A 110,774-nucleotide genomic window follows, 5' to 3' on the forward strand; every position below is an offset into this window, starting at 1 on the left:
GGTTGGCGTCGAGCGTGACCTCTTCCTCGGAGAGTTCGGCCACGGTGACCGGGATCGCCTGTCCGTCGGGCGACTGCATCTGCAGCTGCATGCCGATCTCGAGCGTGATCTCGGGCGGCACCTGCGCGCGCGGGACGGCCTGCTTGGCGTTCGGATCGGTCTCGCCGTAGGCGTCGGCGCAGGGCACGGCGACGGACTTCTTTTCGCCCACGGCCATGCCGGGGATGGCGTTGTCGAGGCCGGGGATGATCTGGCCCGAGCCCACGGTGAATTCCAGCGGCTCGCGGCCTTCGGAGCTGTCGAAGGTTTCACCGTCGGCCAGCGTGCCGGTATAGTGAATGGATACGGTGTCACCCGCTTTGACTTGCGTCATGAGTTTTCCTTTGTCGGGGATTGCTTGCAGGGGCCGCGCAAACGCGCGCGGGTGCCCTATCGACTCGACACAGGGTACCGCTCGACGCCCGGAATTGCAAACCGGCCCTTTTCCCCCGCGCGGGCGCGTGCCAGTCTACCCGCCAAGAGGGAGAGAGCGATGACAATCACCACCTGCGTCTTCGATGCCTACGGCACGTTGTTCGACGTCAACGCCGCCGCGCGCGAAGTGGCCAAGGAGCCGGGCCAGGAGGCCCTCGCCGACCTCTGGCCCGACTTGGCCGCGCTGTGGCGGCAGAAACAGCTGGAATACAGCTGGCTGCGGGCCGTGGCGGGCCGCCACCTGGATTTCTGGGAGATCACGCAGGACGGGCTGGATTACGCCATGGAGGCGCTCGGGCTGCACGACAACGCCCTGCGCGCGCAGCTTCTGGGCGTCTACAAGGAACTGCCCGCCTACCCGGAGGTGCCCGGGATGCTGCGTGCGCTCAAGGACCGCGGGCTGACGACGGCGATCCTGACCAACGGCAGCCCGGAAATGGTGGTTTCGGCCGTCAGATCCGCCGGGATCGGCCCATGGCTGGACGATGTCCTGACCGTCGAAGAGGTGCGTACCTACAAGCCCGACCGCCGCGTCTACGACCTAGTCTTCGACCATTTCGGCGCGGTTCAGCAGCAGGTGCTCTTCGCCTCGGCCAACGGCTGGGACGCGGCGGCGGCGGCCGGCTACGGCTTTGCCACGGTCTGGGTCAACCGCGCAGGGGCCCCGCAGGACAGGCTCTGGGCCGCGCCGCACCGGGTTCTGCCCGACCTGTCCACGATCCCGGACCTCGTTTAATGCCGCATTTCAAGGCCGCCGACGGCACGGGGCTGTTCTACACCACCGCCGGAACCGGCCCGCCGGTGCTGGCGCTGGCCGGGCTGACGCGAAACACCGGCGATTTCGACCATGTCGCGCCGCATCTGCCCTGCCGCCTGATCCGGATGGATTACCGGGGGCGCGGGCAATCGGACTGGGCCGACCCGGCGAGTTACACCGTCGCGCAGGAAGCCGCCGATACCGTCGCGCTGCTGGATCACCTCGGTCTGGACAGGGCGGCGGTGCTGGGCACCTCGCGCGGCGGGCTGATCGCGATGATGCTGGCCGCGACGCACAAGGACCGCCTGACCGGCGTGGCGCTCAACGATATCGGCCCCGAGATCGCCCCCGAGGGGCTGAAGGTCATCGAAGACTACATCGGCCGCAACCCGGACCAGACGACTTACGACGAGGCCGCCCGGGTCCGCGCCCGCACCTGGGTGCAGTTCGAGGGTGTCGATCACGCCCGATGGCTGCACGAGGTGCACAATCACTACGCGCAAACGCCCGAGGGCCTGGTGATCCGCTATGACCCGAGGCTGCGCGAGGCGGTGTTCGAAAGCGCGAACGTGCAACCCGCCTCCGACCTCTGGCCGCTTTATGACGCATTGCACGGCTTGCCGCTCTGCCTGATCCGGGGGGAAAATTCCGACCTTCTTGCCCCTGCGACCTGGGACGGGATGCGCGCCCGGCGCCCCGACGCGATCGCCGCCGAGGTGCCGGGCCGGGGCCACGTGCCATTCCTGGACGAACCGCAGGCGGTGCAGGCCCTGCAACGCTGGATCGCGGCGCTATGAACATCGACATGATCCGAGCGGCGGCCGACAGGCTGGCCGGCCATGCGCGGTACACGCCGCTGCTGTCCTCGCCCTTTCTGGACGAGGTCGCGGGGCGGCGCATCCTGGTCAAACCCGAATGCCTGCAGCACACGGGCAGCTTCAAGTTCCGTGGCGGCTGGGCGGCGCTGTCGGCGCTGGACCCGGCGCAGCGGGCACGCGGTGTCATCGCCTATTCCTCGGGCAACCATGCGCAGGGCGTGGCGCTGGCCGCGCGGATGCACGACGTTCGGGCGGTCATCGTCATGCCCTCGGACGCACCGGCGCTCAAGATCGCGAACACCCGCGCGCTGGGGGCCGAGGTCGTGCTCTACGACCGCGCCCGCGAAAGCCGCGAGGACATCGGCGACGGCCTCGCCACCGCGCATGGCCTGACCCTGATCCGGCCCTATGACGAGCCGCAGGTCATCGCCGGTCAGGGCACCTGCGGGCTGGAAATCGCCGCCGATGCGAAAATGTGTGAAATTGACGAAGCCGAGGTTCTTGTTTGTTGCGGCGGTGGCGGATTGACGTCCGGCATCGCGCTGGCCTGCGCCGCCGATCAGCCCGGCCTGACCGTGCGCCCGGTGGAGCCCGAGTGCTTCGACGACGTGAAACGCTCGCTCGAAACCGGCACGATCCAGAACAACGACCGGCGCGACGGCAACATCTGCGACGCCATCTTCACCCCCGCGCCGGGCGACTTGACCTTCCCGATCATGGCGCGGTTGTGCGGCGCCGGGCTGACGGTGTCGGAAGACGACTGCCTGCGCGCCATGGGCCTGGCCTTTCAACGGCTGAAACTGGTGATCGAGCCGGGCGGGGCCGCCGCGCTGGCGGCCGCCCTGTTCCACGGTGAGCACTTGACCGGCGACACGGTCATCGCCACCGTCACCGGCGGCAACGTCGATAGGCCCATGTTCACCGCCGCGCTGGAGACCCTTCCATGACAGAACGGTCCCCTGAGACAGGCCCACAAGCGGGCATGACAGCCGGATCGGTCGACTGCGGCGACCATGCCATCGCCTACGACGTGGCGGGCGACGGGCCCGACGTCGTCTTTGCGCACGCGCTGGGGTTGGACCGGCATATCTGGGATGATGTCCTCCCCCACCTGCCGGGCCACCGCCGCATCCGTCTCGACATGCGCGGGCACGGGCAGTCGGATGTGCCCGATGGACCCTACACCATGGGCGGGCTGATCGCCGATGCCGAGGCCATCTGCGATGCGCTGGGGGTGCGCGACGCGGTCTTCGTCGGCCTGTCCGTGGGCGGCATGATCGGCCAAGGGCTGGCGGTCAAGCGGCTGGACCTGCTGCGCGGGCTGGTCCTGTCCAACACCGCCGCCAAGTTCGGCCAACCCGTGCAGTGGCACGACCGCGCCGCCCTCGTGCGCGCCGAGGGGTTGGGGGCGTTGGCCGACGGGGCGCTGGACAAGTGGTTCGGCCCCAAGGGGCGCGACAGCTCGGCCGCATCATGGGCGCGCGCGCAACTGCTGCGCTGCCCGCCCGAAGGTTATGCCGGATGCTGCGCCGCCATTGCCGGCACCGATTTCTACACCCCGACCAGCGGGCTGCGCCTGCCCACGCTGGGCATCGCAGGCGATCGAGATGGCTCGACCCCGCCGGACCTGGTGCGCGAGACGACCCATTTGATCCCGGGGGCCGGTTTCACCCTGATGCGCGGGTCGGGCCACCTGCCCTGCCTGGATGCGCCCGCGGAGTTCGCCGCGCATCTGGCCGCATTCTTTCGCCGCATCGGCCACGTCTGACCGGTCGAGGCTTCCGGGCGCGCCCTGCTCCGGGTAAACACCTGCCATGGACCCTGCCAAGCGCCGCCGCACCTTCACCTTCATCCTGATCACGCTGGTGATCGATGCCATGGGCATCGGCCTGATCCTGCCCGTCCTGCCCGACCTGATCGCCGAACTGAACGGATCGGGCATCGGCGCGGCCGCCGTCTGGGGCGGCATCCTGACCACCAGCTTCGCGGTCATGCAGTTCCTGTTCGGCCCGGTGCTGGGCGCGCTGTCCGACCGGTTCGGGCGCCGGCCGGTGATCCTGACGGCGCTTTTCGTGATGGCGGTGGACTACCTGATCATGGCGACGGCGCAGACGATCTGGCTGCTGCTGTTCGGGCGTGTCATCGCCGGGATCACCGCCGCGACCATGTCCACCGCCAGCGCGGCCATCGCCGACATGTCGGAGCCCGAGCAGAAAAGCGCCAACTTCGGGCTTGTCGGCGCCGCCTTCGGCGTGGGCTTCGTGCTGGGCCCGATCATCGGCGGGCTTCTGGGCGAACTGGGCGTGCGCGCGCCCTTCTTCGCGGCCGCCGCGCTGGCCGGGGCGAACATGGCATTCGGGCTGGTCGTCCTGCCCGAGACCGTGACCGAGGCGATCCGCCGCCCCTTCGAGGCGCGCCGGGCCAATCCCTTCGGCGCCTTTCGCAAGCTGGCGGAGCTCGACGGGGTGCGGCGGCTGTTGTTTCTGTTCTTCACCTACGAGTTTGCCTTCATCGTCTACCCGGCGATCTGGGCCTATTTCACCAAGGCGCGGTTCGACTGGACCCCGGGGATGGTGGGGCTATCGCTGGCGCTGTTCGGCATCGGCATGGCCATCGTGCAGGGCGCGCTGATGGGGCCGATCCTGCGCCGCTTCGGCGAACGGGCGACCATCGTTTACGGGCTGGTGTTCAACCTGTCGGCCTTTGTTGTGCTGACGCTGATCGGCACGGGCTGGCTGGCGCTGGCCTTCATTCCGCTGACATCGCTGGGGGCCGTGGTCACGCCGGCGCTGCAGGGCCGGATGAGCCGGATCGCCGATGACAACCAGCAGGGCGAACTGCAGGGGGTCATCGCCTCGGCCAAGTCGCTGGCGCAGATCCTCTCGCCACTGGTGATGACCCAGATATTCTGGGCGGCCACGGACCGCGGCGCGCTTGACCTGCCCGGCGCGCCCTTCCTGTTGTCGGCGGCGCTGATGCTGGTCTGCCTGACGGTCTTTCTCGCGCCGCGTACGGGAGCCAGGACCCCCGCGGCCTGAGCCCGCGCTATTGCCGCGTCCGGCAAGAAGCACCCTTCGCCATTCCCGCAAGACCGGCGGCGCATTTCCGGGTGCCCGCGGTATCGTCCTCTGCTAGGACTGAAAATAAATTCACCCTGTGCACGACCGTATACCGCCCGCCGGTTCGGTCGCGGCCCACGACGCGGGAACGAAAATGACCGATTCGCCCACACCCGAGCAGATGACCGAAACCGCCGGATTGCAGATCGACACCGGCCTCAAGCACTTCGTCGAAACCGAGGTTCTGCCCGGACTGGACGTCAGCGCAGACCGGCTGTGGTCGGGCCTCTCCACGCTCGTGCAAGAATTCAGCCCACAGAACCGGGCCCTGCTGGACAAGCGCGACCTGATCCAGAGCCAGATCGACGACTGGCACAAGTCGAACCGGGACGTCCCCCACGACCGGGCGGCCTACAAGGCCTTCCTCGAGGAAATCGGCTATCTGGTGCCGGAAGGCCCGGATTTCGAGATCGAGACCGAGAACACCGACCCCGAGATCGCCACGGTTCCCGGCCCGCAGCTGGTGGTGCCGGCGACCAACGCGCGGTTCGTTCTGAACGCCGCCAATGCCCGCTGGGGCAGCCTCTATGACGGGCTGTACGGCACCGATGCCATGGGCGGCCCGCCGCCCGCGGACGGCTTTGACGACGGGCGCGGCGCGCGGGTCGTGGCCCGCGCCGCCGTCTTCCTCGACGAGGTCTTCCCCGTCACCGGAACCAGCCACGCCAAGGCCGGAGCCTATCGTATCGAAGCCGGCCGCCTTACGGTCGACGGCATGGACCTTGTCGCCCCGGACGCCTTCGCGGGCCATACCGGCGCGGCCGAGGACCCCGCCACCGTCGTGCTGCGCAACAACGGGCTGCATGTCGAACTGGTCTTCGATCGCGCACATCCGATCGGCAAGACGACCCCCTCGGGACTGGCCGACGTGCGCATGGAATCGGCGGTCTCGGCCATCGTCGACTGCGAGGATTCGGTGGCCTGCGTCGATGCCGCCGACAAAGTGCTGGCCTACCGCACCTGGCTGGGGCTGATGCGCGGCGACCTGGAGGAGACTTTCGAGAAAGGCGGCAAGACCATGACCCGCCGCCTCAACCCGGACCGGCGCTATACCGCGCCCGACGGGTCGGACCTGACGCTCAAGGGCCGGGCGCTGCTGCTCGTGCGCAATGTCGGGCATCTTATGACCACGCCGGCCATCCTCGACCGCAACGGCGAAGAGGTCTTCGAGGGGCTGATGGATGCCATGCTGACCGTGCTGATCGCCATGCACGACCTGAAGAAATCCGCCGGCCCGCGCAATTCGGCCCGCGGATCGGTCTATGTCGTCAAGCCCAAGATGCACGGCCCCGAGGAGGTCGCCTTTGCCGACGCGATCTTCGGCCATGTCGAGGACGTGCTGGGCCTGCCGCGCCATACCGTCAAGCTGGGCGTGATGGACGAGGAACGGCGCACCTCCGTCAATCTCAAGGAATGCATCCGCGCGGCAAAACACCGGGTCTGTTTCATCAACACCGGCTTTCTCGACCGCACCGGCGACGAGATCCATACCTCGATGGAGGCCGGTCCCTTCAGCCGCAAGGACTTCATCAAGGGCAAGGGCTGGATCACCGCCTACGAGAACCGCAACGTCGATATCGGGCTGGAATGCGGGTTCTCGGGCCGCGCCCAGATTGGAAAGGGCATGTGGGCTGCCCCCGACCGCATGGCCGAAATGCTCGAACAGAAGATCGCGCATCCGCGCGCCGGGGCCAATTGTGCCTGGGTGCCCTCGCCCACGGCCGCCACGCTGCACGCCACGCATTACCACCGTGTCGACGTGATGGCGGTGCAGGACCGGCTCGCCCGGGGCGGGCGCCGCGCCCATGTCGAGGCGCTGCTGGACATCCCGCTGGCCGCCTACCGCAAGTGGACGGCCGACCAGATCCGCCGCGAGGTCGAGAACAACGCGCAGGGCATCCTGGGCTACGTGGTGCGCTGGATCGACCAGGGCGTGGGCTGTTCCAAGGTGCCCGACATCAACGATGTCGCCCTGATGGAGGACCGCGCCACCTGTCGCATCTCGGCCCAGCACATCACCAACTGGCTGCACCACGACGTGGTCAGCCAGGACGAGGTGATGGAAATCCTGCAGAGCATGGCCCGCGTGGTGGACCGGCAGAACGCGGACGATGCGCAGTATGAACCCATGGGGCCGGGGTTCGACGGGGTCGCCTTCCAGGCGGCCTGCGACCTGGTGTTCCTGGGCCGCGAACAGCCCTCGGGCTACACCGAGCCGGTGCTGCACCAGCGGCGGCAGGAGCGGAAAGCGCAGTCGTGATCGGGACTTGATCGGGAAACGGTGGGCGGCCGCCGTTTCCCGCATTGCTCGTGTTTGGCCCGCATTATCAAACCGGTTAGAAAGGTGCTGTTGCGCAGTGGGCTGTGGCGTCGTGCCCCGCGGCGGCGCATAGTGACCGAATAACACCGCCGGTTGCAGGAGCTGCGATGACCAACCGCTATCATGCGCCCGTGGGGGGCCACCCGGGGCAGGACCAGCTTCTTACCGACCGGGCGGTCTTCACCGAAAGCTACGCGGTGATCCCCCGCGGCACCATGCGCGACATCGTGACCAGTTTGCTCCCGTTCTGGGAGCAGGCCCGCGCCTGGGTGCTGGCACGGCCGCTGTCGGGCTTTGCCGAGACCTTTTCGCAATACCTCATGGAGGTGCAGCCCGGTGGCGGCTCGGACCGGCCCGACACCGACCCGCGCGCCGAGGCGGTGCTGTTCGTGCTCGACGGCACCGCGACCCTGACTGTGAACGGCACCACGCACGAGATGACACCGGGTGGCTATGCCTACCTGCCGCCCGCAAGCGACTGGCGCCTGCGCAACACGACCGAGGCGCCGCTGCGGTTCCACTGGATCCGCAAGGCCTACCAGGCGGTCGAGGGGCTCGATGCGCCCGATGTCGTGATCACCAACGAGAATGACATCGCGCCCACACCCATGCCCGGCACCGAGGGCAACTGGGCCACGACCCGCTTTGTTGACCCCGCCGACATGCGCCACGACATGCATGTCACCATCGTCACCTTCGCGCCCGGCGCGGTGATCCCCTTCCTTGAGACCCACGTGATGGAACACGGGCTCTACGTGCTGGAGGGCAAGGCGGTTTACCGGCTGAACACCGACTGGGTCGAGGTCGAGGCGGGCGATTTCATGTGGCTGCGCGCCTTCTGCCCGCAGGCCTGTTACGCGGGCGGGCCGGGCCAGTTCCGCTACCTGCTCTACAAGGACGTGAACCGGCACATGCCGCTGGGGTAGGACCGGCTACCCTGCGCCGCACAATGGCGCGACCGGACGGGTTGTCGCCGTCCTGGACGGGCCCGCGCCCAATGCTGGCCCGCCGCGCCGCTTTGGGCTATCCAGCGTCAGGCGGCGGCGTCCCGGACGCGGCCCGCGTCCATCATGCCCCGGAGGCCCCCTGCCCATGTCCCGCCCCCTCCGCGTCTTCATCAACGGCTTCGGCCGGATCGGGCGCAGCCTGTTTCGCCAGATCCTGACCACGCCAGTCGGAGCGGGCATCGAGGTCGCGGGCGTCAACGACATCGCGCCTCTGGAGACCTGCGCCTACCTGCTGCGCTTTGACAGCGTCTACGGGCCGTTTCCCGGATCGGTCGAGGCCGGGCCGGGGTGGCTCCAGGCGGATGATGCCCGCCTGCCCTTCCACCATGTCTCCGACCTGCGGCAGCTGGACCTGGCCGAGGTGGACGTCGTGCTGGAATGCACCGGCCGCGCCAAGGACCGCCAGACCGCCGACGCGGGGATGACGGCGGGGGCCGCGCAGGTGCTGATCTCGGGGCCCTCTGGGGCGGCCGACCGGACCATCGTTCTGGGCGCGAACGAGGCCGATTTGCGCGAGGCGCGCATCGTCTCCAACGCGTCCTGCACCACGAACGCCATCGCGCCGCTCTTGCGGGCGCTGGATGGCGCCTTCGGGATCACCCGCGCGCATGTGACCACCGTGCATTGCTACACCGGCAGCCAGCCCACGGTGGACCAGCCCGGCGCCAACCTGGAACGCAGCCGGGCGGCGGCGGTCTCGATGGTGCCGACCACGACCAGCGCCATGGATCAGGTCACGCGGGTGCTGCCCGGTTTCCGCGACCGGCTGAGCGTTGCCGCTGTCCGGGTGCCGACGATCTCGGTCTCGGCGGTGGACGCGGTGCTGCAACTTGACAGGCCGCCCCGGGGCGACGCCGCCAGCGCCCTGGCCGAGGCCCTCGCCGACCGAACGCTGTTCGGCATGACCCACGACCCCTGCGTATCGACCGATTTCCGGGGGCGTTCAGAGTCGCTGGTGCTGGCCCTGCCCGAAACCCAGGTCCTGCCCGATGGGCAGCTGCGCCTCCTGGGCTGGTACGACAACGAATGGGGCTTTTCGGCGCGGATGCTGGACATGGCGCGCCGCATGGCCGCGCGCGACCTGTGACACCGGGCGCAATCCGGGCCCGGCGATCCGCGCGGAGCGTCAGGCGCGGAGGACCTCGTAGGGCTGATCGAACCAGTGTTCCTGCAGGTTGGGCCCCGCGCCGATCCGGTCGACCACCGCGAAAAGGCCCGGGTCGGCCAGCGGGGTCAGCACGCCGTGCCAGGTGCCGCGGTGGTAGTTCACCGCCTGCCCCGGCGCGGTGACGAAGGCCAGCGGCTGGCCCGGCCGGCCGCCCGCATCGGGGGCCACGATCACCAGAAAGGGGTCCAGGCTCATCGGCAGGAACGCCTGACTGCCCTCGGGGTGGCGTTCCATCATGTCGAGGTGGACTGGCAGCGCGCGCGGCTGCGCCTTGAACAGGCTGATCCCCGCGCGGCCCGTGCCGAAGTCGAGCCGGGCGCGGTCATGATGGCGCCCGCAAAGCCCCTGGTTGATGATCTTGTCAGGCTCATCGGTGGCGTCGAGGACGTCGCCGAAGGGGGCGAAGGCCGCGGCCGTCAGGGGCTGGGTTCGGATGCGGCCGGTCATGCGCCCAGCTTGTCGATCAGGCGCAACTCGGCGATACGCTCAACCTGGCGGCAGGCCTCGGCGAACTCAGTGGCGCGGTCGTTGTCCAGCCGCCGCGCGAAGGCCGCCATGATCGAGGCCTTGTCGTGGTCGCGCACCGCGATGATGAAGGGAAAGCCGAACCGCGCGGTGTAGGTGTCGTTCATCCGCAGAAAGGTTTCGCGTTCGTCATCGGTCAGCGCGTCCAGCCCGGCGCTGGCCTGTTCGGCGGTCGACTCGTCGGTCAGCCGTTCGGCGGCGGCAAGCTTGCCGGCCAGGTCTGGGTGCGCAGTCAGCACGCCCAGGCGCTTGTCCGCGGGGGCCGACCGGAACACGCGGGCCAGGGCGTTGTGCAGGCCCTTCGCACTGTCATGGGCCGGGCCGAGTTCCAGCGCCCAGGCGGCCTCGGCGATCCAGGGGCTGTGCTCGAAGACGCCGCCGAACCGGTCCACGAATGCCGCCTTATCCAGTTGCGAAGGACGCGGCCAGGCCATCGGCGGATGCTCGCGCGCCCAGTGGTCGGCGATGTCTTCGCGGGTGGCGAACCAGACCCCGTCGTGTCGGCTGATATGATCCAGCACGCGCGCCAGCGCGGCGGCGCGGCCCGGCCGCCCGATCAAGCGGCAATGCAGCCCGATGGACAGCATCTTCGGCGCGCCCGCCTCGCCTTCGGCATAGAGATAGTCGAAACTGTCCTTGAGGTAGCTTTCAAACTGTGCCCCGTTGGTGAACCCTGCCTGGATGGCAAAGCGCATGTCGTTGCAATCCATGGTGTAGGGCACGATCAGCTGGTGCTTGCCGCCGGCCTCGATCCAGTAGGGCAGGTCGTCGGCGTAACTGTCGGCGATATAGGCGAAGTCACCCTCCTGCGCGGCCAGGTCGATCGTGTGCATGGAACAGCGCCCGGTGTACCAGCCGCGCGGGGGCGTGCCCGTCACCTCGGTGTGCAGGCGGATCGCCTCGCGGATCTGGGCGCGTTCCTCCTCGGCGTCCATGTCCTTGTGCTCGACCCATTTCAGGCCGTGGCTGGCAATCTCCCAGCCCGCGGCTTGCATCGCCGCCACCTGCTGCGGGGCGCGGGCCAGCGCCGTGGCCACGCCGTAGACGGTAATCGGCGTGTCCCCCAGCAGGCGGTGGATGCGCCAGAACCCGGCCCGGCTGCCGTATTCGTAGATCGATTCCATGTTCCAGTGGCGCTGGCCCGGCCAGGGCTGCGCGCCGGTGATCTCGGACAGGAAGGCCTCGGAGGCGGCATCGCCGTGCAGCACGTTGTTTTCGCCGCCTTCCTCGTAATTGAGCACGATCTGAACGGCGATCTTCGCCCCGCCCGGCCAGTTCGCGTGGGGGGGTGTGGGCCCGTAGCCGATCATGTCGCGGGGATAACGTGCCAAGGCGGGCTCCTTTCGTCGGCTCCGTGATACACGAGGCATTACCAGATGTTTTTCAAAACCGCCAAAAAGCTGCTTCGGCTTGCCCCGCTGCGCCCGGTGCGCGAGAACCGGGCAAGCTTACGGGAAGGACTACGCCATGACCGGATACCTGACGACCCATGTCCTTGATACCGCCCGCGGCCGCCCGGCCGAGGGTCTGCGGATTGAGCTGTTCCGGCTGGACGACGAGTGGCGCTTGCTCGGGGGCCGGGTCACCAACGCCGACGGGCGCACGGACAGTCCGATCCTGCCCGCCGCCGACTTCGAGACAGGCACATACGAACTGGTGTTTCATGCCGGTGCCTACCTCGATGCCATCGGCACGCCCTCCGAAAGCCCGCGGTTCCTGGACGTGATCCCGATCCGCTTCGGCATGTCCGAGGCGGCCCACTACCACGTGCCGCTGCTGCTGTCGCCCTTTGGCTATTCGACCTATCGGGGCAGCTGACACGACACCGGCCGCCCGCGCGGCCACCTATCCGCCCGCAACCGCCTTGCCGATGCGGTCGATCATGAATTCCATGAACAGCCGCGTCTTGGGGTCTTGCCGGCGCCGGTGGGTGAACAGGCAGGCCATCTGGATCGGCTCGGGCGGGGTGTCTTCGGCGACAGGCACAAGACGGCCGGCCGCCAAGTGGTCGGCGATCTCGAAGACGGGTTTCATGGCGATCCCCTGCCCGGCCAGAGCCCAGTCGGTCAGCACGTCGCCGTCGTCGCATTCGTAGCGCCCCGAGACGCGGAACCGCTGCGGCCCCTCGGGCGTCGAGAGCCGCCACTGGAACTCGGTCGCGCCCGGAAACCGCAGCGCCAGGCAATCATGCCCGTCCGCCACAAGGTCTGCCCCGGTTTCCGGCATGCCCCGCCGCGCGATATAGTCGGGGGCGGCGCAGAGCACCCGGTCGACGTCGGCGATCTTGCGGATTCGCAGGGTGCTGTCCTCGGGCCGGCCGAGGAAAAAGGCCAGGTCCAGCCCCTCGGTCGTCAGGTCCACCTTGCGGTCGGTCAGGCGCAAGCGCACGCTGACCTCGGGGTAGTCGGCCAGGAACTCCGGTACCTGCGGCGCGATCAGCCGCCGCCCCAGCCCCAGCGGCGCGGCGACATAGAGTGACCCGCGCAGGTTCTCGGTGATGTTGACAATCTGCGCCTCGGCGCTTTCCACGGCGTGGAGGATCTCGGTCGCGCCGCGATAGAACGACTGGCCCTGTTCGGTGGCGCTCAGACTTCGGGTCGTGCGCTGGAACAGGCGTACGCCCAGATGGTCCTCCAGCTGCGAAATCCGCGAGGAGGTCACCGCCGGGGAAATCCGCAGGTCGCGGCCCGCGGCGGACATGCTGCCCAACTCGTAGACACGCACGAATGTTCGGATATTGTCGAAATAGGACATTATTTTGTTATTTTTGATGCTGCTTGGATTTTCCCGGCGATAGCAGAATAAATCCGGCGCGCCTAGTCTGCGGGCCACGGCGAAGCCAAGAGGGGGCCGCATGTACGACCTGGCAATCATCTGGGACTGGATCGCCTTCTCGTTGCGCTGGCTGCATGTCATCACCGCGATGGCCTGGATCGGGGCCTCGTTCTATTTCATCGCGCTCGACCTGATGCTGCGGCCCGCCCCGGACCTGCCCGAGGGGGCGGCCGGCGAGGAATGGGAGGTTCACGGCGGCGGGTTCTATCACACCACGAAATACACGGTGGCCCCGGCGCGCCTGCCCGAGCACCTGACCTGGCACAAGTGGCAAAGCTACTGGACATGGCTGTCGGGCGCGGCGCTTCTGATGATCGTCTACTGGGTCGGCGGTGAGCTTTACCTGCTGGACCCGACCAAGGCCGACCTGGCGCTGTGGCAGGGCATCGCGATCTCGGCGGCCTCGCTCACCGTCGGCTGGATCGCCTACGACCAGCTGTGCAAGTCGCGGCTGGGCGACACCCCCACCGCGCTGATGCTGATCCTCTTCGTTATCCTCGTGGTCATGGCCTGGGGCTATGACCAGGTCTTCACGGGGCGGGCGGCGCTGCTGCACCTCGGCGCCTTCACCGCAACGATCATGACCGGCAACGTCTTTTTCCAGATCATGCCGAACCAGCGGATCGTCGTGGCCGACCTCAAGGCCGGGCGCACGCCCGATGCGAAATACGGCAGGATCGCCAAGCTGCGCTCGACCCACAACAACTACCTGACGCTGCCGGTCATCTTCCTGATGCTGTCGAACCACTACCCGCTGGCCTTCGCCACGCAGTTCAACTGGCTGATCGCCAGCCTGATCTTCCTGACGGGTGTGACAATCCGGCACTACTTCAACACCATGCACCGCACCGGCAAGGGCCCGCACTGGACCTGGTTCGTCACGGTGCTGCTCATGATCGTGATCGCCTGGCTGTCCACCTACGACGCGGGGGAGACCCGGCAAGAGGCCGAGGCGCGCGCCCTGAGCGCGCGCGAACAACGCTATGCCGGCGCCGAGGGCTTCGAGGAGGCCTATTTCGCCGTGGTGGGCAACTGTTCCATGTGCCATGCCCGCGATCCGGCCTGGGGCAACATGCACTGGGCGCCCAAGGGCGTTCACCTGGAAACCCGTGCGGACGTGGCCCGACAAGCCGGGCAAATCTACCTGCAAGCCGGCGTCAGCCACGCCATGCCCCCGCCCAACGCGATTCAGATGGACGACGCAGCGCGAGAGACGATCGTCGCCTGGGTGCGCGAGGTGCGCGACGGCGGCTGAGGCGGGCCTTTTTTCATCGCGGCCGTTCCGTGCTATGCCCTGCGGGAAAGCCACCCCGGAGTGCCCACCGTGGCGGACGCAAGACGCCGTCGCCGCCCATCCGTGCGAGAGCCTGGCCAGATGCAAATGGACAAGACCCACCCCATGACCCCCCGACAGGCGCATGTGCCCGCGGGGGCCTTCACCTACCCGATCGACACGCCGCTGCCGACGCGCTGGTTCGGGTTCCTGCTGCTGCGCGAGTTCACGCTTCTGGCCTTCAGTTCCGCGCTCGACCCGCTGCGGGTGGCCAACCAGCTTGCCCAGCGGCCGCTTTACGGCTGGGTCGTGCTGTCGGAAGACGGCCGGCCTGTGCCTTCCTCCTCGGCGGTCGAGATGGGGGTCCACGGCGGCCTGGAGGCGCTGGACGACGCGCTGGAGCTTTTCGTCTGTTCCGGCAACCGCGGCACCGAGGTCGCCTCGGCGCCGGTGCTGGCGGCCATCCGCAGGCACGCCCGCTTCGGCGGACAGGTCGGCGGCATCTGTACCGGGGCCATGACGCTGGCCCGCGCCGGGCTGCTCGACGACAAGCGGTTCACCCTGCATTGGGAAAACCAGCCGGGCTTTCGCGAGGCCTTCCCCGACCTGACCCCCAGCCTGACCCGCTTCGAGGCGGACGGCGCGGTGCGCACCTGCAGCGGCGGGTCGGCCGCGACCGAGATGATGCTGTCGATCATCACCGAGGATTACGGCGAGGCCTTCGCCGTGGCTGTGGCCGACATGTGCCTGAACGACCCCAACCAGCGGCCGGGGCGCGAGCAGCGCTCCTCGATCGCGCGGGCCATCGACAGCCGCAATCCCAAGCTGCTGCGCGTCCTGCGCGCGATGTATGCCAACATCGAGGAGCCGCTGAGCCTCGAGGAGCTGGCCGAGGACGCCGGCGTGTCTCGCCGCCAGATGGAGCGGCAGTTCACCCAGAGCCTGGGCGAGCCGCCCGCCGCGATCTACCGCAACATCCGGCTGGACCGGGCGCATTCCCTGCTGGCCGAAACCGACATGACCGTGATGGATGTGGCGACGGCCTCGGGGTTCAACTCGGTCTCGGTGATGTCACGCCATTTCAAGCGGCGCTTCGGCATGACGCCGTTCGGCAAGCGCAACAGGCCGTAGCTTACCCGATGCGCCGCGGCGGGCGGTCGAAAATGCCACTGCGGTCGCGCGTGTCGCAGAACCAGCCGCCGGGGCCGCAGATATCGTCGGGCAGCCAGGCCTCAAGCCGCGGCAGCAGGCGAAAGATCGCCCAGTCCATTGCCATCCAGGCCAGCACTGCCAGGCCGGTGCCAAGCGCAAAGTTCCAGAACATCTCGGTCATCTGTTTCCCTCGAGGCTGCCGTAATCCGTGCTCAGCGCTTGTAGAGCAGAGTTTCACGACGCCCGCGTGACAGAAACGGCGTTATCCCAGCGCATAGCCCGCGCCGCGTACCGTGCGCACCGGGTCATCCCCGCCGTGCTGGGTCAGCGCCTTGCGCAGGCGGCCGATGTGGACGTCCACGGTGCGCGTGTCGACATAGATGTCGCGGCCCCAGACCCGGTCGAGAAGCTGTTCGCGCGACCAGACCCGACCGGGTTTTTCCATGAAGGTGGTCAGCAGGCGGAATTCGGTCGGGCCGAGCTTGAGCAGCCTGTTCGACCGCTTGACGCGGTGCGTCTCGCTGTCCAACTCAATGTCGTCGAAGACCAGAACCTGCCCCACGGTTGCAGGGCGCACGCGCCGCAGCTGGGTACGTACCCGCGCCAGCAGCTCGGACACCGAATAGGGTTTGACGACATAGTCGTCCGCGCCGGTTTCGAGGCCGCGGACCTTGTCCACCTCCTCGGAACGGGCCGAGAGCATGATGATGGGCACGCCGCGCGTTTCGGGCCGGGTCTTTAGCTGGCGGCAGACCTCGATCCCCGAAACCGTGGGCAGCATCCAGTCCAACACGATGACGTCCGGTACGTCCTCTTCCACCATCATCAAGGCCTGTTCGCCGTCCTCGGCCCGGGTGGTGCGAAACCCCTCGGCTTCGAGGTTGTAGCCGAGGACTTCGCGTTGCGCCAGTTCGTCCTCGACCACAAGAACATGTGGCTGGGTGGCAGGGGACATGGGACTTACGTTTCGCCGGAGATGAAGGCCGTCTCGTCGCTCTTGGGGCGGCTGTCATCGGGTATGTCGCCGGTGACGACATAGACAACCTGTTCGGCCATGTTGGTGACGAGGTCCCCCATACGTTCGACGTTCTTGGCAATGAAGTGCAGATGCATGCAGGCCGTGATGTTGCGCGGGTCCTCCATCATGAAGGTCAGGAACTCGCGGAACAGCGCGTTGTACATCTCGTCGACTTCCTCATCGCGCTGGCGAACGTCCTCGGCCAGTTCGACGTCGCGGCGCACATAGGCATCCAGCGTGTCCTTGAGCATGCGCTGGACTTCTTTGGACATCCGCTTGAGCGACTTGTCCGGGCCGCTGATCGGGCGCTGGTCGGCCAGGACCTCGGTGCGCTTTGCCAGGTTGCGGGCATAGTCCCCGATTCGCTCGAGGCTTGCCGAGAGCTTGAGCACGGAAAGCACAACCCTGAGGTCACTGGAGACCGGCGCCCTCAGGGCGATGGTCCGCGCGGATTCCTCGTTGATGCGTTCCTCCAGTTCGTCGATGGCCGCGTCGCCCTTGCGCACCTGTTCGGCCAGTTCGGTGTCGCGGGTCGTGACGGCCTTGGCCCCGTCGAGGATGGCGGCCTCGACCAGCCCGCCCATCTTGACCATCAGCGCCTGGATCGCCTCGAGGTCGCGGTCGAAAGCCGAGGAAATGTGTTCCTGGTTCATGATATCACCCGATCCGCCCGGTGATGTAGCTTTCGGTACGCTCATCCTCGGGGTTGGTAAAGATTTTCCCGGTCTCGCCGTATTCGACGAGGTTGCCGAGGTGGAAAAACGCCGTCTTCTGGCTGACGCGGGCGGCCTGCTGCATCGAGTGCGTGACGATGACGACGCAGTAATTCGCGCGCAACTCGTCGATCAGTTCCTCGACCTGGCTGGTCGCGATCGGGTCCAGCGCCGAACAGGGTTCGTCCATCAGCAGCACCTCGGGCTGGGTCGCCACCGCCCGGGCGATGCACAGCCGCTGCTGCTGGCCACCCGACAGGCCCGTGCCGGCGGTGTCGAGGCGATCCTTCGCCTCGTCCCAGAGCGCCGCGCGGCGCAGCGCGGTCTCGACGATTTCATCCAGCTCGGCCTTGGTCGCGGCCATGCCGTGGATCTTGGGGCCGTAGGCGACGTTCTCGTAGATCGACTTGGGGAACGGGTTCGGCTTCTGGAACACCATGCCGACCTTGGCGCGCAGTTGCACCGGATCAACCTGCCTCGCGTTGATGTCCTCGCCATCGAGGTGGATATCGCCCTCGACCCGGCAGACATCGATGGTGTCGTTCATCCGGTTCAGGCAGCGCAGGAAGGTGGACTTGCCGCAGCCCGACGGCCCGATGAAGGCGGTCACGGTCTTGTCCTCGATATCGACGCCCACGTCCTTGATGGCGTGATTGTCACCGTAGTAGACCTGCACGTCGCGGGCCGAGATCTTGATGTCGTCCATATCCACCGCTCTTTCAATCAGTCGCATATCGTTCATGGTCGGTCCCCTTTACCAGCGGCGCTCGAAACGCTTGCGCAGGAAGATGGCCAGCGCATTCATAACAACAAGGAAGGTGAGCAGCACGCAAATCGCCGCTGCCGTCTTGGCTTCGAAGGCACGCTCGGGAAAGTCGGACCAGCGGAACACCTGCACCGGCAGGACCGTCGCGCTGTCCGTGATACCCGAGGGCACGTCGACGATGAAGGCCACCATACCGATCAGCAGAAGCGGCGCGGTCTCGCCCAGGGCGGCGGCCATGCCGATGATGGTGCCGGTCAGGATGCCGGGCATCGCCAGCGGCAGGACATGGTGGAACACCGCCTGCACCTTCGAGGCGCCAACGCCCAGCGCGGCCTCACGGATCGAGGGCGGCACGGCGCGCAGGGCGGCGCGCGCGGCGATGATGATCGTCGGCAGCGTCATGAGGGCCAGCACGATACCGCCCACCAGTGGCGCCGACCGCGGCATCCCGAAGAAGCTGAGGAACACCGCCAGGCCCAGCAGGCCGAAGACGATCGACGGCACCGCCGCAAGGTTGTTGATGTTGACCTCTATGAAGTCGGTGAAGCGGTTTTTCGGCGCGAATTCCTGCAGGTAGATCGCCCCGAGCACACCCACCGGGAAGGTAAGGCTGAAGGTGACGATCATGGTCCAGAACGAGCCCACGACCGCGCCCCAGATACCGGCCAGTTCCGGTGCGCGGCTGTCGGCGGCGGTGAAGAACCGGGTGTTGAAAACCCGCTCGATCAGGCCGGCCTCCTTCAGGGTCTCGGTCCAGGCGATCTGGTTGTCGCTGAAGGGGCGGTCGGCCTCGGGCGAAGGCATGATGTGAAAGGACCAGTTTTCGCTGTCCTCGATGGGCAGGTCGACCTGCGTTAGCATTTCGCCTGTTCCGCTCTGGCGGTTCACTTCGGTCAGGTGCATCCAGCCCCCGCCGGCCTTGAGGAACAGCGACACGTTCTCCTCGTCCACCTCCTCGGCGCCGCCGGCCCCCTCGGCACGGGCGACAAGCGCCTCTGCTTCGGCAAGCAGGGCGTCGCGCTTCTCGATCGCGTCGGCTTGGTCGGCGAGGTTTTCCTCGCGTTCTTCCGCCGTCTCGGCGGCATCGGCGCGTTCGCCATAGACATTCACAGCGTTCTGCTGGCGGTCGGCCTGGGCGCGCAGCCTTTCGGCGTCGTCGTAAAGCTGCGCCTTCACCTGCCGCAGAGCGTCGGCAAAATCGTTCGCGCTGGACGACACGGCAAGGCTGCCGTCCTCGAGCTGCGACACCGAAAGCAGCCCGTTGACCGGCTGTTGGTCGAGCTGCCCGTAGGCGCCCTGCTTGTAAAGGTCCAGCGTGTCTGACCCGATCAGGTCGAAGTTGATGCTCTGGCCCAGAAGGTCCGGGGTCGCCGCAACATGATCGGCCAGCTCGAAACTGGCCCCGCCCGAGACGAGATCGTGCAGTTCGCGCAACTCCTGCCGCCCGGTGGCGAGAGGGAACCGCTGCTCGAGGCTGCGGTCGATCAGGGCGTCGAAATCGGCGCGGCGGATGGTTTCGGGGTCCGAACTCGGGGTGACCTCCAGAAAGTCGGTGTCGAGCCGGATTTCCTTGTCGAAATAGGTGGTGAACAGGGCACCGCCGGCCTGGAAGACGACCGTGGACAGCAGCGCGATCAAGGCTGCCGCGGCGATGCCGATGGCCGAAAGGCCGTAGATTTTCAACCGCAGCTCGGCGCGGCGGCGCTTGCGCAGGCGCGCGGACCCGGCGGCAAGGCTGCCGGGGCGCGGTGCTGCGGCGGGGCTATCGGAGGCGAGGTCAGCCATGATCGTTTCCCGTCAGTCGTAGGCTTCGCGGAAGCGGGCAACCAGCCGCTGGGCGAGCATGTTCATCAGAAGTGTCATCACAAAGAGCGTGAAACCGAGCGTGAAGGCCGGACCGGCGGCCGTCTCGGCCTCGGTGTCGCCCGTGATCAGCGCGACGATCTGGACCGTCACGGTCGTCATCGCCTCCAGCGGGTTGCCGGTCAGGTTGGGCCCCTGCCCCGCGGCCATGACCACGATCATGGTCTCGCCGATGGCCTTGCTGACGCCGAGCACGATGGCCGAGACAATACCGGGCAACGCCGCCGGCAAGACAACCTTGCGGATTGTTTCGGCCTTGGTGGCGCCGAGGCTCAGCGAGCCGTCGCGCAAACTCTGCGGGACCGAGGTGATCACGTCGTCGCTGAGCGACGAGATGAAGGGGATGATCATGATTCCCATCACCAGCCCGGCCGCGAGCGCGGATTCCGAGGCTACGCGGATGCCGATCGCTTCGCCGGTGTCGCGCAGCAGGGGCGCGACGGTGATCGCGGCGAAGAACCCGTAAACAACCGTCGGGATACCGGCGAGCAGTTCCATCACCGGCTTGACCACGGCGCGCACGCGATGGTTGGCAAAGTCCGACAGGTAGATCGCTGCGAAGAGGCCCACGGGCACTGCCACCAGCATGGCGATCAGCGTGATCATCAGGGTGCCCGCGAAGAGCGGCACGATACCGACCTTGTCAGCGTCCATCTCGCCCTCGAAGACGCCGGACAGCGGGCTCCAGGTGGTGCCGAACAGGAATTTGTGCAGCTGCCAGTCGATGGCGTTGAAAAAGCGGACGGTCTCGAAAATCAGCGAGAACACGATTCCGATGGTCGTGAGAACGGCGACCGTCGCCATAACGGCAAGGCCGCGTCGAATTATGGTCTCGGACTGGACGCGGGCGCGCGCCTCGACGGTGATGCCCTTGTAGGTCCACCAGGCCGCGGCGGCCGCTCCGCCGAGGGTCGCCAGAACGGTCAGCCATAGCCGCGTGCCGTTCATCCAGGAAAAGGCGCCGGCAATCCGTTCGCGCAGCGGGTCCATCTCCGAGGACACCGCCCCCTGGGCAAAGCTCCGCGCATCAGACAGGACGAGGTTCCACTGCAGCGGCCCCTCGTCGGGCAGGGCATCGCTGATCCGGGCCATGAGAACCCGCTGGATCAGCGCCTCGCCCACCACCGTCAGGACGATCAGCGCACCCCAACCGGCGATGAGGACCCACAGGGCGCTGTGCAGGCCGTGATGCTGCGGGCGCGAATGCAGCCGCTGCCCGGCGGCCGTCGACAACGCCGTCGCGCGCTGGCGCGCCGTGACATAGGCGGCCGCGGCCGCGACGGGAACAAGCAGGAAAAGAGCGAAGAGCATGCAGGAACCCCGGTGGTTCCGACCCGGCAGGACAATCGGGCCGTGCTTGAGTGAAAACGCCGGGGGCGGCGCAGCGCCCCCGGCCAGGTCCGATCAAAGGGATCAGTAGGTGTCGGTGGTCAGCGCCGGCAGGTTCTCGATGGCGTCGAGGTTGGCCTGCTGCATGTCCTCCGAAACCGGGATCATGCCGAGCTCGACGAGGTAGCCGTCGGGACCTTGGGCGCTCACGAATTCACGGGCATAGTCCAGGACGCCGGGGATCACGTCGACGTGGGCGTGCTTGATGTAGAAGTACATCGAACGCGACACCGGGTAGGCTTCCGAGGCGATGTTCTCGAAGGTGGGCTCGACACCCTCGATCACGGTGCCCTGCAGCGAGTCCTGGTTCTGGTCCAGGAACGAGAAGCCGAAGATGCCCAGCGCGCGGTCGTTGGCTTCCAGCTTGGAGACGATCAGGTTGTCGTTCTCGCCGGCTTCGACATAGGGGCCGTCTTCACGGATCTCCATGCCGGCGCCTTCGCAGTCTTCGCCACCGGCGTCTTCACACCCAGCTGCCATCATCAGCTCTTCGAAGGCGTCACGGGTGCCCGAGGTCGGCGGGGGGCCCAGCACTTCGATTTCCTCGGCCGGCAGGGCCGGGTCGATGTCGGACCACATGGTCGGCATCGGGCCTTCGGCGGCCAGGGCTTCCCAGACCTGCGCCTTGCTCAGCTCGTAGGCAGGGCCGGATTCGGCATTGGCCATGACGATGCCGTCATAGCCGGCCACGACCTCGGTGAACTCGACGCCGTTCTCGGCGCAGGTCTCGACCTCGGACATCTTCACACGACGCGAGGCGTTGGTCACGTCGGGATGCTCGACGCCGACACCGGCGCAGAACAGCTTCAGGCCGCCGCCCGAGCCGGTCGATTCGACGACGGGGGTGTCGAAGTCGGTGGAGTTGCCGAACTGCTCGGCCGCGGCCGTGGCAAACGGGAAAACGGTGGACGAGCCGACGATGCGGATCGTGCTGCGCTCCTGCGCGGCCACCGCGGTGGCCGAGACGGCAGCGATCGCCACGGCAGAGGCGGTCATTTTTGCAAGCGACATGGGATACTCCTGATATTGTCTTGCAGGCGGTCAGCCGCGAGCCGACTGACCTTGGGCCGCAGGGCTAAGGATTGCCGATGATGCTTATGCAACAGTTATATGACGGTTTTGTAACAGCCCCGGCGGCGAGGCCCGTCCGCAAAGGATTTTTCGCCGGGTTGCCGCGCGGCCTTGCAGGGTTGACGCGGGGTTTACCACCGGCGGTTGTCGACCCCCGCGCAGGAACCCCCGACGCCCGGACCCCGGCTCGAATCGTTGCCCGCGCGCACCCGGGATTGACGCGGCGCGCGCCCCGGTCCAACGCTTGCCGAATGACCGATCTGACCACCTGCATTGACGAGCTGCGCACCCTCGTCGGTTTTCCGACCGTTTCGGCGGACAGCAACCTCGGGCTGATCCATCATGTTGCCGGCGTGCTGGAACACCACGGCGCGCGGGTCGAGGTGCAGCATGACGCCAGCGGGCAGAAGGCCAACGTGCTGGCCACCTTCGGGCCCGATCGCGACGGCGGCATCGTGCTGTCGGGGCATACCGATGTCGTGCCGGTGGCCGATCAGCCCTGGAGCAGCGATCCGTTCGAGCTGACGCAAGCCGAGGGCAAGCTGTTCGGCCGCGGCACCTGCGACATGAAGGGCTTCATAGCCGCCTGCCTAGCGCTGGCGCCCCGGTTTGCCGCGGCGGCGCAGACCCGCCCGTTGCACATGGCCTTTACCTATGACGAGGAGGTGGGATGTCTCGGCGGGCAGGCGCTGGTCGCCCGGCTGCGCGAGACGGGCCTGCGGCCGGCGATGGCGATCATCGGCGAGCCGACCGAGATGCGCGTGATCGAAGGGCACAAGGGCTGCTTCGAATACACCACCCGGTTCACCGGGCTGGAAGGGCACGGCTCGTCGCCCGACCTGGGCGTCAACGCCGTGGACTACGCCGTTCGCTACGTCACCCGGCTGCTGGACTTGTCCGACCGCCTGCGGGACCGGGCGCCGGAGGGGTCGGCTTTCGACCCGCCCTGGAGCACCATCAACACCGGCGCGCTGCATGGCGGCATCGCGCACAACGTCATCCCCGGCATGGCCGAGGTGGAGTGGGAGATGCGCCCGGTGCAGGCCTCCGACGCCGAGTTCGTGAAGGCCGATCTGGCCACCTACGTGTCCGACACGCTGCTGCCCGCCATGCGGCGGGTGGACCCGCGCGCGCGGATCGAGACCGAGACCATCGCCGAAGTCGAGGGCCTCGCGCCCATGGACGACAATGCCGCGCGCGATCTGTGCATGGAACTGACGGGCGCCAATGGCTGTGGACTGGTGCCCTTCGGGACCGAGGCCGGGCTGTTCCAGACCCTGGGCTGTTCGGCGGTGGTCTGCGGGCCGGGGTCCATCGCGCAGGCGCACAAGCCCGACGAATATGTCGCGGTGGACCAGCTCGAGGCCTGCCTGGCGATGCTGACCCGGCTGACGCGCAAGGTGTGAGACGTCGTCGGGGGGCGCTGCCCCCCGTCGCGCAAGCGCGACTCCCCCCGCGGTATTTGGCACCCAAAGAAGCCGGGCGCGCGTTAACCTTGAATTGTCGGCGAATTCAGCCCGATTCCAGCCGTTTCAGGATCGGGCAATCGGGGCGGTCGTCGCCGTGGCAGGCGGCGACGAGGTCGGACAGGGTCGCGCGCATCTCTTCAAGACCGGCGATCTTTTCCTCGATTTCGGCCAGGTGTGCCTTGGCGATGGCGCGGACATCGCCGCTGGCGCGGTCGCGGTCCTCCCACAGGGCGAGCAGCCCACGGCAATCCTCGATGGAGAATCCCAGGCCCCGGGCCCGGGCGAGGAAAGCCAGCTTGTGGACATGGGTGCGGTCGAAACTGCGATAGCCGTTGTCGGCCCGGTCAGGGGTGACCAGGCCGATGTCCTCGTAGTAGCGGATGGTCTTGGCCGGCAGGCCGGTGCGGGTCGCGACCTCCTTGATGTTCATGACAGAGCCTCCGTCTTTACGCGGCGCAGGCGCAGCGCGTTGGTGACCACCAGCACCGACGAGAGCGCCATGGCCCCGGCGGCAAGCTGCGGCGACAGGAGCGGGCCGTCGAAAACGTAGAGCAACCCCGCCGCGACGGGGATCAAGGCAACGTTGTAGCCGAAGGCCCAGCCGAGGTTCTGCCAGATGTTGCGCAGGGTGCGGCGGCTGATCTCGACCGCCTCGGCCACGCCGCCGGGATTGCCCGAGACCAGCACCACGTCGGCGCTTTCCACGGCGACATCGGTGCCCGAGCCCATGGCGATGCCGATATCGGCGGCCGCCAGCGCGGGGGCGTCGTTGATCCCGTCGCCGACGAAGGCCAGCTTGCGCCCGCCCTGCTGCAGATCGCGGACGGCCGCGACCTTGCCGTCGGGCAGGACACCGGCGACGACATGGTCGATGCCCAGCTCGGCCGCGATGGCGCGGGCGGCCGGTTCGCTGTCGCCCGAGATTAGCGCGGTTTGCACGCCCCACGCATGCAGGGCCGCAACGGTGGCCCGGGCCGTGGGCTTGAGCGTATCGGCCAGGCCCAGCACCCCGGCGGGCACCCCGTCGATGGCGACCATGACGACCGTGCGCCCCTCGCGGGCCAGCGCCTCGGCCTGCTCGGTCAGGCCGCCGGCGTCCACGCCGGCCTGCTCCAGCATCCGGGCGTTGCCGATGGCCACGGACCGGCCGTCCGCCGTGCCGGACAGCCCCTGCCCCGGCACCGCCTGCACATCACTGGCCTGTGGCAGGTCCAACCCGCGCACCTCGGCGGCGGCGACGATCGCCCCTGCGAGCGGATGGTCCGAGGCGGACTCGACAGCGGCGACGGTGGCGAGGAAATCGTCCTCGTCCCCCTTGCTGGCAACATCGGTCACCTGCGGCGCGCCCATGGTCAACGTGCCGGTCTTGTCGAAGGCCACGACGTCAACTGATTGCAGGCTTTGCAACGCGTCACCGCGGCGGAACAGCACGCCGAGGTCAGCCGCCCGCCCTGTGCCGACCATGATCGACATCGGCGTCGCCAGCCCCATGGCGCAGGGGCAGGCGATGATGAGCACGGACACCCCCGAGACCAGCGCGAAGGGCAAGGCGGGCGCAGGCCCGACGGCCAGCCAGAGCGCGACGGTGACGAGCGCCACGCCCATGACGACCGGCACGAACCACGCCGTGATGCGGTTGACGAGGTCCTGCACCGGCAGACGGGTGCCCTGCGCCTCTTCGACCATCTCGATGATCCGGGCCAGCATCGTGTCGGCGCCCACGGCGGTGGCCCGCATGACGAGGGCGCCGTTGCCATTGACGGTGCCGGCGACGAGCGCGGCGCCAGCCGTCTTTTCCACCGCGACGGGTTCGCCCGTTACCATGCTTTCGTCGACGAAGGAACGGCCGTCGATGACCTCGCCGTCGACGGGGATGCGGTCCCCGGCGCGCAGGTACACGCGGTCGCCGCGCACGATCTCGCCGACGGGCACCTCGCGGATCGCGCCGTCGCGGTCGACGCGGGCGGTGTCGGGGCGCAGCCCCACCAGCCGCTTGATCGCCGCGCCGGTGCGACCCTTGGCGCGCGCTTCCAGCCAGCGGCCCAGCAGGATCAGCGTGACGATCACCGCCGCGGCCTCGAAATAGACGGCCACCGTGCCCGCGGGCAGCCAGCCGGGGCGGAAGGTCGCAACGCTCGAATAGGCCCAGGCCGCGCCGGCGCCCATGGCCACCAGCGCGTTCATGTCCGGCGCCCGCCGCATTAGCGCGGGCAGGCCCTTGGCGAAGAAGATACGGCCCGGCCCAGCCAACACCAGCGTGGCCAAGACGAACTGGATCATCCAGCTGGCCTGCATCCCGATCGTGGCGGCGATAGCGTCGTGCAGGGCGGGCACCGCATGGCCGCCCATCTCGACGACGAAGATCGGCAGGGTCAGGATGGCAGAGACCACGACGGAGCGGCGCAGGTGACGGATCTCGGCGCCGACGGTATCCGCGGCGGTGGTGCCGGTCTGCACCGGGCGGGCCTCGTAGCCGACGGACTTGACCGCCGCGATCAGCGGCGCGGTGTCCTTGTCCAGCGTCGTCACCGCGGCGACGCCATCGGCCAGGTTCACGGTCACCCCCGTCACGCCGGGCACCTGCTCCAGCGCAGACTCCACGCGCGCCACGCAGGAGGCGCAGGTCATCCCCGCGATCTCCAGCCGCTGTCGGTGCGGCACCGCCGGGTAGCCCGCCGTGTCGAGCGCGCGGCTGACCTCCTGGGCATCGCCACCCTCTAGGGCAACGCGCGCCGACTTTGTGGCCAGGTTGACCTCGGCCCCGGATACCCCGGAAACCCCCTTGATGGCGGTCTCGGCCCGGCCCACGCAGCCGGCGCAGCTCAGCCCGTCGATCTCGAAATCCAGTCGTTGAACAGTCATGCAAGTCCCCTTTCGACAGGGGATATAAAGGTTCCAGTAATGGGAAGGTCAAGCCCCGCGCGACGAAACAGGGCCCGGGGCACCGGGCGGCGGTCAATCCACCTTGACCCGGCCCCCGCCGCCCGCGCAGATTATCGGCGAAAGCGTCGGCCACCGCGCCCGGCCGGGCGGTGCCGCGCAACCCCGGAAAGGCCCCGCATCATGGACGGCACGCTCAGCCCCAACGACATTTCCCGTGTGGTCGAGGCCGACCGCGCCAACGTCTGGCACCACCTGGTACAGCACAAGCCCTTCGAGACCGGCGCGCCGCGCATCATCATCGAGGGCCGCGGCATGCACGTCTGGGACCAGGCCGGCAAGGAGCACATCGACGGTGTATCCGGCGGGGTCTGGACGGTGAACCTCGGCTACGGCCGCGAACGCATCGCCAATGCCGTGCGCGACCAGTTGATCAAACTGCCCTATTTCGCAGGCGCGGCCGGCACGGTGCCCGGCGCGCTGTTCGCCGAGAAATTGATCGACAAGATGCCGGGGCTGTCGCGCGTCTATTACTGCAACTCCGGGTCCGAGGCGAACGAGAAGGCCTTCAAGATGGTGCGCCAGATCGCGCAGAAGCGCCACGGCGGCCGCAAGCACAAGATCCTGTATCGCGACCGCGATTACCACGGCACGACCATCGGCTGTCTGTCCGCGGGCGGGCAGGATGAACGGGGCGCCCAGTATGGCCCCTTCGCGCCCGGTTTCGTGCGCGTTCCGCATTGCCTGGAATACCGCAAGCACGAACAGGACGGCGCGCCCGAGGAACACTACGGCGAATGGGCCGCCGACCAGATCGAACAGGTGATCCTGCGCGAAGGCCCCGACACGGTCGGCGCGCTCTGCCTCGAACCGGTCACCGCCGGGGGCGGCGTGATCGTCGCGCCCGAGGGCTACTGGCCGCGGGTGCAGGAGATCTGCCGCAAATACGATATCCTGCTGCATATCGACGAGGTCGTCTGCGGCGTGGGCCGCACCGGCACCTGGTTCGGCTACCAGCACCATGGTATCGAGCCGGATTTCGTCACCATGGCCAAGGGCGTGGCCAGTGGTTATGCCGCCATCGCCTGCTGCGTGACTTCGGAACGGGTCTTCGAGATGTTCAAGGACGATGCCGAAGACCCGCTGAACCATTTCCGCGACATCTCGACCTTCGGCGGCTGCACCGCCGGCCCCGCGGCGGCGCTGGAAACGATGGCCATCATCGAGGACGAGGACCTGCTGGCCAACACCCGCGCCATGGGCGACTATATGCACGACCAGTTGCAGGCCCTGGCCGAGCGGCATGCCGTCATCGGCGACGTGCGCGGCAAGGGGCTGTTCCTTGGCGCGGAACTGGTGGCCGACCGCGACAGCCGCGAACCGGTGGACGAAAAGCTGGCCGGGCAGGTCGTGGCCGAGTGCAACGCACAGGGCGTCATAATCGGCGTCACCAACCGATCGGTGCCCGGGCGCAACAACACGCTGTGCTTTTCGCCCGCCCTGATAGCGACGCGCGACGACATCGACCGGATCGTCGCGGCCACAGATACCGCGCTGGCCCGCGTTTTCGGATGACCGACCCGCTGATCACCGGCCAGCGGAGCAACGAACACGGCCAGCCCGTGGGCCTTCCCATGGCGCAGACCGCCGACTGCCCGCACCCCACACGCGCGCCGATGGCGGGGCGGTACTGCAGGCTCGACCCGCTTGATCCTGCCCATGCCGGGGCGCTGCACGCGGCCTTCGCCGAAGATCACAGCGGCGCGCTGTGGACCTACATGCCGCACGGCCCATTCGACAGCGCCGCGGCCTTGCAGGACTGGATCGCGCGGGCCGCCGCGGGCGACGATCCGCTGTTCTTCGCGGTCATGGTGGAGGGGGCGCCGCTGGGTCTGGCCAGTTATCTGCGGATCAAGCCTGCGGCCCACAGCCTCGAGACCGGCTGGATCACCTTCGCCCCGCGCCTGCAAGCCACCCGCGCCGCGACCGAGGCCCATTACCTGATGATGGCGCGCACCTTCGCGCTGGGCTATCGCCGGTACGAATGGAAATGCGACGCGCTCAACGCCGCCTCGCGGCGGGCGGCCGCGCGGCTGGGCTTCACCTACGAGGGCACCTTTCGCAAGGCGACGCATTACAAGGGGCGCAACCGCGACACCGCCTGGTTCTCGGTTATCGACAGCGACTGGCCGGCGGTGCGGGCCCGGTTCGAGGCCTGGCTGGACCCGGCGAATTTCACCGCCGCTGGCGCCCAGCGGCGCCGGCTGGGCAGCGCTGCGTCGACGCAGCGCGCTCGCGCTCGGTCGACCGAGCGCCCGCCCTGTTGATGCCGCAGCGCCGGGGACACACCGATCCGTCACCCAGAGGAGCCGCCATGACGCCGCCGTATCCCTTCCTGTCTACACGCGCACCGCGGACGCCGCAGCGCCTGCTGGACCAGGCCCGGGGCCTGCCGCGCCCCCGGGTGGCGCTGGTCAACGCCGGCGCGGCGCACCCCCTCGCGGGAGTGCGCGAGGCCGCCCAAGCCGGCCTCGCCGAGCCTGTCCTGATCGGCGACCGCCCGAGGATCGAGGCCGCCGCCGATGAAATCGGCTACGACATCGCGGGGCTGCGCCTGGTCCACGCCCCCCGCGCCGAGGCCAGCACCCGGGCCGCCGACCTCGCCCGCGCGGGCGAGGTCGATGCCATCATGAAAGGGCAGGTCCATACCTCGACTTTCCTCAAGGGTCTCCTGCCCGCCGCCGCTGGGCTGCGCGACCGCGACACCCGCTGCGGCCATGTGTTCCATATCACGGCCCCGGGCAGCGACCGGCCGCTGCTCATGACCGATGCCGCGCTGAACGTGGACCCGGACGTGGAAACCCGCCAGGCCTGCCTGTCGCTCGCTGTGCAGCTGTCCGAACTTCTGGACGTCGAACGGCCCCGCGCCGCCCTGCTGGCCCCGACCGAGGACCCGATCCCGTCGGTCGCCAACACCATGGAAAGCGCGGCCATCGCGACCTGGGCACGCGATCACCTGCCCGATGCGGACGTGGCCGGACCCATGGCCATGGACCTGATCCTGTCGCGCGAGGCCGCCCGCATCAAGGGCTACGACAGCCCGGTGGCGGGGGATGCGGATATCATCCTGACGCCCAACATCACCACCGGCAACGCCATCTTCAAACTGATGGTGCTGGGCATGGGCTGCTGCGCAGGCGGGCTGGTGATGGGGGCCAGGGTGCCGATCCTGCTGACCTCGCGCAGCCAGGCCGCCCCGGCACGGCTGGCCTCGGCGGCGCTGGGCATGATCGTGGCGGCGGCCGGGTGATGCTGCTGGTGCTCAATACCGGGTCATCCTCGATCAAGATGGCCCTGTTCCGCCCCGACCTGGAGCAGGTGTTGGAAGGCCAGGTCACCGCAATCGGCGGGCAAGCGCGGCTGAGCCTCGGCGCAGCCAAGAAGCGATTGGATGCGACCAGCCATTCCGCGGGGATCGCGGCGATCCTCGACGCGCTGGAGGATCAGGGCATCACCGCCACCGACATCACCGCCGCGGCCCACCGGGTGGTCCATGGCGGCACGGCGCTGACCGCGCCTGCCCGGCTTGACGACGCGGCCATCGCCGCGATCGAGGCCAACGTGCCGCTGGCCCCGCTGCACAACCCGCCGGCGCTTGCGGGCATCCGGGCGGTGACCGAGACCCTGCCCGATCTGCCGCAATACGCCAGTTTCGACACGGCCTTTCACGCGGATCAGCCCGCGCTGGCCACGACCTACGCGATCCCGGCGGCGTGGCGCGCCAAGGGGCTGCGCCGCTACGGGTTCCACGGGCTGTCCTACGCGGGAATGGTGGCGCAGTTCGGCGATGCCCTGCCGGACCGCCTTCTGGCCCTGCACCTTGGTGCGGGCGTCAGCCTTTGTGCCATCCGCGACGGGACATCGCTGTCCACCTCGATGGGGTATTCGCCGTTGTCGGGGCCGACCATGGCCACCCGGTCGGGCGACATCGACGGCATGGCGGTCCTGCGGATGGCCGAGGAGATCGGCATCGCGGCGGCGGGCCACCTGCTGAACACCGACAGCGGGCTTGCGGCCCTCGGCGGCACCCCCGACATGCGCGACCTGCTGGCCGACGACTCGGATGCGGCACGCTTTGCCGTCGATCACTTCGTCTGGTCCGTCACCCACCAGGCCGGCGCCCTGATCGCCGACATGGGCGGGGTGGACGCCGTGGCCTTTACCGGCGGCATTGGCGAGCACTCGGAAGAGATTCGCCGGCGGATCATGGATCGCCTCGCCTGGGTCGGCCCGCTGCCCGTGCATGTCATCGCGGCCGAGGAAGAGCGCCAGATCGCCCGCGACGCGCTGGCCGTGATCGGCCGGGAGGGCTGAAATCGACCGCCCCGCCCGACAATTCCGACCCGTCAGACCGCCTGCCCCCTATGGCCATCCGGGCCAATTGATATACAATTGATGCAGGGAGGAGCCTGACCGATGGCAAAGGACCAGCCGCATCTGGACACGTCGCCGCATGTCTCGGACGAGGTGCGCAAGACGACCTGCTACATGTGCGCCTGCCGCTGCGGGATCAACGTGCACATGAAAGAGGGCAAGGTCGCCTATATCGAGGGCAACCGCGACCACCCTGTGAATCGCGGCGTGCTCTGTGCCAAGGGCAGCGCCGGGATCATGCAGGTCAACGCGCCCTCGCGGCTGCGCGCGCCGCTCAAGCGGGTCGGCCCGCGCGGGTCGGGCGAATTCGAGGAGATCAGCTGGGACGAGGCGCTCGAGATCGCCACCGGCTGGCTGAAACCCCTGCGAGAGACCGCCCCCGAAAAGCTGGCCTTCTTCACCGGGCGCGACCAGTCGCAAAGCTTCACCGGGCTCTGGGCGCAATCCTTCGGCACGCCCAACTATGCCGCGCACGGGGGCTTTTGTTCCGTAAACATGGCGGCGGCGGGCATCTACACCATGGGCGGGGCCTTCTGGGAATTCGGCCAGCCCGACTGGGACCACACGAAACTGTTCCTGCTGTTCGGCGTGGCCGAGGATCATGACAGCAACCCCATCAAGATGGGCATCGGCAGGATCAAGGAACGCGGCGCGCGGATGATCGGCGTCAACCCGATCCGGTCGGGCTACAACGCCGTGGCCGACGACTGGTTCGGGATCACGCCGGGCACCGACGGGCTGCTGATCATGGCGCTGATCCACGAGCTGATGAAGGCCGGCAAGGTGGACCTCGACTACCTGGCGCAGTTCACAAATGCCGCCTGCCTGGTCGACAGCGACCCGAAATCCGACAGCCACGGGCTGCTGCTCAAGGACAGCGAGGGCCAGCCGCAGGTGATCGACCGCCGCACGGGCCAGCTTGCGCCCTGGAACGGACAAGGCGTGCAGCCGGACCTGAGCGCGACCCACCGCCGCGCCGGTGTCACCCACCGCCCCGTGTTCCATGCCATGGCCGACAGGTTCCTTGATCCGCAATGGGCGCCCGAGGCCGTTGCCGACCGGACGGGGATCAGCGCCGACCGCATCCGCGCCCTGGCCGCCGAGCTGGCCCGCGTGGCCTTTGACGAGGCCATCGCGCTTGACCGGGAATGGACAGATTTCCGCGGCATCACGCACGACCAAATGATCGGCCGGCCGGTGTCCATGCACGCCATGCGCGGTATCTCGGCCCATTCCAACGGGTTCCAGACCGCTCGCGCGCTGCACACGCTGCAAATCCTGCTGGGCTCGGTGGAAACGCCGGGCGGCATGCGCTTCAAGCCGCCCTACCCCAAACCGCACACGGGGCACCCGAAACCCCATTGCAAGGTCACGCCGGGCGCGGCGCTGGACGGCCCGCACCTGGGCTACCCGCAAGGCCCCGAGGACCTGTGCCTGACGCAGGCTGGCGGCCCGGCCCGCATCGACAAGGCGTTTTCCTGGGACAACCCGCTGTCGGCGCACGGGATGATGCACATGGTCATCTCCAACGCCCATGCGGGGGACCCCTACAGGATCGACACGCTGTTTCTCTACATGGCGAACATGTCGTGGAATTCGTCGATGAACACCCGCCAGACCATGGATATGCTGACAGACACCGACGCCCACGGCGATTACGTCATTCCACGGATCATCTATTCGGATGCCTACAGTTCGGAAATGGTGGCCTATGCCGACCTGGTGCTGCCCGACACGACCTACCTGGAACGCCACGACTGCATCTCGCTGCTCGACCGGCCGATCAGCGAGGCCGACGCGGTGGCCGACGCGATCCGCTGGCCGGTGGTGGAACCAGACCGTGACGTGCGCGCCTTCCAGTCGGTGCTGTGCGATCTCGGCGCGCGGCTGGGCCTGCCCGGCTTCGTCAACGCCGATGGCAGTCGGAAATACGCCGACTACGCCGACTACATGACGAATCATATCCGCCGCCCCGGCATCGGGCCGCTGGCCGGCTGGCGCATGGGCGAGACCGGCCTGCAGCACGGGCGCGGCGAGCCGAACGCGGGCCAGATCGACAGCTATATCCGCGAGGGCGGTTACTGGATGGAACACGTCCCCGAGGGCGCGGCCTATTACAAGCCCTTCAACAGCGCCTATCAGGACTGGGCGGTGCGGATGGGCTTCTACGACAGCCCGCAACCCTACGTCTTCTCGCTTTATTCCGAGCCGCTGCGGCGCATGCAGATGGCCGCCGAGGGCAAGGGCGCGCACCAGCCGCCCGAGCACCTGCGCGCGCGGCTGAAAACCCACATGGACCCGTTGCCCTTCTGGTTCGAGCCGCTGGGCGACGAAACGGCCCAGGGCTACCCGCTTCACGCCCTGACCCAGCGGCCCATGGCGATGTATCACTCCTGGGGGTCGCAGAACGCCTGGCTGCGCCAGATCCACGGGGTGAACCCGCTCTTCGTGCCCACGAAAATCTGGCAAGAGCACGGCTTTGCCGAGGGCGACTGGGCGGTGGTCTCCTCGCCCACCGGGTCGATCACCGTGCCGGTGGCCCACATGGCCGCGCTGAACGAGAACACCGTCTGGACGTGGAACGCCATCGGCAAGCGCAAGGGCGCCTGGGCGCTGGACGCCGACGCCCCCGAGGCAACCAAGGGCTACCTGCTCAATCACCTGATCCACGAATTGCTGCCCGAAAAGGACGACGGGATGCGCTGGTCCAATTCCGACCCGGTCACGGGCCAGGCCGCCTGGTTCGACCTGCGCGTGAAAATCGCCAAGGCCCCGGCCCCGCAAGAGGCGCAACCGGCCTTCGCCCCGGTCGCCTCCCCCGTGCCGCCCGCGACGGAAACACTCGCGTGGAAGGTCGGAAAATGACCGTTTGTCTTCTGGCCTTAAATATCCCGGGGTCTGGGGCAGAGCCCCAGTCCGGCGGGCGCAAACCTTTTAAGGAGCGAACATGACCGCCTTGCCCGAAACGACCGACCGCAAGCTCGGCCTTGTCATCGACCTGGACACCTGCGTGGGCTGCCATGCCTGCGTGATCTCCTGCAAGGGCTGGAACACCGAGAACTACGGCGCGCCCCTGGCCGATACCGAACCCTATGGTGCCGATCCCTCGGGCACCTACCTCAATCGGGTGCACAGCTACGAGATCCAGCCCAACGACGGCCCCGCCCAGCTGGTGCACTTCCCCAAGTCCTGCCTGCACTGCGAGGACGCGCCCTGCGTGACGGTCTGCCCCACCGGGGCCAGCTACAAGCGCAGCGCGGACGGCATCGTGCTGGTCAACGAGGCCGATTGCATCGGCTGCGGCTTGTGCGCCTGGGCCTGCCCCTACGGCGCGCGGGAAATGGACCCGACCGCGGGCGTGATGAAGAAATGCACCCTCTGCGTCGATCGCATCTACAACGAGAACCTGCCCGAAGAGGACCGCGAGCCGGCCTGCGTGCGCACCTGCCCGGCCGGGGCGCGGCATTTCGGCGATTTTGCCGACCCCGACAGCCATGTCAGCAAACTGACGGCCGAGCGCGGCGGCATGGACCTGATGCCTGAACAGGGCACCAGGCCGGTCAACAAGTACCTGCCGCCGCGTGCGCGTGACGCGCAGATGCAACCCCCGGCGCTGAAACCCGTGGCCGAGGATGCCAAGGGGTTCGTCGGCTGGCTGGACAAGGCGCTGTCCAGGGTCGGGGGCGGCTGATGCATCCCGCGCCGTCGGTTATCCTGTTCACCTCGCTTTCGGGGCTGGGCTTCGGGCTGCTGGTCTGGCTGGGGCTGGGGGTGCTGGCGCCCACGGGCTGGGTCGCCTTCGTGTTCTTCACCATCGCCTATCTGCTTGCGGTGGGCGGACTCATGGCCTCGACTTTTCACCTGGGCCACCCGGAACGGGCGCTCAAGGCCTTCACCCAGTGGCGCACCAGCTGGCTCAGCCGCGAGGCCTGGGCCTCGGTCGCCGCCCTCGTGATAATGGCGGTTTACGGCGCGGGGCTGGTGTTCTTCGACAACCGCTGGGCGGTGCCGGGCTATCTCGGCGCCGCGCTGAGCCTGTTCACCGTCGTCACCACCTCGATGATCTACGCGCAGATGCGCACGGTGCCGCGCTGGAACAACCCGACGACTCCGGCGATGTTCCTGTCGTTCAGCCTGGCGGGCGGGGCGCTGCTGGCCGGGCAGGTCACGCTGGCCGCGGTGTTGCTGGCGCTCGCGGGTGCCGCGCAGGTGGCGCACTGGGCGGTGGGCGACCGGGCGCTGGCGGGCTCGGGCACGACCATGGCCAGCGCCACCGGGCTGGGCGATCGCGGCGCGGTGCGCAGCTTCGAGCCGCCCCATACCGGCACCAACTACCTGATGGATGAATTCGTCCATGTCGTGGGCCGCAAGCACAGCCGCACCCTGCGCGCCATCGCGCTGGTCTCGGGCTTCGGGCTGCCGATCCTGATCCTGCTGGCCGGCGCCGGGCATATCCTGGCCGCGGTGGCGGTGCTGCTGCACCTGGCGGGTGTCTTCGCCGCGCGCTGGCTCTTCTTTGCCGAGGCCGAACATGTGGTTGGTCTCTATTACGGAAAGCGTTAGCGTTACCGCGACCGTTCCAAGGCAAGGCCCGCCATGATCCACGACGAAACGCAATGCACGCTCGGCGAAGGCCCGCTCTGGCACCCCAAGCGGCAGGAACTGTTCTGGTTCGACATCCTCGGCAAGCGGCTGCACCGCAACGGCCAGCACTGGCAGTTCGACGATTACGTCTCGGCGGCGGGCTGGGTCGACGACGCGACGCTGCTGGTGGCCGATGCCGCGGGTCTTTTCCTGTTCGACCTCGAAACCGGCGCGCGGGAGGATCTTGTCGCGCTGGAGGCCGACAACCCCGCCACCCGATCCAACGACGGCCGCGCCGACCCGCACGGCGGGTTCTGGATCGGCACCATGGGGATCAAGGCGGAACCGGGCGCGGGCGCGATCTTTCGCTATTACCGCGGCGAGTTGCGGCAGCTTCACGCGGGCCTGACCATTCCCAACGCGATCTGTTTCAGCCCGGATGGTGGCCATGTCCATTTCACTGACACGCCGACGCGCCGCATCCTGCGCCAGCGCCTGTCCGCGCGCGATGGCTGGCCCGAGGGCGCGCCGGAACCCTGGCTGGACCTGGCCGCCGAGGGCCTGAACCCCGACGGGGCCGTGATCGACGCCGCGGGCAATTTCTGGAACGCCCAGTGGGGGGCCGGGCGCGTCGCCTGTTACAGCCCCGACGGGGGCTTTGCCGGGGCAGTGGAATTCAACGTCACGCAGACAAGCTGCCCCGCCTTTGGCGGGCCCGACCTGAAAACGCTGTTCTGCACCTCGGCCGCCGAGGGGCTATCGGACCCTGACCCGGACGACGGCAAGACCTTCTCGACCCCGGTCGCGGCGACGGGGCAGCAAGAACACCGGGTCATTCTCTGAGGGAGGGCGCCATGCGCGCGTTCGGAACCACAAGGGCGGGCGAGACCGTCCACGCCATCGACCTGCGCGCGCACGGCCTGTCGGTCACGGTGCTGACCCGGGGCGGCATCCTGCAGGACCTGCGCCTGGACGGCATGGCGCACAGTCTTGTCCTGGGGCGCGACAGCCTGGCCGATTACGAAGGCGCCTGCGGCTATTTCGGGGCACTGGTGGGGCCGGTTGCGAACCGGCTGCGCGATGCGACAGCGCGGATTGGCGGCGTGTCTTATCATTTCGAGAGGAACGAGAACGGCAAGACGCTGCTGCACGGTGGCTCGAACGGGCTACACACCAAGATATGGCATGTTGATGAAACGGCCGATAATATGGTCACTATGTCCGTCCATTTGCCTGATGGCGAGGGCGGCATGCCCGGCAACCGCCACATCAAGGCGCGCTACGAGATCACCGCGCCGGGCACCCTGCGCCTGACGGTCACGTCCCACACCGATGCCGAGACGCTGATCAACGTGGCGCATCACGGCTACTGGAACATGGACGGCAGCGACAGCGTGATCGGGCATCACCTGCGCATCGCCGCCGATCACTACCTGCCCGTCGATGGCGACACCCTGCCCACCGGGGTGATCCGGCCCGTGGCGGGCCGCGCCTTCGACTTTCGCGACGGCAAACCGTTTACACCCGGCGCGCCCGATCTGGACCACAACTTCTGCCTGTCCCGCGCGCGGACCGAGTTGCGTGATGTCCTTTGGCTGACGGGAAAATCCGGCCGGCGGATGACCCTGGCCACGACCGAGCCGGGCCTGCAGGTCTTCGATCACAGCGACATGGACCCGCTCTATCACGGGCTGGCGATCGAGGCGCAAGGCTGGCCCGACGCCCCCAATTGCCCGGGTTTTCCAGATGTCACCCTTCGGCCGGGCGACCCCACGAACCAGATCACCGAGTGGCGCTTCAGCTGACGCCCCAACCGCCGCCGCCCGGGGTTTCCATCACGAAGGCCGACCCGGCCGTAAGGTCGATCTCGTCGTCACCCGCAAGGTCCACGCGCGTGCCATCGGGCAGTTCGGCCCAGTTGCGCCCGGTCTTGCCCGGCGCCCCGCCCTGCGCGCCAAAGGGCGGGATGCGCCGATGCGAGGACAGCGTCGTGACGGTTACATCGGTCAGGAACCGCATGCGCCGCAGCACGCCGTGCCCGCCGCGATACTGCCCCGCGCCGCCCGAGCCGGGCCGGATCGCGAAATCCTCCAGCCGCACCGGGAAGCGTTTCTCCAGCACCTCCGGGTCGGTCATGCGGGTGTTGGTCATGTGGCTTTGCACCGCGTCGCAGCCCGCGAACCCCGGCCCCGCGCCGGTGCCGCCGGCGATGGTCTCGTAGTTCTGGAAGTCGTCATTGCCCCAGACGAAATTGTTCATCGTCGCCTGCGATCCGGCGATCACCCCCAGCGCGCCGTAAAGCGCGTTGCACGCCGCCTGCGAGACCTCGGTGTTGCCCGCGATCACCGCTGCCGGGTAACGCGGGTTCAGCATGCAGCCCTCTGGCGCGATGATGTTCAACGGCTTCAGGCAGCCCTCGTTGAGCGGGATGTCCGTGCCCACCAGCGTGCGGAACACGTAAAGCACCACCGCCCGGCAGACCGCGAATGGCGCGTTGTAATTGCCTGCGTGCTGGGCGCTGGTGCCGGTGAAATCCACCGTGGCCGCGCGCGCCGCGTGATCCACCGAGACGGCCACCTCGATCTGCTGGCCGTTGTCCATCGGGTAACTGAAGCGCCCGTCACCCAGCCGATCCACGACGCGGCGCACGCTCTCCTCGGCGTTGCGCTGGACGTGGCCCATGTAGGCGGTGACAACCTTGGCCCCCTGCTCGTCGCAGACGCGCAGCAACTCGCGCCGCCCCGTGGCGTTTGCGGCGACCTGCGCCTTGAGGTCGGCGATGTTCTGGTCCGGGGTGCGGCAGGGGTAGCGCCCCGAGGCCAGCACGCGCCGGGCCTCGTCCTCCAGGAACCGACCCCGGCTGACCAGCTTGACATTGTCGATCAGCACGCCCTCGTCGTCGATATGGGTGCTGTCGGGCGGGGCCGACCCCGGCGTGCGCCCCCCGATATCCGCATGATGGCCGCGGCTGCCAAGCCAGAAGGCCGGCGCGTCATCTACGAACACCGGGGTGACAACGGTGACATCGGGCAGATGCGTGCCCCCGCGATAGGGCGAGTTGAGCATGAAGACGTCGCCATCGGCGGCATCCGGGTTCAACCGCATGACTGTCCTGATACTGTCGGACATAGACCCGAGGTGCACCGGCACATGCGGCGCGTTGGCCACCAGATCGCCCGCCGCATCGAAGATCGCGCAGGAAAAGTCGAACCGTTCCTTGATATTGACCGACCACGAGGTATTGGCCAGCGTCGCGCCCATCTGGTCGGCCACGTTGCGAAAGAGGTTCGACATGACCTCGAGCACCACCGGGTCGGCCTCGGTGTCGGCGGCGAGGGCGCGCCGATTGGCCCCGTCACGCGACAGGACGAGGTTACCCATGGCATCGACCGCGGCCGACCAGCCGGGTTCGACGATATTTGTTCCCGTCGGCTCAAGGATGATCGCGGGGCCGGTCACTGTCTGCCCCTCGGCCAGATCGGCGCGCTGGTAGATCGGCGCGTCGCTGCGGCGGCCGCCGGTATGGACCGCGCCGGTCGCGATGGGTTCTGCCGGTGTCGCGACACTGGCGCCGATCCGTTCAGGCATCTCGCCGGCCGCGCCGATGGCCTCGAGGCTGAGCATCTCGAAGAGAATGGCCCGGTCCGGGCTGGTGAACCCGAAGCGCGCGGCATGTGCTGCCTCGAAATCCGCTTGCATCCGCTCGGGCGGGGCGAAGTCCACGGGCAGCGGCTGATGAGACCCGTCATAGCGCAGATGCGCGCGGGCGCGCGTCTCTATCCCGTCGCCGATCCCCTGCGCCTGCAGCGCCGCGCAGGCCTGCGCGGCCAGCGCGTCGATCCGCGCGGCCGCGCCCGCGTGATCGGACAGCGGCGCATCGTATTGTTCCTCGACCATCTCGCGCAGCTCGGCCAGCCCCATGCCGAAGGCCGAGAGCACCCCGGCGAAGGGATGGATCAGCACTCGCCCCATGCCCAGCGCCTCGGCGACGCGGCAGGCATGCTGTCCCCCGGCCCCGCCGAAGCACTGCAGGGTGTAGCCGGTCACGTCATGGCCGCGCTGGACCGATATCTTCTTGATCGCGCCCGCCATGTTGTCGACGGCGATCGCCAGGAACCCCTCGGCCATGTCCTCGGGCGCGCGGGGGGGCTCGCCGGTTGCCCGCGCGACCTCCTCCGAAAGCGAGAGGAAAGCCGCGCGCACCACGTCGGCATCCAGCGGCTGGTCGCCCTCGGGGCCGAAGACGCGCGGGAAATGGTCGGCGGTCAGCTTGCCCAGCATGACATTGCAATCGGTCACGGTCAGCGGCCCGCCGCGGCGATAGCAGGCCGGGCCGGGATCGGCCCCGGCACTTTCCGGCCCGACCTGGAAGCGGCCGTCGCGGAACGTGCAAATCGACCCGCCCCCGGCCGCCACGGTGTGAATATCCATCATCGGGGCGCGCATGCGCACGCCAGCGACCTCGGTCTCGAAGCTGCGTTCGTAATCGCCCGCGTAGTGGCTCACGTCCGTCGAAGTGCCGCCCATGTCGAAGCCGATCAGGCGATCATGACCTGCCGCGACGCCGGTCTTGACCATGCCGACGATCCCGCCCGCCGGGCCGGACAGGATCGCGTCCTTGCCCTGGAACCGCATCGCGTCTGTCAGGCCGCCGCTGGACTGCATGAAGAGCAACTGTCCCGTCACACGGCCCACGTCCAGCGCCTGCGCCACCTGTTCCACGTAGCGCCGCAGGATGGGCGAGAGGTAGGCATCGACCACCGTGGTATCCCCGCGCCCCACCAGCTTGGCCAGCCCGGACACCCCGTGCGAGGTGCTGACCTGCGCAAAGCCCAACTCTTGCGAGATCGCGGCGGCACGCGCCTCGTGCACGGGGTTGAGGTAGGCATGCAGGAAGGCGATGGCGACTGCCCTGAAGCCGGCGGCGCGGGCCGCCTCAAGTTCGGTGCGCAGCTGGTCTTCGTCCAGGGGCGTCAGAACCTTGCCCGTCGCGTCCAGCCGCTCGGTCACTTCCGCCACCCGGCCGAAAAGCGGCGCGGGCCGTGCCACGTTCAGCGCGAAAAGATCCGGCCGAGCCTGATCGCCGATCCGCAGCAGGTCGCCGAAGCCCCGCGTCATCAGCAGGAGCGTCGGCTCGCCCTTGCGTTCCAGCAGCGCGTTGGTCGCGACGGTCGTGCCCATCTTGACCGACCTGATCGCGCCGGGCGCCGGGGCGTCGGTGCCCATCAGGTCGTGAATTCCCTGGACGGCCGCATCGCGGTAGCGCTCCGGGTTCTCCGACAGCAGCTTGTGGGAGACCAGCCCGCCATCGGGCCGGCGGGCGACGATGTCGGTGAAGGTTCCGCCGCGGTCGATCCAGAATTCCCAGGCCGCGTTCGCCGTTTCTGCCATCGTCCTGCCTCCTGCGCGTCGCGGCAGCATCGTCAAGATCGGGCGGCCGAACAAGGGGGCGAAAAGCGGCAAGTCCCGCCACGCGGGTGCAGAATCGAATTGACAGGCTCCGGCCCCGCGAGTAAGCGGCCATCGGTGATGGCGTGGTAGCTCAGCCGGTTAGAGCACAGCACTCATAATGCTGGGGTCGGCGGTTCAAGTCCGCCCCACGCTACCATCACGTCCCCTTTCCAAGCCGGTCGCTTTGCGGCAGTGTTTTCACCGGGGGGTTGTGCCATGACATCGCTGCGCGCGTTCACGGAAATCGTCGGGGCCGACCACGCCATGATCGGCGCGGACACGGCGAGGTGGGCGCGGGACTGGACCGGCACCTACATCGGCGCGCCGGGCGTGGTGTTGCGCCCCGCCGATACCGCGCAGGTCGCGGCGATCCTGCGCAAGGCCTCGCAATTGCGGCTGTCGGTGACGCCCGTGTCGGGCAACACCGGGCTGGTAGGCGGGGCGCATGCGCCCGGCGGCGTGCTGCTATCGCTGGACAGGATGAACGCCATCCGCGAGATCAATCCCCGCGCCCGAACGGCAACGGTCGAGGCCGGGGTGATCCTGTCCGGCTTGCACGCGGCCGCCGAAGCGCAGGACCTGATCTTTCCGCTGACCTTCGGTGCACGCGGCTCGGCCATGATCGGCGGGGTGCTGTCGACCAACGCGGGCGGGTCCAACGTGCTGCGCCACGGCAATGCGCGGGACCTGTGCCTCGGGCTCGAGGCGGTTCTGGCCGATGGCCGCGTGGTCGACCTGATGAAGGCCGTTCACAAGGACAACTCCGGGCTGGACCTGCGCAACCTCCTGATCGGGTCGGAGGGGCAGCTGGGGGTCATCACCGCCGCGGTGCTCAAGCTGTCGCCCCGACCGCGCGCCCATGCCACGGCCATGGTCGCCGTGCCCGAGCTAACGGATGCGCTGGACCTGCTGAACCGGCTCAACGATGCCTCGGGCGGCGCGGTGGAGGCCTTCGAATACATGCCCCGCGCCTATATCCAGACCCATCTGGACAGGGTCGCGGGCGCCCGGCCGCCCTTCGACGCGATGCACGAGGTCAACATCCTGGTCGACCTCGCGGCGACATCGGAGCGCGACGCCACCCCGGGCGGCGATGGCCAGACGCCGATCACCGACCTGCTGGAGCAGGAACTGGGGGCGATGCTGGACGCGGGGCGGGTCCTCGACGCCACGGTTGCCCGGTCCGAGGCCCAGCGCGCCGAGATCTGGGCCCGCCGCGAGGCTGCCGCCGAGCTGACCTTCTGGCGCAAGCCCGTCATCGACACCGATGTCGCCGTTCCGCTGGACTTCGTGCCGCGCTTTCTGGAACTGGCCGATGCCCGCGTGACGGCCCATGATCCGGGGGCGGAGCCGTTCTACATCGCCCACCTGGGCGACGGGAACGTGCACTACTGCGTCTACCCGAGCGGTGACTCCTCGGCCCTGAAGGACGCGATCGTCACCATCGTCGAGGACGTGGTAACCGAGCTTGGCGGCAGCTTTTCGGCGGAGCATGGCGTGGGCCAGTCCAAGCTGGCCACCATGCGCCGCCGCAAGGACCCGACTGCGCTGGCGATGATGCGGCGCATCAAGCAGGCGCTCGACCCGCAGGGCATCCTGAACCCCGGCAAGACCATCCCGGATTAGGTCGTCGTTAGCTGCCCGGAACCACCGTCAGGCCCAGCATCTGCCAGTTCTGCATCCCGCCACGGTAATAGTGGATCTTGTCCGCCGGAAAGCCCGCCTCGATCATGCGGCGGGCCGCGGTGGGGGACTGGCCGCACCACGGGCCGTTGCAGAACAGCGCGACGCGCGGCACATCGGCCGGGCACTCGAACCCGTCGAAGTCGATGGTGCAGCCCAGCTCGCCCAGCCTGTCGGCGGCCTCGTTGTAGGGCACCGAGACCGCGCCGGGGATCGTGCCCTGCTCGAACTGGGGGCGGATGCGGCCGTCGATCACGACGGCCTCGGGGTCCTGCAGAAAGTCCATCACTTCCAGTTCCCCGATGGGCGTCACGCCCGGGGCGGGCACGATGGGCTGTATGCAGAAGTTGGGACAGGGCCGAGAGGTCAGGGTCCATTCGGTCCCGAGGCGGTTGTCATTGTCCTGAACCCGGCCGATCTCGACCGGGCCATCGGGGGTTTCGACCGTCACCGACATGGTATCGGGGGTGATCCCCACCGGCTCGGCCCGGGCCACGCCGGCCATGAGCAAAAGGGCAATCAAAACGCGCATCAGTATACCTCCACGACGTCGTACATTACGGGCTCGAAGCCCTTGGTGAGTTGATTGATCTCGCGGTTGCGGCGGCGCATTTCCTCGGTGCGGAGCATGGCCTGGTAGTCCTCGCGCCGCGTCCATTGCGAATAGTTGGCGATGCGGGTCTGGGCATCGTTCACGTGCAGCCCCGCCGAGATGAAACCCGGCTGTTTCGAAATGACCTCGGCATAGGCCGCGCGCAGCATTTCCAGCACGTCGTCGCAGATCGCGGGGTTGACCTCGAAGGTGGTGATGACCGTCTGGCAGGCCTTGCCCGTCTCGATGCGTGTCATGTGGCCTCCTTCCGCTGTCGACTAGACCGCAAGGCCGGTGCGGGGTCAACGGGTTCTGGCGCGCATCGAATGCTCGCGCTAGGGTTGTTTCATGCTGCGATTGGCCGCAATGTGCCTGCTGGGCCTGACCATCGCCACGCCGGCCAGATCGGGGGCGTGGCTGCGCGACGAGCGCGCGGTTTTCCTGTCCTTCGGGGCGAATGTGCTGCTGTCCGAGGGCACGCACGTGCCTGTGGGCCGAGACCCGAGCCTTTACCTGGAATGGGGCTACGGGCCGCGGACGACCCTCGCCTTCGGTCTCCATACCGGGGGCCGCGGCGACAGCCGCACCGCGGAAATCCGCTTGATCCGCCCGCTTCCCCTGCCTGAGCGTCTGGGCGTGGCCACGGTGTCCGGCGGGTTGGCCCTGCGCGAATTCGACAGCGTCCTGTATGATGCGGACGGGGCCGAAACCGACCGGCAGGACCATCTGGCCTCCCTCGGGCTGGCCTGGGGGCAGGGGTCGGACGCCGGCTGGATCACCGCCGAGGGCCGGGTCATGACCGATCTGGCCGGTGGCGACATCGAGGCCAAGCTGGACCTGACCGGCGGCTACCACATCACGCCGGCCTGGTCGGCCATGGTGCAGCTTCAAACGGGGCGTGGCCGCAGCGGCGATGACTACGCCAAGCTGTTGCCCTCGGTGATCTACCGGGTCAACGACCGGCTCCGGATCAACGCCGGGGCCAGCCATGCCCTGACCGGGGATCGCGGCACCGGGCTTTTCCTGGCCGGTTGGCTGGAGTTCTGAGGGGGCGCGTCAGCGCAGCACATGCACCGCGCACTGGGCATGGCGCACGACCCGCGCCGCGGTCGAGCCGAGGAAGTAATCGGCCAACCCCGGGCGATGCGAATCGATTATGATCAGGTCCACCCCGTTGTCCCCGGCCCAATCCACGATGGTCCGGCCGGAATGGCCATGGATCACCTGCGCCTCGCCCTTGGCGAAGTTCCCCGCCTTGCCGTCAAGCTGGGCCTGAACGGCATCGCGGGTCTCCTTGTCATAGCCCTCGGGGATGTAGTTAACCGCATAGGCGGGCAGCTCCTCCATCACGTGCAGGAACGTCACGCGCGCACCGGGCGCCGACAGGGTGTGGGCGACCTGCTCGGCCGGTTTCGTGGGGTGGTCGCCGTCAAAGGCGACGGGAATCAGGATGTGGCTGTACATGGCATTCCTCCTCTTCTCGAGGCAGGATATGCCCAGCCTGCAAAACCCGCCTTGATCAGGATCAGACGTCGCGTTCCGTCGCGCCGTCGGCCTCGACCCAGTCCTTGTAGCCGCCGAGATTGCGGACATCCCCGAACCCCATGGCCCGCAAGGTCTGCCCCGCCAGCGCGGCCCGCCCGCCGCCAGCGCAATAGACGATCACGGTCTTGTCTTCCGACAGCGCCTCGGGGCGGTTCTCGGCCGAGCCGACCTGGAATTCCAGCACCCCGCGCGGGATCGCGACAGCCCCCCGGACCTTGCCGGCGGCCACCTCGGCCGGTTCGCGCACATCGAGGAAAACCGCCGCGCTGCTGCCGTGCAGGCGCTTGGCCTCGGCCGGCGAGATGGCGGGCACCTCGGCACGGGCGGCCTTGACCAGGTCTTCAACTGTCTTCGTCATGAGGGTCCCCAGGTGCCAGTGCGCTTGTGCCAAGACGCTACCCCGGCTTGGCGGCAGGCTCAATGGATTGTTGGACCGCCGACCGACAGGGGCTAGGCTTGCGACACCGACGACCAGACGCAGCAAGGAGCCTTCCCCCGTGCCCGCGACCACCCCCTTCCGCGACGTGGATGCCGAGGCCCTGGCACTGACCCGCCGGCTCTTGATACAGGCACGCCATGCCGCGTTGGGCGTGATCGACCCGCAGACAGGCGCGCCGATGGTGTCGCGCATCGCCTTTGCCGTGCTGTCGGGACGGCCGCACACGCTGGTTTCCGACCTGTCGCACCACGCCGACGCTCTGCGGGTTAATCCGGCCGCCTCGGTCCTCGTGGGCGAGCCGGGCACGAAGGGCGATCCGCTGGCCCACCCGCGCCTGACCCTGCAGGTCCGGGCCGAAGCGGCGGACAAGGCCGCGCTGAAAGAGGCTTGGCTGGCGGCCTGCCCCAAGGCGGGGCTCTACTACGACTTCGCCGATTTCAACCTGCTGTACCTGGCCCCGACATCCGCGCTGCTTAACGGCGGGTTCGGCAAGGCCTACCGCCTCGATCCGGGGTCCATTCGCACGGCGCTGGCTTGACACCGGATCGGCGTGGGGCCAAACAGGCAGCCGACTCGTGGGGCCGTAGCTCAGTTGGGAGAGCGCGTCGTTCGCAATGACGAGGTCAGGGGTTCGAACCCCCTCGGCTCCACCAAATTCCCGCAGGTCCGATCGGCTGGGCACACGTCAAGTCAGGGTGCCCCCGTGCTACTTGTGGCGATGGCATCGCGCAGCACGCCGCCCGCGGCATCAAGCGCGGCCGCCGCCGTCTGCGCGTCCTGGCCGCTGATCTGCATCAGGATCGCCAGTTTCACCTTGCCGCCGCTGGCCGCCAGCGCCGCCTCGGCCTCTTCGGCGGTGCAGCCGGTGGCCTCCTGCACGATTCCCGCGGCCCGGCGGGCCAGCTTGGCGTTGGAAATCGCGACATCGACCATCAGGTTGCCGTAGCTCTTGCCGATGCGCACCATGCTGGCCGTGGACAGCATGTTGAGCACCATCTTCTGCGCCGTACCGGATTTGAGCCGCGTCGAGCCGGTCAGCACCTCAGGGCCGACGACGGGGCAGATGGCTATCTCGGCAATCTCGGTGACCGGCGCACCGGGGTTGCAGCACAGCGCCACCGTGCCGGCGCCCTCGGCGCGCGCGTGCTCCAGCGCGCCGACGACATAAGGCGTCTTGCCGCTGACCGCGATGCCCACGACCACGTCCGCGGCACCGACCGCGACACTGTCGAGATCCGCCGCGCCCTGCGCGCGGTCATCCTCGGCATCCTCGACCGAATGGCGGATGGCCTGATCGCCGCCCGCGATCAGGCCGATAACCATGCCCGGCGGCACCGAATAGGTGGGCGGGCACTCCGAGGCGTCCAGCACGCCCAGTCGCCCGCTGGTGCCGGCGCCGACGTAGATCAGCCGCCCCCCGGCGCGGAAGGCCGCGACGATACGGTCCACCGCGGCGGCGATAGCCTCCGCCTCGGCGCCCACGGCGGCGGCGACGCCGGCATCCTCGGCGTTCATCAGGGCGACGATCTCGCGCGCCGACAGCCGGTCCAGGTCCGTGCTGCGCGGGTTGCGCCCCTCGGAGACGAGGGCGCGACGGTCACTGTCCCGGGTCATCGCGCGATCCCCTTTCATCAGCCGATCAGCGCGTTGCGGTCGCGCGGCGCGAAGGCCGCGCCCTGCGCATCGAACAGGTGCAGCGCCTGGGGCGGAAAGGACAGGCCCACGGTCTCGCCGCTTTCGTGCGTGGCCGCGCCGTCGGCCTTGACCACGAAATCGCCCTCGTCGCCAAGGTCGAAGTGCAGGAACGTCTCGCCGCCCAGGCGCTCGGCCACGAGAATACGGGCGTCCAGGTCGCCCGCCCCGGGCGCGACCAGCCCGACATGTTCGGGCCGGATGCCCAGGGTGACGGCCCCTTCCGTGTCGCGCGGCTGGACCGGCACCTCGATGGGGGCGCTGCCATGGGTCGTCACCGTCGTGCCGTCGCCGCTGCGCTCGGCGGACAGGAAGTTCATCTTCGGCGAGCCGATGAAGCCGGCGACGAAGCGGTTCTCGGGGTGGTGATACAGCTCCAACGGGGTGCCCACCTGCTCGATCCGGCCATCGCGCAGGACGACGATGCGGTCGGCCAGGGTCATCGCCTCGACCTGGTCATGGGTGACATAGACCATTGTGGTCTTCAGCCGCTGGTGCAGCCGCAGGATCTCGACGCGCATCTGCACGCGCAGCGCGGCGTCGAGGTTCGACAGCGGCTCGTCGAACAGGAAGATCTCGGGGTCGCGAACGATGGCGCGGCCGATGGCGACGCGCTGGCGCTGGCCGCCCGACAGCTCCTTGGGGCGGCGTTTGAGCAGGTCCTGCAGGCCGAGGATATCGGCGGCCTTGCGGACGCGTTCGTCGATCACCGCCTTGTCCTCGCCGGCGTGGCGCAGGGCAAAGGCCATGTTGCCGTAGACATCCTTGTGCGGATAGAGCGCGTAGGACTGGAACACCATGGCGATGCCCCGGTCGGCGGGCGCGATGTCGTTGACCTGCTCGCCGCCGATGACGACATCGCCGCCGGTGATGGATTCCAGCCCCGCGATCATGCGCAACAGGGTGGACTTGCCACAGCCCGAGGGGCCGACGAAGACCACGAATTCACCGTCCTTAACGGCGAGGTCGACGCCGTGGATCACCTTGGCCTCGCCATAGGATTTGCGGACGTCTTGAAGCGTGAGTTCGGACACTTTTTCGAACCTCCCAAAGGTGGTGCGGGGTCAGCCCTTGACGGCGCCCGAGGTGATGCCGGCGATGAGCTGGCGCGAGAACAGGGCGTAAAGCCCTAGGACGGGCAGGATGGCGATCGAGAGCGAAGCAAGCACCGCGCTCCAGTTCACGGTGTATTGCCCGATGAACTGCTGCACGCCCAGCGTGACGGTCTTGGTGGCATCCCCCGAGGCGAGGATCAGCGGGAACCACAGGTCGTTCCAGATCGGGATCATGGAAAACACCGCGACCGTGGCCAGAACCGGCCGGATCAGCGGCACGACCACCTCGAAGAAGATGCGGTATTCGCTGAGCCCGTCGACGCGGGCGCAGTCCTTGATGTCGCGCGACAGGGTGCGCATGAATTCCGTCAGGATGAAGACGGCCACCGGCAAACCCTGTGCGGTATAGACAAGGATCAGCGCCAGCAGCGTGTTGACCAGGTTCAGGTCCACCATCAGTTCCAGGATGGCGACGGTGCCCAGCCGGATCGGCACCATGATCCCCAGAATCAGGTAGATGCCCAGCAGCGTGTTGAACCGAAAGCGGTACTCGGCCAGCGCGTGGGCCGCCATCGCGCCCAGCCACAGGATCAGGAACAGGGCCGTGACCGTGACGATCAGCGAGTTCGAGAAATAGGTCGCGAAATCGCCCTGGGTCAGGACCGTTGCATAACCTTCAAGGCTGAAGGTCCCCTCGCCGGGCAGGCCAAGCGGATCGGTGAAGATGCCGCGCCGGTTCTTGAAGGAATTGAGGATCACCAGGAACACCGGGAAGATCGCGATCAGGGTATAGCCCGCCAGCACCATGTGCACGCCGGCCCGGGTCGAAAGGCCCCGGAGGCGGCTGGCGCGGGCGCGATGGCTGGATGCGGTCTCGGTCATCTGCGTCCCTCACATCTCGTAGCGTTGCAGGCGGCGCTGGACCAGCGCCAGGTAGATCGACACGCCCACCAGGATGATGAAGAACATCATGCTGGCGATCGTCGCGCCCATGTGGATGTCGCCGACCTGCAACTGCTGGCCGAAGAACGTGCGGAACAGCAGCGTGCCCATCACGTCGGTGGCGAAGTTCGGGGCGCCCAATGCCCCCTGGATCGAGTAGATCAGGTCGAAACTGACGGTGAAGTTGCCGATGTAGGTCAGGATCGCGACGATCCCCAGCGTCGGCAGGATCAGCGGCAGCTTGACCTTCCAGAAGATCGACCACCCGTTCAGCCCGTCCACCCGGGCGGCGTCGATCAATTCGTCCGGGATCGACAGCAGCGCCGCGTAGATCAGCATCATCGGGATGCCGACGTATTGCCACACCGAGATCAGCGACACCGTGGTCAGCGCGCTGGACTCCAGCCCCAGCCAGGGCTGGTAGAGCCAGGCCAGGCCGATGGTACCCAGCAGCGTCTCGGACACCCCCCACAGCGGCGAGAGGATCAGTTCCCAGATGAAGCCGACAATGACGACCGACAGCAGCGTCGGCACGAAGATCAGCGTGCGGTAGGCCGACCCGAAGCGCGGCGCGAGGCTGAGCAGCGCCGCCAGCAACAGGCCCAGCGGGTTCTGCACCACCATGTGGATGAAGAACAGCACGAGGTTGTTCCAGAAGGCCCGCCAGAACTGCGTGGCCCAGTTGGGATCGAAGAGCAGCGTGGCGTAGTTCTCGAGGCCGGCCCAGACGGCCGTGCCATCCTCCAGCCCGTCGAAGAGGCTCAGACGCAGACTCTCGACCAGCGGGTAGATCGAGAAGACGGAATAGATCAGCACCGCCGGCGCCAGGAAGACGACGATATGCAGCCCCCCGGACCGGCGGCGCTTGCGACGCGTGCGGACGTCTTTCGCGGTATCTGTCACGGGGTCGGACACGTCCGGTCCTCCAATCTGGCGCGGCGGCGGGACCCGCCCCCGCGCGAGGCGGGGGCGGGCCTGTCAGTGCGGCAGGGTCAGTCCTGCTGCGGTTCGTACCATGACTCGAGGCCCTCCTGCAGCGTCTGCGCGGCCTCTTGCGGAGTCGATGCCTCGTTGAACACGTTGGCGCTGACGCTCCACATGGTGTTCCAGGTGTTGGGCTCGCCGCGCGACAGGATCTGGTGGGCGACGCGGATCGTGCTTTCGCAATCCTGCCGCCACGAGATCATTTCCTGCGCCAGCGGGTCCTCGACCTCGAACTGCGCGTTCGACAACGAGAAGAAGCCGGGCAGCTCGTTGGTGTAAAGGCTGGCGAATTCCGGGCTGGCGACCCATTCCAGGAAGGTGCGCGCAGCTTCGGGGTTGTCGGTACCCGCGTTCATGCCGATGCCGATGTCGGTGTGATCCGAGATGTAGCAGGTATCACCCGCGGCCTCGACGGGCGGGGGAAAGGCGCCCATCTCGAAGACGGCCTGATCGTTGAAGCCGCCGATTTCCCAGGACCCGGCCGGGTAGATCGCCGCGCGACCCAACGTGAACAGGTTCTGGCTGTCGGTGTAGCCCTGCGCCTGGTAGGCGCGGCCCATGTAGTCGTTCCAGCGCTGCATCACCTCGAAGGGCTTGACGAACTGCGGGTCGGTGAATTCCGCCGACCCGTCGAGCAGGGCCTGCCGGCCTTCCTCGCCGTTCCAGTAGGTCGGGCCGATGTTGGTATAGGCCATGGTGGCCGCCTCCCACTGGTCGGCCGAACCGATGGCCAGCGGCGTGTAGGTGCCATCCTCCTTGATCGCGTCGAGGACACCGAAGAACTCCTCGACGGTCTCGGGCTCCTCCAGGCCCAGCTCCGCAAAGGCCTCGGCATTGTAGATGAAGCCATGGATGACCGAGGCCATGGGAACGCAGAAGGTGGCGCTGCCGTCGTCGGTCTGCCAAGCGGCCTTGGCAAAATCAGGGAAATTGTCCAGCCCGTCGAGCCCCGAGATATCCGCCAGCTGGCCGCGCTGATAGAGCGCGAGCGAGCCGTCGAAGGGCCGGCAGGTGATCAGGTCGCCGGCGGTGCCGCCGTCGAGCCGCGCGTTCAGGGCCGCGTTGTATTCGGTGGGCGAGGTCGGCGTGAACTCGACGTCGATCTCCGGGTGCTGGGCCTCGAAGGCGGGGATCAGGACATCGTCCCAGATCGCCTGGTCCTCGGACCGCCAGCTTTCGATGGACAGAGTGGCGTCCTGCGCCAGCGCCGCCGTCCCGGCAACGCATAGCGCCAGGGTGGCCGTGGTGGTCTTCATGATGCGCGTCATCTCGCACTCCCTCTTGTTTTGGTCTGGCGTCGTTGTTCCGTGTGACCCCTCGAAGGCATGCGCCAGGTGCACGCCGGCAAACGAGGAGCGATCGGGCCACCCCGGGCCGCCGGAAACGGCAAGTTGGGCGACGAATCGATCTATCTTTGACAATCGCGAATCTTAACTCCAATAGCAAGACCAATTTGCAATATGTAATACCAAATATGATTTTGGTATTGTAATTGGACGGGCGGTTGGATACGCTGCACCCGAACCGCACACAGAGGAAAGGTCCGCGACCGATGGCACCCCCTATCCCCCTTGTCGTGATCGACGGCGGCGGTACAGGCTCGCGCCTGCGCGCCATCGCCGGCGACGGGGGTGTTCTGGCCGAGGCCAGCGCCGGCCCGTCGAACCTGACCTACGGTGTCGAGGCCGCCTGGCGCAGCGTTGCCGGCGGCCTTGCCGACCTGTCTGACAGGACCGGCCTGTCAATCGAGGGCACGCGCCTTTGGTGCGGCTTCGCCGGCGGGCGCTCGCCCCAGCGGCAGGCCGAATTCCGCGCCGCCAACCCGGTCGCCGCCTCCGATATCGCCATTGTCACCGACGGCTTTGCCGCGCTGGTGGGTGCCCATGGCGGACGGCCCGGCATCGTGCTGGCGGTGGGCACCGGCGTTGCCGCCTATGCCCTCTCGGCGCGGGGCGCCGTCGCGTCGTCCAGCGCCTGGGGCTACAAGATCGGGGACGAAGGCAGCGGCGGCTGGCTCGGCAACCGTGCGGTGGCCCTACTGGCCCGCCATCTGGACGGCCGTCACCCCGGGAACAGCGCCCTGTTCGACACCCTGCGCGGCGAGGTGGGCAGTGATTTCAACGCCATCCAGGCGTGGCTGGCGCAGGCCGATGCCACGCGCTTTGCATCCCTCGCCCCGCGCGTCATCGAAGCGGCGGAGGCGGGCGACGCCGTCGCGCGCGACCTGCTGGAAACCGCCGGGGCGGAACTGTCCTGTGCTGTCCGCGCGGTCGATTCGGGTCAGCCGCTGGCAGTGCTCGGTGGCTTGGCCGGGATCATGACACCGTACCTTGCCGCCGACCTGCAGGCCCGGGTGGTCCCTGCACGCGGCACCGCGCTTGACGGACTGAGGATCATGGCCGCACGCGACTGGCGCAGCGAAGAGAGTCTGGCCGCGGAGGTCGGGCCATGACCGAAGTCACGCAACCCGCACAGGCCCGGTACAAGCGTCTGGCCGACGGGCTGATACGCCAGATCGAGGCGGGCGAGCTGGCCCCCGGCACCGCGCTGCCGCCCGAACGCAGCCTGGCCGAGATGCACGGGGTCAGCCGCGTGACCGTGCGGCGCGCCATCAAGCACCTGGGCGAGCGCGGCCTGATCGAGCAGCGCCGTGGTGCAGGCACCTTCGTGTCCCAGCGCGTCTCGCAGCCGCTGTCGGTGCTGACGAGCTTTTCCGAGGACCTGGCCGCGCGCGGCATGACCGGGCAGTCGCGCGTCATCTCCAGCGGCCGGGGCCGCGCCACCCCCGAGGAGGTCATCGCACTCGGGCTCGGGCCGAACGCGCCGGTCACGCGGATCACCCGGTTGCGGTCCGCCGACGGCCAGCCCCTGGCCGTGGAGGCCACGACCGTCCTGTCCGAGGCGCTGGCCAACCCCCGGCTGATCTCGGACTCGCTCTATGAAACCATGGAAACCTGCGGGATGCGCCCGGTGCGGGCCGTGCAGCGGCTGACCGCCGTCGCCATCGAGCCCGAGATGTCCAGGCGTCTGGACGTTGCCCCCGGCGCCCCGGGGCTGCTGATCACGCGCATCGGCTATACCGCCGCCGACCGCGCCGTCGAACTGACGCGGTCGACCTTTCGCGGCGACCGCTGGGACTTCGTCACGGAGCTTTCATGACATCACCGGAGCCGACACCGCCGCGCAGCCTGACCGGCTGCATCCTGACCGAAACCGGCTGGATCGACGGCACCCTGCATTGCGGCGACCGGATCACCGCGATCGAGGGCGAGACGGTCGAGACCCCGGCCGCGCCCTACATCCTGCCCGGTTTCGTGGACCTGCACGTTCACGGCGGCGGGGGCCACGACATGATGACCGGCGCCGGGGCGATCCGCGGGGCGGCCGCGCTGCATGCCCGCCACGGCACCACCGCGATGCTGCCCACCTCCGTGACCGCGCCGACCGCCGACCTGAGCGCCTTCCTGTCGGCCGTCGCCGCCTGCATGGACCGGCCCGATCCCGGGGTCGCGCGCATCCTCGGCGCGCATCTGGAGGGCCCGGTCATCAATCCCCACAAGCTGGGCGCCCAGCCGCCCCACACCGCCCCGCCGGACCCGGACCAGCTGCGCGCCTGGGCGGCGATGGCCCCGATCCGGGTGATGACCTTCGCCCCCGAAATGGACCCGGGCCACGCCCTGGAGGATACCATGCACGCGCTGGATATCCGCGCCCAGCTGGGCCATTCGCTGTGCGACTATGCCACCGCCCGGGGCGCCCTGGCGCGCGGCTGCGGCGTCACCCACCTGTTCAACGCCATGAGCCCGCTGTCACACCGGGACAACGGCCTGGCCGGCGCCGCGCTGGCCCATGCCGATCATGCCGAGATCATTCCCGACCTGATCCACGTCGAACCCGGCGCCATCCTCGCTGCGCGGCGGGCGATCCCGCACCTTCACGGCGTCACCGACGCCACCGCGGGCGCCGGGATGCCGGACGGGCCCTACCAGCTGGGCCGCCACGCGGTGACCAAGGCGCGCGGGGCCATGCGGCTGGACGACGGCACACTGGCCGGGTCGGCGCTGACGATGGATGTGGCGCTGCGCAATCTGGTCGGCCTTGGCCTGCCGCTGGCCGAGGCGGCGCGGCGCCTCTCGACCCTGCCCGCCGATTGGCTTGGCGAGGCCGAGATCGGCCGGCTGACCCCCGGCGCCCAAGCGGATGTCCTGCACTTCGATCGCGACCTGGCACTCGTTGACGTGATGATCGGCGGCCAGTCCCTGCCACCCGAGGAGACCTGATGGAAATCCTGCCCTGCAAGAGCCGCGCCGACGCCGTGGCGCTGACCGCCAAGCTGATCGGTGCGCGCCTGGACGCGACACCCGAGATGGTGCTGGGCCTGGCCACCGGGCGCACCATGGAAGAGGTCTACGACCACCTGGCCACCAATGGTGCGCGTTTCGACCGCTGCACGACCTTCAACCTGGACGAATACGTCGGCCTGCCGCCAAACCACCCGCAAAGCTACGCCGCCTACATGGCCGGGCACCTCTTCGACCGGGTCGATATCGACCGCGCATGCACCCACCTGCCCGATGGCATGGCCGCGGACCTCGGCCACGCCGCGCGCGACTACGAGGCGCGGATCGCCGCCGCCGGCGGCATCGACCTGCAGCTACTGGGGATCGGCGCGGCGGGCCACATCGGTTTCAACGAACCGTTGTCGGCCTTCCGCTCGCGCACGCGCGACAAGATCCTGACCCCGACGACCCGTGACCAGAACGCCGGCATGTTCGGCGGCGACGCCGCGCGCGTGCCCAAGCGGGCCCTGACCATGGGGGTGGGCACGATCCTCGAGGCGGGCGAGCTGATCCTGCTGGCCTGCGGCGCGGCCAAGGCCGAGGTCGTCGCCCGCGCTGTCGAGGGGCCGCTGACCGCGCGGGTCAGCGCCTCGGCGATCCAGCTGCACCCGGCCTGCAAGGTGATCCTGGATCCGGAGGCCGCCGCGGCCCTCGAGGATATCGCCTACTATCGTTTTGTCTGTGCCAACGAAGAGAAATGGGACCCCTACCGCGACCACCTGTGAAGGGCCGCCCCGCGGCCGCCTGCCGACCCGAAAGAACTTGACCCCGCAAGGTCCGGTAATATCCCGCCAACACGAATGAACAGGTCCGACGTGAACGCCAGTGCCGATACCCTCTTCGCAGCCTCCGCCTGGCACGCGCCCGGGGACGGCCCGCGGTATCTGCAACTGTCGCGCCACATCGCCGATGCCATCAAGGACGGCACCCTGCGCGAGGGCGAGAGACTGCCTGCCGAACGCGACCTTGCCGATCTGGCCGATGTCAGCCGCGTCACCGTGCGCCGGGCGGTGGCCGAGCTTGTCCGCTCGGGCCTGATCGCGCAGCGCCGCGGTGCGGGCAGCTTCGTGACCGGCACCGCACCCCGGACGGAACAATCCCTGTCGACCCTCGTCTCGTTCACCGAGAACATGAAGGCGCGCGGGCGGATCTCGACCAGCCGCGTGCTCGGCCGGGGGCTGCATGCCCCCAGCCCCGACGAGATGATGGCGCTGGGCCTGTCGCCCGCGCGCCAGGTCGCGCGGCTGGAACGGTTGCGCAGCGCCGATGGCACGCCAATGGCGATCGAGCGGTCCTCTCTGCCGGCCGATGTGCTGCCCGATCCCGGGGCGGTTGAAACCTCGCTCTACGAGGTGCTGCGCCGCCGCGGACAGGCGCCCGGCCGGGCCGTCCAGCGGGTCACGGCCGTGAACGTGACAGGGCCGGACGCCGAGTTGCTCTGCCTGCCCGAGAATACCGCGATCCTGCGGATCGACCGGACCGGCTATCTCGACAGTGGCCGCCCTGTGGAGTTCACGCGCGGTTTCTACCGGTCGGATTTCTACGATTTCGTCTCGGAATTGCGCCCGGACCGCGAATGAAGGCCCACCAGCCGGACCCCGCCGCACGCGCCCGGGCCACTTGACCTTGCCCGCGCCGCGGCGCAGCCTCGCTGCAGGCATCAAGGAGACGGCCGACATGAAGAAGATCGTTCTCACCGGGGCCTGCGGCGCCCTTGGCATGCAGATCCGCGAGACCCTGGCCGGTCAGGCCGCGGAGTTGCTGTCGGTCGACATATCGCCCACACCCGAGACGCTTCTGCCCAACGAGCGGTTCGAGCAGGTGGACGTGGCCGACATGGCCGCCTTCGCGCCGCTGGTCGCCGGGGCCGACATGGTCGTCCATTTCGCCGCCATCGTCGACGAACGCCCTTTCGAGGAGCTTCTGGGCCCGAATTTCATCGCCGCCTACAACGTCTGGGAGGCGGCCTGGCAGCACGGCGCCCGGCGGGTCGTCTATGCCTCGTCGGTGCACGCGGTGGGCATGCACGAGACGACCGCCGGCATCGGTCTGGACGCGCCGCACCGGCCCGACACCTACTATGGGCTGGCCAAGTGCTTTGCCGAGGACATGGGCCGGATGTACTGGGAAAAGCGCGGGCTGGAAGCGGTCTGCCTGCGCATCTTTTCCTGCACCGCCGCGCCGCAGAACCTGCGCGCCCTGCAGACCTGGCTGAGCTTCGATGACCTGCGCCAGCTGGTCCGCCGGGCGGTCGAGGCGCCGGTGACCGGCTTTGCCACCGTCTACGGGGTTTCCGCCAACACCCGCGCGCCGATCCGTAACGACACCGCCGGGTTCCTCGGCTTTCGCCCCGTCGACAATGCCGAGGACTGGGCCGAGGCGCTACAGGCCGATAGCCCCCACCCGGCGCCCGACGACATGAACTTCACCCGGCTGGGCGGCCCCTTTGCCGCCGTGCCGCTAGGCGAGTCCGGCCTGGCCGGGATCAGGGCCATGAGTGGCGGCGACGGCGCCCCGCCGCCCGAGGCCGAAACCGCGCCGGCGGCGGGGTCGAACGCCGACAAGCTGCCCCGCTTCCTGTCGCGCAAGATGGGTGACTGAGGCCCGGCGTACTCCGCGGCTGCGCCCGGGCGCCGGGCGCGGCATGGGGCGCCCATGACCGAGGCGGGCACCCCTGTTCTGGCCTTTCCCGAGGGGGTTTTTCCGGGTGCGACGCACCACCTGGTGCGCGCGGAACTGACAGCGCGGCGGCCGCGCCGCCTGCACGGGCACGCATTTCATGAACTGCTCTGGGTGCAGAACGGGCGCGTGCGCCATCACCTGCCCGACCGGCGCGAGGACCTGACCGAGGGCGACCTGATCTTCCTGCGCCCCGGCGACGTCCACGGCCTGCAGGGGCGGGGCGCGGCGGCCATGGTCGTCTCGCTGTCGATCCGCGACAGTGCCATCGCAACGCTGGGTGCGCACCACCCGACGCTGGCCGGAACGGGCTTCTGGTCGGAGGCGGCCGACCCGCCCCGGCATCACCTGGACATGCGCCGCATGGCCGAGGTCAATCACGCCGCCCTGCGGCTGGAACGCGCGCCGCGCGATGCGCTCGCGCTCGAGGCCTTCCTGCTGCCGCTGTTGGCCGACCTCGCGCAGGTGCCCGCGGACGTCCCGCCCGAGGCGCCGGCCTGGCTGCACCGGGCCTGCACCGGCGCGCAGCGGCCCGAGGTCTTTCGCGAGGGCGCCGCGGGGCTGGTCCGCGTGGCCGGCCGCGCCCACCCGCACGTGGCGCGCACGATGCGCCGCTTCATGGGCCAGACACCGTCGGACTACGTCAACGCCCGGCGCATGGCCCATGCCGCAACCCGCCTGCTAGGCAGCGAGGACAGCCTGGTCGAGATCGCCGCCGAGTGCGGGGTTGCCAACCTTTCGCATTTTCACAAGCTGTTCCTGGCCGCCCACGGCCAGACGCCGCAGCGGTTCCGCCGCGCCCGCCGCCAGCAGTTGATACAGCCCTGACGCCGCGCCACGTCTTGCCAGCCCACGCCCCCCGTGACAGGCTTCGCCCATCGACGGGAGGCCCCTTTGAACACCACCGACACCCACGTGACGCGCGCCGACGCGCACCTGCCGCAGGTCCATGAGCCCCGCAACGCCGGGGTGGCGGTGGACCTGTCCTGGGTGCGCGCCGTGCAGGCCAATACATCCGCCATCGAACGCCGCGCCGCGACCCTGCCGGGCCGGCGCAGCGTCAAGAAGGATCACCAGGCCGCCTGGCTCTGCAAGGCCATCAGCCTGATCGACCTGACCACGCTGGCCGGTGACGACACGGAGGGCCGCGTGCGCCGCCTCTGCGCCAAGGCGCGCCAGCCCGCGCGCGCCGATATCCTCGACGCGCTGGGGATGCAGGGCCTGACCACTGGCGCGGTCTGCGTCTATCACGAGATGGTCGCACCGGCGGTTGAGGCGCTTCGCGGCTCGGGCATTCCCGTCGCGGCCGTCTCCACCGGTTTTCCCGCGGGCCTGTCGCCCTACCGCCTGCGCCTCGCCGAGATCGGCGAAAGCGTCGCCGCCGGGGCCGACGAGATCGACATCGTGATATCCCGCCGCCACGTCCTGCAAGGCAACTGGCAAGCTCTCTACGACGAGATGCGAGAGATGCGCGCGGCCTGCGGCGAGGCGCATGTCAAGGCCATCCTCGCCACGGGCGAGTTGGGCACGCTGCGCAACGTCGCGCGCGCCTCGCTGGTCTGCATGATGGCGGGCGCCGATTTCATCAAGACCTCGACCGGCAAGGAGGGCGTGAATGCCACCCTGCCCGTTTCACTCACAATGATCCGCGCCATCCGCGACTACGAGACACGCACCGGCTTCAAGGTCGGCTACAAACCCGCGGGCGGCATTTCCAAGGCCAAGGATGCACTCACCTACCTGGCCCTGATCAAGGACGAGCTGGGCAACCGCTGGCTGCAGCCTGACCTGTTCCGCTTCGGCGCCTCGTCCCTGCTGGGCGACATCGAGCGGCAGTTGGAGCATCACTTGACCGGCGCCTATTCCGTGGGCTGGCGGCACGCCGTCGGATAAGTCGGGATCGTAAGTTTATTCGCCAATATGAAGACAGGAGCGGGTCGCGCATGACAGTCAAGGAGATTTTCGAGACTATGGACTACGGCCCCGCCCCGGAATCCGCCGCCCCGGCGCTGGAATGGCTGGTGGACATGGGCGACCGGTTCGGCTGTTTCATCGACGGCAAATTCACCGACCCGGGCGAAACCTTCGAGGCGAAGAACCCCGCCACCGGCAACGTGCTGGCCCATGTCACGCAGGCCGGGCAGGCGGACGTGGACGCCGCCGTTACCGCCGCACGCAAGGCACAGGCGAAATGGGCGAAGGACGGTCACAAAAGGGCGCGCACGCTCTATGCCATCGCGCGGCTGCTGCAGAAACACGCCCGCCTCTTCGCGGTGCTGGAAACCCTCGACAACGGCAAGCCGATCCGCGAAAGCCGCGACATCGACATCCCCCTGGCCGCGCGGCATTTCTACTACCACGCTGGCATGGCCGAGCTGATGGACGAGGAACTGCCCGACCAGGTGCCGCTGGGCGTCTGTGGCCAGATCGTGCCCTGGAACTTCCCGCTGCTGATGCTGGCCTGGAAGATCGCCCCGGCGCTGGCCATGGGCAACACCGTGGTGCTGAAACCGGCCGAATACACCTCGCTCACGGCGCTTCTCTTCGCCGATATCTGCCGCCAGGCGGGCCTGCCGCGCGGCGTCGTCAACATCGTCACCGGCGACGGCGCCGTGGGCGAGATGATCACCGCCGCTGACGTGGACAAGATCGCCTTCACCGGCTCCAGCGCCGTGGGCCGCCGCATCCGCGCGGCCACCGCCGGGTCGGGCAAGGCGCTGACACTCGAACTGGGGGGCAAATCCCCCTACATCGTCTTCGAGGATGCCGATATTGACTCAGCTGTCGAGGGGCTGGTCGACGCCATCTGGTTCAACCAGGGCGAGGTCTGCTGCGCCGGCTCGCGCCTGCTGGTGCAGGAGGGCATCGCGCCGCGGTTCTACGACAAGCTGCGCGCGCGGATGGACACGCTGCGCCTGGGCGATCCGCTGGACAAGGCCATCGACGTGGGTGCCGTGGTGGACCCTGTTCAGCTGCAGGCCATCACCAAGATGGTCGATGGCGCGCAGGGCGACATTCACCGCACGCCCGGCCCGCTGCCGGCGCAGGGCTGCTACTATCCGCCCACGCTGATCACCGGCCTGTCCCCGGCCGACCGGCTGATGCAGGAGGAGATCTTCGGCCCGGTCCTCGTCTCGACAACCTTCCGCACACCGGCCGAGGCGGTCGAGCTGGCCAACAACACGCGCTACGGGCTGGCAGCTTCTCTGTGGACCGAGAACATCAACCTCGCCCTCGATATCGCACCCGGACTGACCGCGGGCGTGGTCTGGGTCAACGCCACGAACCTTTTCGACGCCGCCGCCGGCTTCGGCGGCGTCCGCGAGAGCGGCTTCGGCCGCGAAGGCGGCTGGGAGGGGCTGATGGCCTATACCCGGCCCAGGGGCACGGCCAAGAAACTGTCCCCGATCGCGCCCTACACCACCGATGACGGTGACCCGATCCCGCCGCTGGACCGCACCGCCAAGCTCTATATCGGGGGCAAGCAGGCCCGCCCAGATGCCGGCTATTCGCGCCCCGTTTATACCCGCACGGGCAAGCTGCTGGGCCATGCCTCGCTGGCCAACCGCAAGGATCTCCGCAACGCGGTCGAGGCCATGACGGCGGCAAAGGCCTGGTCGGCGACCACCGGCCACCTGCGCGCGCAAATCCTGTATTATATGGCCGAGAACCTCTCGGCCCGCGCGGACGAGTTCGCCAGCCGGATCAACGCCCTGACCGGCGGCCGCTCGGGCGAGGCGGAGGTGACGCAGGCCATTCGCACCCTGTTCAAATGGGCGGCCTGGGCCGACAAGCACGACCACCGCGCCAAGCCGGTGCCCCTGCGCGGCACGGCGCTGGCCATGAATGAACCGGTCGGCAACATCGGCGTGCTCTGCGACGACGCCCGCCCCCTGATGGGCCTGATCGAGCCCGTCGCGCCGGCCCTTGCCATGGGCAACCGCGTTGCGGCCGTCGCCTCCGGCCCCTACCCGCTGTCTGCCACGGATTTCTACCAGGTGCTCGAGACCTCGGACCTGCCCGGCGGCGTCCTCAACATCCTGACCGGCGACCACGCCGACCTCGTCCCGCACATGGCCGCCCACGCCGGGCTGGACGCGGTCTGGTCCTTCTCCTCGAGCGCCCTGTCGGCAGAGATCGAGCGCGCCTCGGCTGCCACGCTCAAACGCACCTGGGTCAACAACGGCCAGACCCGCACCTGGCCCAGCGCCACCTGGCTGGCGCAGGCGACCGAGGTCAAGACCGTCTGGATTCCCTACGGCGAATAGCCCGGCTTCTTTGGGTGACAAATACCGCGGGGGAGTCCGCGCCGCGCGCGGACGGGGGCAGCGCCCCCACCTCCCGAGACGCCGCCAAAGGCGGCGGCGAGACAAGCAGGCCTGCGCCCGCGGCGCAGACCGTGCGGTCACTTGCCGCGCAGGCGGTCCCACCAGCGCCGCAGCCGACCCCGCCGCTCGGCGAAATCGGCCTGGACGTGGTCGATGCGGTCCTCGGCGCTCTCGGCCAGCGGGTCCAGCGTGCGTTCGCGGAACTGCCGCCACATCGCCCGCACGAAGAGCACACCCGCCAGCATCAGCACGTAGATCACGATGTTCGACCAGGGCACGGGGCGGAAATCCTCGCCCGGGGCGGGGCGGATCGACACCGCGTTGGGATATATCGACAGCCAGTTGATGCGCCAGCCGTAGTGGGTGATCACCACCCAGTCATACGGCGCCTCGGTCGAGATCGCCGCCCCCGCCTCGGCCTGCAGGTCGGCGCTGTCGAACTTGAAATAGGGCGGGTAGATCCAGCCGGTATCCTCGTTGCGATACACCATGGTCTGGTTGCCGCCCCGGATCAGGCCGAACAGGTAGGTCCGTTTGCGCTGGGAATTGATGAACCTGAGGTCGCGCGACAGGCTCTCGGCGTTGCCCGTGTCCGTCTGCGCGAAAAAGATCCGGTTGAGCCCCGACAGATCGGTGCGCACGACCTCGGTCGAGGTCACCCGGGCGACGTCGCGATGCGGCAGCACGTAGTGCAGCCAGAGGGCGAGGATTACGAGGATCGTGATGCGGAACGCACGGCGGATATTGCGCATGTCGGACTCTTTTCAGTTTACGACAAGTATGATGGCACCGACCAGGATCGGCGGGATGACGTAGACAAGCAGGATCAGCCGCCGTCTCAGGCTGGCCTCGTACTCTTTCATGCCCTCCTTGACAAAGGCGTCGCGGTGGATGCCCTCGGGCCGGGTCTCTTCCCATTCGGCCTCCAGCTTCTCGCGCCGGACCGAGCGCGAATAGAGTGACACGCAGACATAGACCACGGTAAGGACGAGGAACCCGAAGATAACCAGCCGGACAAAGTTCATCTCTCGCACCTCTTGAACGCATGTGCCGAACGGGCCCGTCGTCCCGGCCCATCCTGTTTACAGCATATCGGGGCGGGCGAAAGGCCGCGATGGGGCTCCTCCGCGCAGCCGGCTTCTCCGACCTACCATTCCTTCTCCCGCCACCGTTTCGGCAGGCTGGCCACACCGAGCACCATCACCGGCCCCCAGAGCAGGGCCGAAATCGCCCCAAGTTCCAGAAAATGCCCCAGGAATGCGACCCATCCGTCGCGCAACAGGGCCGACCAGTCGATGCCCTGCGCGAGGTAGAGCACCGTGAAAAAGGCAATCCCGAGCACCATCATGACCAGGGCCGAGCACAGGCCGAGCAGGATAAGCGCTTTCACCCCCTCGGGAAAAACGTGGAACAGCAGGCGTGGAACGGACCACCCCATGGCCGCCAGCGCAAGCGCCGGAACGATCAGGTCAAGCCCCACACCTCCGGTCAAATCCGAACCCTTTCCTCCGCGGCCGCGCTGACCCCTGTCAGTCGCATACGACAAACACGGACGCGGCTCATTCAGGCCTCATCCGGCGCCGCCGGGGCCTCGTCAGCGGTCACATCCGTGGCGCCGTAGATGGAAGCAGGGTCCACGATAGTGGGCGGCAGCTCCTCGCCGCGGTTGGCCAGATCTTCGCCCTCGGCAGCGACGGATTCCTCGTAGGTCCGCACGGTCACGCGCGCGCCACGTTCGACCCGTTCGTAGAGGTCGATGATATCCTGGTTGAACAAGCGGATGCAGCCCGCGGATCCGGAATTGCCAATCGAGGGCAGGTCGTTGGTGCCGTGAATGCGAAAGAAGGTGTCGCGCCCGTTCTGGTAGAGGTAGAGCGCCCGCGCACCCAGCGGGCTGGCCAAGCCGCCCTCGACGCCGTCGGCGAAGGGGCCGTAAACCTCGGGCTGCGTGCGCAGCATGTTGGCAGTGGGCGTCCAGCCGGGCCATTCGCGTTTCATCCCCACGGTGGAATCCCCCCGCATCCGCAGCCCGGCGCGGCCCACGGCGATGGGATAGCGCATGGCGGCACCGTCTTCCTCGACGAGATAGAGAAACTTGGCATGGGGATCGACGACGATGGTGCCCGGCGATTCGGAGCCGTCGTAGACGACGGGCATGCGCCGGTTGACCCCCTGCAGGTGCTTTGCCGGGACCGGCGGCAGGACATATTCACCGTCCTCCAGCGCGCCATACCCCGCGACCGGGCCACCCGGGATCAGCCCGGCGCCGCCGGAACACCCCGCGACGGCCAACAGTGACGCAAGCGTAAGCACGAGGCGGAAAACATGGCGCATGGGACGGTATCCTGTTGAATTCTGGCGCAGCCTAGCAGGCCCGCGCGCCGAGGCAATCCCGCCGATCCCGGCCGGGCCCATTCTATCCCCGATGGACCCGGGAGCCGGAAACGCCCGGTCGGGCCTCAGCCGACCACGTTGAACTCCGGGCCATAGGGATACCCGGTGATGCGATCGTTGCCGTCATCAGTAATGACCAGGATATCATGTTCCCGGTACCCGCCGGCGCCGGGCTGGCCCTCGGGGATGGTCAGCATCGGCTCCATCGAGATGACCATCCCCGGTTCGAGGACCGTGTCGACATCCTCGCGCAGTTCCAGCCCCGCCTCGCGGCCGTAGTAGTGGCTGAGTATCCCGAAGGAGTGGCCATAGCCGAAGGTGCGGTAGTGCAGCAGGTCGCGCTCTGCGAGGAAGTCGTTGATCTTTTCGGTGATCGTGGCACAGCTCACGCCGGGCTTCAGCAGGGACATGCCGTATTCATGCGCCGCGATGTTGGCCTGCCAGATCCGCAGGCTGGCCACGTCGACCTCGCCCAGGAACATCGTCCGTTCCAGAGCCGTGTAATATCCCGAGATCATCGGGAAGGTGTTCAGGCTGAGGATGTCGCCGCGCCCCAGCCTGCGGGCCGTCACGGGGTTGTGGGCGCCGTCGGTGTTGATGCCCGACTGGAACCAGACCCAGGTGTCGCGATACTCGGCCTGGGGAAACCTGTCGGCGATTTCCAGTTCCATCGCGTCGCGGCCGGCCATGGCCACGTCGATCTCGCGCGCGCCCTCGCGCACCGCCTCGCGGATGGCATAGCCGCCCGTGTCGGCCACCGCGGCGCCGGCCCGGATCAGCGCGATCTCGGCGTGCGACTTACGCATGCGCTGGGCCATGGTCGCCGGCGCGATATCCAGAGTCAGGGCCGGTTCCAGCATATCCTCCAGCAGATCCCGCTGCGCGAGGGTCATGTGGTCGGCCTCGATCCCGATCGCGGCACCTGTGCCGGTCACGGACCTTATCGCGCGCCAGTAGTTGTTCCGCCGCCAGTCCGTGTAGGTGATGCTGTCATCGAAGGATCGCCGCCAGGGCTGCGCGGCGTCGATGCCCGCGCTGATAGTCACGCAGTCGGTCTCGGTCACGACCAGTCCATAGGGCCGGCCGAAGGCGCAGTAGAGAAAACCCGCGTAGTAGGCGATGTTGTGCATCGAGGTGAGGACGCAGGCCCCGATGCCGCTCTCGTCCATCGCGGCACGCAGGCCGGCGAGCCGCGCCTCGTATTCCGAGGCCTCGAAGGGCAACACCCGGTCGCCCTGGTGAAAACGATAGAAGTCGGGACGGTCCATGTCTGGCCCCCTTTGCTGAAAGAGGTCCCGGCGTTCAGGACGACAAGGCGCAGGAAACCGGGGGCGACGCCATCGCGCCCAGCGCGGTCACGTCCGTAGGCGAGCGGGGAACAAAATTCCAGAATTTTGTTGCCGCCCGGCCCCGTCTGCAGTGCATTTTAAACAGTGGGCCGACCGGCCGGCATATTCCTCTCCGCCCGATCAAAGGCCGACCATGACCGAAAGCAGCCGCGCCCTCATGCCCGACTACCTGCGCCTCGTTGCACTGTTCGGAATCGTCGTGGTGAACGTGCAATACATCGCCTTCTCCTCGCTTCACGGTATTGTCGATCCGGGCGGCATCACGCCCGCGGACGCCGTCACGCTCTGGCTGGTCAACGGGCTTGCGACGCTCAAGACCTATGGCCTGTTTTCCTTCATGTTCGGGGTCGGGCTGGGCTTTCTGATGCGATCGGCAGACCGGCAGGGACTGGCTTTCGGCCGCATCTACCGCAACCGCATGCTCGGCCTGCTGTTTCTGGGCATCGCGCATGGCTGCCTGTTCTTTCCCGGGGATATCCTTGTCATCTACGCGGTGGTCGGCACCATCCTCTACCGCGTTCGGAGCTGGCCGGCGGGCCGGCTCGTGCGCCTCGGCGCGGCGCTATTGCTGGTCCAGGTGGTGATCGCGCCGCCCATCCTGTTGTCGATACCGGACGCGCCGGCCGATATGATTGCCCGCGAACGCGAGATCATCACCCGAGGCAGCTTTGCGGAGGTGGTGCTGTTCCGGGCCATCGGCTTCGCCTTTGCCCTGCCCGTCTTTCTGATTGTCCAGGGCACCGCCGCGCTGGGATGGTTCTGCCTGGGACTGGCGGCGGTGAAAACAGGCATGATCGACAATGCGGCGCATCCGCTCTGGCGGCGGGCGCGCCGTGCTTGCCTTGGTCCCGGCCTCATCCTAAGCCTCGGCGCCGCCGCGGCATGGCAATGGGGTCCGGGCGTTGCAGGCGCTGCCCTGACCATCGCGGTCGCGCCGATCGCAACGCTCGGCTACCTCGGTCTGATCGCCGCCACCGCCCGTCCGCCCGGCCCGCTTCTGTCCCGCGCCCTCGTGGCCGGCGGATCGAGCCTGAGCATCTATCTCGGCCATTCCATTCTGCTGTCGACACTTTTCGCAGGCTACGGCCTGGGGCTGTGGGGCGCGGTCGACCGGGCCACCGCGACGGGGATCGCCCTTGCCGTCACCCTCGCCCTGATCTGCGTGGTCGCGATCTGGCGCATGCGCTTCTCTCTAGGACCGTTCGAATGGGTCTTGCGGCGGATCACCCATGCCGGCGGCGCACGGGCCTGACAGCGGGCCGGGCACGGATGGCTGGTCATTGGCGGCCTGATGGCGCAGGGTGTGCGGCATGACCGATCGCGCCATGGCAACCAACGGCCCCGGGCGCCGCACCCGATGACGGCAGGTGCACGCAACCTCATCACCGACGTCGCCGGCCTGCGGGTGGGCAACGCGCAGGACGCGCGGTTGAAATCCGGCGTCACGGTCCTGACCGCCGAGGACCGTTTCACCGCCGGCGTCGCCGTCATGGGCGGCGCCCCCGGCACCCGCGAGACCGACCTCCTGGCCCCCGACAAGACGGTGCAGCAGGTTGACGCGCTGGTCCTGTCGGGCGGCAGCGCCTTCGGCCTCGCCGCCGCCGACGGCGTCGCGACGGGCCTGCGCGCGATGGAGCGCGGCTTTGCCGTTGGCCCCCACCGCGTGCCCATCGTGCCCGCCGCGATCCTCTTCGACCTGATGGCCGGCGGGGTACAAGACTGGCAGGACACTCCCTATCCCGGTCTCGGCCGGGCCGCACTGGTGGCCGCCGGACCCGACTTCGCGCTGGGCAGCGCCGGGGCGGGCACAGGCTGCACCACCGCCACGGTCAAGGGCGGGCTGGGCTCGGCCTCGGCGCGGCTGGCCTCGGGGCATACCGTGGGCGCGCTGGTCGCCGTCAACGCGCTGGGCAGCGCGACGGTGGGCACCACGCGCCACTTCTGGGCCGCGCCCTTCGAGCAGGGCACCGAGTTCGGCGGCCTCGGCCCCGCCCCGACCTTCCCAGCGCATCACCCGACCAAACTGGACGCCGCGCCCAACACGACCCTCGCCGTCGTGGCCACCGATGCCGCGCTTGACCAGGCCCAGTGCACCCGCATGGCCACCGCCGCGCATGACGGCCTGGCCCGAGCGCTGGTGCCCGCGCATACGCCCATGGACGGTGACCTTGTCTTCGCCGCCAGCACCGGGGCAAGGCCGCTGTCGGAGCCCGTGGCCGAAACCCTCGCGCTGGGCCATGCCGCGGCCACCTGCCTGGCCCGGGCCGTCGCCCGGGGCGTCCATGCGGCGAGCCCGGCGCCGGATGATCCCCTGCCCTGCTGGTCCGCCGGATGAGGGCCCCGCCCCCTTGGCCGGGCCGCGCCGGGGCCATAACCTGCCACGTAGCACCCGAATCGAAAGGCCGAGCATGACAGCGCCCACATCCCTCGAGGACATCCTCTCCCGCCCCGACCTGGTGATCGAACAGGCCCTTGTCGGGGGCGAGTGGATCGACGGCCCCGAGGGTGCCACCTTCGATGTGACCAACCCCGCCCGCGGCGATGTCATCGCCCGCGTCGCCGACCTCGACCGCGCGCAGGCCGCCCGGGCCATCGCGGCCGCCGAAGAGGCCCGCCACCCTTGGGCCGCGCGCACCGCCAAGGACCGCGCCGGGGTCCTGCGCCGCTGGTTCGACTTGATGATGCGCCACCAGGAGGACCTCGCCCGCATCATGACCGCGGAACAGGGCAAGCCGCTGGCCGAAGCGCGCGGCGAGGTTGCCTATGGCGCGTCCTTCATCGAGTGGTTCGGCGAAGAGGCCAAGCGCCTTTACGGCGAGACCGTCCCCGGCCACCAGCCCGACAAGCGCATCACCGTGATCCGCCAGCCCGTGGGTGTCTGCGCCTCGATCACGCCCTGGAACTTTCCCATCGCCATGATCGCGCGCAAGGTGGCCCCGGCGCTGGCGGCGGGCTGCGCTATGGTCGCCCGGCCGGCCGAACTGACCCCGCTCTCGGCGTTGGCCATGGCGAAACTGGCCGAAGAGGCCGGCGTGCCGCCGGGCGTCTTCTCAGTCGTGACCGGGACCGACGCCGCGGGGCTGGGCCGCGAGTTCTGCGAGAACCCGCTGGTGCGCAAGTTGACCTTCACCGGCTCCACGCAGGTGGGCCGGCTCCTGCTGCGCCAGGCCGCCGACCAGGTCATGAAATGCTCGATGGAGCTGGGCGGCAATGCCCCCTTCATCGTCTTCGACGACGCCGACATCGACGCCGCCGTCGCCGGGGCCATCGCCTGCAAGTTCCGCAACACCGGCCAGACCTGCGTCTGTGCCAACCGAATCTACGTGCAGGACGGCATCTACGACACCTTCGCCGCCCGCCTGAAAGACGCCGTCGCGGCCCTGCGCGTCGGCGACGGACTGGCCGACGACGGCGCCGACCTCGGGCCGCTGATCTCGGCCGCGGCGGTCGACAAGGTGCAGGATCACCTCGACGACGCGCTGGCCAATGGTGGCACCGTCCTGACAGGCGGCAACCGGATCGGGGGCCAGTTCTTCGAACCAACGCTGCTGGGCGAGGCCACGCCCGCGATGAAGGTCGCCACCGAGGAAACCTTCGGCCCCTTCGCCCCGCTGTTCCGCTTCACCGACGAGGACGAGGTCATCGCCATGGCCAACGACACGATCTTCGGGCTGGCCTCGTATTTCTACGCGCGCGACATCTCGCGCGTCCACAAGGTCGCCGAGGCGCTGGACTACGGCATCGTCGGCATCAACACCGGGATCATCTCGACCGAAGCCGCCCCCTTCGGCGGCGTCAAGCAGTCGGGCCTGGGCCGCGAGGGCTCGGCCCACGGCATCGACGAGTTCACCGAGATGAAGTACATGTGCCTTGCGATCTGAACCGCGCGCCCGCGTCTTCGGGTGCCCAAATACCGCCGCCGGAGGCCCCCGCCTGCCACCGGCGCGGCCTGGGGGCGGCGCGTCACCCCGCCGCTGGCGGAATGAAAGCGCGCGGACGCGCTCAATTCGGCAGCCAGTCCAACCCGTCCTGCGTCGCCTCGCGCGGGTGGTAGTCGGCCCCGACCCAGCCGTCGTAGCCGTCGGCGTCCAGCCGCGCGAAGAACGCGGGATAGTCCACGGCCCCGCCCGCAGGCTCATGCCGGCCCGGCACCCCGGCCACCCGGACGTGGCGCACCCAGGGGGCCACCGCGGCCCAGGTGCCCGGCACGTCGCCGGTGATGCGATGGGCGTGGTAGGCGTCGAACTGCAGGCCGAGGTTGGGGGCGCCGATCTCGTCCAGCAGGGCCAGCGCGACCGAGAAATCGTCGAGGAAATCGCCCGGCCGGTCGGCGGGATTGACCGGCGCGATGGTCAACTGCCGGCCCTGCGCGGCCTCGGCGGCCCAGGCCAGGTTGTCGGCGAAGACGCCCGCCGCCTCGGGGCCTTCGGCGACGCCCGACATGACGCGCAGCCGCTGCGCGCCCAGCGCGTCCATCGTGCGCAGGCTGCGCTCGAACACCGCGCGGAACCGCGCCTCCTGCCCCGGCACAGCGGCGAGGCCCGCCGGGTCGGGTGGCGGGCATGTGACCAGCGCCAGAGGCAGGCCCGCCGTGTCGAGCGCCCGCTGCAGCGCCGCGGTGTCCGCGTCATGGGGCAAGGCGATCTCGGCGCCCGCGAAACCGGCCGCGGCGGCCTGCGCGGGCCGCTCCAGCAGCGGGGCTTCGGTGAAAAGCGTCGTCAGGTTGGCGCAGAATCGGGGCACGGCGCGCCGCGGCCTAGGGAAGCTCGGCCGCGGGGATGATCGGAAAGAACACCCCCTGCGAGCGCAGGCCGAACCAGTCTTCCCCGTCATGCGGCGCCGTCTCGCCGATCTCGACCAGGCGGTAAAAGGACTTGCGGTCGATCAGCGCCTCCAGGTTACGCCGGATCAGGACGTAAGGAGACGGCTCGCCCGTCTCGGGGTCACGCGCGACGCGGATAGGGTGCTCGGGCCCGGCCATGGCATGATCGCCCACGTTGGTCTCGAACCGCAGCGCATCGCCGTCGCGTTCGAAATCCACCGCCACGAAGGGCGCATCCTCCACGGTGATGCCAACCTTTTCGACGGGGGTGACGAGGAAATAGTCGTCCCCGTCCTTGCGCAGGATGGTCGAGAACAGCCGCACCAGTTCGGGCCGGCCTATGGGCGTGCCCAGGTAGAACCAGGTGCCGTCGCGGGCGATGCGCATGTCCAGGTCGCCGCAGAAGGGCGGGTTCCAGTCCTCGACCGGCGGCAATCCGCGCCCCTTGCTGGCGGCGCGCGCCGAGGAGGCTATGTTTTCAGCCGAGACGGTCACGGAGGTGTCAGAGGGGTTTGTCTTTGCCATTGGGGCCGGGCGCGATATCTGTTCCATTGCAGGTTATACATAGTCTTTGCAGGAGAATTTGCCATGGCCGATGATGCCGAGCTAGTCGCCGAAATGGACGCGCTGGGCGAGCGTCTTGCCGCGGCCCGCAGCGCCATCGCGCGCCGCTTCATCGGCCAGGAAAGCGTGGTCGACCTGACCATGGCGGCGCTGCTGTGCGGTGGCCATGCGCTGCTGATCGGGTTGCCGGGGCTGGGCAAGACGCGGCTGGTCGACACCCTGTCCACGGTCATGGGCCTGACGGGCAACCGCATCCAGTTCACCCCCGACCTGATGCCGGCCGATATCCTAGGCTCCGAGGTGCTGGAAACCGGCACCGATGGCGCGCGCAGCTTCAAGTTCATCGAGGGGCCGATCTTCTGTCAGCTTCTCATGGCCGACGAGATCAACCGTGCCAGCCCGCGCACGCAGTCGGCCCTGTTGCAAGCCATGCAGGAAAAGGAAGTCACCATCGCGGGCGCGCACCGCCGCCTCGCGCCGCCCTTCCACGTGCTGGCCACTCAGAACCCGATCGAGCAGGAAGGCACCTACCCCCTGCCCGAGGCGCAGCTGGACAGGTTCCTGGTGCAGGTCGACGTGCCCTATCCCGACCGCGACACCGAGCGCGACATCCTCATGGCGACCACCGGCGTGGCCGAGGACACCGCGCCCAACGTCCTGACCGCGGATCAGTTGCTGGAGGCGCAGACCCTGCTGCGCCGGATGCCGGTGGGCGAGGCCGTGGTCGAGATGATCCTCGATCTGGTGCGGGCCTGCCGCCCGCAGGACGAGGCCGCCCCGCAGATCGTGCGCGACACCGTCAGCTGGGGGCCGGGGCCGCGCGCCGCGCAGGCGCTGATGCTGACCGTGCGGGCCGAGGCGCTGCTCCATGGCCGGCTCGTGCCCGGCGCCGAGGACGTGCGCCGCATGGCCGCGCCGGTCCTGAGCCACCGCATGGCGCTGTCCTTTGCCGCCCGCGCGCGTGGCGAGAGCCTGGCGCAGGTCATCGCGCAGGTCGCCGACCGCATCACCCGCATCGAGGCCGCCGCGTGACGGAACGGCCGCTTTCCCTGCGCAGCGGGGCCGAGGCGCTGGCCGCGCCGCTGCCGCCGCTTCTGGCCGAGGCCGAGCACCTGGCGAGCACGGTGATCGTGGGTGACCACGGCCGTCGCAGGGCAGGGCTGGGCGACACCTTCTGGCAATACCGCCCGGCGCAGTACCACGACGAACGCCGCCACATCGACTGGCGCCGCAGCGCCAAGTCCGACGCCCAGTTCGTGCAGGACAAGGAATGGCAAATCGCCCAGTCGGTGCAGGTCTGGGTGGACCAGTCTGCCGCGATGGCCTTTTCCTCGACGGCCCAAGGCGTGACCAAGGCCGACCGCGCGCGCGTGCTGGCGCTGGCGGTTGCCATCCTGCTCCTGCGCGGGGGCGAGCGTGTGGGGCTGACAGGCGACCTGCTGCCCCCGAAACGGGGCGAGGCGCAGGCCGCGCAGATGGCGCGGCTGTTGTCCGAGGATCACCCCGACGATTTCGGGGCGCCGGTGGCCGACGGGATGCTGGCCCATTCGCGCGCGGTCTTCCTGTCGGATTTCCTGGGCGATCTGGACGCGGTCGAACGCGCGCTTGGCCGGGCCGCCGACCGCGACGTGCGCGGCGCGCTGGTGCAGGTCCTCGACCCCGCCGAAGAAGCCTTTCCCTTTGACGGGCGCACCGTATTCGAGAGCATGACCGGCGCCATACGGCACGAGACGCTCAAGGCCGGCGAGCTGCGCGCGCGCTACCTCGACCGGCTGGCCGAACGCCAGGCGCGGCTGGCGGAACTGGCGCGGCTCTCTGGCTGGCAGTTTCACACCCATCACACCGGCGACAGCGCCACCGCGGCATTGCTGTGGCTATACGCGGCGCTGGAGCGGCACGCCTGATGTGGACGCTGGGGCCGATCGCCTTTGCCGCGCCCTGGCTGCTGCTCGGTCTGGTGGCGCTGCCGATCCTGTGGCTGTTGCTGCGCGCCGTGCCGCCCGCGCCGATCCGGCGGCGCTTTCCCGGTGTCGCCCTGCTGCTGGGGCTGACCGACGACGAGAGCCAGACCGATCGCACGCCCTGGTGGCTGTTGCTGCTGCGCATGCTGGCGGTGGCGGCGGTAATACTGGGCTTCGCGGGGCCGGTGCTGAACCCGCAGGAAGAGCGGCCCGGGGGCGGACCGCTGCTGGTGCTGGTCGATGGCACCTGGGCCGATGCGCGTGACTGGCCCCGGCGGCTCGACCGAATCGAGGCGGCTTTGCGGGACGCCGCCAGCGACGGCCGCCGCGCGGCGCTGGTCCGGTTGACCGACCTGCCCGCCGAGGGGCCGGTGTTCCGCGACGCGCAGGCCGTCGCGCAAGAGGCCGCCGGTATGGTCCCCGCCCCGCATGGCCCCGACCCGGAAGGCCTGTCCGACTGGGCCGACAGCCTGTCAGGCGATTTCGACACCTTCTGGCTGTCCGACGGGGTGGCCCGCGACAGCCGGGCGGACCTGCTGGCCGCGCTGGAAGAACGCGGCACGGTTCGCGTTTTCGAAAGCCCCCGGCCCGTCTACGGGCTGACCCCGCCGCGCTTCGAGGATGGCACTATCACGCTTGACGCCCTGCGCGCCCGCACCGGGGGCGCGGCCGAGGTCCGCGTCAACGCCATGGGGCCGGACCCTGCCGGCGTCGAACGCCGGCTGGCCAGCGAAAGCCTGGCCTTCATAGCCGGCGAGGGCCGCGCAACGCTGGAGCTGTCCCTGCCGCCGGAACTGCGCAACCGGATCACCCGGTTCGAGATTCAGGGCGTGTCCTCGGCCGGGGCGGTGGCGCTGACCGACGACGCGCTCAAGCGGCGCGAGGTGGCGCTGATCTCGGGCGGCAACGACCGCGAGGAATTGGAACTTCTTGACCCGCTGCACTACCTGCGGCAGGCGCTGGCCCCCTCGGCGGAGCTGATCGAGGGGACACTGGCGGACGTGCTGCTGGCCAACCCGGACGTGATCATCCTGGCCGACGTCGCCACGCTGTCGTCGCTGGAGGCCGAGGACCTGCAAGCCTGGGTCGAGGACGGCGGCCTGTTGGTGCGCTTCGCCGGGCCGCGGCTGGCGGCCAGCGATGTCAGCCGGCAGTCGCTCGACCCGCTGATGCCGGTGCGCCTGCGCGCCGGGGGCCGGTCCATCGGCGGCGCCATGAGCTGGGGCGAACCCAAGGCGCTGGCCCCCTTCGCGGCCGACAGCCCCTTCTACGGCCTGACCATCCCCGACGATGTCTCCGTCAACGCCCAGGTCATGGCCCAGCCCGACCCGACCCTGGCAGCGCGGGTCATCGCGCAGCTGGCCGACGGCACGCCGCTTGTCACCCGCAAGGACTCGGGCCAGGGCAACATCGTTCTGTTCCATGTCACCGCCAATGCCGAATGGTCGACGCTGCCGCTGTCGGGGCTGTTCGTTCAGATGCTCGAACGGCTGGCCGTCTCGACGCGTCCTGCGGTGCCCGACCTCGAGGCGCTGGAGGGCACCAGCTGGATGCCCGAGGACGTGCTCGACGCTTTCGGCGTTCTTGAGGATGCCGGGGCCCTGCCGGGCGTCGACGGGGACCGGCTGGCCGATCTCACCCCCGGGGCGGAGATGCCGCCCGGGCTTTATGCCGGAGAGGAGCGCCGCATCGCCGTGAATGTCTTCACCGCCGACAGCACCCTGCAACCCACCGCCTGGCCTGACCGCATCCCCGTCGAGGGGCTGGAGGTAACGCGCGAAACCCCGCTCAAGGGCTGGCTGATCGGAGGCGCGCTGATGCTGCTGATGCTCGACATCCTGGCCGCGCTGGCCCTGTCGGGCCGGTTGCGCGGACCGCGCGCCGGGGTCGCCGCCGCCATGCTCGGCCTTGTGCTTGCCGGGCTGCCAACGCCGCCGCAGGCACAGGAGGACGACGCCGACCCGCCCGTGTCCGAGGACTTCGCGGTCGCCGCGACCTCGGACGTTGTCCTCGCCTATGTCGAGACGGGCGTGCCCCGCGTCGACGAGATGTCCGAGGCCGGGCTTTACGGTTTGTCCAACACCCTGTTCCAGCGCACCTCGATCGAGCCCGCTATGCCCATGGGCGTGGACCCGGAAACCGACGAACTGGCCTTCTTTCCGTTCCTCTACTGGCCCGTCACCGCCGAGCAGGACCTGCCCAGCCGCGCGGCCTATGCCAAGCTCAACCGCTACCTGCGCACGGGCGGGATGATCCTGTTCGACACGCGTGATGCGGACCTGGCACGCTTCGGGTCCTCCAGCCCCGAGGGCAAGCGCCTGCAGGCCATCGCGCGCGGGCTGGACATCCCGCCGCTGGAACCCATCCCGCAGGATCACGTTCTGACCCGGACCTTCTACCTGTTGCAGGATTTTCCCGGCCGCCACGCAACCCGCGACGTCTGGGTCGAGGCCGCGCCGCCGGATGCGCAGGCCGCCGAGGGCATGCCCTTTCGTGATCTCAACGACGGCGTCACGCCGGTGGTAATCGGCGGCAACGACTGGGCCGCGGCCTGGGCCACCGACGAGGATGGCAACCCGCTGGTGCCCATCGGGCGCGGCATGGCCGGTGAGCGCCAGCGCGAGATCGCGCTGCGCTTCGGCGTCAACCTCGTGATGCATGTGCTGACCGGCAACTACAAGTCCGACCAGGTGCATGTGCCCGCGCTTCTCGACAGGTTGGGCCAATGACCGGACAGATCCTCCTTGACCCGCTGATCCCGCTGCCGCTGATCTACGCGCTGGCGGCGCTGGCCGCCCTGGGCCTGGGGCTGGCCGTCTGGCGGCGGCTGGCGGGCTGGGCGCTGCGGGCTCTGGCCGCGCTGGTCCTGCTGGCCGCCATCGCCAACCCGTCGCTGCAGACCGAGGACCGCGCGGCGCTGTCGGATATCGTCATCGCCGTGGTCGATCGCTCGGCCAGCCAGCGCATTTCGGACCGTCCCGCGCAGACACAGGCGGCACTGGACAACCTGCGCGCCGAGGTCGCCGACCGCGCCAATACCGAACTGCGCGTGGTCGAACTGGGCGACGGCGAGGGGGACCGCGGCACGCAACTGATGACCGCCCTGTCCGAGGCGCTGTCCGAGGAGCCGCGCGGCCGCGTCGCCGGCATGGTGCTGATCACAGATGGCCGCGCCCACGACATGGCCAGCGCCCCGCTTGACCTGCCCGCCCCGCTGCATGCCCTGCTGACCGGGCAAGAGGATGACTGGGATCGCCGCCTCGTGGTCAAGAACGCGCCCAGCTTCGCCATCCTGGGCGAGTCCGTCACCCTGACGCTGCGGATCGAGGATCAGGGCGCGGCCCCCGAGGCCGGGCAGGTCGACCTGACCATCGCCGTGGACGGCGGCGAGCCGATGGAGTTCGAGGTGCCCGTCAACGAGGATATCGAACTGCCCGTGGATATCCCGCATGGCGGCATGAACGTGCTGCAATTCGCCACCCCCGAGGCCGAGGGCGAGTTGACCGACCGCAACAATGCCTCGGTCGTGCAGATCAACGGCGTGCGCGACCGGCTCAGCGTGCTGCTGGTCTCGGGCGAGCCGCATGCCGGCGAACGCACCTGGCGCAACCTGCTCAAGTCCGATTCGGCGGTGGACCTGGTGCATTTCACGATCCTCAGGCCGCCGAACAAGCAGGACGGCGTGCCGGTCAACGAGTTGTCGCTCATCGCCTTTCCGACGCGCGAGCTGTTTCTGGAAAAGATCGACGATTTCGACCTCATCATTTTCGACCGCTACCAGCGGCGCGGTATCCTGCCCTCGGTCTACCTCGACAACGTGTCCAACTTCGTGCGCGAGGGCGGCGCGGTGCTGATCGCCGCCGGGCCGGACTATGCCAGCGCCGATTCGCTCTACCGCTCGCCCCTCGGCGCGGTGTTGCCGGGCGCGCCGACGGCCGGGGTCTACGAACAGGGCTTCCGCCCCACACTGACCGAGCTGGGCAAACGCCACCCGGTGACCGAGGGCCTGACCGATTTCGCCCCGGCCCCCGAGACCGAGGACGGCACCCCCGGCTGGGGCCGCTGGTTCCGCCACATCGAGGTCACGCCGACGCCTGGCGCCACCACGGTGATGAACGGCGTGGACGACCAGCCCTTGCTGATGCTGGAACGGGTCGACGAGGGGCGCGTGGCGCTCATGGCGTCGGACCATGCCTGGCTGTGGAACCGCGGCTTCGAGGGGGGCGGGCCGCAGCTGGAACTGCTGCGCCGGCTGGCCCACTGGATGATGAAGGAACCCGAGCTGGAGGAAGAGGCGCTCTGGGCCGAGCCGACCGGGCAGACCATGCGGATCATCCGCCGAACCCTCGGCGAAGAGGTGGGCGATGTGGCCATTACCCACCCCGACGGAACGGAAACCGTCGTGGAACTCGACAAGGTCAGCCCCGGCCGGTTCGAAACCCTCTGGGAGGCGCCCGAGATCGGGCTTTACCGCCTCACAGACGGCGAGGAGGAGGCCGTGATCGCCCTCGGCCCCGCCGCACCGCGCGAGTTCGAGGAAACGATCGCCAGCGCCGAGGTCCTCGCCCCGGCCATCGACACCGTGAACGGCGGGACGCCCCGCATTTCCAATGGCCTGCCGGACCTGCGCGACGTGCGAGAGGGCCGTCCCGCCGCGGGCAATGGCTGGATCGGGATCACCCCGCGCGACGCCTACCGGACGGCCGATATCACCGTCGCGCCGGTGCTGCCGGCCTGGGCTTTCCTGCTGCTTGCCGCGGCCTTGATCATCGGGGCCTGGCTGCGCGAGGGGCGCCGCTAAGCGAACGAATTTCTGGAAATTCGTTCGCCCGCTCAGGGAAGACCGAGCGCGACCCGATCGGCGTTCCAGCCATCGACGGAGCACTTGGCGCGGATATACACGGTTTCGATGCCCTCCGGGATATCGACCCCTGACAGGGACCGGGTGAAGGGCTGTTCGGTCACATGCGGATGCGCAAGACCCCGCGTGCCCAGCACCGTGCCCTCCGCGGTCTCGATCCGCCATCCATCGGCGTAGTGATCCCAGCCGATGTCGGGGTGCGAGAGGGTGACACGGAAGGTCCATCCGCTGCCCGCGGCCCGCGCCTCGGCATCGGTGATCGCGGGGGGATCGGCAAGGGCCGGACCGGCAAGGCAGAGAAACGGCAAAAGGTAACGCATGGTCTACGCATAACAGCTTGCCGCCTCCTGCGCTGTCACATCCACGAGAGGCTGTCAGAACGGCTTGAAGACGACGAGGTAGAGCACCACCAGCGTGCCCAGCACGCTGACCTCGTTGAAGACGCGCAGGTAGAAATCGCTTTCCTCGAACCGGCCCTGTTTTGCCCGCGCCACCAGCCGCCCGGTCCAGCCGTAGTGCAGCGCCAGCAGCGCGACCAGCGCCAGCTTGGCCCAGACCCAGCCCTGCCAGTTCCAGTAGAAGGCGAGGATCAAGCCGGTGATCACCGCCAGAACGCCCAGGCCCAGCGAAAAGCGATAGACCCGGAAGGTCAGGTCGCCCGCCGGCCCGAACGCGCCGGTCGCCGTATGTTCGCGCTTCCAGTAGATCAGCCCGCGCGGGGCCACGAAAATGCCCGCCATCCAGCCCATGACGCTCAGCAAGTGTACGACCTTGATCCAGTCCATGCGCCCTAGATGCCGTCGCGCGGCGGCGCCTGCAAGCCAAAGCCGGCTAGGCTTGTGGCGAATCCGTTTTTGGTATAGAAAACTTACCAATCCATTGGAGGAGTGAGATCATGGAAATGCCAGACCCCGATGCGGCGATCCTGTCGCGCAAGGCCAATGTCGTCGACCGGCTGCAGGCGGTGCTGCCCAAGGGGTCCGTGATCCACGAGACGACCGAGTTGCGCGCCTACGAATGCGACGCGCTGACGGCCTATACCTGTCCGCCGCTTTGCGCCGTGCTGCCCGGCAGCACCGAGGAGGTCGCGGCTGTGCTCTCGATCTGCCACGAAGAGGGCGTGCCGGTCGTGCCGCGCGGGGCGGGAACCTCGCTCGCCGGGGGGGCGCTGGCCACCGCCGATGCGGTAATGCTGGGCACCGCGCGGCTGAACGCGGTGCTGGAGACCAGCTTTGATGACCGCTACATCCGTGTTCAGGCGGGCCGCACGAACCTTTCGGTCACCGGCGCGGTCGAGGACGAGGGGTTCTTCTATGCCCCGGACCCCTCCAGCCAGCTGGCCTGCGCCATCGCGGGCAACATCGCCATGAATTCGGGCGGGGCGCATTGCCTGAAATACGGGGTGACGACGAACAACCTTCTGGGGGTCAAGATGGTGCTGATGGACGGCACCGTGACCGAGATAGGTGGCGCACATCTGGACGCGGGCAGCTATGACCTGCTGGGCCTGATCTGCGGGTCCGAGGGCCAGCTCGGTGTGGTGACCGAGGCAACGCTGCGTATCCTGCACAAACCCGAGGGCGCGCGCCCGGTCCTGATGGGCTATGACAGTTCGGAAGTGGCCGGACAGGTGGTCACCGAGATCATCAAGGCCGGGGTCCTTCCTGTCGCGATCGAGTTCATGGACCGCCCCTGCATCGAGGCCTGCGAGGCCTTCGCCAAGGCCGGCTACCCGATGTGCGAGGCGCTGCTGATCGTCGAGGTCGAAGGCTCGGACGCCGAGATCGACGCGCAACTGGGCCGCATCACCGAGATCGCCGCACGGCACGAGCCCGTAGAGCTGCGCGAGGCCCGCGATGCCGACGAGGCCGGGCGCATCTGGCTGGGGCGCAAGTCCGCCTTCGGCGCCATGGGGCAGATCAACGATTACATGTGCCTTGATGGCACGATCCCGGTCAGCGAACTTCCCCACGTGCTGCGCCGGATCGGCGAACTGGCGCAGGACTACGGGCTGGCCGTGGCCAATGTCTTTCACGCCGGCGACGGCAACATGCACCCTCTGATCCTCTACAATGCCAATACCCCCGGCGAGCAGGAAAAATGCGAGGCGCTGGGCGCCGATATCCTGCGGCTCTGCGTCGAGGTGGGCGGCTGCCTGACCGGGGAACACGGCGTGGGCATCGAGAAACGCGACCTGATGCTGGTGCAATACGACGCGCCGGACCTGGAGGCGCAGATGGCCGTCAAGGATGTCTTCGATCCCGCCTGGCTGCTCAACGCGGCCAAGGTCTTTCCGCTCTCCGTCTCCGCATCGCGGCGCGCGGCGTGACACCATCGAACCCCGGGGGCGCTGCCCGTCGTCATTGTCTCTCGGATCCATGGCGCGACAATGACGACCCCAAAAAAATTTCGAGCCAGAAGATGCCAGCATGACACCGACAACCGAGGCCGACCTCGCCGAGATCATCGGCCATGCCAGCGGGCCGCTGCGGATCGCGGGCGGCGGCACGCGCAGTTGCGGCACCCCCGCGCCCGCGGAGCTTTTAAGCACCAGCGGGTTGCGCGGGATCACCCTGCACGAACCGGGCGCGCTGACGCTGGTCGCCAGGGCCGGCACGCCGGTGTCCGAGGTGCGCGCGGCCCTGCGCGCCGAGAACCAGCGCCTTGCCTTCGAGCCGATGGACCACCGCGCCCTGCTGGGCACGACCGGGGAACCCACCATCGGCGGCGTGGTCGCGGGCAATGTCAGCGGCCCGCGCCGGATCGCCGTGGGCGCAGCGCGCGATTTCATGCTGGGCGTGCGCGTCGTGGACGGCGCGGGGCGTATCCTCAAGAACGGCGGGCGGGTGATGAAGAACGTCACCGGCTACGACCTGGTGCGCCTGATGACCGGCAGCCACGGCACGCTGGGCGTGCTCTCCGAAGTCTCGCTCAAGGTGTTGCCGGACGTGGAGTCGGCGGCGACGCTGACGCTGTCGGGGCTGTCGGACGCCCAAGCCGTCGAGGCGCTGTCCGCCGCGCTCGGCTCGCCCTTCGAGGTGACCGGCGCCGCCCATGACCCCGAGGCGGGCAAGACCTGCCTGCGCATCGAGGGCTTTGCCGACTCGGTGACCTACCGCGCCGGGCGCCTGCAGGAACGGCTCGCCCCCTTCGGCCCGGTCGAGGTGCACGCGGGCAAGGACGCGACCGCCGCGACCTGGGCCGCGATCCGCGACGTCACCGATTTTGCCGATCGGGCGGGCGATGTCTGGCGGCTGTCGGTCAGACCCTCGGACGCGCCCGCGCTGGTGGCGCGGTCCGGCGCGGAGACCGTGCGCTACGACTGGGGCGGCGGGCTGGTCTGGCTGCTGATGCCCGAGGGCACGGACCTGCGCGCCAACCTCGGCCCATTCCAGGGCCACGCCACGCTGATCCGGGCGGGCGAGGCCACGCGCCGCGCCCTGCCCGTCTTTCAACCGGAAAACCCCGTGCTTGCCCGGCTGTCGGCCGGGTTGCGGTCGAAATTCGACCCGCGCGGCATTCTCAACCCGGGGGTCATGGCCTGATGCAGACGCATTTCACCGCCGAACAATTGCAGGACCCCGGCACCGCGCGGGCCAACGAGATCCTGCGCGCCTGCGTGCACTGCGGGTTCTGCACCGCCACCTGCCCGACCTACCAGGTGTTGGGCGACGAGCTCGACAGCCCGCGCGGCCGCATCTACCTGATGAAGGACATGCTGGAAAACGAGCGGGTGCCCGACGACAAGACCGTCACCCATATCGATCGCTGCCTGTCCTGCCTCGCCTGCATGACGACCTGCCCCTCGGGCGTGCATTACATGCACCTGGTCGATCACGCGCGCGAGTACATCCAGGCGCATTACAAACGGCCCTGGCATGACCGCGCCCTGCGCTGGGTGCTGTCGAAGATCCTGCCCTATCCCGGCCGCTTCCGGCTGGCCCTGCTGGGCGCCAAGATCGGGCGGCCCTTCGCGCCCCTCGTGCCCGATGCGCGCCTGCGCGCCATGCTGGAGATGGCGCCGAAGCGCATCCCGCCGGTCAGCCGCAACGACGACCCGCAGAGCTTCGCGCCGCAAGCGCCGCGCCGCAAGCGCGTCGCGCTGATGACCGGCTGCGCCCAGCGGGCGCTGAACACCGATATCAACGATGCCACCATCCGCCTGCTGACCCGACTGGGCTGCGAGGTGGTTGTGGCCGAGGGCGCAGGCTGTTGCGGGGCGCTGACCCATCACATGGGCAAGACCGACGAGAGCCACGCGACGGCGGCCAAGAACATCCGCGCCTGGGCGGCCGAGATGGACGGCGACGGCCTCGACGCCGTGGTCATCAACACCAGCGGCTGCGGCACGACCGTCAAGGACTACGGCCACATGTTCCGGGGCGGCCCGCTGGCCGAGGATGCCGCGCGGGTCAGCGCCATCGCCAAGGACGTCAGCGAGGTCCTGACCGAGCTCGACCTGCCCGAAGGCGCGGCCAGCGACCTGACGGTCGCCTACCACGCCGCCTGTTCGCTGCAGCATGGCCAGCAGATCAAGACCCACCCCAAGGACCTGCTGAAACGCGCCGGCTTCGCGATTGCCGAACCGGCCGACGCGCATCTGTGCTGCGGCAGCGCGGGCACCTACAACCTGATGCAGCCGACGATTTCCAAGCAGCTCAAGGATCGCAAGGTGCAAACGCTCGAGGCTGTGCGGCCCGACGTGATCGCCGCCGGCAACATCGGCTGCATGATGCAGATCGGCGGTGGCACGGATGTGCCGGTGGTCCACACGGTGGAACTGCTCGACTGGGCCACCGGCGGGCCGCCGCCCCCGGCGATGCGGGCCGACCGGCCGGGTGTGCCGATGCTGAGCTAGCGCCTTATTCTTGCCCCATGTCGGCGATAGGCGCATGGGTGTGACGATGACAGGCCCCCTCGCGATGCACCGCCCCCTGATTGCCCTTCTGTTGACGCTGCTTGCGGCGCTGGCCCTGCCCGGCGCGGGACAAGCGCAGGACAGCGCCCTGCGTCCGCTTCTGGATGGCAACGCGGCCCGCGGCTGGGAGGCGGTGGGCCGGATCGACGTGGCCGGCGGCGGGTTCTGCACCGGCACGCTGATCGCGCCCGACCGGGTTCTGACGGCCGCGCATTGCCTGTTCGACCGCGAAACCGGCCGCCGGCTGGACACCGCCGACCTCGAATTTCGCGCCGGCCTGCGCGGCGGCCGGGCCGAGGCCAGCCGCGGACTGCGGCGGGCGGTCATCCATCCCGACTACGTCTTCACGCGCGCGCCCTCCGCCGGCGAGGTGACCAAGGACCTTGCCCTGCTGGAACTGGATCAGCCAATCCGCAACACTCGCATCCATCCCTTTCGCGTGTCCAGACAGGTCGGGCGGGGCACCGAGGTCGGGGTCGTCTCCTACGCCAAGGGGCGGGCCGGGCATCCCTCGCTGCAGGAAATCTGCAACGTGCTGGGCACGGCCGGCCCGGCCCTGGTCATGGACTGCGCGGTGGACTTCGGCGCCTCGGGATCGCCCATCTTCCGCGACGAGGCCGGGGCGATGCGCCTGGTCTCGGTCGTGTCATCCATGGCCGAACTCAACGGCCGGCGCGTTGCCCTCGGGATGGACCTCGCCCGGCCGCTCGCGACCCTGCGCGCGGCGCTGGAGACGGACACCGAAGTCTTCGATACCGTTCCCGGCCGGGCCCGGGTGCTGGCCCCCGGCGAACGATCCGAGACAGGGGCGCGTTTCGTGCGGCCCTGAGGGTCTTGAAACCCGCCACCGACCTTCCCAAATCTTTTGTGCGAGGCGCCGGTTTAGGGTCTCGCACACCCGCCTGTCCCGGATCGGGAAGGCATGACCCATAGGTATCGCTCAAAGGAGGATGACCATGAGACACTTCGATCTTGCACCGCTTTACCGTGCGACCGTCGGCTTCGACCAAATCGCCGACATGATGGATCGGGTTCTGGACAATGATCCCAGCACCCAGACCTATCCGCCCTACAACATCGAGAAGACGGACGATGACGCCTGGCGCATTTCCGTCGCCGTTGCGGGCTTTTCGGAAAGCGACCTGACAGTCGAGGTACGTGAAAACGCCCTGCTGATCACCGGCCGCAAGGCCGAGGAGGCGGACAGCGAAAACGATCAGGGGCGGACGTTCCTGCATCGCGGTATCGCGACGCGCGCCTTCGAGCGGCGCTTCACCTTGGCGGATCACGTCCGTGTCGAGGGGGCGACGCACGAGAACGGCATGCTGCATGTCGACCTTGTGCGCGAGGTGCCCGAGGCGCTCAAGCCACGCCGGATCGAGATCGCCAAGGCCGACGCACCGAAGAACGCCGGCGTGCTGGAGGCCGACAAGGTCAACTGATCCGGCGACATCAGCAGTGGCGCGGGCCTGAGCGGCCCGCACCCACGGGCCGGGGTGCTGCCTCGGCCCTTCTTGCTTCATGACGTTTTACCGCACCACGTAGACCGAACAGGCCGCATGCGCGACGACATGGCTGGCGGTGGTGCCCAGCAGGTAGTCCTGGATCTTCGGGTTGGCGGCCTCCATCACGATCAGGTCCACCCGTTGTTCGCGCGCCAGCTTAACGATCTGGCGATGCACCGCGCCCTTGCGCACGATCAGGTCCACCTCGACGCCCTCGGCCGGATGCGCCTCGACGAAATTGCGCAATTCCTGGCCCCAGTAGGCATCGCTGTCGTAGATGTTCAGGTTGCGCTCGATCTCGGGGGCGATGGTGGCCACGATCAGCCGCGCCCGGCGCCGCTGGGCCATTTCGACGGCTTCCTCGTAGGCGGCAAAGTCGTGGCGGACGTGCCGCAGGTTCAGCGGGCACAGGATCAGCTCGGTTTCGCGGGACATGGCGGCATCCTTCTTGTCGGAGTGTGCCCTTTAGCCCTAACACGCCATCCCGCGCGTCCGAAAACGGCACACGCGGGGCCTAATGCGCCCCGCCCCAGGTTTCGCCCTGCCCGGCATCGACGACGAGCGGCACGTCGATCTTCACCGCCGGGTCGGCCGCCCGTTCCATGACGTCGCGCGCAGCACCGATCAGGTCATCGACCGCCGCGGCCTCGACTTCGAACAGCAGTTCGTCGTGGACCTGCAGCAGCATCTTCGCCGGCAGATCGGCGATGGCATCGGGCATCCGCACCATGGCCCGCCGGATCACGTCCGCCGCCGCGCCCTGGATCGGCGCGTTTATCGCGGCCCGCCTGGCAAATCCCGCGCCGGGACCCTTGGCGTTGATCTCGGGGGTGTGGATCTTGCGCCCGAAGAGCGTACGGACGAAGTGGTGTTCCTTGGAGAAAGCGACGGTCTCGTCCATGTAGGTGCGAATCCCCGGGAACCGCTCGAAGTAGCGGTCGATGAAGCCCTTGGCCTCGTCGCGCGGAATGCGCAGGTTGCGCGCGAGCCCGAAGGCCGAAATCCCGTAGATCACCCCGAAATTGATCGCCTTGGCCTGCCGGCGCACCTCGGACGTCATGTCGGCCAGCGGGACGTTGAACATCTCCGAGGCGGTGGCCGCGTGAATGTCCTGCCCCTCGCGAAAGGCCTGCTTGAGGGCCGCGATGTCGGCGACATGGGACAGGATGCGCAGCTCGATCTGCGAATAGTCGAGACTGACCAGCACGTTGCCCTTTTCGGCGACGAAGGCCTCGCGGATGCGGCGCCCCTCTTCGCTGCGCACGGGGATGTTCTGCAGGTTGGGGTCGGTCGAGGCGAGCCGCCCGGTGTTGGCCCCGGTCTGCACGTAGGACGTATGCACCCGGCCCGTCTCGGCGTTGATATGGGTCTGCAGCGCGTCGGTGTAGGTCGATTTCAGCTTGGACAACTGCCGCCAGTCTAGGATGCGCGCGGGCAGGTCGTGCTCAGTCGCCAGATCCTCGAGCACGTCGGCCGGCGTGGAATACTTGCCGGACTTGCCGCGCTTGCCACCCTCGAAGCCCATCCTGCCGAACAGGATCTCGCCCACCTGCGCCGGGCTGCCGACGTTGAAGGATTCGCCGGCCAGCTCGTGGATCTCTGCCTCCAGCCCCGCCATCTTCTGGGCAAAGGCGTTGGACATCTGCGACAGCGTGTTGCGGTCAACCTTGATCCCGTGCCGTTCCATCCGCGCCAGCACCGGCGACAGGGGCCGTTCCAGCGTCTCGTAGACGGTCGTGACCTGTTCGCGGTGCAGCTGCGGCTTGAAAAGCTGCCAGAGCCGCAGGGTGATATCGGCGTCCTCGGCGGCGTAACGCGTGGCGTCCTCTATCGGCACCCGGTCGAAGGTTTTCGCGGATTTTCCCGTGCCAAGCAGCGCCTTGATCTCGATGGGCTTGTGCGACAGGTAGCGTTCGGCCAGCGCGTCCATCCCGTGCCCGTGCAGCCCGGCATTGAGCGCGTAGCTCATCAGCATGGTGTCGTCGAAGGGCGCGACGGTGATTCCGTAACGGGCCAGCACCTTGCAGTCGTACTTGGCATTCTGGAATATCTTTAGGACGCTGTCGTCCTCCAGCATGGGGCGCAGCATCTTCAGGCAGGTGTCCATGTCCATCTGCCCCGAGGCGCGGGCCTCGGCGCCGAACAGGTTGCCGCCCGCGTCGGAGACATGCGCAAGCGGGATGTAGCAGGCCGCGCCGGGATCGACGCTCAGGCAGATGCCCACCAGTTCGGCGGTCATCTCGTTCAGGCCGGTTGTCTCGGTGTCCAAGGCCACGGTCCCGCGCTCGTGGGCGCGGTCGATCCAGGCTTGCAGGGCGTCCGCGTCGCGCACGGTCTCGTAGGTGTCGGGGTCGAAGGGCTGCGCCTCGGGGCCCGCGTCCTGTTCGGGGGGCGTGGCCCCCTCGGGCGCGCGGTCCTCGATCACCGGTGGCTCGACGCCAAGCTTGTCTGCGATGCGCTTGGTGATCGTGCGGAACTCCATCTCCGACAGGAAACCCAGCAGCGTCTCCGGCTCGGCGTCGCGGACCTCCAGATCGTCCAGGGTGAAGTCGAGGTCCATCCCGCCGTCCAACTGCACCAGCTTCTTGGACAGCTCGATCTGGTCGCGATGCTCCACCAGGGTCTGGCGGCGCTTGGGCTGCTTGATCTCCTCGGCGCGGTCCAGCAAATCCTCCAACGAGCCGAACTCGTTGATCAGCATGGCCGCCGTCTTGATCCCGATTCCCGGCGCGCCGGGGATGTTGTCGACGCTGTCACCGGCCAGCGCCTGCACGTCGACCACCCGGTCCGGGGGCACGCCGAATTTCTCGGCCACGCCCTCGCCGTCGATGGTGCGGTTCTTCATCGGGTCGAGCATCTCGACCCCGTCGCCGACCAGCTGCATCAGGTCCTTATCCGAGGACAGGATGGTGACGCGCCCGCCGGCCGCGCGCGCCTGCGCGGCCAGGGTGGCGATGATGTCGTCGGCCTCGAAGCCCTCGATCTCCTTGCAGGCGATATTGAAGGCTTGCGTCGCGCGGCGCGTCAGCGGAATCTGCGGGCGCAGGTCCTCGGGCATCGCGTCACGGTTGGCCTTGTATTGATCATAAAGGTCGTTGCGAAAGGTGTGGCTGCCCTTGTCGAAGACCACCGCCAGGTGCGTCACGTCCGAGCCGATGTTGCCCTCGACATACCGCTGGAGCATGTTGCAAAAGCCGCTGACCGCGCCCACGGGCATCCCGTCGGACTTGCGGGTCAGGGGCGGCAGGGCATGGTAGGCGCGAAAAATATAGGCGGACCCGTCGATCAGGTGCAGATGACAGCCTTTTCCGAATTGACCCGCCATGCTAACCGACTCCCAGTGTTGTCCGAGTGAGGTTCTGCCATGTTACGCCACCTGTTGCCAGTTGCGACTTTGATCGCCGCGCCCGCCACGGCCCAGCAGCTCGAACTTCCCCCGATCACCGCTGATCCACCGGCGCAGGCCGCGCCGGCGTGCCGCAACATACCCCACAGTCCGGAAAACTGCGTCCGGGTCCTGGCCTGCATCGGGACCGCGGGGCGCTATTTCGACGGACAGGCCCGGGGCTGGGACCAGGGCACCGTGACGGGCACGACCAGCGACGGCGTAACCTGCACCGGAACCTGGCGGTCAGACGGGCTCATGGGATCGGGCACATCGCGGATGAAATGTCGCGACGGCGTCACGATCGAGGTCCTATACTACACGCAGGACAACAGGACCGGCACGGTGATCGGCCGCGGCCGCGACAGTGCCGGGCGACCGATCCGGGTCTGGACCGGCACCAACGTTCTGGCCTACCTCACCCCCGAGGGGCGCCCCTCGGCGGAACTGCCCTGCGGCGACGCACCGATCCCCATCAGCTGAGACGGAGCCCCGCGCCACCGGTCAGACCTTGCCCGCGAAATCCTCGTGAATGAATTTCGCATCGCAATAGGGGCATTCGACCCAGCCGGTCTCTTGCGGGATCTGCAGCCACACCCGCGGATGGCCCAGCGCCCCCTCGCCGCCATCGCAGGCAATCCGATGGCGTTGCACGATCCGGGTCTCGGGCGGGGGAATGGACATCTGATTGCCTCTTTCAGGGCTGCGGTCTAGGACCCTCATATACCGCATGGCGGGCCGCGAACAAGAGAGGGACAGGGCGACATGGCCGAGAACGCGATCGAGATCGAGGGGCTGCACAAGACCTATGCCGCCGCGCGCCGATCCCCCGAAAAGGTGGCGCTCGACGGCGTCGACCTCGCGGTGCCGCGCGGGTCCATCTTCGGGCTGCTGGGGCCCAACGGCGCTGGCAAGTCCACGCTGATCAACATCCTCGCCGGGCTGGTGATCAAGTCGTCGGGCACCGTGAAGATCTGGGGCTTCGACCAGGACGCCAACCCGCGCCAGTCGCGGGCCAGCATCGGCGTCATGCCGCAGGAACCCAACCTCGATGCCTTCTTCACACCGCGCGGCTCGCTCGACGTGCAGGCCGGCCTCTACGGTGTGCCCAGCCACAAGCGCCGCACGGACGAGTTGCTGGACCTCATCGGCTTGGCCGACAAGGCCGAGGCCTACGCCCGCTCGCTCTCGGGCGGGATGCGGCGGCGGCTGCTTCTGGGCAAGGCGCTGGTCCATTCCCCGCAGGTGCTGGTACTGGACGAGCCCACCGCCGGCGTCGATATCGAGCTGCGCAACATGCTCTGGCAGAACGTGCGCAAACTCAACGACCAGGGCATGACGATCATCCTGACGACGCACTACCTCGAAGAGGCCGAACAGATGTGCGACCAGATCGCCATCATCAACCACGGCTCGGTCATCGCCAACGACAGCACCGCCAACCTCCTGTCACGGCTCGACCGAAAGACCATGGTGATCCGCCCGGAAAGCGCCGCCGCCCTGCCCGCGATGCCCGAGGGCGTCAGCGCCGAGGCCCGCCCCGACGGCACCATGCATTTCACCTATCGCACCTCTCTGACCCCGGCGGAGTCGGTCCTCGCCGCGGTCCGCGCCGCCGGCATCTCCATCGCCGATGTCCGCACCGAGGAAGCCGACCTCGAAGACGTCTTCCTGTCCCTGACCCGCGCCTGACCCCGTCTTCTGGCCAGAAATATCCCGGGGGTGATTGAGGGGGCAGCGCCCCCTCATCCCCTCACGAAAAGAGCGTGCGCAGCACTCAATTTGCCAGCATCGGGCCCATGGAGCGCCCGCCCATGATGTGCAGGTGGAAATGCGGCACCTCCTGCACGCCATCTGCGCGGGCGTTGGAAATGGCGCGAAAACCGCCCTCGACCCCCTCGCCCTCACAGACGGCGGCGACAGCGGCGAAGAACCCGGCCTGTTCCTCGGCGCTCGCATCGCGGGCGAAGTGATCGAGCGAAACATAGGGCCCCTTGGGGATCACCAGCACATGCACCGGCGCCTGGGGCCGGATATCGCGAAACGCCAGGGCGTGGGCGTTCTCGAAGACCGTGTCGTTGGGGATCTCGCCCCGCAGGATTTTTGCAAAGATGTTCTGGTCGTCATAGTCGAAGTCCATTCCGCTCTCCTCAATCGGCAAAAAGATGGGGGGTCTCGGCAATACCGCGTGCGCTCTCCTCGGGCAGGCTCAGGAAGGCGGCGATCGGCGGGGCATTCTGCTCGGGCGTGTTGGACTCGCGGATCCGCGTATGATTCGGGAAACCCGCATCGCGGATGCGGTCGGCCTCGAAGACGACATCATAGCGGATCGTGGGCAGCAACTGCTTGAGCGTTTCCTCCGAAGTCTGCGCCCCCGCAAGGCCCACGCGCTGGGCATGGCCGATCAGGAAGTCGTCCGAAAACGTGCACTCGATTTCGAGCAGGCGGGTGACGTTCCGATCCGAGAAGAAGTCCTGCATCAGGTCCAGGTTGGCCGTGTCGATGCAGAAGATAAGCCGATCCGTCTCATGATAGTCGAACAGCATCCGCATCAGCGCCCGGCGGTGCCGGGTGCGCTTTTCCAGGGTGCTCTGGATACCGCCGAGGTCGGGCAACGGGGTGTCCTCCTCGTTGAACAGGTATTCGATGGCGGGGATGTTGGTGTGGTGCTTGATCGACCCCACCAGCCGCTTGGCCACGTGCCATTTCTTGCAGGCCACGATCAGCAGTTCCCGCTCGCGGCCCAGCGATGTCTCCGTCTCCCAGAACCGCGGGGCGAAGCGCCGCCCGATCCGCCCGCGCCCGGTCAGGAAATGGTACAAGCGCCGTCCCTCGTCGGAAATCTGGAACTCGATCCGGTCCGAGGCGTAGAGGTCCCCCAGCCAGGCGCGCAGGCGCGCCGCCTCGGGGCTGATCTTGCGGGCGAACAGGTAATCCTGGCTCAGCAGCAGGTCATAGTGATCGTCGTGGAAAGTCACCGGCATGCCGTAGTCGGTGAACATCAGGAAGGTCAGCGTCCGGGTGCGTATCTCGGGTTCGGGCACGAGGTGGCGAACCAGCGTCTGAAAGAACGTCTCGTCGGGGATCCAGGTCGTGCGGAAGAAGCGCACGACATCGCGCCGCCGGCGCACGAAATCCATAATCCACTCGATCGTGCGGCGGCGCAGGCACCACCACTGGCTGCCGATCATGACCTGGATGTCGGCCGGAATCTCGCGTTCCAGGCCCAGCCGTCGCTGCAACCACCAGGACCGGTAAAACCACGTCTTCTGCGTGCGTTCGTTGAACCAGTGCCGGTAGATCAGGCGTTCTTCCTTCATGCCGGTCTTGATCCAATCGCTTTCGAAGAAATCGAAGCTTTCGATGTAATCGACATCGTCGGCGTCCAGCACCGCATGGGCATACTGCGCCGACTTGATCGCCATGCAGTCGCCCGAGACCATGTAGAAATGCGTCGCGCGCGGAAAGGCCTCGACCGCGGCCTCGACCGCGTGCAGCGTGGCCTGCACCAACGACCATTCGCCCCAGCCGCAGCGCACCCTCTTTTTCGCGAAGGTCACGCTGGGATCGTCCGCCAGCGCCTCGCGGATCATCGCGTAAGACGCGGCCGGAGCGCGGGCGTCGAAATGGATCGAGATGCAGTCGCCAACCGCAGTCAGCTGCCTGGCCTGGCGAATGATCGCCTCGGGGTCCTTGTGACACAGCAGTATGAAGGCAATGCGCGCCATGCTGGAAACGGTCTACCCCCTCGGCTCGGATTGTCTTAAATGTCTAAACGTGAACACAGATTGAATAAACACGATTTCTTTGCTTTTTTGCTCGACGGGGGCAAAGCCGAGCAGGATCGGCTCTTCTGGAGGCAGCGCACATGGGGTTTCCCGGGACCTGGATGACCGAGAGCGAGAGCGTCGTTTACCGCGTCGTCCCGAAATGCGCCTGTTCGACCATCGGACAGGTCATGTTCTATTCAGACAACGGCAGGTTCTTCGATGGGGACATCCACGATGCCGACCACGGCATGCACAAGTGGGCCTTCGAGGCGAGCCAGCCCAGGATCACCGAGAATGTCCAGGCGCACCGCAGCTATGCCTTCACCTGCGTGCGCAACCCCTACACGCGCATCCTGTCCAGCTTCTTCGACAAGATTTGCGGCATACAGCGCAACGGCAAACGCTACCGCGGCAAGCTGGTGCCGCTGCTGATCCAGAAATACGGCATCGAGGTCGGCAGCCCCGAGGACGGCTTCGAATTCGACCAGGTCAAGAGTTTCCGCCGGTTCCTGCTGTTCGCGCGCGACACCATACGCTGGCGCCGGCCCATGGATCCCGACATTCACTGGTCGGCCATGTCGGGCCATGTCAGCACTTTCATCCTCAACGGCGGCACCTACGACAACATCTTCTGGACCGAGCGGTTCAACGAGGGCATGCAATCCGTTCTCGACGCCATCGACACGCCGGTTCAGGTCAAGCTGGACGAGGTGCCGCGGTTCAACGAGTCCGAAGGCCACGGACCCAAGCGCGCCCATCCGGTCGAGGACTATTTCGACGACCTGTCGATGCACCTTGTTTACGAGATCTACAAGAAGGACTTCCAGCTGTTCAAATACGACTTCGAGGACCCGTCGAACAAAATGCCGGTGGGCGAGATCGACCTGGACGAGGTGCACGCCAAGCTGGGCGAGTAACGGCGCGCCGGCGCCGCCCCGGCCGCCCGGCTAGCCCAGCCCGTGATTGCGGAACAACTCGCGGATGTCGGCCTCGGGCCGGGCGCCGTAGTGGCTGATGACCTCGCGCGCGGCGATGGCGCCCAGCTTGCCGCAGGTTTCCATGTCGTGCCCCAGCACCAGCCCGTAAAGGAACCCGGCGGCGAACTGATCGCCCGCGCCGGTGGCGTCCATCGGCACGATCTTTTCCACGCTCACGTCGGTGCGATGGCCCTCGCGCATGATCGTCACCCCGTCGCCCGACCGGGTGCAGACCACCAGTGAACAGATTTGCGACACCGCCGCGAGGTCGGCCTCGAGGTCGTCATTGCGATAGAGGGCGCGGATCTCCGCCTCGTTTCCGATGACGAAGTCCAGCTCGTTCTCGATCAGGTCCAGGAAATCGGCCCGGTGACGGTCCACGCAGAACGGATCGGAAATCGCGATGCCCGCGCGCCCGCCGTGCTCGCGGGTCAGGCGGGCGGCCTTGTAGAAGGCCTCTTTCCCCTTCGGCTTGTCGAAGAGGTAGCCTTCCAGGAACATCACCTGCGCCTCGGCGCAGACCGCCTCGTCCACGTCGTCGGAGTCCAGTTCGGCCCCGTTGCCGAGGTAGGTATTCATGGACCGCTCGCCATCGGGGCTGACGAAGATCATCGACCGCGAGGTCGGCTCGCCCCCCTCGGTGGCGGAATTCACATAGGCGCAGCCGTCGACCTCGGTCGCCTCGATGAAGAACCGGCCCAGCGCGTCGTCCTTGACGCGGCCGATGAAGGCCGACGCCAGCCCCAGCTTGCCGATCCCGGCCAGGGTGTTGGCCACCGATCCGCCCGGCGACTGGCTGCGGTGGTCCATCGCGGCATAGAGGACCTCGGCCCGGTCGCGCTCGACCAGTTGCATGATGCCCTTCTCGATCCCCATTTGATCGAGAAAGGCATCGTCGGCCGGCGCGATCACGTCGACGATGGCGTTGCCGATGCCGACCACTTCGAATTTCTTGTTCATGCTGTCTTGTCCTCGTATCGGCACAGGTCACGAATGACGCAGGCGGCGCATTTGGGGTTCCGGGCGGTACAGACATAGCGGCCGTGCAGGATCAGCCAGTGGTGCGCGTGCCGCTGGTAATCGACCGGCACGTTGTCCTCGATCGCGCGTTCCACCGCGACCACGTCCTTGCCGGGGCAGATGCCGGTGCGGTTGCCGACGCGGTAGATATGCGTGTCCACCGCCTGCGCCGGGTAGCGCCACCACATGTTCAGGACCACGTTGGCCGTCTTGCGCCCGACACCGGGCAGCGACTGCAGCGCGGCGCGCGAGTTGGGCACCGTGCCGCCATAGTCCGTGACAAGGATGCGGCAAAGCTTGATGACGTTCTTCGCCTTGTTGCGATAGAGTCCGATCGTCTTGATATGATCGATCACGCCCTCTTCGCCCAGGGCCAGCATCTTTTCGGGGGTATCGGCGACCTTGAACAGCGTTTCGGTCGCCTTGTTCACGCCCGCGTCCGTGGCCTGCGCCGACAGCGCTACCGCCACCACCAGGGTAAAGGCGTTGACGTGGTTCAGCTCGCCCCGCGGGTCGGGTTCGGCGGCCTGAAAACGCTCGAAAACCGCGCGCATCTCGGTGTAGGGAAGCTGCTTTGCCATCCCCGGCTTATGCCGTGTCCGCGCCGTCGGGGCAATCCGCGACACACCGCCGATTGCCCCGCCTTGGATGACGAGACCGGATCAGAAAGACCAGACCTGCGTCGCGTCACCAAGCATCGCACCGGCCATCTCCGGTGGCTTGGCCACGCCCACACCGTCTACCAGGGCCGACTCCCCGACGCCCTCGCCCGGCAGGTAGATCGCGCAGACCTCGGCGGTCGCCCCTTTCGAGATCGCCGCCTGAAGCAGCTGCTGCGGGCTCATGTCCTTGGGCGGCTGGCCCGCAGTTGCGCTTTGCGGGGCATCGGTCAGGGCGATGTCGCCGCCCGGCCCGCACAGCAGGATATGAACCGACTTGTCCTGCCCCAGTGCCTGATTGGTCAGAACCATCGACATCAACTGGGTCTGGGCGTTGTCACTGGTCACCACTGTGACGAGATCGGGGGCGTCTTGCGCCAAGGCCGGGGCCGCACAGAGGGCAAGGGCGGCGGCGGAGGGGAGTCGCATGGGTCGTGTCCTTTCGGATTGGGGTTGGCTTTAACACGACAGTCGTCGAGTTTTACATATAAGAAAACTGTATTATTTGTCGCAGCGGGCATTCGCGCAAGAACCGGGTCGCCCGGATATTGCTCCCGGCCTATGCTGCGGTCATGACACCCGACGCCAGTTACCATTACCACGTGATCCGCCGCGCCATTGCCGAGATCGACGCCGCCCCGGTGCCGCTGTCGCTGGATGATCTGGCCAGCCGGATGGGTATGTCTCCCGCACATTTCCAGAGGGTGTTCTCGCGCTGGGTCGGCGTCAGCCCCAAGCGTTATCAGCAATACCTTGCGCTGGGACATGCCAAGACGTTGCTGCAAGAGCGTTTCACGACACTGGACACAGCCGATGCGGTGGGGCTGTCCGGGTCCGGGCGGCTGCACGACCTGTTCCTGCGGTGGGAAGCGATGAGCCCGGGCGACTATGCCCGCGGCGGCGCCGGGCTGACCGTGCACTGGGGCCGGTTCGACAGCCCCTTCGGTCGGGCGCTGATCATGGGCACAGACCGGGGGATTTGCGGCATCGGCTTTGCCGCGGAAACCGGCGAGGATGCAGCGATGTCCGACCTCGCCGCGCGCTGGCCGCAGGCGACATTCGCCGAGAATCCCGCGGCGTTGCAGCCATGGGCACAGGCGGCCTTTGACGGGGCCGGGGCGCGTGCGCCGTTGCACGTCATCGGCACGCCGTTGCAAATCAAGGTCTGGGAGGCGCTGCTGGCGATCCCCTCGGGCAAGGTGACAACGTATTCCGAGATCGCAAGCATGATCGGCAAGCCGCGCGCGGCCCGCGCCGTGGGACATGCCGTGGGCCGGAACCCCATCGGTTTCCTGATCCCCTGCCATCGGGCAATCCGCAAGTCTGGCGGCCTGGGCGGCTATCACTGGGGCCTGCCTGTCAAGCGCGCCATCCTCGCCTGGGAATCGGCGCGGGCAGAGACAGGCGCATCGGCGACAAACCGCGTGCCCGGTGGCTGATATTGGATATCAGGATTGCCCCGAGACTATGCTAGGGTCATCACTGTGCCAAACCGCGGCATCCAAAAGATGAAAGACGACTCATGACGATTTCAAAGCTGACCACGGCCCTCCTCGCCGCTTCGCTGTTCGTTGTCGCCGGCTGCGAAGAGATGACCGACCCCAACAACCCCAACCGCAACCAGCAGACCGGCGCTGCCGTGGGCGCGGGCCTCGGCGCCCTGCTGGGCATCGCCTCGGGCGACACTGCCGACGAACGCCGCCGGGGGGCCGTTGTGGGGGCCATTGCCGGTGGCGGCCTGGGCGCTGTCGCCGGTGCTCAGCTTGACCGGCAGGAGGCCGAGTTGCGCCAGCAGATGGGCAACAACGCGCAGATCGTGAACACTGGCGAGCAGCTGGTCGTGACCCTGCCGCAAGACATCCTGTTTCCCACCGACAGCGCCCAGCTGACCGGCGCGCTGCGCTCGGACCTGACCACGCTGGCCGCCTCGATCAACCGCTACACCGGGACAACGGTCAACGTGATCGGCCATACCGACAACACCGGGCCGGCCGCTTACAACCAGGACCTGTCGGCGCGGCGCGCGCAGGCCGTCAGTTCGGTGCTGATCGGGGCAGGCGTGGCCCCCAACCGCATCCGCTCAATCGGGCGGGGCGAGGACGCGCCGGTGGCCACGAACCTGACCCCCGAAGGCCGGGCCCAGAACCGGCGGGTCGAGATCACCATCACACCGAACGCCTGAGCAGGGGGCGCGCACCCCGACCATTGAGGCCCGCCGGCGTTGGTCATATAACCTGACCAGCGCCAGCGGAGGCCCAATGCCATTCGAACCCGTCCGACCGGAAAAGCTCTCTGACTCGGTGGTCAGGCAGATCGAGCAATTGATCCTGCGGGGCATACTGCGCCCGGGTGAGCGTCTGCCCTCGGAACGGGAGATGTCCGAACGGCTGGGCGTATCGCGCCCCTCGTTGCGCGAGGCCCTCGCCGAGTTGCAGGCGGCGGGGCTTCTGACCAGCCGCGCCAGTTCCGGCGTCTACGTCGCCGAGGTCTTCGGCAACGCCTTTTCCGACGCGCTGGTGCGGCTGTTTTCCACCCATGATGAGGCGGTCTTCGACTACATCGCCTTTCGCCGCGACATGGAAGGGCTGGCAGCCGAGCGGGCCGCCACCCACGGGACTGAGACCGACCTCAAGGTGATCGAGGCCATTTTCGGCAAGATGGAAGCGGCCCATTCGAAGCGCAATCCGCAGGAAGAGGCCGGACTGGACGCGGATTTCCACCTGTCGATCATCGAGGCCAGCCACAACGTCATCATGCTGCACATGATGCGCTCGATGTATCAGCTGCTGCGCGAGGGGGTCTTCTACAACCGCCAGATCATGTTCAAGCAGCGCATGACACGCGACAGCCTGCTGGGCCAACACCGCGCCATCAACGACGCGCTTCAGGCGCGCGACGCAGCGGGCGCGCGCTCGGCGGTCGTGGCGCATCTGTCCTTCGTCGAACAGGCCCTGTGGGATCACAAGCGCGCCGAACGCAACGAGGCCATCGCCCGGCAGCGCTACGACCACGAGGTCGGACGCTGACGGCACGCCGGGCCGCGTTGCCGCGCATGAAAAAGGCCCGGGCGCTGGACCCGGGCCTGTTCATGGGGATGCCATCGCGCGTCAGTGCAGTTTCGCGCCGACCTCGGCGATCGCATCGTCGATGAGCTTGTTGGCCTCGGTCGCCGTGGTCTGCTTGGCGATCACGTCCTGCGCGGCGCCGATCGCAACGGTCACGGCCTGGGCCTGAACATCACGCATGGCCGCGTCCTTGGCACTCTCGATCTGGTCTTCGGCGGCGGCCAGACGCCGCGCGACAGAGGCCTTGATGTCCTCCTTGGCCTGCTCGGCCGAGGTCTTGGCCTCTTCGCGCGCCGTCTTGACGATCCGCTCCGCCTGGGCCTCGACTTCTTTCTGCTTGCGTTCATAGGACGCGAGCAGGGTCTGCGCCTCTTCTCGCAGCGCTTTCGCCTCGTCCAGTTCGGACTGGATACCCGCGGCCCGGTCGTCCAGCATCTTGCCGAGCATGCCGGGCACCTTGAAATAGACCAGCACGCCGATGAAGACGATGAAGCCCAGCAACACGATGAAGTCGGTATTATTCAACGAGAGAAAGCCATAGTCGCCACTGGCCGCAAGGGCGGGCGAGGCGGCCAACCCGAGGGCGGCGGTTGTGATGAGCCGTTTCATGACGCTTGCCCCTTCAGTCTGGCGTTGACCGCCGCGGTCACGGTACGCCCGTCGGCCTCACCGCCCATCGCGCCGACGATATCCTTGGCCACGTCCTTTGCCACGTCCTTGACGCTGTCCATGGCGCTGGCCTGGATCTCGGCAATGGCCTTCTCGCTCTCGGCGGTGCGGGCCGCGATCTCGGCATCGGCCTTTTCCATCTCCGCGTCCAGTTCAGCCTGGATACCGGCCTTGGTCTCGGCGGCAATGCGCTGGGCTTCGGCACGGGCGTCGGCGAGCGCCTTCTGGTAGGCCTCCTCGGCCTCTTTCGCCTTCTGCTTGAGCTCTTCAGCCGCGGCGATGTCGTTGGTGATGGTGCCCGCGCGCTCGGCCAGCACCGCAGAGATGCGGGGCAGCGCGACGCGCGACAGTACCACGTAGATCACGACGAGCGTGAGTACGAGCCAGAAAATCTGGTTGGGCCACCAGTCGAAGCAGAGCTGCGGCATGCCGATGGCAGAGCCATCCGCACCCACGCAGGTGCTTGCTGTTTGCCCGGTTGTTTCGGTCGCCATGGCGTCCTCCGTCGGAACCTGGTCTCACTGTCGGGCGGCCCGTTACCGCGCCGCCCGCGCGCAAGGATGGTGTTCCGTAAGGCTCAGACGGCGAACATCAGCAGCAGGGCGACGAGGAACGAGAAGATCCCCAGGGCCTCTGCGAAGGCGATACCGATGAACAGGGTCGCGGTCTGGCCGCCGGCCGCCGAGGGGTTGCGCAGCGCGCCGGCCAGGAAGTTGCCGGCCACGGTGCCCACACCGATGGCCGCGGCGCCCGAGCCGATTGCAGCCAGACCGGCGCCGATATGTGCGAGTTCGCCTTCCATGAGAGTTCTCCTTACGGTTGATTTGGAAGTTTCGGGATTGGGGTTCGGACCCTAGTGCGACGGATGCAGCGCGTCCTTGAGATACACGCAGGTCAGAATTGTGAAGACGTAGGCCTGGATGAAGGCCACGAGGACCTCGAGGCCGTACATCGCGGTGATCGCCAGCACCGAGAGCGGGCTGACGAGCGCGATGGCGGCAAAGCCGGCGAAAACCTTGATCACGGCGTGGCCGGCCATCAGGTTGCCGGCAAGCCGGATCGAGTGGCTGACCGGCCGCACGAAATACGAGATGATCTCGATCACGGCGAGGATCGGGCGCAGCAACAGCGGCGCGCTTTCGACCCAGAACAGGCCGAGGAACTTGGTGCCGTTCTTGACGAAACCGACGATTGTGACGGTCAGGAAGACGGCCAACGCCAGCAGCACCGTGACAGCAAAGTGCGATGTGGTGGTAAAGGCCGTCGGCACCAGCCCGAGGAAGTTGGCGAAGACGATGAACATGAACAGCGTCATGATGTAGGGAAAGAAGCCGACGGCATCCTTGCCGGCCACGTCCTCGACCATCTTGTAGACGAAGCCATAGGCAAGCTCGGCGATCGACTGGGTGCGGTTGGGCACGATGGCGCGGCGGCTGGTGCCCAGCACCAGCAGCAGGATCACGCCGATGACCGCCAGCGCCATCCAGAGCGTCACGTTGGTCGGGGTATACCAGCTGACCGGGCCGTTGCCGAACAGCGGCTCGACGATGAACTGGTCCATCGGGTGGAAGACCAGGCTGCTCTCTTCTCCGGTTGTCTCAGTCGCCATCGCGTTCGTCTTTCCCGTCTTCGCCGCCCGGCCCGGGCAGCTGCGTGTTCTGCATCTCCTGGGCGCTTCGCATCATGGTTTTTACACCGGCCGCGAAGCCCAGAAATACGAATAGCACCATCAACCACGGTTGCGTGCCCAGAAGGGCGTCCAACCCGTATCCTATGCCGAAGCCGATCCCGAGACCGGCCACAAGTTCAATCACCATTCGCCAGGCATGTTGCGCCTGGGAATAATGTTCCTCGGAATGGTGCGTGTCGGCCTCGCCGCCCCTGGCCGCCGCGATCTTGTCCTCCAGCGCCTTCAGGCGATCCGCCGGGTCATGATCGGACAAGGTTCTGCCCCTTTCCTCGGTTGATGCCGTGCTACGCCGGCGGCGGTCCGGAGTCAACGCTGACTAAAGCCTCCACAAGTCACTGGCAGATATAAAATTTTTCGGCACCGCGCGAGCCTGCCGCACCCCGCGCGACCGCGGGGTATATTCAACCGCATGGTTGACGTTTCGCGCGAGTGCCGCTTGATGGAGGCATGAGCGTCTCTCTCGATACTGTCTTCGCCGCCCTGGCCGACCCGACCCGCCGGGCGATCCTGTCGATGCTGCTCGAGGACGACATGGCCGTCACCGACGTGGCCGCGCCCTTCGAGATGTCGCTGGCCGCGATCTCCAAGCACCTCGGCATCCTGACCCGTGCGGGCCTGATCAGCCAGGAGCGGCGCGGCCGGGTGAAATGGTGCAAGCTGGAACCGGACGCCCTGCGCGCGGCCAGCGTCTGGATGCAGGGCTTCGGCCAGTTCGACCAGATCGACCTGGACGCCTTCGAGCGGTTTCTGGAGGGCGAATTGGCTACCGCCGGGGCGCCAGCGGCCGAGCCGGGATAAACCCTCCGGACGGGCGGGTCTCTATCCCCGTTCGGCTCGCGCCCAGTCCTTGAGGTGCTTGAGAAAGGCCTGCACCTTGGTCGTGCGGTGCAGATCCACATGGGTGACCAGCCACAACTGGCCGCCCCAACCTTCCTGCGAGGGCAGCACCTCGATCAGGTCTGGGTGGCGCTCCATCTCGCCCAGGCCGACGAACCCGATCCCGATGCCCGAGAGGATCGCGTCGACGTTGTTGCGCGCGGTCGAGGTCCGGAAGATCACCCGGTCCGCGGGCACGGCATCGGCCAGCCATTGGTTGTAGGGGGCGCGGCTGGACTTGTCCTCGGGGCCGACGAACCAGTGGTCGGCCAGGTCTTCCTCGCCCGCAGGCTGGCCGTGCTGCGCGATATAGCCGCGCGAGGCCACGAGGTGCGCCGACTGGCGGATGAATTTCTGCACCACGTTGTCAGGCTGATCGGGGGCCTTGCCGGCGCGGACGGCGACATGGGCCTCGCCGTATTCCAGGCGAAAAAGGCGCTGGCCGGTCAGATAGCGGATGCTTATGTCGGGGTAGGCTGCCCGGAACGAGGCCAGCACCGGCGTCAACTCGGGCGAGAACGCCTCGAGTGAGGTGACGACCAGTTCGCCGCTCACGCCCTCGCCCTGCCCCTTGATCCGGCCGGCCAGCTGGGTCAGCTGGTCATCGGTGGTCGCGGCGACCTGCATCAGGTCCTGGCCCGCCTCGGTCGGCGTGTAGCCGCGCGCGTGGCGCTGGAACAAACGGGTGCCCAGACGCTCTTCCAGCGCGTCGATGTGCCGGATCACCGTGGCGTGGTGGACGCCCAGAACCTCGGCGGCGCCGCTGACCGTGCCGACCCTTGCCACCTGATACGCGGTGCGAATCTCGTCCCAGTTGTCCATTGATCGCACCCCCTTCGCTGAGGGCCAGTTACGCGGATCGCACGCCCGATTGCAACGGGCCGGCCTTGCCCGGTGGCGGAATCGTGGTCTAGGTTCGCGACGGTTTCGAGGGGAGGGGCGTCATGACCCGCACAACCCTGCACGCTCGCATCACCGGCAGGGTCCAGGGCGTGAGTTTTCGCGCCTGGACACGAGAGCAGGCCCGCGCGCTGGACCTCGCCGGCTGGGTGCGCAACCGGCCCGACGGCTCGGTCGAGGCGCTGATCTCGGGGCCGGAACGCGCGGTCGCGGACCTGCGCACCCGGCTGCACGACGGCCCGCCAGCCGCCCGCGTTGACAAGGTCGAGACGCGCACCGCCGCGGACACAGACGCGCCGCATCCCTTCGAGGTGCGCACCTGACCGGCCGGGAGAGCGCATGAAGATTGCTCACGACACAGAGGATCTCCTGATCTTCGATCGCATACCCTGGGTCGCGGGGACCCTCCTCACGATCTTCGTGGCCCTGCCGCTTGCAGCAGGTATCGCGGCGGGCATCACCGTGATCCTGCCTGGTGATATCAGTCTTGTTAATGCGGTCATGATGATCCTTGGCGGCGCGGTGTTCATGTCTCCGTTCGTGCTGATCATCTACGCGCTCGTTCGGCGCCGACAGGTGATACTCGACCGGCGCGCCGGCACCGTCACACTGCGCCGCCGGACCATTTTCGGCTACCAGCAGGAAGTTCACGCGCTTGAGGACCTCCGTGGTGCCGAGATCGAGAGCCGCCGGCTATCGGCACGCAGCAGCCGCCTTTCGCACCGCGCCCTGTTGCGCCTCGACACGCAGACCCGTCCCGTCGCGCCGGACTTTGGCGGCCTGTCCGTCGCGCAGGAGCACGCCGAGCGCATCAACGCGTGGCTGGGCACGGATCGTAAGGCTTGACTCGACCGCGCCGGCAGCCTAAGCGACCTCCCATATACGGAAAGCCCTGCCTTTCCGGTCCCTGCCCGGCCAGGGATCGCCCCCCGTCAGCGAGGTTTCGCCCACGGGGGCATAGCGCGTTGGCCCGGTTTGCGCGACCGGCAGGGCGTTCCAGAACGAGCCGTCCGGTCCCATATGAGCCGGGCAAAGCGACACGGCCCCGAGGAGGCGCATGATGTTCGAAAGTCTTTCCGATCGCCTGTCCGGGGTCTTCGATCGGCTGACCAAGCAGGGCGCGCTGTCCGAGGAGGACGTCAAGACAGCTCTGCGCGAGGTCCGCATCGCCCTGCTCGAAGCCGACGTGTCGCTGCCGGTGGCGCGCGATTTCGTCAAGGCAGTGCAGAAGAAGGCCACCGGGCAGGCGGTCACGAAATCGGTCACGCCGGGCCAGCAGGTGGTCAAGATCGTCCACGACGAACTGGTCCGTGTCCTGACCGGTGACACTGACCCGGGCAAGCTCAAGGTCGACAACCCGCCGGCGCCGATCCTGATGGTCGGGCTGCAGGGCTCGGGCAAGACGACGACCACCGCCAAGCTGGCCAAGCGGCTGAAGGAACGCGAGGGCAAGAAGGTCCTCATGGCCTCGCTCGACGTGAACCGCCCCGCAGCCATGGAGCAGCTGCAGATCCTCGGCACGCAGGTCGGGGTGGACACCCTGTCGATCGTCAAAGGCGAAAGCCCGGTCCAGATCGCCAAGCGCGCGAAAACCCAGGCCAGCCTCGGCGGCTATGACGTCTACATGCTCGACACGGCGGGCCGGCTGCACATAGACGAAGAGCTCATCCAGCAAGCGGCCGAGGTTCGCGACGTCGCCAATCCGCGCGAGACGCTACTGGTCGTCGACGGCCTGACCGGCCAGGACGCGGTGAACGTCGCCACCGAGTTCGACGACAAGATCGGCGTCTCGGGCGTGGTCCTGACCCGGATGGACGGCGACGGGCGCGGCGGCGCGGCCTTGTCCATGCGCGCAGTCACCGGCAAGCCAATCCGTTTCGTCGGCCTTGGCGAGAAGATGGACGCCATCGAGGAGTTCCACGCCGAGCGCATCGCGGGCCGCATCCTCGGGATGGGCGACATCGTTTCCCTCGTCGAGAAGGCGCAGGAAACGATGGAGGCCGAACAGGCCGAACGCATGATGAAGCGGTTCCAGAAGGGCCGGTTCAACATGAACGACATGAAGACGCAGCTCGACCAGATGCAGAAGATGGGCGGCATGGAAGGTGTCATGGGCATGATGCCGGGCATGAAGAAGGCCGCCAAGCAGATGCAGGACGCCGGCGTCAACGAGGACGTCTTCAAGCGGCAGGTCGCGCTCATCAACTCGATGACCAAGACCGAACGCGCCAACCCGCAGATCCTGCAGGCCAGCCGCAAGAAGCGCATCGCCAAGGGCGCGGGGCTGGAGGTGTCCGAGCTCAACCAGCTTCTCAAGATGCACCGGCAGATGGCCGACATGATGAAGAAGATGGGCAAGATGGGCAAAGGCGGCGCGCTCAAGCAGGCCATGCAGGGCATGATGGGCGGCAAGGGCGCCGGCGGTGGCGCCGTGCCCGATATGAACGACCCCAAGGCCATGGAAGAGGCCGCCAAGGCGCTTGGCGGTGGCAAGGGCCTGGGCGGTGGCATGGGCGGATCGCAACTGCCACCGGGTCTCGGCGGTTTCGGAAAGAAGAAATGAGGCGGCCCGTGAGCGACACACCCGATCCCGGCGGGCCAACCCCGCGCGCCGAAAAACTTCGGAGCAGCCGATGAGTGACACGCCTCAAGGCGCCGCCGACGTGCTGACCGGCCATCGCGACAGTATCGACCGGCTGGACGCCATCCTCGTCTATACCCTGGCCGAAAGGTTCAAGCACACCCAGGCGGTGGGCCACCTCAAGGCCGAGCACGACCTTCCGCCGTCCGATCCCCAGCGCGAGGCGCGCCAGATCGAGCGGCTGCAGAAATTGGCGCTGGATGCCGATCTGGATCCGGACTTCGCCACGAAGTTTTTGAACTTCATCATCGCTGAAGTCATTCAGCATCATCGAAAGCACCAAGGATAACGGGGCACCCGCCCCGGCCAGTCAAAGGAGAAACCCCATGGCCATGAAGATCCGCCTCGCCCGCGCAGGCTCGAACAAGCGCCCCTTCTACCGCATCGTCGCCGCCGACAGCCGCATGCCGCGCGACGGCCGGTTCCTTGAAAAGCTGGGCACCTACAACCCGCTGCTGCCCAAGGACCGCGAAGACCGTGTCAAGATGGACGTGGACGCCATCAAGGCCTGGCTCGACAAGGGCGCCCAGCCCACCGACCGCGTCTCGCGGATGCTCGAGGCCGCCGGCGTGCTCGAAAAGAAGACCCGCAACAATCCGGGCAAGGGCACCCCGGGCAAGAAGGCCCGGGAACGCGCCGAGGAAAAGGCCGAGAAGGCCGCCGCCGCGGCCGCCCCAGCGGACACCGCCGAGTGATCGGCCCGCGCCGGGGCACCCGTGCGGTGTCCCGGCGGGCTCACCGCCCATGAGTGACGAGACCATCACCCTCGCAAGCATCGCCGGGGCCTTCGGGGTCAGGGGCGAGGTGCGGCTTAAGAGCTTCTGCGCCGAGCCCGCGGACATCATCGACTACACGCCGCTGACACGGTCCGACGGAAAGGTGGTTCAGACCATCGTGCTGACGGGCCACGCCAAGGGGGCGCTGGTCGTGCGCATGGACGGGATCACCACCAAGGAAGAGGCCGACGCCCTCAAGGGGGTCGAACTGCGCGCGCGGCGCAGCCAGCTGCCCGCCCTGCCCGACGACGAGTTCTATCATGCCGATCTTGTGGGACTAGCGGTTTTCGACACCGGCGGCGACAGCCTCGGCCGGGTCAAGTCGGTGCAGACCAACGGCGCCGACGACCTGCTCGAGGTGCAGGCGCCCGGCCTGCGCGACACCGTCCTGGTGCCCTTCACCAGGTCCATCGTGCCCACGGTGGACCTTGCCGCCGGCCGGCTGGTCGTCGACCCGCCCGGCGGGCTGTTCGAGGACTGAAGGGTGACGGGCCGCAGGATCGTCATTCACGGCGGCTTTCACAAGACCGGCACGACCAGCGCGCAGAAATTCATCCTTGATAACGGGCCGTTGATCTGGCCGCACGCAGCAACGGTCCTGCCGGGTCGCAGCCGGGGCCCTGTCGCGCGCCATGCGGTGCGCTATTCCCTTACCAGCGCCGGACCCGACATGAACCGGTTTCGCCGCAGCCTGGCCGACCTTCTGGGCGGGCTGAACCTGGGCAAGCGGGCGCTACTGATCTCGGACGAGAACTTTTGCGGCCGGATGCCCGGCCGCGACGGACAGCAGGGCTATGACAGTGCGCCCGACCTGATGGCCGCCGTGGTCAGGGTGATCCGGCGTTTCATCGACAAGGACCCCGAACTGCACTTCGTATTCATGACCCGTGCCCCCGACGGCTGGCTGCGCAGCACCTGGCTGCACAACCTTGTGCACACACGCCTGACACTCGATTACGCGGACTACGCTCGCGCGCACGGGCAAACTGCGCATCTTGACCGGACGGCAGAGGAGATCCGCGCGGCCGTCGCCCCCTACCCGGTGCATGTCGTGCCGCTGGAAGCCCTGTCCGAGAACCCCGAGGGGCCCGCCGCGCCATTGCTGCAACTGCTGGGTTTGCCAAGTGACAAGCGGAATCGGCTGACCGGCGCGACCCGCGCCAACCAGGGGCCGGACCCGGCCCTGGCGCCCCGGCTGCTGGACCTGAACCGCTCGGCGCTGTCAGACGCCGATCTGGAGGCGCAAAAGTCCGCACTGCGCGACTCGCCTTTGCCCGAGGTCTGACCTATGACGCGCACATGACAGATCAGCCCAACAGTTCCGCGCCCCGCTCGCACGGCCGCAAGACCCTGCGGCCCACTGCGCAGCCGCAAGAGCTGATGACCGATCGCCCTGTCCTGGCCCGTGCCTGGACCGCGCAGGTCATCACGCTGTTGCCCGACGCCTTTCCCGGCCTGCTGGGGACCAGCCTGACCGGCAAGGCCCTCAAGGACGGGGTCTGGCAACTGGAGACGACGGACCTGCGCCGCTTCGGCGTCGGCAAGCATCGCAACGTCGATGACACGCCCGCGGGCGGTGGTGCCGGCATGGTGTTGCGAGCCGACGTGCTGGGCAACGCCATCGAGGCCACGCGCCGGGGGGCGCGGGGCCGGATGCCGCTGATCCACCTCAGTCCGCGCGGCGTGCCCTTCGACCAGGCCATGGCGCAAGACCTGGCCCGACAGGACGGGGTGACGTTGCTTTGCGGCCGGTTCGAGGGCGTGGACGAGCGCGTGCTTGAGCATTTCGACATCCTCGAGGTCTCGATGGGCGACTATGTCCTCACCGGCGGCGAACTGCCCGCGATGACCCTGATCGACGCCTGCGTGCGGCTGCTGCCGGGTGTGCTGGGCAATGCCGAAAGCGCCGTGGAGGAAAGCCATTCCGCCGGCCTGCTGGAGCATCCGCAGTATACCCGCCCCGCCGAGTGGCAGGGACGGACGATCCCCGAGGTGCTGACCTCGGGCGATCACGCCAAGGTGGCGGCTTGGCGACGCGACCAGAGCGAACGCCTGACCCGCGCACGCCGGCCCGACCTTTGGGCGCGCCACGGCGATAAGTCGTCCGAACAGGGTTGATCGGGCCGCGCGTCGCGACTATACGGCGACGGTCCGGGGCTGCGACGAGTCGACCGGGCCTGTTGCGTTATGGCAGATGCCCCGCTTTCTTCGGCACCGGGCGCCGGACGTGACGGTGATACGAACAAGCAATGCTGCGTGACCTCTGGCGGGCGCCATCGGGCGGACCCGGAAGAAGACACAGAGCTCTGACGCGCCCGAACCTTCGCGGAGCAACCGCGAGCCATATAGGAGAAGATCAGATGGACCTGATCGCACAACTCGAGGCGGAACAGATCGCCGAACTGGGAAAGACCATCCCGGACTTCAAGGCCGGCGACACCATCCGTGTCGGCTACAAGGTGACCGAGGGCACCCGCACCCGCGTGCAGAACTTCGAAGGCGTCTGCATTTCCCGCAAGAACGGCAGCGGCATCGCCGGCACCTTCACGGTGCGCAAGATTTCCTTCGGTGAAGGGGTGGAACGGGTCTTCCCGCTCTACTCCACCAACATCGAGGCCATCACCGTGATCCGCCGCGGCAAGGTGCGGCGCGCCAAGCTCTACTACCTGCGGTCGCGTCGCGGCAAATCGGCCCGCATCGCGGAAAAGACCAACTATCGCCCGCTGCGCAGCGGCGCCGACGCGTGAAGGAAGCCCGGTCATGAAAAAAGACATCCATCCCGATTATCATACGATCAACGTCAAGCTGACCAATGGCGACGTGGTCGAGATGCGCTCGACCTGGGGCGCCGAAGGCGAGACGCTGGTGCTCGACATCGACCCCAGCGTGCACCCGGCCTGGACCGGCGGATCCTCGCGCCTGATGGACCAGGGCGGGCGTGTCTCCAAGTTCAAGAAGAAATACGAGGGCCTGGGCTTCTGAGAACCCCGCCCCTGTGATGCGAGAATGCCGCCGATTTTCGGCGGCATTTTTCGTATCTGGGCTGACGTTAATCATTTGTTTCGGTCTGCCGTGGACGGTCCCGACGCGGAAAGGGGCGCGGCATGATGCACCGAATCTACAAGTTCCTGGGCGTGAAGGGTCCCGACGATTTCGCCCTCAAGTTCCTGATGTTCTGCGCCATGATCGTGGCGCTCAACTACGTCTTCCACCTGCTGTGGCCGGGCGACGGGGCCTTGCGGCACGGGTTCATCATCGCCAACGGGATCTGTGTCGGCGGACCCTTTGTCGGGTTGTTCTTCCTGCTGGTGCGCAAGCAGATGCGCCTGCAACGGGAACTCTCGGTCCGGTCGCGCACCGACGACCTGACCGGCCTGTCCAACCGGCGGTTCTTTCTCAAACAGGCCGGTGCGCTGCTCGACGACGGCATACCCGGCGTCCTGCTGATCATGGACGCCGATCATTTCAAGGCCGTGAATGACACCTATGGCCACCAGGTGGGCGATGCCTGCCTGGTGTCGATCGGATACCGGCTCAAGCGCGCGTTGCGCACCGACGACGTAATCGGCCGGATCGGCGGCGAGGAATTCGGCGTCTTCCTGGCCAATACCGCGCCCGCCAACACCGGCACGGTCTGCCGCGAGTTGCTGATGCCGATTCCCTTCGACGGCGGCGCGGCGCATCCGCATCTGACCATCACCCTGTCCATGGGCGCGGTCGAGGCGCGGCCGGGCATGTCGCTGGACGACCTCATGCGCGCCGCGGACGAAGCACTGTATCGGGCCAAGGCCAATGGCCGGGCACGACTGGAATTCACCGTGCCCGATCAGGCTCGATCGGTAACGATGGCGGCGCGGGCCCCGGCCATGCGCGACACGTTCCGCCGGCAATCGGCGTGACAGGGCCCAACCGCCTTTCGGGCGGAAGGGCCAGCCGCCACGCGAGGGTCAGGCCGCCCGCGAGCCGCGCCGACGGCGGCGCCCGGCCCCGGCGGACGTCTTGTTGCCGCCCCCGCCGGCCGGGGTGGCTCGGCGACGCCCTCCACCCCGCTTGGGCTTGGGGTCTTCCACCTGCCAGGGGCGGCCCGAGGCCACGGGGATGTCGGCCTTCATCGCTTTCTGGATAGCGCGCAACTCGGCCATTTCGTCGGGCGCGCAAAAGGCGATGGCCATGCCGTCGGCCCCCGCTCGCGCCGTGCGGCCGATACGGTGCACGTAGTTCTCGGGCACGTTGGGCAGGTCGAAATTGTAGATGTGCTTGACCTCGGGAATATCCAGCCCGCGCGCAGCCACGTCGGTGGCGACCAGCACCTTGACCTCGCCGGACTTGAAAGCCTTGAGCGCGCGGTCGCGCTGGCCCTGGCTCTTGTTGCCGTGGATCGAGGCGGCGGCGAACCCGGCCTTCTCGAGCCTGCGATAGAGCTTCTCGGAGCCGTGCTTGGTGCGGCCGAAGACGATGGCGCGTTCCTCGCGGTGCTCGCCCAGAAGCTCGACCAGAAGGTCGGGCTTTTCCGCCTTGGCGATGAAATGCACCGTCTGGGCGATCTTGTCGGCGGCCTTGCCCGGTGGGCTGACCTGCACCCGGACCGGGTCGGACAGGTAGGTGTCGGCCAGTTCCGACATCTGCTTGGGCATGGTTGCCGAGAACAGCATCGTCTGACGATCGTCGGGCAGCAGCGGCGCGATCTTGCGCAGCGCATGGATGAAGCCCATGTCCAGCATCTGGTCGGCCTCGTCCAGCACCAGGTATTGCGTCTCGTCCAGCCGCACCGCGCCGCGGTCCAGCAGGTCGATCAACCGGCCCGGCGTGGCCACCAGCAGGGCGCAGCCCCGCTCCAGGCGCCGCATCTGCCCGGTGATTCCGGCCCCGCCCACGACCAGCACCGTCTTGAGGTGCGTGCCCGCGGTATAGGCGGTCAGATTATCGGCGATCTGCTTGGCCAGTTCGCGCGTCGGCGCCAGGATCAGGCCGCGCGCGGTCTTCGGCGCGGCCTTGCCCTGGCTTTTCAGCAGCGCATCGATCATCGGCAGGCCGAAGGCCGCGGTCTTGCCGGTGCCCGTCTGGGCCAGGCCCATCACGTCGCGGCCGTTCATGGCGTGCGGGATGGCCTGGGCCTGGATCGGCGTCGGCTCGGAAATGCCCTGCTCGGCAAGGGCCGTGGTGAGGCGGGGCGCAAGGCCCAGCATGTCGAAATCCATAATCATTCCTTCTGCGCGGCCCGGCGAGACCGGCACGACAAACTGCCCGCAGGCATGCGGGCCGGTCGGAGGGTTGCACCGGTGACCTCGCGCACAGGCGTCATTGCCTGCACACCGGTCCGGCGCGGCACCCCTGCGTGATGGTGGGAACCTGTTCGACGGATGCCGGTTTCGCGCCCTGCCCCCGGTTTGGGGCGGCGCCCTGCTCACGCGGCAGCGGCATCGGTCACTGTCCGGATGGGGGTTTTGACGCCACAAGTCAAGCCTGTCCTGCCGCCCGGTGCTTTTCCTTGCCCCCGCACCCCCCTAAGGTTACGCCGGCATCCCGGGACGGGGCCCGGGGCCAGAGGAAAGGGCAGTGTCTTGGCGCATATCATCGTTGTCGGGAACGAGAAGGGCGGCGCGGGCAAGTCTACGGTGTCCATGCACGTGGCCGCAGCCTTGTCTCGCCTGGGTCACAAGGTCGGTGTGCTGGACCTGGACCTGCGCCAGAAGACCCTCGGTCGCTACATCGAGAACCGCCGCGCCTTCACGGCGGCGCAGGACCTCGCCTTGCCGACGCCGACATGGCACGACCTGCCCGAAATCGACCCGGAGTCCCTCGACGAAGGCGAGAACGTCTTTGATCACCGGCTGTCCATGGCCGTTGCCGGGCTGGAACCCGACAGCGATTTCATCCTGATCGATTGCCCGGGCAGTCACACGCGGTTGAGCCAGGTGGCGCATTCGCTGGCCGATACGCTTGTCACGCCGCTCAACGACAGCTTCATCGATTTCGACCTGCTGGCGCAGATCGACTCTGACGGCGAGACGATCAAGGGGCCGTCGGTCTATTCCTCGATGGTCTGGAATGCGCGGCAATTGCGCGCGCAAGCCGGGTTCGACCCGATCGACTGGGTTGTCGTGCGCAACCGGCTGGGCGCACAGAACATGGTCAACAAGCAGAAGATGGAAAAGGCGATCGGCAAGCTCAGCAAGCGGATCGGCTTTCGCCCCGCACCCGGCTTCAACGAGCGGGTCATCTTCCGGGAACTGTTCCCCCGCGGACTGACGCTGCTCGATCTGCGCGATATCGGGGTGAAAAACCTCAACATCTCGAATCTGGCCGCGCGGCAGGAATTGCGCGACCTGATGAAGGCGCTGCAGCTACCGGGCGTGTCCGTCGACTTCTGAAGCGGCCCGGGCCGGGGGGGGGGAGGGGGGCGCATTTCTGTCGCCATGGGCACCCATTTGGTCGTTTGCAGGAGGGCGAAAACCAGATTCAGCCGAACGCGCCGCGGACAGGGTTGAAATCGCCCGGGCATTCCACTAACTCTACCGCCATGGCCAATGACCATGACACGCCGCGACATCCAGATTTCTGACAACAGGGCGCATATGACCCGCTGTTGTATCGAGATCACGGAGCT

General features: G+C 68.0%; 110 protein-coding genes, 2 tRNA genes and 2 pseudogenes (1 of these 114 running past the window's edge). 66 read left to right on the forward strand and 48 right to left on the reverse strand.

The annotated features are described in order from the left end of the window. A protein-coding gene (locus BU124_RS03745) for an FKBP-type peptidyl-prolyl cis-trans isomerase (RefSeq protein WP_084861108.1) crosses the window boundary here: on the reverse strand, positions 1-373 show its 5' portion. Its footprint begins 62 nt before the window's first position; 373 of the gene's 435 nt are visible here — the first part of the coding sequence; the start codon lies at positions 371-373; its stop codon lies off the left edge, out of view. A gap of 159 nt (positions 374-532) precedes the next feature. On the opposite strand from BU124_RS03745, the gene BU124_RS03750 reads away from it, so the two are divergent. From BU124_RS03750 to BU124_RS03785, 8 genes are all read left to right on the forward strand, one after another. Beyond that, positions 533-1,210 carry a haloacid dehalogenase type II gene (locus tag BU124_RS03750; RefSeq protein WP_084861109.1) on the forward strand — a complete coding sequence of 226 codons (678 nt, stop codon included), beginning with the start codon at positions 533-535 and terminating at the stop codon, positions 1,208-1,210. Further along, complete coding sequence (locus BU124_RS03755; RefSeq protein WP_084861110.1) at positions 1,210-2,028, forward strand: alpha/beta fold hydrolase; 819 nt, start codon at positions 1,210-1,212, stop codon at positions 2,026-2,028. The genes BU124_RS03750 and BU124_RS03755 overlap by 1 nt, the downstream gene beginning before the upstream one ends. After that, complete coding sequence (locus tag BU124_RS03760) at positions 2,025-2,996, forward strand: threonine ammonia-lyase (RefSeq protein WP_084861111.1); 972 nt, start codon at positions 2,025-2,027, stop codon at positions 2,994-2,996. Before BU124_RS03755 ends, BU124_RS03760 begins: the two co-directional genes overlap by 4 nt. Before the next feature lie 35 nt (positions 2,997-3,031). Continuing rightward, positions 3,032-3,817 carry a 3-oxoadipate enol-lactonase gene (gene pcaD, locus BU124_RS03765; RefSeq protein ID WP_084861112.1) on the forward strand — a complete coding sequence of 262 codons (786 nt, stop codon included), beginning with the start codon at positions 3,032-3,034 and terminating at the stop codon, positions 3,815-3,817. A 46-nt stretch (positions 3,818-3,863) separates the two neighbouring features. Beyond that, entirely contained in the window at positions 3,864-5,087 is a 1,224-nt protein-coding gene (locus BU124_RS03770) for a TCR/Tet family MFS transporter (RefSeq protein WP_084861113.1), read from the forward strand. Between the two features lie 202 nt (positions 5,088-5,289). Then, positions 5,290-7,428, forward strand: a complete 2,139-nt coding sequence (locus BU124_RS03775) for a malate synthase G (RefSeq protein WP_084861226.1) — start codon at positions 5,290-5,292, stop codon at positions 7,426-7,428. Positions 7,429-7,595: 167 nt separating this feature from the next. Then, the gene (locus BU124_RS03780) at positions 7,596-8,414 is read left to right on the forward strand and encodes a bifunctional allantoicase/(S)-ureidoglycine aminohydrolase (RefSeq protein WP_084861114.1); all 819 of its coding nucleotides are present in this window, start codon (positions 7,596-7,598) and stop codon (positions 8,412-8,414) included. A gap of 166 nt (positions 8,415-8,580) precedes the next feature. Continuing rightward, a complete protein-coding gene (locus BU124_RS03785) occupies positions 8,581-9,582 on the forward strand; it encodes a type I glyceraldehyde-3-phosphate dehydrogenase (protein WP_084861115.1) in 1,002 nt (333 codons plus the stop codon). A gap of 39 nt (positions 9,583-9,621) precedes the next feature. Here the strand turns inward: BU124_RS03785 and BU124_RS03790 are convergent, their stop codons facing one another. Together BU124_RS03790 and puuE are read right to left on the reverse strand one after the other, a co-directional pair. Then, positions 9,622-10,110, reverse strand: a complete 489-nt coding sequence (locus tag BU124_RS03790) for an ureidoglycolate lyase (RefSeq protein WP_084861116.1) — start codon at positions 10,108-10,110, stop codon at positions 9,622-9,624. Continuing rightward, positions 10,107-11,519, reverse strand: a complete 1,413-nt coding sequence (gene puuE, locus BU124_RS03795) for an allantoinase PuuE (RefSeq protein WP_245831600.1) — start codon at positions 11,517-11,519, stop codon at positions 10,107-10,109. Before puuE ends, BU124_RS03790 begins: the two co-directional genes overlap by 4 nt. Before the next feature lie 136 nt (positions 11,520-11,655). Between puuE and uraH the strand changes: the two genes are divergently transcribed. Beyond that, the gene (uraH, locus tag BU124_RS03800) at positions 11,656-12,006 is read left to right on the forward strand and encodes a hydroxyisourate hydrolase (RefSeq protein ID WP_084861118.1); all 351 of its coding nucleotides are present in this window, start codon (positions 11,656-11,658) and stop codon (positions 12,004-12,006) included. Between the two features lie 27 nt (positions 12,007-12,033). On the opposite strand, the gene BU124_RS03805 is transcribed toward uraH, so the two are convergent. Beyond that, complete coding sequence (locus tag BU124_RS03805) at positions 12,034-12,942, reverse strand: LysR family transcriptional regulator (protein WP_084861119.1); 909 nt, start codon at positions 12,940-12,942, stop codon at positions 12,034-12,036. A 100-nt stretch (positions 12,943-13,042) separates the two neighbouring features. Between BU124_RS03805 and BU124_RS03810 the strand changes: the two genes are divergently transcribed. Further along, on the forward strand, positions 13,043-14,278 hold the full coding sequence (locus BU124_RS03810; RefSeq protein WP_084861120.1) for a urate hydroxylase PuuD: 1,236 nt from the start codon (positions 13,043-13,045) through the stop codon (positions 14,276-14,278). 144 nt (positions 14,279-14,422) lie between these two features. Next, the gene (locus BU124_RS03815) at positions 14,423-15,427 is read left to right on the forward strand and encodes a GlxA family transcriptional regulator (RefSeq protein ID WP_143529870.1); all 1,005 of its coding nucleotides are present in this window, start codon (positions 14,423-14,425) and stop codon (positions 15,425-15,427) included. A gap of 1 nt (position 15,428) precedes the next feature. On the opposite strand, the gene BU124_RS03820 is transcribed toward BU124_RS03815, so the two are convergent. From BU124_RS03820 to BU124_RS03850, 8 genes and pseudogenes are all read right to left on the reverse strand, one after another. Next, a complete protein-coding gene (locus BU124_RS03820; protein WP_084861122.1) occupies positions 15,429-15,629 on the reverse strand; it encodes a hypothetical protein in 201 nt (66 codons plus the stop codon). An 81-nt stretch (positions 15,630-15,710) separates the two neighbouring features. Then, complete coding sequence (gene phoB, locus BU124_RS03825; protein ID WP_084861123.1) at positions 15,711-16,403, reverse strand: phosphate regulon transcriptional regulator PhoB; 693 nt, start codon at positions 16,401-16,403, stop codon at positions 15,711-15,713. A 5-nt stretch (positions 16,404-16,408) separates the two neighbouring features. After that, positions 16,409-17,119 carry a phosphate signaling complex protein PhoU gene (phoU, locus tag BU124_RS03830; RefSeq protein ID WP_084861124.1) on the reverse strand — a complete coding sequence of 237 codons (711 nt, stop codon included), beginning with the start codon at positions 17,117-17,119 and terminating at the stop codon, positions 16,409-16,411. Between the two features lie 4 nt (positions 17,120-17,123). Continuing rightward, complete coding sequence (pstB, locus tag BU124_RS03835) at positions 17,124-17,921, reverse strand: phosphate ABC transporter ATP-binding protein PstB (RefSeq protein WP_084861125.1); 798 nt, start codon at positions 17,919-17,921, stop codon at positions 17,124-17,126. A 12-nt stretch (positions 17,922-17,933) separates the two neighbouring features. Continuing rightward, positions 17,934-18,743: pseudogene (pstA, locus tag BU124_RS14975) on the reverse strand (phosphate ABC transporter permease PstA); the annotation flags it as partial. Between the two features lie 501 nt (positions 18,744-19,244). Beyond that, positions 19,245-19,730: pseudogene (locus tag BU124_RS14980) on the reverse strand (DUF3333 domain-containing protein); the annotation flags it as partial. A gap of 12 nt (positions 19,731-19,742) precedes the next feature. Then, positions 19,743-21,119, reverse strand: a complete 1,377-nt coding sequence (gene pstC / locus BU124_RS03845) for a phosphate ABC transporter permease subunit PstC (protein ID WP_084861127.1) — start codon at positions 21,117-21,119, stop codon at positions 19,743-19,745. A 102-nt stretch (positions 21,120-21,221) separates the two neighbouring features. Next, entirely contained in the window at positions 21,222-22,208 is a 987-nt protein-coding gene (locus BU124_RS03850) for a substrate-binding domain-containing protein (protein WP_218775093.1), read from the reverse strand. A 311-nt stretch (positions 22,209-22,519) separates the two neighbouring features. On the opposite strand from BU124_RS03850, the gene argE reads away from it, so the two are divergent. Next, positions 22,520-23,674 (forward strand): acetylornithine deacetylase, encoded by a 1,155-nt coding sequence (argE, locus tag BU124_RS03855; RefSeq protein ID WP_084861128.1) that lies wholly within the window; start codon positions 22,520-22,522, stop codon positions 23,672-23,674. A gap of 106 nt (positions 23,675-23,780) precedes the next feature. On the opposite strand, the gene cueR is transcribed toward argE, so the two are convergent. Next, the gene (gene cueR, locus BU124_RS03860) at positions 23,781-24,167 is read right to left on the reverse strand and encodes a Cu(I)-responsive transcriptional regulator (RefSeq protein WP_084861129.1); all 387 of its coding nucleotides are present in this window, start codon (positions 24,165-24,167) and stop codon (positions 23,781-23,783) included. Continuing rightward, the gene (locus tag BU124_RS03865) at positions 24,164-26,599 is read right to left on the reverse strand and encodes a heavy metal translocating P-type ATPase (RefSeq protein WP_084861130.1); all 2,436 of its coding nucleotides are present in this window, start codon (positions 26,597-26,599) and stop codon (positions 24,164-24,166) included. Before BU124_RS03865 ends, cueR begins: the two co-directional genes overlap by 4 nt. 201 nt (positions 26,600-26,800) lie before the next feature. Here BU124_RS03865 and BU124_RS03870 point away from each other — a divergent pair, with 201 nt between their 5' ends. The 9 genes from BU124_RS03870 to BU124_RS03910 all read left to right on the forward strand — a co-directional run bounded on the left by BU124_RS03870 (position 26,801) and on the right by BU124_RS03910 (position 37,440). Next, on the forward strand, positions 26,801-28,192 hold the full coding sequence (locus BU124_RS03870) for an aminotransferase family protein (protein WP_084861131.1): 1,392 nt from the start codon (positions 26,801-26,803) through the stop codon (positions 28,190-28,192). Then, positions 28,189-28,944 (forward strand): GNAT family N-acetyltransferase, encoded by a 756-nt coding sequence (locus BU124_RS03875; protein WP_084861132.1) that lies wholly within the window; start codon positions 28,189-28,191, stop codon positions 28,942-28,944. Before BU124_RS03870 ends, BU124_RS03875 begins: the two co-directional genes overlap by 4 nt. A gap of 47 nt (positions 28,945-28,991) precedes the next feature. Next, positions 28,992-29,927 (forward strand): phosphate acyltransferase, encoded by a 936-nt coding sequence (locus tag BU124_RS03880; protein WP_084861133.1) that lies wholly within the window; start codon positions 28,992-28,994, stop codon positions 29,925-29,927. Further along, on the forward strand, positions 29,927-30,991 hold the full coding sequence (locus BU124_RS03885) for an acetate/propionate family kinase (RefSeq protein ID WP_084861134.1): 1,065 nt from the start codon (positions 29,927-29,929) through the stop codon (positions 30,989-30,991). Before BU124_RS03880 ends, BU124_RS03885 begins: the two co-directional genes overlap by 1 nt. A gap of 102 nt (positions 30,992-31,093) precedes the next feature. After that, positions 31,094-33,916: a molybdopterin oxidoreductase family protein gene (locus BU124_RS03890; RefSeq protein ID WP_084861135.1), complete on the forward strand. Its 2,823-nt coding sequence runs from the start codon at positions 31,094-31,096 to the stop codon at positions 33,914-33,916. A gap of 82 nt (positions 33,917-33,998) precedes the next feature. Beyond that, positions 33,999-34,742 carry a 4Fe-4S dicluster domain-containing protein gene (locus tag BU124_RS03895; RefSeq protein ID WP_084861136.1) on the forward strand — a complete coding sequence of 248 codons (744 nt, stop codon included), beginning with the start codon at positions 33,999-34,001 and terminating at the stop codon, positions 34,740-34,742. Then, the gene (locus tag BU124_RS03900; RefSeq protein WP_084861137.1) at positions 34,742-35,614 is read left to right on the forward strand and encodes a dimethyl sulfoxide reductase anchor subunit family protein; all 873 of its coding nucleotides are present in this window, start codon (positions 34,742-34,744) and stop codon (positions 35,612-35,614) included. The genes BU124_RS03895 and BU124_RS03900 overlap by 1 nt, the downstream gene beginning before the upstream one ends. A 33-nt stretch (positions 35,615-35,647) precedes the next feature. Then, positions 35,648-36,478: an SMP-30/gluconolactonase/LRE family protein gene (locus tag BU124_RS03905; RefSeq protein WP_084861138.1), complete on the forward strand. Its 831-nt coding sequence runs from the start codon at positions 35,648-35,650 to the stop codon at positions 36,476-36,478. A gap of 11 nt (positions 36,479-36,489) precedes the next feature. Continuing rightward, positions 36,490-37,440: an aldose epimerase family protein gene (locus BU124_RS03910; RefSeq protein ID WP_084861139.1), complete on the forward strand. Its 951-nt coding sequence runs from the start codon at positions 36,490-36,492 to the stop codon at positions 37,438-37,440. Here BU124_RS03910 and BU124_RS03915 read toward each other — a convergent pair. Next, entirely contained in the window at positions 37,433-41,026 is a 3,594-nt protein-coding gene (locus BU124_RS03915; RefSeq protein WP_143529871.1) for a hydantoinase B/oxoprolinase family protein, read from the reverse strand. The two genes, BU124_RS03910 and BU124_RS03915, sit on opposite strands and share 8 nt — an antisense overlap. Positions 41,027-41,166: 140 nt before the next feature. Here BU124_RS03915 and BU124_RS03920 point away from each other — a divergent pair. Then, a tRNA-Met gene (locus BU124_RS03920) sits at positions 41,167-41,243 on the forward strand. 59 nt (positions 41,244-41,302) lie between these two features. Beyond that, the gene (locus tag BU124_RS03925) at positions 41,303-42,712 is read left to right on the forward strand and encodes an FAD-binding oxidoreductase (RefSeq protein ID WP_084861140.1); all 1,410 of its coding nucleotides are present in this window, start codon (positions 41,303-41,305) and stop codon (positions 42,710-42,712) included. Between the two features lie 7 nt (positions 42,713-42,719). Here the strand turns inward: BU124_RS03925 and BU124_RS03930 are convergent, their stop codons facing one another. Next, positions 42,720-43,301 carry a rhodanese-like domain-containing protein gene (locus tag BU124_RS03930; protein ID WP_084861141.1) on the reverse strand — a complete coding sequence of 194 codons (582 nt, stop codon included), beginning with the start codon at positions 43,299-43,301 and terminating at the stop codon, positions 42,720-42,722. Continuing rightward, complete coding sequence (locus BU124_RS03935) at positions 43,301-43,618, reverse strand: antibiotic biosynthesis monooxygenase family protein (RefSeq protein ID WP_084861142.1); 318 nt, start codon at positions 43,616-43,618, stop codon at positions 43,301-43,303. Before BU124_RS03935 ends, BU124_RS03930 begins: the two co-directional genes overlap by 1 nt. Positions 43,619-43,709: 91 nt before the next feature. On the opposite strand from BU124_RS03935, the gene BU124_RS03940 reads away from it, so the two are divergent. Then, positions 43,710-44,408 carry a hypothetical protein gene (locus BU124_RS03940; protein ID WP_143529872.1) on the forward strand — a complete coding sequence of 233 codons (699 nt, stop codon included), beginning with the start codon at positions 43,710-43,712 and terminating at the stop codon, positions 44,406-44,408. Positions 44,409-44,417: 9 nt separating this feature from the next. Here BU124_RS03940 and BU124_RS03945 read toward each other — a convergent pair whose 3' ends face one another. Further along, positions 44,418-44,825, reverse strand: coding sequence for a universal stress protein (locus BU124_RS03945; RefSeq protein WP_084861144.1), 408 nt, complete (start codon positions 44,823-44,825; stop codon positions 44,418-44,420). 61 nt (positions 44,826-44,886) lie between these two features. Beyond that, positions 44,887-45,264, reverse strand: a complete 378-nt coding sequence (locus tag BU124_RS03950) for a rhodanese-like domain-containing protein (protein ID WP_084861145.1) — start codon at positions 45,262-45,264, stop codon at positions 44,887-44,889. Between the two features lie 139 nt (positions 45,265-45,403). On the opposite strand from BU124_RS03950, the gene BU124_RS03955 reads away from it, so the two are divergent. Beyond that, on the forward strand, positions 45,404-45,883 hold the full coding sequence (locus tag BU124_RS03955; RefSeq protein ID WP_084861146.1) for a hypothetical protein: 480 nt from the start codon (positions 45,404-45,406) through the stop codon (positions 45,881-45,883). Between the two features lie 39 nt (positions 45,884-45,922). After that, a tRNA-Ala gene (locus BU124_RS03960) sits at positions 45,923-45,998 on the forward strand. Positions 45,999-46,035: 37 nt separating this feature from the next. On the opposite strand, the gene murQ is transcribed toward BU124_RS03960, so the two are convergent. From murQ to BU124_RS03985, 5 genes are all read right to left on the reverse strand, one after another. Continuing rightward, positions 46,036-46,959, reverse strand: coding sequence for an N-acetylmuramic acid 6-phosphate etherase (murQ, locus tag BU124_RS03965; protein ID WP_084861147.1), 924 nt, complete (start codon positions 46,957-46,959; stop codon positions 46,036-46,038). 17 nt (positions 46,960-46,976) lie between these two features. Beyond that, positions 46,977-48,071: an ABC transporter ATP-binding protein gene (locus BU124_RS03970; protein WP_084861148.1), complete on the reverse strand. Its 1,095-nt coding sequence runs from the start codon at positions 48,069-48,071 to the stop codon at positions 46,977-46,979. A gap of 30 nt (positions 48,072-48,101) precedes the next feature. Next, the gene (locus tag BU124_RS03975; protein ID WP_245831604.1) at positions 48,102-48,899 is read right to left on the reverse strand and encodes a carbohydrate ABC transporter permease; all 798 of its coding nucleotides are present in this window, start codon (positions 48,897-48,899) and stop codon (positions 48,102-48,104) included. A gap of 84 nt (positions 48,900-48,983) precedes the next feature. Then, positions 48,984-49,880 (reverse strand): carbohydrate ABC transporter permease, encoded by an 897-nt coding sequence (locus tag BU124_RS03980; protein ID WP_218775094.1) that lies wholly within the window; start codon positions 49,878-49,880, stop codon positions 48,984-48,986. Positions 49,881-50,026: 146 nt separating this feature from the next. Continuing rightward, the gene (locus tag BU124_RS03985; RefSeq protein ID WP_143529874.1) at positions 50,027-51,286 is read right to left on the reverse strand and encodes an ABC transporter substrate-binding protein; all 1,260 of its coding nucleotides are present in this window, start codon (positions 51,284-51,286) and stop codon (positions 50,027-50,029) included. A gap of 284 nt (positions 51,287-51,570) precedes the next feature. Here BU124_RS03985 and BU124_RS03990 point away from each other — a divergent pair, with 284 nt between their 5' ends. From BU124_RS03990 to BU124_RS04030, 9 genes are all read left to right on the forward strand, one after another. Beyond that, the gene (locus tag BU124_RS03990) at positions 51,571-52,470 is read left to right on the forward strand and encodes a glucosamine kinase nucleotide-binding domain-containing protein (protein ID WP_084861151.1); all 900 of its coding nucleotides are present in this window, start codon (positions 51,571-51,573) and stop codon (positions 52,468-52,470) included. Continuing rightward, positions 52,467-53,177, forward strand: a complete 711-nt coding sequence (locus tag BU124_RS03995) for a GntR family transcriptional regulator (protein WP_084861152.1) — start codon at positions 52,467-52,469, stop codon at positions 53,175-53,177. Before BU124_RS03990 ends, BU124_RS03995 begins: the two co-directional genes overlap by 4 nt. Beyond that, positions 53,174-54,298, forward strand: coding sequence for an N-acetylglucosamine-6-phosphate deacetylase (locus tag BU124_RS04000; RefSeq protein WP_084861153.1), 1,125 nt, complete (start codon positions 53,174-53,176; stop codon positions 54,296-54,298). Before BU124_RS03995 ends, BU124_RS04000 begins: the two co-directional genes overlap by 4 nt. Beyond that, a complete protein-coding gene (locus BU124_RS04005) occupies positions 54,298-55,083 on the forward strand; it encodes a glucosamine-6-phosphate deaminase (protein ID WP_084861154.1) in 786 nt (261 codons plus the stop codon). The genes BU124_RS04000 and BU124_RS04005 overlap by 1 nt, the downstream gene beginning before the upstream one ends. A gap of 75 nt (positions 55,084-55,158) precedes the next feature. Beyond that, positions 55,159-55,938, forward strand: coding sequence for a GntR family transcriptional regulator (locus BU124_RS04010; RefSeq protein ID WP_084861155.1), 780 nt, complete (start codon positions 55,159-55,161; stop codon positions 55,936-55,938). Positions 55,939-56,035: 97 nt separating this feature from the next. Further along, positions 56,036-56,959, forward strand: coding sequence for an NAD-dependent epimerase/dehydratase family protein (locus BU124_RS04015; protein ID WP_084861156.1), 924 nt, complete (start codon positions 56,036-56,038; stop codon positions 56,957-56,959). A 54-nt stretch (positions 56,960-57,013) separates the two neighbouring features. Beyond that, positions 57,014-57,865 carry a helix-turn-helix transcriptional regulator gene (locus BU124_RS04020; protein WP_084861157.1) on the forward strand — a complete coding sequence of 284 codons (852 nt, stop codon included), beginning with the start codon at positions 57,014-57,016 and terminating at the stop codon, positions 57,863-57,865. A gap of 66 nt (positions 57,866-57,931) precedes the next feature. Next, positions 57,932-58,930, forward strand: coding sequence for a deoxyribose-phosphate aldolase (deoC, locus tag BU124_RS04025; RefSeq protein WP_179141858.1), 999 nt, complete (start codon positions 57,932-57,934; stop codon positions 58,928-58,930). Positions 58,931-58,980: 50 nt separating this feature from the next. Continuing rightward, complete coding sequence (locus BU124_RS04030) at positions 58,981-61,305, forward strand: aldehyde dehydrogenase family protein (RefSeq protein WP_084861158.1); 2,325 nt, start codon at positions 58,981-58,983, stop codon at positions 61,303-61,305. 137 nt (positions 61,306-61,442) lie between these two features. Here the strand turns inward: BU124_RS04030 and BU124_RS04035 are convergent, their stop codons facing one another. The 5 genes from BU124_RS04035 to BU124_RS04055 all read right to left on the reverse strand — a co-directional run bounded on the left by BU124_RS04035 (position 61,443) and on the right by BU124_RS04055 (position 65,027). Further along, complete coding sequence (locus BU124_RS04035) at positions 61,443-62,117, reverse strand: DUF1523 family protein (RefSeq protein WP_084861159.1); 675 nt, start codon at positions 62,115-62,117, stop codon at positions 61,443-61,445. 12 nt (positions 62,118-62,129) lie between these two features. Then, positions 62,130-62,390, reverse strand: a complete 261-nt coding sequence (locus BU124_RS04040) for a hypothetical protein (RefSeq protein ID WP_084861160.1) — start codon at positions 62,388-62,390, stop codon at positions 62,130-62,132. A gap of 122 nt (positions 62,391-62,512) precedes the next feature. After that, positions 62,513-62,857, reverse strand: a complete 345-nt coding sequence (locus tag BU124_RS04045; RefSeq protein WP_143529875.1) for a hypothetical protein — start codon at positions 62,855-62,857, stop codon at positions 62,513-62,515. 71 nt (positions 62,858-62,928) lie between these two features. Continuing rightward, a complete protein-coding gene (locus BU124_RS04050) occupies positions 62,929-63,699 on the reverse strand; it encodes a L,D-transpeptidase (protein WP_084861162.1) in 771 nt (256 codons plus the stop codon). 125 nt (positions 63,700-63,824) lie between these two features. Next, entirely contained in the window at positions 63,825-65,027 is a 1,203-nt protein-coding gene (locus tag BU124_RS04055) for an aminopeptidase P family protein (protein WP_084861163.1), read from the reverse strand. Positions 65,028-65,241: 214 nt separating this feature from the next. On the opposite strand from BU124_RS04055, the gene BU124_RS04060 reads away from it, so the two are divergent. From BU124_RS04060 to BU124_RS04070, 3 genes are all read left to right on the forward strand, one after another. Beyond that, positions 65,242-66,360: a DUF418 domain-containing protein gene (locus BU124_RS04060; RefSeq protein WP_084861164.1), complete on the forward strand. Its 1,119-nt coding sequence runs from the start codon at positions 65,242-65,244 to the stop codon at positions 66,358-66,360. 105 nt (positions 66,361-66,465) lie between these two features. Further along, positions 66,466-67,443, forward strand: coding sequence for a P1 family peptidase (locus BU124_RS04065; RefSeq protein WP_084861231.1), 978 nt, complete (start codon positions 66,466-66,468; stop codon positions 67,441-67,443). A 73-nt stretch (positions 67,444-67,516) separates the two neighbouring features. Then, entirely contained in the window at positions 67,517-68,989 is a 1,473-nt protein-coding gene (locus BU124_RS04070) for an NAD-dependent succinate-semialdehyde dehydrogenase (protein ID WP_084861165.1), read from the forward strand. Positions 68,990-69,110: 121 nt separating this feature from the next. Here BU124_RS04070 and BU124_RS04075 read toward each other — a convergent pair whose 3' ends face one another. Together BU124_RS04075 and BU124_RS04080 are read right to left on the reverse strand one after the other, a co-directional pair. Further along, positions 69,111-69,851, reverse strand: coding sequence for a hydroxypyruvate isomerase family protein (locus BU124_RS04075; RefSeq protein ID WP_084861166.1), 741 nt, complete (start codon positions 69,849-69,851; stop codon positions 69,111-69,113). A gap of 13 nt (positions 69,852-69,864) precedes the next feature. Then, complete coding sequence (locus tag BU124_RS04080; protein WP_084861232.1) at positions 69,865-70,455, reverse strand: DUF1285 domain-containing protein; 591 nt, start codon at positions 70,453-70,455, stop codon at positions 69,865-69,867. A gap of 63 nt (positions 70,456-70,518) precedes the next feature. On the opposite strand from BU124_RS04080, the gene BU124_RS04085 reads away from it, so the two are divergent. The 4 genes from BU124_RS04085 to BU124_RS04100 are packed head-to-tail and all read left to right on the forward strand — an operon-like array spanning position 70,519 to position 77,256. Then, positions 70,519-71,526: an AAA family ATPase gene (locus BU124_RS04085; protein WP_084861167.1), complete on the forward strand. Its 1,008-nt coding sequence runs from the start codon at positions 70,519-70,521 to the stop codon at positions 71,524-71,526. Beyond that, entirely contained in the window at positions 71,523-72,398 is an 876-nt protein-coding gene (locus BU124_RS04090) for a DUF58 domain-containing protein (protein ID WP_084861168.1), read from the forward strand. Before BU124_RS04085 ends, BU124_RS04090 begins: the two co-directional genes overlap by 4 nt. After that, positions 72,398-75,184: a DUF4159 domain-containing protein gene (locus BU124_RS04095; protein WP_084861169.1), complete on the forward strand. Its 2,787-nt coding sequence runs from the start codon at positions 72,398-72,400 to the stop codon at positions 75,182-75,184. Before BU124_RS04090 ends, BU124_RS04095 begins: the two co-directional genes overlap by 1 nt. Next, the gene (locus tag BU124_RS04100) at positions 75,181-77,256 is read left to right on the forward strand and encodes a hypothetical protein (RefSeq protein ID WP_084861170.1); all 2,076 of its coding nucleotides are present in this window, start codon (positions 75,181-75,183) and stop codon (positions 77,254-77,256) included. The genes BU124_RS04095 and BU124_RS04100 overlap by 4 nt, the downstream gene beginning before the upstream one ends. Before the next feature lie 32 nt (positions 77,257-77,288). Here BU124_RS04100 and BU124_RS04105 read toward each other — a convergent pair whose 3' ends face one another. Beyond that, positions 77,289-77,636, reverse strand: coding sequence for a hypothetical protein (locus tag BU124_RS04105; RefSeq protein WP_084861171.1), 348 nt, complete (start codon positions 77,634-77,636; stop codon positions 77,289-77,291). Positions 77,637-77,690: 54 nt separating this feature from the next. Further along, positions 77,691-78,101, reverse strand: coding sequence for a CopD family protein (locus BU124_RS04110; RefSeq protein ID WP_084861172.1), 411 nt, complete (start codon positions 78,099-78,101; stop codon positions 77,691-77,693). 110 nt (positions 78,102-78,211) lie between these two features. On the opposite strand from BU124_RS04110, the gene BU124_RS04115 reads away from it, so the two are divergent. The 5 genes from BU124_RS04115 to BU124_RS04135 all read left to right on the forward strand — a co-directional run bounded on the left by BU124_RS04115 (position 78,212) and on the right by BU124_RS04135 (position 83,676). Continuing rightward, on the forward strand, positions 78,212-79,645 hold the full coding sequence (locus tag BU124_RS04115) for an FAD-linked oxidase C-terminal domain-containing protein (protein WP_084861173.1): 1,434 nt from the start codon (positions 78,212-78,214) through the stop codon (positions 79,643-79,645). Between the two features lie 100 nt (positions 79,646-79,745). After that, positions 79,746-80,861: an FAD-binding protein gene (locus tag BU124_RS04120; RefSeq protein WP_084861174.1), complete on the forward strand. Its 1,116-nt coding sequence runs from the start codon at positions 79,746-79,748 to the stop codon at positions 80,859-80,861. Continuing rightward, entirely contained in the window at positions 80,861-82,174 is a 1,314-nt protein-coding gene (glcF, locus tag BU124_RS04125; protein WP_084861175.1) for a glycolate oxidase subunit GlcF, read from the forward strand. Before BU124_RS04120 ends, glcF begins: the two co-directional genes overlap by 1 nt. Positions 82,175-82,220: 46 nt before the next feature. Then, the gene (locus tag BU124_RS04130) at positions 82,221-83,063 is read left to right on the forward strand and encodes a trypsin-like serine peptidase (protein ID WP_245831601.1); all 843 of its coding nucleotides are present in this window, start codon (positions 82,221-82,223) and stop codon (positions 83,061-83,063) included. Between the two features lie 127 nt (positions 83,064-83,190). Continuing rightward, positions 83,191-83,676 carry an Hsp20 family protein gene (locus tag BU124_RS04135; RefSeq protein WP_084861177.1) on the forward strand — a complete coding sequence of 162 codons (486 nt, stop codon included), beginning with the start codon at positions 83,191-83,193 and terminating at the stop codon, positions 83,674-83,676. 87 nt (positions 83,677-83,763) lie between these two features. On the opposite strand, the gene BU124_RS04140 is transcribed toward BU124_RS04135, so the two are convergent. Both BU124_RS04140 and polA read right to left on the reverse strand, forming a co-directional pair. Then, positions 83,764-84,174: a universal stress protein gene (locus BU124_RS04140; RefSeq protein WP_084861178.1), complete on the reverse strand. Its 411-nt coding sequence runs from the start codon at positions 84,172-84,174 to the stop codon at positions 83,764-83,766. A 79-nt stretch (positions 84,175-84,253) separates the two neighbouring features. Continuing rightward, positions 84,254-87,064: a DNA polymerase I gene (gene polA / locus BU124_RS04145; protein ID WP_084861179.1), complete on the reverse strand. Its 2,811-nt coding sequence runs from the start codon at positions 87,062-87,064 to the stop codon at positions 84,254-84,256. Positions 87,065-87,133: 69 nt separating this feature from the next. On the opposite strand from polA, the gene BU124_RS04150 reads away from it, so the two are divergent. After that, positions 87,134-87,607, forward strand: a complete 474-nt coding sequence (locus tag BU124_RS04150) for a hypothetical protein (protein WP_143529876.1) — start codon at positions 87,134-87,136, stop codon at positions 87,605-87,607. 21 nt (positions 87,608-87,628) lie between these two features. Here the strand turns inward: BU124_RS04150 and BU124_RS04155 are convergent, their stop codons facing one another. After that, a complete protein-coding gene (locus BU124_RS04155) occupies positions 87,629-87,808 on the reverse strand; it encodes a zinc-finger domain-containing protein (RefSeq protein WP_084861181.1) in 180 nt (59 codons plus the stop codon). A gap of 81 nt (positions 87,809-87,889) precedes the next feature. Between BU124_RS04155 and BU124_RS04160 the strand changes: the two genes are divergently transcribed. Next, positions 87,890-88,816, forward strand: coding sequence for an ABC transporter ATP-binding protein (locus BU124_RS04160; protein WP_084861182.1), 927 nt, complete (start codon positions 87,890-87,892; stop codon positions 88,814-88,816). A gap of 85 nt (positions 88,817-88,901) precedes the next feature. On the opposite strand, the gene BU124_RS04165 is transcribed toward BU124_RS04160, so the two are convergent. Together BU124_RS04165 and BU124_RS04170 are read right to left on the reverse strand one after the other, a co-directional pair. After that, positions 88,902-89,264, reverse strand: a complete 363-nt coding sequence (locus BU124_RS04165; RefSeq protein ID WP_084861183.1) for an HIT domain-containing protein — start codon at positions 89,262-89,264, stop codon at positions 88,902-88,904. Between the two features lie 10 nt (positions 89,265-89,274). Then, entirely contained in the window at positions 89,275-90,852 is a 1,578-nt protein-coding gene (locus tag BU124_RS04170) for a DUF5928 domain-containing protein (protein WP_084861184.1), read from the reverse strand. Between the two features lie 140 nt (positions 90,853-90,992). Here BU124_RS04170 and BU124_RS04175 point away from each other — a divergent pair, with 140 nt between their 5' ends. Beyond that, the gene (locus BU124_RS04175) at positions 90,993-91,811 is read left to right on the forward strand and encodes a sulfotransferase family protein (RefSeq protein ID WP_084861185.1); all 819 of its coding nucleotides are present in this window, start codon (positions 90,993-90,995) and stop codon (positions 91,809-91,811) included. Positions 91,812-91,841: 30 nt separating this feature from the next. Here BU124_RS04175 and BU124_RS04180 read toward each other — a convergent pair whose 3' ends face one another. The 3 genes from BU124_RS04180 to BU124_RS04190 form a co-directional block, all read right to left on the reverse strand. Then, positions 91,842-92,831: an adenosine kinase gene (locus BU124_RS04180; RefSeq protein ID WP_084861186.1), complete on the reverse strand. Its 990-nt coding sequence runs from the start codon at positions 92,829-92,831 to the stop codon at positions 91,842-91,844. Beyond that, positions 92,828-93,472: an endonuclease III gene (nth, locus tag BU124_RS04185; protein ID WP_084861187.1), complete on the reverse strand. Its 645-nt coding sequence runs from the start codon at positions 93,470-93,472 to the stop codon at positions 92,828-92,830. The genes BU124_RS04180 and nth overlap by 4 nt, the downstream gene beginning before the upstream one ends. A gap of 81 nt (positions 93,473-93,553) precedes the next feature. Then, the gene (locus BU124_RS04190) at positions 93,554-93,979 is read right to left on the reverse strand and encodes a DsrE family protein (RefSeq protein WP_084861188.1); all 426 of its coding nucleotides are present in this window, start codon (positions 93,977-93,979) and stop codon (positions 93,554-93,556) included. A 143-nt stretch (positions 93,980-94,122) separates the two neighbouring features. Here BU124_RS04190 and BU124_RS04195 point away from each other — a divergent pair, with 143 nt between their 5' ends. The 3 genes from BU124_RS04195 (at position 94,123) to BU124_RS04205 (ending at position 96,576) form a co-directional block, all read left to right on the forward strand. Further along, a complete protein-coding gene (locus BU124_RS04195) occupies positions 94,123-94,989 on the forward strand; it encodes a methylated-DNA--[protein]-cysteine S-methyltransferase (protein ID WP_084861233.1) in 867 nt (288 codons plus the stop codon). 83 nt (positions 94,990-95,072) lie between these two features. After that, positions 95,073-95,732: a YiaD family glycine zipper/OmpA-like lipoprotein gene (locus BU124_RS04200; RefSeq protein ID WP_084861189.1), complete on the forward strand. Its 660-nt coding sequence runs from the start codon at positions 95,073-95,075 to the stop codon at positions 95,730-95,732. 76 nt (positions 95,733-95,808) lie between these two features. Continuing rightward, positions 95,809-96,576, forward strand: coding sequence for a FadR/GntR family transcriptional regulator (locus BU124_RS04205; RefSeq protein WP_084861190.1), 768 nt, complete (start codon positions 95,809-95,811; stop codon positions 96,574-96,576). Between the two features lie 81 nt (positions 96,577-96,657). On the opposite strand, the gene BU124_RS04210 is transcribed toward BU124_RS04205, so the two are convergent. The 5 genes from BU124_RS04210 to BU124_RS04230 all read right to left on the reverse strand — a co-directional run bounded on the left by BU124_RS04210 (position 96,658) and on the right by BU124_RS04230 (position 99,227). Then, positions 96,658-97,224, reverse strand: coding sequence for a F0F1 ATP synthase subunit B (locus BU124_RS04210; protein ID WP_084861191.1), 567 nt, complete (start codon positions 97,222-97,224; stop codon positions 96,658-96,660). After that, positions 97,221-97,778 (reverse strand): F0F1 ATP synthase subunit B', encoded by a 558-nt coding sequence (locus BU124_RS04215; RefSeq protein WP_084861192.1) that lies wholly within the window; start codon positions 97,776-97,778, stop codon positions 97,221-97,223. Before BU124_RS04215 ends, BU124_RS04210 begins: the two co-directional genes overlap by 4 nt. An 83-nt stretch (positions 97,779-97,861) precedes the next feature. After that, positions 97,862-98,086, reverse strand: a complete 225-nt coding sequence (locus BU124_RS04220; protein WP_084861193.1) for a F0F1 ATP synthase subunit C — start codon at positions 98,084-98,086, stop codon at positions 97,862-97,864. 51 nt (positions 98,087-98,137) lie between these two features. Further along, entirely contained in the window at positions 98,138-98,893 is a 756-nt protein-coding gene (locus BU124_RS04225) for a F0F1 ATP synthase subunit A (protein WP_084861194.1), read from the reverse strand. Continuing rightward, complete coding sequence (locus tag BU124_RS04230) at positions 98,883-99,227, reverse strand: AtpZ/AtpI family protein (protein WP_084861195.1); 345 nt, start codon at positions 99,225-99,227, stop codon at positions 98,883-98,885. Before BU124_RS04230 ends, BU124_RS04225 begins: the two co-directional genes overlap by 11 nt. Positions 99,228-99,421: 194 nt before the next feature. On the opposite strand from BU124_RS04230, the gene BU124_RS04235 reads away from it, so the two are divergent. Further along, positions 99,422-99,772 carry an ArsR/SmtB family transcription factor gene (locus BU124_RS04235; protein WP_084861196.1) on the forward strand — a complete coding sequence of 117 codons (351 nt, stop codon included), beginning with the start codon at positions 99,422-99,424 and terminating at the stop codon, positions 99,770-99,772. Between the two features lie 21 nt (positions 99,773-99,793). Here the strand turns inward: BU124_RS04235 and BU124_RS04240 are convergent, their stop codons facing one another. Further along, positions 99,794-100,672, reverse strand: a complete 879-nt coding sequence (locus BU124_RS04240; RefSeq protein ID WP_084861197.1) for a LysR family transcriptional regulator — start codon at positions 100,670-100,672, stop codon at positions 99,794-99,796. 122 nt (positions 100,673-100,794) lie between these two features. Here BU124_RS04240 and BU124_RS04245 point away from each other — a divergent pair, with 122 nt between their 5' ends. The 11 genes from BU124_RS04245 to BU124_RS04295 all read left to right on the forward strand — a co-directional run bounded on the left by BU124_RS04245 (position 100,795) and on the right by BU124_RS04295 (position 108,066). Further along, a complete protein-coding gene (locus tag BU124_RS04245; RefSeq protein WP_084861198.1) occupies positions 100,795-101,073 on the forward strand; it encodes an acylphosphatase in 279 nt (92 codons plus the stop codon). Between the two features lie 16 nt (positions 101,074-101,089). Beyond that, positions 101,090-101,596 (forward strand): hypothetical protein, encoded by a 507-nt coding sequence (locus BU124_RS04250; protein WP_084861199.1) that lies wholly within the window; start codon positions 101,090-101,092, stop codon positions 101,594-101,596. 214 nt (positions 101,597-101,810) lie between these two features. Continuing rightward, positions 101,811-103,313 (forward strand): signal recognition particle protein, encoded by a 1,503-nt coding sequence (gene ffh, locus BU124_RS04255; RefSeq protein ID WP_084861234.1) that lies wholly within the window; start codon positions 101,811-101,813, stop codon positions 103,311-103,313. 70 nt (positions 103,314-103,383) lie between these two features. After that, the gene (locus BU124_RS04260; protein ID WP_084861200.1) at positions 103,384-103,680 is read left to right on the forward strand and encodes a chorismate mutase; all 297 of its coding nucleotides are present in this window, start codon (positions 103,384-103,386) and stop codon (positions 103,678-103,680) included. A 37-nt stretch (positions 103,681-103,717) separates the two neighbouring features. Further along, entirely contained in the window at positions 103,718-104,086 is a 369-nt protein-coding gene (gene rpsP / locus BU124_RS04265; RefSeq protein ID WP_084861201.1) for a 30S ribosomal protein S16, read from the forward strand. 49 nt (positions 104,087-104,135) lie between these two features. Next, positions 104,136-104,648, forward strand: a complete 513-nt coding sequence (rimM, locus tag BU124_RS04270) for a ribosome maturation factor RimM (protein ID WP_084861202.1) — start codon at positions 104,136-104,138, stop codon at positions 104,646-104,648. 3 nt (positions 104,649-104,651) lie between these two features. After that, entirely contained in the window at positions 104,652-105,452 is an 801-nt protein-coding gene (locus BU124_RS04275) for a hypothetical protein (protein ID WP_084861203.1), read from the forward strand. A 14-nt stretch (positions 105,453-105,466) separates the two neighbouring features. Next, entirely contained in the window at positions 105,467-106,285 is an 819-nt protein-coding gene (gene trmD / locus BU124_RS04280; RefSeq protein WP_084861204.1) for a tRNA (guanosine(37)-N1)-methyltransferase TrmD, read from the forward strand. A gap of 242 nt (positions 106,286-106,527) precedes the next feature. Further along, positions 106,528-106,914: a 50S ribosomal protein L19 gene (gene rplS, locus BU124_RS04285; protein ID WP_084861205.1), complete on the forward strand. Its 387-nt coding sequence runs from the start codon at positions 106,528-106,530 to the stop codon at positions 106,912-106,914. Between the two features lie 13 nt (positions 106,915-106,927). After that, positions 106,928-107,149, forward strand: a complete 222-nt coding sequence (rpmE, locus tag BU124_RS04290; RefSeq protein ID WP_084861206.1) for a 50S ribosomal protein L31 — start codon at positions 106,928-106,930, stop codon at positions 107,147-107,149. Between the two features lie 122 nt (positions 107,150-107,271). Then, on the forward strand, positions 107,272-108,066 hold the full coding sequence (locus tag BU124_RS04295) for a GGDEF domain-containing protein (protein ID WP_084861207.1): 795 nt from the start codon (positions 107,272-107,274) through the stop codon (positions 108,064-108,066). 48 nt (positions 108,067-108,114) lie between these two features. On the opposite strand, the gene BU124_RS04300 is transcribed toward BU124_RS04295, so the two are convergent. After that, positions 108,115-109,365 carry a DEAD/DEAH box helicase gene (locus BU124_RS04300; RefSeq protein WP_084861208.1) on the reverse strand — a complete coding sequence of 417 codons (1,251 nt, stop codon included), beginning with the start codon at positions 109,363-109,365 and terminating at the stop codon, positions 108,115-108,117. A 363-nt stretch (positions 109,366-109,728) separates the two neighbouring features. Here BU124_RS04300 and BU124_RS04305 point away from each other — a divergent pair, with 363 nt between their 5' ends. Next, complete coding sequence (locus BU124_RS04305) at positions 109,729-110,538, forward strand: division plane positioning ATPase MipZ (protein ID WP_084861209.1); 810 nt, start codon at positions 109,729-109,731, stop codon at positions 110,536-110,538. Positions 110,539-110,774 lie beyond the last annotated feature (236 nt).

The organism is Salibaculum halophilum (assembly GCF_002094885.1).
Taxonomy (GTDB): Bacteria; Pseudomonadota; Alphaproteobacteria; order Rhodobacterales; family Rhodobacteraceae; genus Salibaculum; species Salibaculum halophilum.

What these genes read in the sequence shown, in the direction of transcription:
- BU124_RS03870 (WP_084861131.1), top strand. Translation starts at nt 26,801, where the DNA reads ATGGACGGCACGCTCAGCCCCAACGACATTTCCCGTGTGGTCGAGGCC.
- nth (WP_084861187.1), bottom strand. Translation starts at nt 93,472, where the DNA reads ATGGCAAAGCAGCTTCCCTACACCGAGATGCGCGCGGTTTTCGAGCGT.
- BU124_RS03875 (WP_084861132.1), top strand. Translation starts at nt 28,189, where the DNA reads ATGACCGACCCGCTGATCACCGGCCAGCGGAGCAACGAACACGGCCAG.
- BU124_RS04000 (WP_084861153.1), top strand. Translation starts at nt 53,174, where the DNA reads ATGACATCACCGGAGCCGACACCGCCGCGCAGCCTGACCGGCTGCATC.
- BU124_RS03750 (WP_084861109.1), top strand. Translation starts at nt 533, where the DNA reads ATGACAATCACCACCTGCGTCTTCGATGCCTACGGCACGTTGTTCGAC.
- BU124_RS03900 (WP_084861137.1), top strand. Translation starts at nt 34,742, where the DNA reads ATGCATCCCGCGCCGTCGGTTATCCTGTTCACCTCGCTTTCGGGGCTG.
- BU124_RS04160 (WP_084861182.1), top strand. Translation starts at nt 87,890, where the DNA reads ATGGCCGAGAACGCGATCGAGATCGAGGGGCTGCACAAGACCTATGCC.
- ffh (WP_084861234.1), top strand. Translation starts at nt 101,811, where the DNA reads ATGTTCGAAAGTCTTTCCGATCGCCTGTCCGGGGTCTTCGATCGGCTG.
- BU124_RS04035 (WP_084861159.1), bottom strand. Translation starts at nt 62,117, where the DNA reads ATGCGCAATATCCGCCGTGCGTTCCGCATCACGATCCTCGTAATCCTC.
- BU124_RS03780 (WP_084861114.1), top strand. Translation starts at nt 7,596, where the DNA reads ATGACCAACCGCTATCATGCGCCCGTGGGGGGCCACCCGGGGCAGGAC.
- BU124_RS04295 (WP_084861207.1), top strand. Translation starts at nt 107,272, where the DNA reads ATGATGCACCGAATCTACAAGTTCCTGGGCGTGAAGGGTCCCGACGAT.
- BU124_RS04135 (WP_084861177.1), top strand. Translation starts at nt 83,191, where the DNA reads ATGAGACACTTCGATCTTGCACCGCTTTACCGTGCGACCGTCGGCTTC.
- glcF (WP_084861175.1), top strand. Translation starts at nt 80,861, where the DNA reads ATGCAGACGCATTTCACCGCCGAACAATTGCAGGACCCCGGCACCGCG.
- BU124_RS03890 (WP_084861135.1), top strand. Translation starts at nt 31,094, where the DNA reads ATGGCAAAGGACCAGCCGCATCTGGACACGTCGCCGCATGTCTCGGAC.
- BU124_RS03785 (WP_084861115.1), top strand. Translation starts at nt 8,581, where the DNA reads ATGTCCCGCCCCCTCCGCGTCTTCATCAACGGCTTCGGCCGGATCGGG.
- BU124_RS04300 (WP_084861208.1), bottom strand. Translation starts at nt 109,365, where the DNA reads ATGGATTTCGACATGCTGGGCCTTGCGCCCCGCCTCACCACGGCCCTT.
- pstB (WP_084861125.1), bottom strand. Translation starts at nt 17,921, where the DNA reads ATGAACGATATGCGACTGATTGAAAGAGCGGTGGATATGGACGACATC.
- BU124_RS03905 (WP_084861138.1), top strand. Translation starts at nt 35,648, where the DNA reads ATGATCCACGACGAAACGCAATGCACGCTCGGCGAAGGCCCGCTCTGG.
- pstC (WP_084861127.1), bottom strand. Translation starts at nt 21,119, where the DNA reads ATGCTCTTCGCTCTTTTCCTGCTTGTTCCCGTCGCGGCCGCGGCCGCC.
- BU124_RS04140 (WP_084861178.1), bottom strand. Translation starts at nt 84,174, where the DNA reads ATGTCCCGCGAAACCGAGCTGATCCTGTGCCCGCTGAACCTGCGGCAC.
- BU124_RS04190 (WP_084861188.1), bottom strand. Translation starts at nt 93,979, where the DNA reads ATGCGACTCCCCTCCGCCGCCGCCCTTGCCCTCTGTGCGGCCCCGGCC.
- BU124_RS03820 (WP_084861122.1), bottom strand. Translation starts at nt 15,629, where the DNA reads ATGACCGAGATGTTCTGGAACTTTGCGCTTGGCACCGGCCTGGCAGTG.
- BU124_RS03930 (WP_084861141.1), bottom strand. Translation starts at nt 43,301, where the DNA reads ATGCGCGTTTTGATTGCCCTTTTGCTCATGGCCGGCGTGGCCCGGGCC.
- pcaD (WP_084861112.1), top strand. Translation starts at nt 3,032, where the DNA reads ATGACAGCCGGATCGGTCGACTGCGGCGACCATGCCATCGCCTACGAC.
- BU124_RS04110 (WP_084861172.1), bottom strand. Translation starts at nt 78,101, where the DNA reads ATGGACTGGATCAAGGTCGTACACTTGCTGAGCGTCATGGGCTGGATG.
- BU124_RS04175 (WP_084861185.1), top strand. Translation starts at nt 90,993, where the DNA reads ATGGGGTTTCCCGGGACCTGGATGACCGAGAGCGAGAGCGTCGTTTAC.
- BU124_RS04030 (WP_084861158.1), top strand. Translation starts at nt 58,981, where the DNA reads ATGACAGTCAAGGAGATTTTCGAGACTATGGACTACGGCCCCGCCCCG.
- BU124_RS04130 (WP_245831601.1), top strand. Translation starts at nt 82,221, where the DNA reads ATGACAGGCCCCCTCGCGATGCACCGCCCCCTGATTGCCCTTCTGTTG.
- BU124_RS04020 (WP_084861157.1), top strand. Translation starts at nt 57,014, where the DNA reads ATGACCGAGGCGGGCACCCCTGTTCTGGCCTTTCCCGAGGGGGTTTTT.
- BU124_RS04215 (WP_084861192.1), bottom strand. Translation starts at nt 97,778, where the DNA reads ATGGCGACCGAAACAACCGGGCAAACAGCAAGCACCTGCGTGGGTGCG.
- BU124_RS04225 (WP_084861194.1), bottom strand. Translation starts at nt 98,893, where the DNA reads ATGGCGACTGAGACAACCGGAGAAGAGAGCAGCCTGGTCTTCCACCCG.
- BU124_RS04260 (WP_084861200.1), top strand. Translation starts at nt 103,384, where the DNA reads ATGAGTGACACGCCTCAAGGCGCCGCCGACGTGCTGACCGGCCATCGC.
- BU124_RS03985 (WP_143529874.1), bottom strand. Translation starts at nt 51,286, where the DNA reads ATGACGCGCATCATGAAGACCACCACGGCCACCCTGGCGCTATGCGTT.
- BU124_RS03770 (WP_084861113.1), top strand. Translation starts at nt 3,864, where the DNA reads ATGGACCCTGCCAAGCGCCGCCGCACCTTCACCTTCATCCTGATCACG.
- BU124_RS04105 (WP_084861171.1), bottom strand. Translation starts at nt 77,636, where the DNA reads ATGCGTTACCTTTTGCCGTTTCTCTGCCTTGCCGGTCCGGCCCTTGCC.
- BU124_RS04015 (WP_084861156.1), top strand. Translation starts at nt 56,036, where the DNA reads ATGAAGAAGATCGTTCTCACCGGGGCCTGCGGCGCCCTTGGCATGCAG.
- BU124_RS03810 (WP_084861120.1), top strand. Translation starts at nt 13,043, where the DNA reads ATGTACGACCTGGCAATCATCTGGGACTGGATCGCCTTCTCGTTGCGC.
- BU124_RS03990 (WP_084861151.1), top strand. Translation starts at nt 51,571, where the DNA reads ATGGCACCCCCTATCCCCCTTGTCGTGATCGACGGCGGCGGTACAGGC.
- BU124_RS04065 (WP_084861231.1), top strand. Translation starts at nt 66,466, where the DNA reads ATGACGGCAGGTGCACGCAACCTCATCACCGACGTCGCCGGCCTGCGG.
- BU124_RS04070 (WP_084861165.1), top strand. Translation starts at nt 67,517, where the DNA reads ATGACAGCGCCCACATCCCTCGAGGACATCCTCTCCCGCCCCGACCTG.
- murQ (WP_084861147.1), bottom strand. Translation starts at nt 46,959, where the DNA reads ATGACCCGGGACAGTGACCGTCGCGCCCTCGTCTCCGAGGGGCGCAAC.
- BU124_RS04170 (WP_084861184.1), bottom strand. Translation starts at nt 90,852, where the DNA reads ATGGCGCGCATTGCCTTCATACTGCTGTGTCACAAGGACCCCGAGGCG.
- rpmE (WP_084861206.1), top strand. Translation starts at nt 106,928, where the DNA reads ATGAAAAAAGACATCCATCCCGATTATCATACGATCAACGTCAAGCTG.
- BU124_RS04010 (WP_084861155.1), top strand. Translation starts at nt 55,159, where the DNA reads ATGAACAGGTCCGACGTGAACGCCAGTGCCGATACCCTCTTCGCAGCC.
- BU124_RS04115 (WP_084861173.1), top strand. Translation starts at nt 78,212, where the DNA reads ATGGAAATGCCAGACCCCGATGCGGCGATCCTGTCGCGCAAGGCCAAT.
- BU124_RS03760 (WP_084861111.1), top strand. Translation starts at nt 2,025, where the DNA reads ATGAACATCGACATGATCCGAGCGGCGGCCGACAGGCTGGCCGGCCAT.
- BU124_RS03755 (WP_084861110.1), top strand. Translation starts at nt 1,210, where the DNA reads ATGCCGCATTTCAAGGCCGCCGACGGCACGGGGCTGTTCTACACCACC.
- BU124_RS04250 (WP_084861199.1), top strand. Translation starts at nt 101,090, where the DNA reads ATGAAGATTGCTCACGACACAGAGGATCTCCTGATCTTCGATCGCATA.
- BU124_RS03885 (WP_084861134.1), top strand. Translation starts at nt 29,927, where the DNA reads ATGCTGCTGGTGCTCAATACCGGGTCATCCTCGATCAAGATGGCCCTG.
- BU124_RS04205 (WP_084861190.1), top strand. Translation starts at nt 95,809, where the DNA reads ATGCCATTCGAACCCGTCCGACCGGAAAAGCTCTCTGACTCGGTGGTC.
- BU124_RS03815 (WP_143529870.1), top strand. Translation starts at nt 14,423, where the DNA reads ATGACCCCCCGACAGGCGCATGTGCCCGCGGGGGCCTTCACCTACCCG.
- BU124_RS04235 (WP_084861196.1), top strand. Translation starts at nt 99,422, where the DNA reads ATGAGCGTCTCTCTCGATACTGTCTTCGCCGCCCTGGCCGACCCGACC.
- uraH (WP_084861118.1), top strand. Translation starts at nt 11,656, where the DNA reads ATGACCGGATACCTGACGACCCATGTCCTTGATACCGCCCGCGGCCGC.
- BU124_RS03935 (WP_084861142.1), bottom strand. Translation starts at nt 43,618, where the DNA reads ATGACACGCATCGAGACGGGCAAGGCCTGCCAGACGGTCATCACCACC.
- BU124_RS04120 (WP_084861174.1), top strand. Translation starts at nt 79,746, where the DNA reads ATGACACCGACAACCGAGGCCGACCTCGCCGAGATCATCGGCCATGCC.
- rplS (WP_084861205.1), top strand. Translation starts at nt 106,528, where the DNA reads ATGGACCTGATCGCACAACTCGAGGCGGAACAGATCGCCGAACTGGGA.
- BU124_RS03850 (WP_218775093.1), bottom strand. Translation starts at nt 22,208, where the DNA reads ATGTCGCTTGCAAAAATGACCGCCTCTGCCGTGGCGATCGCTGCCGTC.
- BU124_RS04210 (WP_084861191.1), bottom strand. Translation starts at nt 97,224, where the DNA reads ATGAAACGGCTCATCACAACCGCCGCCCTCGGGTTGGCCGCCTCGCCC.
- BU124_RS04085 (WP_084861167.1), top strand. Translation starts at nt 70,519, where the DNA reads ATGGCCGATGATGCCGAGCTAGTCGCCGAAATGGACGCGCTGGGCGAG.
- BU124_RS03790 (WP_084861116.1), bottom strand. Translation starts at nt 10,110, where the DNA reads ATGACCGGCCGCATCCGAACCCAGCCCCTGACGGCCGCGGCCTTCGCC.
- BU124_RS03910 (WP_084861139.1), top strand. Translation starts at nt 36,490, where the DNA reads ATGCGCGCGTTCGGAACCACAAGGGCGGGCGAGACCGTCCACGCCATC.
- phoU (WP_084861124.1), bottom strand. Translation starts at nt 17,119, where the DNA reads ATGAACCAGGAACACATTTCCTCGGCTTTCGACCGCGACCTCGAGGCG.
- BU124_RS04240 (WP_084861197.1), bottom strand. Translation starts at nt 100,672, where the DNA reads ATGGACAACTGGGACGAGATTCGCACCGCGTATCAGGTGGCAAGGGTC.
- BU124_RS03995 (WP_084861152.1), top strand. Translation starts at nt 52,467, where the DNA reads ATGACCGAAGTCACGCAACCCGCACAGGCCCGGTACAAGCGTCTGGCC.
- BU124_RS04195 (WP_084861233.1), top strand. Translation starts at nt 94,123, where the DNA reads ATGACACCCGACGCCAGTTACCATTACCACGTGATCCGCCGCGCCATT.
- BU124_RS03895 (WP_084861136.1), top strand. Translation starts at nt 33,999, where the DNA reads ATGACCGCCTTGCCCGAAACGACCGACCGCAAGCTCGGCCTTGTCATC.
- argE (WP_084861128.1), top strand. Translation starts at nt 22,520, where the DNA reads ATGACCGATCTGACCACCTGCATTGACGAGCTGCGCACCCTCGTCGGT.
- rimM (WP_084861202.1), top strand. Translation starts at nt 104,136, where the DNA reads ATGAGTGACGAGACCATCACCCTCGCAAGCATCGCCGGGGCCTTCGGG.
- BU124_RS04180 (WP_084861186.1), bottom strand. Translation starts at nt 92,831, where the DNA reads ATGAACAAGAAATTCGAAGTGGTCGGCATCGGCAACGCCATCGTCGAC.
- BU124_RS03925 (WP_084861140.1), top strand. Translation starts at nt 41,303, where the DNA reads ATGACATCGCTGCGCGCGTTCACGGAAATCGTCGGGGCCGACCACGCC.
- BU124_RS03950 (WP_084861145.1), bottom strand. Translation starts at nt 45,264, where the DNA reads ATGACGAAGACAGTTGAAGACCTGGTCAAGGCCGCCCGTGCCGAGGTG.
- BU124_RS04060 (WP_084861164.1), top strand. Translation starts at nt 65,242, where the DNA reads ATGACCGAAAGCAGCCGCGCCCTCATGCCCGACTACCTGCGCCTCGTT.
- BU124_RS03940 (WP_143529872.1), top strand. Translation starts at nt 43,710, where the DNA reads ATGCTGCGATTGGCCGCAATGTGCCTGCTGGGCCTGACCATCGCCACG.
- BU124_RS04200 (WP_084861189.1), top strand. Translation starts at nt 95,073, where the DNA reads ATGACGATTTCAAAGCTGACCACGGCCCTCCTCGCCGCTTCGCTGTTC.
- BU124_RS03975 (WP_245831604.1), bottom strand. Translation starts at nt 48,899, where the DNA reads ATGGTGCTGGCGGGCTATACCCTGATCGCGATCTTCCCGGTGTTCCTG.
- BU124_RS03775 (WP_084861226.1), top strand. Translation starts at nt 5,290, where the DNA reads ATGACCGAAACCGCCGGATTGCAGATCGACACCGGCCTCAAGCACTTC.
- cueR (WP_084861129.1), bottom strand. Translation starts at nt 24,167, where the DNA reads ATGAACATCAAGGAGGTCGCGACCCGCACCGGCCTGCCGGCCAAGACC.
- BU124_RS03865 (WP_084861130.1), bottom strand. Translation starts at nt 26,599, where the DNA reads ATGACTGTTCAACGACTGGATTTCGAGATCGACGGGCTGAGCTGCGCC.
- polA (WP_084861179.1), bottom strand. Translation starts at nt 87,064, where the DNA reads ATGGCGGGTCAATTCGGAAAAGGCTGTCATCTGCACCTGATCGACGGG.
- BU124_RS03915 (WP_143529871.1), bottom strand. Translation starts at nt 41,026, where the DNA reads ATGGCAGAAACGGCGAACGCGGCCTGGGAATTCTGGATCGACCGCGGC.
- BU124_RS04100 (WP_084861170.1), top strand. Translation starts at nt 75,181, where the DNA reads ATGACCGGACAGATCCTCCTTGACCCGCTGATCCCGCTGCCGCTGATC.
- BU124_RS04080 (WP_084861232.1), bottom strand. Translation starts at nt 70,455, where the DNA reads ATGGCAAAGACAAACCCCTCTGACACCTCCGTGACCGTCTCGGCTGAA.
- BU124_RS04220 (WP_084861193.1), bottom strand. Translation starts at nt 98,086, where the DNA reads ATGGAAGGCGAACTCGCACATATCGGCGCCGGTCTGGCTGCAATCGGC.
- BU124_RS04165 (WP_084861183.1), bottom strand. Translation starts at nt 89,264, where the DNA reads ATGGACTTCGACTATGACGACCAGAACATCTTTGCAAAAATCCTGCGG.
- BU124_RS04050 (WP_084861162.1), bottom strand. Translation starts at nt 63,699, where the DNA reads ATGCGCCATGTTTTCCGCCTCGTGCTTACGCTTGCGTCACTGTTGGCC.
- BU124_RS04005 (WP_084861154.1), top strand. Translation starts at nt 54,298, where the DNA reads ATGGAAATCCTGCCCTGCAAGAGCCGCGCCGACGCCGTGGCGCTGACC.
- rpsP (WP_084861201.1), top strand. Translation starts at nt 103,718, where the DNA reads ATGGCCATGAAGATCCGCCTCGCCCGCGCAGGCTCGAACAAGCGCCCC.
- BU124_RS04245 (WP_084861198.1), top strand. Translation starts at nt 100,795, where the DNA reads ATGACCCGCACAACCCTGCACGCTCGCATCACCGGCAGGGTCCAGGGC.
- BU124_RS04155 (WP_084861181.1), bottom strand. Translation starts at nt 87,808, where the DNA reads ATGTCCATTCCCCCGCCCGAGACCCGGATCGTGCAACGCCATCGGATT.
- trmD (WP_084861204.1), top strand. Translation starts at nt 105,467, where the DNA reads ATGACAGATCAGCCCAACAGTTCCGCGCCCCGCTCGCACGGCCGCAAG.
- BU124_RS04040 (WP_084861160.1), bottom strand. Translation starts at nt 62,390, where the DNA reads ATGAACTTTGTCCGGCTGGTTATCTTCGGGTTCCTCGTCCTTACCGTG.
- BU124_RS04095 (WP_084861169.1), top strand. Translation starts at nt 72,398, where the DNA reads ATGTGGACGCTGGGGCCGATCGCCTTTGCCGCGCCCTGGCTGCTGCTC.
- BU124_RS03880 (WP_084861133.1), top strand. Translation starts at nt 28,992, where the DNA reads ATGACGCCGCCGTATCCCTTCCTGTCTACACGCGCACCGCGGACGCCG.
- BU124_RS03805 (WP_084861119.1), bottom strand. Translation starts at nt 12,942, where the DNA reads ATGTCCTATTTCGACAATATCCGAACATTCGTGCGTGTCTACGAGTTG.
- BU124_RS03945 (WP_084861144.1), bottom strand. Translation starts at nt 44,825, where the DNA reads ATGTACAGCCACATCCTGATTCCCGTCGCCTTTGACGGCGACCACCCC.
- phoB (WP_084861123.1), bottom strand. Translation starts at nt 16,403, where the DNA reads ATGTCCCCTGCCACCCAGCCACATGTTCTTGTGGTCGAGGACGAACTG.
- BU124_RS04055 (WP_084861163.1), bottom strand. Translation starts at nt 65,027, where the DNA reads ATGGACCGTCCCGACTTCTATCGTTTTCACCAGGGCGACCGGGTGTTG.